General features: G+C 41.7%; 96 protein-coding genes (1 of these 96 running past the window's edge). 51 read left to right on the forward strand and 45 right to left on the reverse strand.

All coding sequences use genetic code 11. The features are described 5' to 3' along the window. Window positions 1-189, forward strand: a 189-nt coding sequence (locus FCV43_RS20480) for a hypothetical protein (protein ID WP_206380325.1), incomplete at its 5' end; no start/stop codon positions are given. A gap of 342 nt (window positions 190-531) precedes the next feature. Then, the gene (locus tag FCV43_RS20375; protein WP_017052764.1) at window positions 532-675 is read left to right on the forward strand and encodes a hypothetical protein; all 144 of its coding nucleotides are present in this window, start codon (window positions 532-534) and stop codon (window positions 673-675) included. Between the two features lie 9 nt (window positions 676-684). Here the strand turns inward: FCV43_RS20375 and FCV43_RS09025 are convergent, their stop codons facing one another. After that, window positions 685-1,599 (reverse strand): DMT family transporter, encoded by a 915-nt coding sequence (locus FCV43_RS09025; RefSeq protein WP_136994946.1) that lies wholly within the window; start codon window positions 1,597-1,599, stop codon window positions 685-687. Window positions 1,600-1,694: 95 nt separating this feature from the next. Here FCV43_RS09025 and FCV43_RS09030 point away from each other — a divergent pair, with 95 nt between their 5' ends. The 3 genes from FCV43_RS09030 to FCV43_RS09040 all read left to right on the forward strand — a co-directional run bounded on the left by FCV43_RS09030 (window position 1,695) and on the right by FCV43_RS09040 (window position 4,533). Further along, window positions 1,695-3,122 carry a PLP-dependent aminotransferase family protein gene (locus FCV43_RS09030; RefSeq protein WP_136994947.1) on the forward strand — a complete coding sequence of 476 codons (1,428 nt, stop codon included), beginning with the start codon at window positions 1,695-1,697 and terminating at the stop codon, window positions 3,120-3,122. Window positions 3,123-3,231: 109 nt separating this feature from the next. Then, entirely contained in the window at window positions 3,232-3,834 is a 603-nt protein-coding gene (trmY, locus tag FCV43_RS09035; RefSeq protein ID WP_017052767.1) for a tRNA (pseudouridine(54)-N(1))-methyltransferase TrmY, read from the forward strand. A gap of 351 nt (window positions 3,835-4,185) precedes the next feature. Next, window positions 4,186-4,533, forward strand: a complete 348-nt coding sequence (locus FCV43_RS09040) for a DUF3316 domain-containing protein (RefSeq protein ID WP_136994948.1) — start codon at window positions 4,186-4,188, stop codon at window positions 4,531-4,533. A 108-nt stretch (window positions 4,534-4,641) separates the two neighbouring features. Here the strand turns inward: FCV43_RS09040 and FCV43_RS09045 are convergent, their stop codons facing one another. Both FCV43_RS09045 and FCV43_RS09050 read right to left on the reverse strand, forming a co-directional pair. Next, window positions 4,642-5,109, reverse strand: a complete 468-nt coding sequence (locus FCV43_RS09045; protein WP_136994949.1) for a YjiG family protein — start codon at window positions 5,107-5,109, stop codon at window positions 4,642-4,644. Further along, complete coding sequence (locus FCV43_RS09050; RefSeq protein WP_017052770.1) at window positions 5,109-5,852, reverse strand: nucleoside recognition domain-containing protein; 744 nt, start codon at window positions 5,850-5,852, stop codon at window positions 5,109-5,111. Before FCV43_RS09050 ends, FCV43_RS09045 begins: the two co-directional genes overlap by 1 nt. A 366-nt stretch (window positions 5,853-6,218) precedes the next feature. On the opposite strand from FCV43_RS09050, the gene FCV43_RS09055 reads away from it, so the two are divergent. After that, complete coding sequence (locus FCV43_RS09055; protein ID WP_136994950.1) at window positions 6,219-6,950, forward strand: sulfite exporter TauE/SafE family protein; 732 nt, start codon at window positions 6,219-6,221, stop codon at window positions 6,948-6,950. A 90-nt stretch (window positions 6,951-7,040) separates the two neighbouring features. Here the strand turns inward: FCV43_RS09055 and ompW are convergent, their stop codons facing one another. Together ompW and FCV43_RS09065 are read right to left on the reverse strand one after the other, a co-directional pair. Continuing rightward, window positions 7,041-7,685: an outer membrane protein OmpW gene (gene ompW / locus FCV43_RS09060; RefSeq protein WP_136994951.1), complete on the reverse strand. Its 645-nt coding sequence runs from the start codon at window positions 7,683-7,685 to the stop codon at window positions 7,041-7,043. Between the two features lie 419 nt (window positions 7,686-8,104). Further along, window positions 8,105-8,584, reverse strand: coding sequence for a DUF1456 family protein (locus FCV43_RS09065; protein ID WP_017052773.1), 480 nt, complete (start codon window positions 8,582-8,584; stop codon window positions 8,105-8,107). A gap of 359 nt (window positions 8,585-8,943) precedes the next feature. On the opposite strand from FCV43_RS09065, the gene nhaD reads away from it, so the two are divergent. Continuing rightward, window positions 8,944-10,359 (forward strand): sodium:proton antiporter NhaD, encoded by a 1,416-nt coding sequence (gene nhaD / locus FCV43_RS09070; RefSeq protein ID WP_429746821.1) that lies wholly within the window; start codon window positions 8,944-8,946, stop codon window positions 10,357-10,359. Between the two features lie 158 nt (window positions 10,360-10,517). On the opposite strand, the gene FCV43_RS09075 is transcribed toward nhaD, so the two are convergent. From FCV43_RS09075 to FCV43_RS09110, 8 genes are all read right to left on the reverse strand, one after another. After that, a complete protein-coding gene (locus FCV43_RS09075) occupies window positions 10,518-10,886 on the reverse strand; it encodes a hypothetical protein (RefSeq protein WP_017052775.1) in 369 nt (122 codons plus the stop codon). An 18-nt stretch (window positions 10,887-10,904) separates the two neighbouring features. After that, window positions 10,905-11,378, reverse strand: coding sequence for a methylated-DNA--[protein]-cysteine S-methyltransferase (locus tag FCV43_RS09080; protein WP_136994952.1), 474 nt, complete (start codon window positions 11,376-11,378; stop codon window positions 10,905-10,907). A 2-nt stretch (window positions 11,379-11,380) separates the two neighbouring features. Beyond that, window positions 11,381-12,745: a DNA-3-methyladenine glycosylase 2 family protein gene (locus FCV43_RS09085; protein WP_017052777.1), complete on the reverse strand. Its 1,365-nt coding sequence runs from the start codon at window positions 12,743-12,745 to the stop codon at window positions 11,381-11,383. A 274-nt stretch (window positions 12,746-13,019) separates the two neighbouring features. Then, window positions 13,020-14,636, reverse strand: coding sequence for a methyl-accepting chemotaxis protein (locus FCV43_RS09090; protein ID WP_017052778.1), 1,617 nt, complete (start codon window positions 14,634-14,636; stop codon window positions 13,020-13,022). A gap of 135 nt (window positions 14,637-14,771) precedes the next feature. Then, window positions 14,772-15,530, reverse strand: coding sequence for an SDR family oxidoreductase (locus tag FCV43_RS09095; protein ID WP_136994953.1), 759 nt, complete (start codon window positions 15,528-15,530; stop codon window positions 14,772-14,774). Window positions 15,531-15,578: 48 nt separating this feature from the next. Continuing rightward, window positions 15,579-16,733, reverse strand: coding sequence for an enoyl-CoA hydratase/isomerase family protein (locus tag FCV43_RS09100; protein ID WP_136994954.1), 1,155 nt, complete (start codon window positions 16,731-16,733; stop codon window positions 15,579-15,581). 14 nt (window positions 16,734-16,747) lie between these two features. Next, window positions 16,748-17,932, reverse strand: coding sequence for an acyl-CoA dehydrogenase family protein (locus FCV43_RS09105; protein WP_136994955.1), 1,185 nt, complete (start codon window positions 17,930-17,932; stop codon window positions 16,748-16,750). 49 nt (window positions 17,933-17,981) lie between these two features. Beyond that, a complete protein-coding gene (locus FCV43_RS09110) occupies window positions 17,982-19,226 on the reverse strand; it encodes a thiolase family protein (protein WP_136994956.1) in 1,245 nt (414 codons plus the stop codon). Between the two features lie 249 nt (window positions 19,227-19,475). On the opposite strand from FCV43_RS09110, the gene FCV43_RS09115 reads away from it, so the two are divergent. From FCV43_RS09115 to FCV43_RS09135, 5 genes are all read left to right on the forward strand, one after another. Continuing rightward, window positions 19,476-19,916, forward strand: coding sequence for a MerR family transcriptional regulator (locus tag FCV43_RS09115; RefSeq protein ID WP_136994957.1), 441 nt, complete (start codon window positions 19,476-19,478; stop codon window positions 19,914-19,916). A gap of 77 nt (window positions 19,917-19,993) precedes the next feature. Beyond that, window positions 19,994-21,163, forward strand: coding sequence for an isovaleryl-CoA dehydrogenase (locus FCV43_RS09120; protein ID WP_136994958.1), 1,170 nt, complete (start codon window positions 19,994-19,996; stop codon window positions 21,161-21,163). A 60-nt stretch (window positions 21,164-21,223) separates the two neighbouring features. After that, window positions 21,224-22,837, forward strand: coding sequence for a carboxyl transferase domain-containing protein (locus tag FCV43_RS09125; protein WP_136994959.1), 1,614 nt, complete (start codon window positions 21,224-21,226; stop codon window positions 22,835-22,837). Between the two features lie 95 nt (window positions 22,838-22,932). Next, the gene (locus FCV43_RS09130; RefSeq protein WP_136994960.1) at window positions 22,933-23,757 is read left to right on the forward strand and encodes an enoyl-CoA hydratase-related protein; all 825 of its coding nucleotides are present in this window, start codon (window positions 22,933-22,935) and stop codon (window positions 23,755-23,757) included. A gap of 9 nt (window positions 23,758-23,766) precedes the next feature. Continuing rightward, window positions 23,767-24,690: a hydroxymethylglutaryl-CoA lyase gene (locus FCV43_RS09135; protein WP_136994961.1), complete on the forward strand. Its 924-nt coding sequence runs from the start codon at window positions 23,767-23,769 to the stop codon at window positions 24,688-24,690. Between the two features lie 18 nt (window positions 24,691-24,708). Here FCV43_RS09135 and FCV43_RS09140 read toward each other — a convergent pair whose 3' ends face one another. Continuing rightward, a complete protein-coding gene (locus FCV43_RS09140; protein ID WP_113798788.1) occupies window positions 24,709-25,578 on the reverse strand; it encodes an AraC family transcriptional regulator in 870 nt (289 codons plus the stop codon). Window positions 25,579-25,703: 125 nt separating this feature from the next. Here FCV43_RS09140 and FCV43_RS09145 point away from each other — a divergent pair, with 125 nt between their 5' ends. Beyond that, on the forward strand, window positions 25,704-26,858 hold the full coding sequence (locus tag FCV43_RS09145) for a PLP-dependent aminotransferase family protein (protein ID WP_136994962.1): 1,155 nt from the start codon (window positions 25,704-25,706) through the stop codon (window positions 26,856-26,858). A gap of 76 nt (window positions 26,859-26,934) precedes the next feature. Here the strand turns inward: FCV43_RS09145 and FCV43_RS09150 are convergent, their stop codons facing one another. The 6 genes from FCV43_RS09150 to FCV43_RS09175 all read right to left on the reverse strand — a co-directional run bounded on the left by FCV43_RS09150 (window position 26,935) and on the right by FCV43_RS09175 (window position 33,943). Further along, window positions 26,935-27,735 (reverse strand): TrmB family transcriptional regulator, encoded by an 801-nt coding sequence (locus tag FCV43_RS09150; protein WP_136994963.1) that lies wholly within the window; start codon window positions 27,733-27,735, stop codon window positions 26,935-26,937. Window positions 27,736-27,855: 120 nt separating this feature from the next. Beyond that, on the reverse strand, window positions 27,856-28,773 hold the full coding sequence (locus tag FCV43_RS09155; RefSeq protein WP_136994964.1) for an ROK family protein: 918 nt from the start codon (window positions 28,771-28,773) through the stop codon (window positions 27,856-27,858). Between the two features lie 3 nt (window positions 28,774-28,776). Further along, window positions 28,777-30,570: a glycoside hydrolase family 13 protein gene (locus tag FCV43_RS09160; RefSeq protein ID WP_136994965.1), complete on the reverse strand. Its 1,794-nt coding sequence runs from the start codon at window positions 30,568-30,570 to the stop codon at window positions 28,777-28,779. A 17-nt stretch (window positions 30,571-30,587) separates the two neighbouring features. Then, window positions 30,588-31,421 (reverse strand): sugar ABC transporter permease, encoded by an 834-nt coding sequence (locus FCV43_RS09165; protein WP_017052432.1) that lies wholly within the window; start codon window positions 31,419-31,421, stop codon window positions 30,588-30,590. A gap of 1 nt (window position 31,422) precedes the next feature. Next, window positions 31,423-32,706, reverse strand: coding sequence for a carbohydrate ABC transporter permease (locus FCV43_RS09170; protein WP_017052433.1), 1,284 nt, complete (start codon window positions 32,704-32,706; stop codon window positions 31,423-31,425). A gap of 10 nt (window positions 32,707-32,716) precedes the next feature. After that, window positions 32,717-33,943, reverse strand: a complete 1,227-nt coding sequence (locus FCV43_RS09175) for a maltose ABC transporter substrate-binding protein (protein WP_017052434.1) — start codon at window positions 33,941-33,943, stop codon at window positions 32,717-32,719. A 407-nt stretch (window positions 33,944-34,350) separates the two neighbouring features. Between FCV43_RS09175 and FCV43_RS09180 the strand changes: the two genes are divergently transcribed. From FCV43_RS09180 to FCV43_RS09205, 6 genes are all read left to right on the forward strand, one after another. Further along, on the forward strand, window positions 34,351-35,373 hold the full coding sequence (locus tag FCV43_RS09180; protein WP_136994966.1) for a porin: 1,023 nt from the start codon (window positions 34,351-34,353) through the stop codon (window positions 35,371-35,373). Window positions 35,374-35,400: 27 nt separating this feature from the next. Beyond that, window positions 35,401-36,408, forward strand: a complete 1,008-nt coding sequence (gene lpxD / locus FCV43_RS09185; RefSeq protein ID WP_136994967.1) for a UDP-3-O-(3-hydroxymyristoyl)glucosamine N-acyltransferase — start codon at window positions 35,401-35,403, stop codon at window positions 36,406-36,408. A gap of 26 nt (window positions 36,409-36,434) precedes the next feature. Further along, a complete protein-coding gene (locus tag FCV43_RS09190; protein WP_136994968.1) occupies window positions 36,435-36,836 on the forward strand; it encodes a hypothetical protein in 402 nt (133 codons plus the stop codon). A gap of 32 nt (window positions 36,837-36,868) precedes the next feature. After that, window positions 36,869-37,360: a glycosidase gene (locus FCV43_RS09195; protein ID WP_136994969.1), complete on the forward strand. Its 492-nt coding sequence runs from the start codon at window positions 36,869-36,871 to the stop codon at window positions 37,358-37,360. Between the two features lie 129 nt (window positions 37,361-37,489). Next, window positions 37,490-38,611, forward strand: a complete 1,122-nt coding sequence (locus FCV43_RS09200; protein ID WP_136994970.1) for an ABC transporter ATP-binding protein — start codon at window positions 37,490-37,492, stop codon at window positions 38,609-38,611. Window positions 38,612-38,739: 128 nt separating this feature from the next. Then, a complete protein-coding gene (locus FCV43_RS09205) occupies window positions 38,740-39,483 on the forward strand; it encodes a phosphatase PAP2 family protein (RefSeq protein WP_240697144.1) in 744 nt (247 codons plus the stop codon). Window positions 39,484-39,556: 73 nt separating this feature from the next. Here the strand turns inward: FCV43_RS09205 and FCV43_RS09210 are convergent, their stop codons facing one another. Beyond that, window positions 39,557-40,081, reverse strand: a complete 525-nt coding sequence (locus tag FCV43_RS09210; RefSeq protein ID WP_136994972.1) for a DUF3087 domain-containing protein — start codon at window positions 40,079-40,081, stop codon at window positions 39,557-39,559. Between the two features lie 450 nt (window positions 40,082-40,531). On the opposite strand from FCV43_RS09210, the gene FCV43_RS09215 reads away from it, so the two are divergent. The 7 genes from FCV43_RS09215 to FCV43_RS09245 all read left to right on the forward strand — a co-directional run bounded on the left by FCV43_RS09215 (window position 40,532) and on the right by FCV43_RS09245 (window position 47,034). Then, window positions 40,532-41,152, forward strand: a complete 621-nt coding sequence (locus FCV43_RS09215) for a hypothetical protein (protein WP_136994973.1) — start codon at window positions 40,532-40,534, stop codon at window positions 41,150-41,152. Between the two features lie 62 nt (window positions 41,153-41,214). After that, window positions 41,215-42,234 (forward strand): penicillin-binding protein activator LpoB, encoded by a 1,020-nt coding sequence (locus tag FCV43_RS09220; RefSeq protein ID WP_136994974.1) that lies wholly within the window; start codon window positions 41,215-41,217, stop codon window positions 42,232-42,234. Between the two features lie 12 nt (window positions 42,235-42,246). Continuing rightward, complete coding sequence (locus FCV43_RS09225; protein WP_136994975.1) at window positions 42,247-43,443, forward strand: flagellar assembly protein T N-terminal domain-containing protein; 1,197 nt, start codon at window positions 42,247-42,249, stop codon at window positions 43,441-43,443. Window positions 43,444-43,513: 70 nt separating this feature from the next. Beyond that, window positions 43,514-44,113 carry an LPP20 family lipoprotein gene (locus FCV43_RS09230; protein ID WP_136994976.1) on the forward strand — a complete coding sequence of 200 codons (600 nt, stop codon included), beginning with the start codon at window positions 43,514-43,516 and terminating at the stop codon, window positions 44,111-44,113. A 12-nt stretch (window positions 44,114-44,125) separates the two neighbouring features. Further along, window positions 44,126-45,277: a transglycosylase SLT domain-containing protein gene (locus FCV43_RS09235; protein ID WP_136994977.1), complete on the forward strand. Its 1,152-nt coding sequence runs from the start codon at window positions 44,126-44,128 to the stop codon at window positions 45,275-45,277. Continuing rightward, on the forward strand, window positions 45,277-46,227 hold the full coding sequence (locus FCV43_RS09240; RefSeq protein WP_136994978.1) for an LPP20 family lipoprotein: 951 nt from the start codon (window positions 45,277-45,279) through the stop codon (window positions 46,225-46,227). Before FCV43_RS09235 ends, FCV43_RS09240 begins: the two co-directional genes overlap by 1 nt. A gap of 39 nt (window positions 46,228-46,266) precedes the next feature. Further along, complete coding sequence (locus tag FCV43_RS09245) at window positions 46,267-47,034, forward strand: ETEC_3214 domain-containing protein (protein WP_136994979.1); 768 nt, start codon at window positions 46,267-46,269, stop codon at window positions 47,032-47,034. 47 nt (window positions 47,035-47,081) lie between these two features. On the opposite strand, the gene FCV43_RS09250 is transcribed toward FCV43_RS09245, so the two are convergent. Continuing rightward, window positions 47,082-47,978: a permease gene (locus FCV43_RS09250; RefSeq protein WP_206380327.1), complete on the reverse strand. Its 897-nt coding sequence runs from the start codon at window positions 47,976-47,978 to the stop codon at window positions 47,082-47,084. A gap of 147 nt (window positions 47,979-48,125) precedes the next feature. Here FCV43_RS09250 and FCV43_RS09255 point away from each other — a divergent pair, with 147 nt between their 5' ends. After that, window positions 48,126-48,419 (forward strand): ArsR/SmtB family transcription factor, encoded by a 294-nt coding sequence (locus FCV43_RS09255; RefSeq protein WP_113798580.1) that lies wholly within the window; start codon window positions 48,126-48,128, stop codon window positions 48,417-48,419. Window positions 48,420-48,445: 26 nt separating this feature from the next. Here the strand turns inward: FCV43_RS09255 and FCV43_RS09260 are convergent, their stop codons facing one another. After that, window positions 48,446-50,296, reverse strand: coding sequence for an SgrR family transcriptional regulator (locus FCV43_RS09260; RefSeq protein ID WP_136994980.1), 1,851 nt, complete (start codon window positions 50,294-50,296; stop codon window positions 48,446-48,448). Window positions 50,297-50,597: 301 nt separating this feature from the next. Here FCV43_RS09260 and FCV43_RS09265 point away from each other — a divergent pair, with 301 nt between their 5' ends. Next, complete coding sequence (locus tag FCV43_RS09265) at window positions 50,598-50,987, forward strand: VOC family protein (RefSeq protein ID WP_136994981.1); 390 nt, start codon at window positions 50,598-50,600, stop codon at window positions 50,985-50,987. A gap of 56 nt (window positions 50,988-51,043) precedes the next feature. On the opposite strand, the gene soxR is transcribed toward FCV43_RS09265, so the two are convergent. After that, entirely contained in the window at window positions 51,044-51,487 is a 444-nt protein-coding gene (soxR, locus tag FCV43_RS09270; protein ID WP_113798586.1) for a redox-sensitive transcriptional activator SoxR, read from the reverse strand. Between the two features lie 83 nt (window positions 51,488-51,570). Between soxR and FCV43_RS09275 the strand changes: the two genes are divergently transcribed. From FCV43_RS09275 to FCV43_RS09285, 3 genes are all read left to right on the forward strand, one after another. Continuing rightward, window positions 51,571-52,770: an MFS transporter gene (locus FCV43_RS09275; RefSeq protein ID WP_136994982.1), complete on the forward strand. Its 1,200-nt coding sequence runs from the start codon at window positions 51,571-51,573 to the stop codon at window positions 52,768-52,770. Window positions 52,771-53,120: 350 nt separating this feature from the next. Then, complete coding sequence (gene rimK, locus FCV43_RS09280) at window positions 53,121-54,026, forward strand: 30S ribosomal protein S6--L-glutamate ligase (RefSeq protein WP_017052403.1); 906 nt, start codon at window positions 53,121-53,123, stop codon at window positions 54,024-54,026. A 47-nt stretch (window positions 54,027-54,073) separates the two neighbouring features. Further along, complete coding sequence (locus tag FCV43_RS09285; protein WP_170961633.1) at window positions 54,074-54,499, forward strand: ATP-dependent zinc protease family protein; 426 nt, start codon at window positions 54,074-54,076, stop codon at window positions 54,497-54,499. Between the two features lie 90 nt (window positions 54,500-54,589). Here the strand turns inward: FCV43_RS09285 and FCV43_RS09290 are convergent, their stop codons facing one another. Beyond that, the gene (locus tag FCV43_RS09290) at window positions 54,590-54,973 is read right to left on the reverse strand and encodes a DUF413 domain-containing protein (protein WP_017052401.1); all 384 of its coding nucleotides are present in this window, start codon (window positions 54,971-54,973) and stop codon (window positions 54,590-54,592) included. Window positions 54,974-55,124: 151 nt separating this feature from the next. On the opposite strand from FCV43_RS09290, the gene FCV43_RS09295 reads away from it, so the two are divergent. Both FCV43_RS09295 and FCV43_RS09300 read left to right on the forward strand, forming a co-directional pair. Further along, window positions 55,125-56,015, forward strand: a complete 891-nt coding sequence (locus FCV43_RS09295; RefSeq protein WP_136994984.1) for a LysR family transcriptional regulator — start codon at window positions 55,125-55,127, stop codon at window positions 56,013-56,015. Between the two features lie 323 nt (window positions 56,016-56,338). Beyond that, complete coding sequence (locus FCV43_RS09300; protein ID WP_136994985.1) at window positions 56,339-57,109, forward strand: ferredoxin--NADP reductase; 771 nt, start codon at window positions 56,339-56,341, stop codon at window positions 57,107-57,109. A gap of 85 nt (window positions 57,110-57,194) precedes the next feature. Here FCV43_RS09300 and lpxL read toward each other — a convergent pair whose 3' ends face one another. The 4 genes from lpxL to FCV43_RS09320 all read right to left on the reverse strand — a co-directional run bounded on the left by lpxL (window position 57,195) and on the right by FCV43_RS09320 (window position 60,442). After that, entirely contained in the window at window positions 57,195-58,130 is a 936-nt protein-coding gene (lpxL, locus tag FCV43_RS09305; protein WP_017052398.1) for an LpxL/LpxP family Kdo(2)-lipid IV(A) lauroyl/palmitoleoyl acyltransferase, read from the reverse strand. 159 nt (window positions 58,131-58,289) lie between these two features. Beyond that, window positions 58,290-58,727 carry a TetR/AcrR family transcriptional regulator gene (locus FCV43_RS09310; protein ID WP_017052397.1) on the reverse strand — a complete coding sequence of 146 codons (438 nt, stop codon included), beginning with the start codon at window positions 58,725-58,727 and terminating at the stop codon, window positions 58,290-58,292. A 369-nt stretch (window positions 58,728-59,096) separates the two neighbouring features. Next, a complete protein-coding gene (locus tag FCV43_RS09315) occupies window positions 59,097-59,480 on the reverse strand; it encodes a hypothetical protein (protein ID WP_136994986.1) in 384 nt (127 codons plus the stop codon). A gap of 656 nt (window positions 59,481-60,136) precedes the next feature. Then, window positions 60,137-60,442 carry a hypothetical protein gene (locus FCV43_RS09320; RefSeq protein WP_113798604.1) on the reverse strand — a complete coding sequence of 102 codons (306 nt, stop codon included), beginning with the start codon at window positions 60,440-60,442 and terminating at the stop codon, window positions 60,137-60,139. 360 nt (window positions 60,443-60,802) lie between these two features. On the opposite strand from FCV43_RS09320, the gene FCV43_RS09325 reads away from it, so the two are divergent. Continuing rightward, window positions 60,803-63,577 carry an amylo-alpha-1,6-glucosidase gene (locus tag FCV43_RS09325; RefSeq protein ID WP_136994987.1) on the forward strand — a complete coding sequence of 925 codons (2,775 nt, stop codon included), beginning with the start codon at window positions 60,803-60,805 and terminating at the stop codon, window positions 63,575-63,577. 375 nt (window positions 63,578-63,952) lie between these two features. Next, a complete protein-coding gene (locus FCV43_RS09330; RefSeq protein WP_136994988.1) occupies window positions 63,953-64,927 on the forward strand; it encodes a DHH family phosphoesterase in 975 nt (324 codons plus the stop codon). A gap of 134 nt (window positions 64,928-65,061) precedes the next feature. On the opposite strand, the gene FCV43_RS09335 is transcribed toward FCV43_RS09330, so the two are convergent. From FCV43_RS09335 to FCV43_RS09345, 3 genes are all read right to left on the reverse strand, one after another. Next, window positions 65,062-65,928, reverse strand: coding sequence for an alpha/beta hydrolase (locus FCV43_RS09335; protein WP_136994989.1), 867 nt, complete (start codon window positions 65,926-65,928; stop codon window positions 65,062-65,064). Between the two features lie 74 nt (window positions 65,929-66,002). Next, window positions 66,003-66,875, reverse strand: coding sequence for a MalM family protein (locus FCV43_RS09340; protein ID WP_240697150.1), 873 nt, complete (start codon window positions 66,873-66,875; stop codon window positions 66,003-66,005). A gap of 107 nt (window positions 66,876-66,982) precedes the next feature. Then, window positions 66,983-68,254 (reverse strand): carbohydrate porin, encoded by a 1,272-nt coding sequence (locus FCV43_RS09345; protein WP_170961634.1) that lies wholly within the window; start codon window positions 68,252-68,254, stop codon window positions 66,983-66,985. Window positions 68,255-68,711: 457 nt separating this feature from the next. On the opposite strand from FCV43_RS09345, the gene glgX reads away from it, so the two are divergent. Beyond that, entirely contained in the window at window positions 68,712-70,673 is a 1,962-nt protein-coding gene (gene glgX, locus FCV43_RS09350; RefSeq protein ID WP_136994992.1) for a glycogen debranching protein GlgX, read from the forward strand. A 281-nt stretch (window positions 70,674-70,954) separates the two neighbouring features. Continuing rightward, entirely contained in the window at window positions 70,955-73,708 is a 2,754-nt protein-coding gene (locus FCV43_RS09355) for an insulinase family protein (RefSeq protein ID WP_170961635.1), read from the forward strand. A gap of 83 nt (window positions 73,709-73,791) precedes the next feature. Here FCV43_RS09355 and FCV43_RS09360 read toward each other — a convergent pair whose 3' ends face one another. Then, the gene (locus FCV43_RS09360) at window positions 73,792-74,175 is read right to left on the reverse strand and encodes a DUF3319 domain-containing protein (protein WP_136994993.1); all 384 of its coding nucleotides are present in this window, start codon (window positions 74,173-74,175) and stop codon (window positions 73,792-73,794) included. A 351-nt stretch (window positions 74,176-74,526) separates the two neighbouring features. On the opposite strand from FCV43_RS09360, the gene FCV43_RS09365 reads away from it, so the two are divergent. Further along, window positions 74,527-76,377, forward strand: a complete 1,851-nt coding sequence (locus FCV43_RS09365) for an ABC transporter ATP-binding protein (protein ID WP_017052387.1) — start codon at window positions 74,527-74,529, stop codon at window positions 76,375-76,377. A gap of 78 nt (window positions 76,378-76,455) precedes the next feature. Here the strand turns inward: FCV43_RS09365 and FCV43_RS09370 are convergent, their stop codons facing one another. Then, complete coding sequence (locus FCV43_RS09370; RefSeq protein WP_136994994.1) at window positions 76,456-79,179, reverse strand: DUF2339 domain-containing protein; 2,724 nt, start codon at window positions 79,177-79,179, stop codon at window positions 76,456-76,458. 364 nt (window positions 79,180-79,543) lie between these two features. Here FCV43_RS09370 and FCV43_RS09375 point away from each other — a divergent pair, with 364 nt between their 5' ends. The 3 genes from FCV43_RS09375 (at window position 79,544) to FCV43_RS09385 (ending at window position 82,613) form a co-directional block, all read left to right on the forward strand. Continuing rightward, window positions 79,544-81,016 (forward strand): C69 family dipeptidase, encoded by a 1,473-nt coding sequence (locus tag FCV43_RS09375; RefSeq protein WP_136994995.1) that lies wholly within the window; start codon window positions 79,544-79,546, stop codon window positions 81,014-81,016. 278 nt (window positions 81,017-81,294) lie between these two features. Further along, window positions 81,295-81,999, forward strand: a complete 705-nt coding sequence (locus FCV43_RS09380) for a hypothetical protein (protein ID WP_017052384.1) — start codon at window positions 81,295-81,297, stop codon at window positions 81,997-81,999. A gap of 404 nt (window positions 82,000-82,403) precedes the next feature. Next, window positions 82,404-82,613 (forward strand): hypothetical protein, encoded by a 210-nt coding sequence (locus FCV43_RS09385; protein ID WP_431188287.1) that lies wholly within the window; start codon window positions 82,404-82,406, stop codon window positions 82,611-82,613. Window positions 82,614-82,638: 25 nt separating this feature from the next. On the opposite strand, the gene FCV43_RS09390 is transcribed toward FCV43_RS09385, so the two are convergent. From FCV43_RS09390 to FCV43_RS09410, 5 genes are all read right to left on the reverse strand, one after another. After that, window positions 82,639-82,893 (reverse strand): hypothetical protein, encoded by a 255-nt coding sequence (locus FCV43_RS09390; RefSeq protein WP_113798629.1) that lies wholly within the window; start codon window positions 82,891-82,893, stop codon window positions 82,639-82,641. Between the two features lie 235 nt (window positions 82,894-83,128). Further along, window positions 83,129-84,619 (reverse strand): sodium/proline symporter PutP, encoded by a 1,491-nt coding sequence (gene putP / locus FCV43_RS09395; RefSeq protein ID WP_029203349.1) that lies wholly within the window; start codon window positions 84,617-84,619, stop codon window positions 83,129-83,131. A gap of 86 nt (window positions 84,620-84,705) precedes the next feature. Continuing rightward, window positions 84,706-85,443: a 1-pyrroline-5-carboxylate dehydrogenase gene (locus FCV43_RS09400; protein WP_136994996.1), complete on the reverse strand. Its 738-nt coding sequence runs from the start codon at window positions 85,441-85,443 to the stop codon at window positions 84,706-84,708. 20 nt (window positions 85,444-85,463) lie between these two features. Next, on the reverse strand, window positions 85,464-88,616 hold the full coding sequence (putA, locus tag FCV43_RS09405; protein WP_136994997.1) for a bifunctional proline dehydrogenase/L-glutamate gamma-semialdehyde dehydrogenase PutA: 3,153 nt from the start codon (window positions 88,614-88,616) through the stop codon (window positions 85,464-85,466). 183 nt (window positions 88,617-88,799) lie between these two features. Continuing rightward, a complete protein-coding gene (locus FCV43_RS09410) occupies window positions 88,800-89,627 on the reverse strand; it encodes a helix-turn-helix domain-containing protein (RefSeq protein WP_040887187.1) in 828 nt (275 codons plus the stop codon). A 421-nt stretch (window positions 89,628-90,048) separates the two neighbouring features. Between FCV43_RS09410 and FCV43_RS09415 the strand changes: the two genes are divergently transcribed. From FCV43_RS09415 to FCV43_RS09425, 3 genes are all read left to right on the forward strand, one after another. Next, entirely contained in the window at window positions 90,049-91,152 is a 1,104-nt protein-coding gene (locus tag FCV43_RS09415) for a PEGA domain-containing protein (protein WP_136994998.1), read from the forward strand. A 195-nt stretch (window positions 91,153-91,347) separates the two neighbouring features. Beyond that, window positions 91,348-93,165: an SUMF1/EgtB/PvdO family nonheme iron enzyme gene (locus tag FCV43_RS09420; RefSeq protein WP_136994999.1), complete on the forward strand. Its 1,818-nt coding sequence runs from the start codon at window positions 91,348-91,350 to the stop codon at window positions 93,163-93,165. 371 nt (window positions 93,166-93,536) lie between these two features. Beyond that, on the forward strand, window positions 93,537-94,274 hold the full coding sequence (locus FCV43_RS09425) for a helix-turn-helix transcriptional regulator (protein WP_136995000.1): 738 nt from the start codon (window positions 93,537-93,539) through the stop codon (window positions 94,272-94,274). Window positions 94,275-94,434: 160 nt separating this feature from the next. Here FCV43_RS09425 and pdxH read toward each other — a convergent pair whose 3' ends face one another. Further along, window positions 94,435-95,070 carry a pyridoxamine 5'-phosphate oxidase gene (gene pdxH, locus FCV43_RS09430; RefSeq protein WP_017053857.1) on the reverse strand — a complete coding sequence of 212 codons (636 nt, stop codon included), beginning with the start codon at window positions 95,068-95,070 and terminating at the stop codon, window positions 94,435-94,437. Window positions 95,071-95,270: 200 nt separating this feature from the next. Between pdxH and FCV43_RS09435 the strand changes: the two genes are divergently transcribed. The 6 genes from FCV43_RS09435 (at window position 95,271) to FCV43_RS09460 (ending at window position 104,739) form a co-directional block, all read left to right on the forward strand. Then, entirely contained in the window at window positions 95,271-97,115 is a 1,845-nt protein-coding gene (locus tag FCV43_RS09435) for a sensor histidine kinase (RefSeq protein WP_240697145.1), read from the forward strand. Beyond that, window positions 97,115-98,365, forward strand: a complete 1,251-nt coding sequence (locus tag FCV43_RS09440; RefSeq protein ID WP_136995002.1) for a sigma-54-dependent transcriptional regulator — start codon at window positions 97,115-97,117, stop codon at window positions 98,363-98,365. The genes FCV43_RS09435 and FCV43_RS09440 overlap by 1 nt, the downstream gene beginning before the upstream one ends. Before the next feature lie 124 nt (window positions 98,366-98,489). Further along, window positions 98,490-99,881 carry an HlyD family type I secretion periplasmic adaptor subunit gene (locus FCV43_RS09445; RefSeq protein ID WP_017053860.1) on the forward strand — a complete coding sequence of 464 codons (1,392 nt, stop codon included), beginning with the start codon at window positions 98,490-98,492 and terminating at the stop codon, window positions 99,879-99,881. Between the two features lie 134 nt (window positions 99,882-100,015). Next, window positions 100,016-100,690: a transglutaminase-like cysteine peptidase gene (locus tag FCV43_RS09450; RefSeq protein ID WP_136995003.1), complete on the forward strand. Its 675-nt coding sequence runs from the start codon at window positions 100,016-100,018 to the stop codon at window positions 100,688-100,690. Between the two features lie 5 nt (window positions 100,691-100,695). Beyond that, on the forward strand, window positions 100,696-102,606 hold the full coding sequence (locus tag FCV43_RS09455) for a bifunctional diguanylate cyclase/phosphodiesterase (RefSeq protein ID WP_136995004.1): 1,911 nt from the start codon (window positions 100,696-100,698) through the stop codon (window positions 102,604-102,606). An 18-nt stretch (window positions 102,607-102,624) separates the two neighbouring features. After that, the gene (locus FCV43_RS09460; protein WP_136995005.1) at window positions 102,625-104,739 is read left to right on the forward strand and encodes a type I secretion system permease/ATPase; all 2,115 of its coding nucleotides are present in this window, start codon (window positions 102,625-102,627) and stop codon (window positions 104,737-104,739) included. Between the two features lie 95 nt (window positions 104,740-104,834). Here the strand turns inward: FCV43_RS09460 and FCV43_RS09465 are convergent, their stop codons facing one another. The 4 genes from FCV43_RS09465 to FCV43_RS09480 form a co-directional block, all read right to left on the reverse strand. Beyond that, window positions 104,835-106,532 (reverse strand): DUF342 domain-containing protein, encoded by a 1,698-nt coding sequence (locus FCV43_RS09465; RefSeq protein ID WP_136995006.1) that lies wholly within the window; start codon window positions 106,530-106,532, stop codon window positions 104,835-104,837. Between the two features lie 499 nt (window positions 106,533-107,031). Further along, complete coding sequence (locus FCV43_RS09470; protein ID WP_136995007.1) at window positions 107,032-109,200, reverse strand: tRNA(Met) cytidine acetyltransferase TmcA; 2,169 nt, start codon at window positions 109,198-109,200, stop codon at window positions 107,032-107,034. 92 nt (window positions 109,201-109,292) lie between these two features. Next, complete coding sequence (locus FCV43_RS09475) at window positions 109,293-110,267, reverse strand: ParB/RepB/Spo0J family partition protein (protein WP_017053866.1); 975 nt, start codon at window positions 110,265-110,267, stop codon at window positions 109,293-109,295. Window positions 110,268-110,274: 7 nt separating this feature from the next. Then, on the reverse strand, window positions 110,275-111,492 hold the full coding sequence (locus FCV43_RS09480) for a ParA family protein (protein ID WP_017053867.1): 1,218 nt from the start codon (window positions 111,490-111,492) through the stop codon (window positions 110,275-110,277). Between the two features lie 1,428 nt (window positions 111,493-112,920). On the opposite strand from FCV43_RS09480, the gene FCV43_RS09485 reads away from it, so the two are divergent. Continuing rightward, entirely contained in the window at window positions 112,921-114,897 is a 1,977-nt protein-coding gene (locus tag FCV43_RS09485; RefSeq protein ID WP_136995008.1) for a replication initiator protein RctB domain-containing protein, read from the forward strand. A 320-nt stretch (window positions 114,898-115,217) separates the two neighbouring features. Here FCV43_RS09485 and FCV43_RS09490 read toward each other — a convergent pair whose 3' ends face one another. Continuing rightward, window positions 115,218-115,343 carry the 3' portion of a transcriptional regulator gene (locus FCV43_RS09490; RefSeq protein WP_136995009.1) on the reverse strand. The gene runs 357 nt beyond the window's last position, so only the last 126 of its 483 coding nucleotides appear in the window; the start codon falls outside the window, past its right edge — the gene reads right to left on this strand; it ends in the stop codon at window positions 115,218-115,220.

Genomic DNA, 115,343 nt, shown 5'->3' on the forward strand with positions numbered 1-115,343 from the left:
AAATTGTTAAAGAGCTTTAGTATCAAAGGTTTGAACCTAATCAACTCCGACTTCAGTGAACGTTTGAACGTTGCTCTGTGTCGGTGGATGCGCAGTATAGAGAATGAAGAGTTTCGTGCAAGCATTTTTTCAAATAAATTGTTCGTTCGACTACATAACAATCAAAAAGCACTAAAAACGACCAATTAAGCCGCTTTTATTACTTTTCCTGGTAAAAATAGAAAGAAGTACTGAAACAATTGCTGCATAAAGAAGGGAGCAGCCACGTGAAAAACAAACTCCCCTTCCATAAAAGCCACATATGAGTGCCAAAATTAATCAAATTAAAGCTTTCATCACTAATTTCAATGTTAATGACTTATTTATAGCACCAACAGAACATCTGTAACCAATTGTAATTAAGAGCTTTCGGTTGTATTTCCAACATGTAACCAATGCTAGTTCTGAGCAACGGCTTTAACTCTCATTATCTTTTCTCTCCACTTACTACACTGGAGTTATATTCAATTAACCCTTAACAAGGAAATTATTATGGAAAAAGCAATCAATGCTCTTGGTATCGCTATCATTGCAAGCAAATACGCGGGCGTCATACTGTTTGCAGGCTTAACCCTTTCTACTGGCGCTCTTGCCGCTGACGCTTTATACCTGACGGGAGCTGAGAATAACGATTAACAGCCTTACCTAACCTTCTTTTACTTGAGAGTTTTGAGCGACACTTATTTTTTTCTCTTTTACTATCGGTTTTCTAACCACTAGATAAACCGCTATAGCAGCAAGTGTGAAACCAAGCGCACCAAGCCAATCAAAGCTCTCGTTAAACACTAGCCATGCCTGAATGGCAGTGACTGGTGGAACAAGATAAAATGTAGAAGCCACTTTCGATGATTCACCACTTTTCACCATAAATAGCAGTAACAATATGGCGAATACAGATAGCACAATTACCAACCACGCCATTACCGCAAAAAATTCCGGCACCCACATCACTTCCATCGTTTCGGTATTCCAAGCAATCGCGCTAAATAAGATGGCGGAAGCGGCATACTGCACCAGCGCTCCTCCAATCATATCAACATTATGACAGAATCTTTTCTGATACAGTGTCCCCAAAGTAATACCGACCAATGCCGTTAAGGTAAAGCAGATAGCGACCAGTTGATGTTCATCATTTTGCCATTCAACATTTCCCATCAGCACCAATGATATGCCCACGAAGCCAACCATAAGCCCGAACCATTGCGAAGCAATCAAACGCTGATTAGAAAACCCGACTAACAGCACTGCGGTTAAAATAGGCTGAATACCAACCAATAATGCACAAAGCCCGGCAGGCATCCCCATCGATATGGCTTGATACGTCCCCCCTAAGTAGCAACCATGGATCAGCAAACCAACAACAGATGCGTGTAATAAATCTTTTCCCATTGGGATTCGGCGACGCATAAATGCAATGAGCACGATAAATACGGCTACGTTTGCCATCATTCTTAGTGAGAGTAGTGTTGCAGGCTCTGCATATTGCAAACCAAACCGAGCGCCAACGAAGCCTGAACTCCATAAAACCACAAAGATAACGGGTATCAATTTCACCCACATAAAAACCTCTAGCAAGTCATCACATTATATTGCTAATGTAGTTAGGTACAGTTGGGATAAAAAGACACAGTTTTGGCTAAATGATTGGGTACAGAATGAAAGAGAACACCAAATACCAAGATGTTGAAGCGCATATTCGTCAATTGATTCATGCGGGTACTTTGGTCGAGCATGACAAATTGCCCTCTATACGCCATTTATCTCAACAGCAGCAGGTAAGCAGGAATACGGTTATTAGGGCTTATCAAGAGTTAGAAGCCGCTGGAATTGTCTATCCAGTTCCTCGTTCTGGCTACTGTATTCAGCAAAAGCCGCTTCCTGAATTCACTTTAGTCAGCGATCCTAACCATGTTGATCTCCTCTCTGTCACTAAGTCGATTTTGGCTCAGCCTCTTATCGAGCATACGATGCCTGCCGGTTCTGCTCATCCCAATATCGATGGTCCTGCAATTCGCAGTTTGTATGCAGAGATAGGACGTCATAGTCGTTATCAAACTCAGATCCCCAGCCACTATCAGTTACCACCGGGGAATAGCACCTTAATTAAGCAACTCATTAAGATCACCCAAGATTGCGGCATCACCGCGCATTCAAATGAAATATCGATCACTCACGGAGCCCAGCAAGCGATCAGTCTCGCATTGCGCGCGCTAACGAAACCGGGTGATATCGTGATTGTGGAATCCCCGTGCTATTTCGGCAATTTGCTACTTATGGAATCTTTAGATCTACAGGTTATCGAGATCCCTAGCAGTATTGATTCTGGTATTGATATTAAGGCATTAAAAGAAGCGATAAGTCTGTGGGATATCGCGGCGATACTCGTCACTCCCAATTTTAATAATCCAACAGGATCTCGTATGCCATTGGCAGCAAGGCAAGCTTTATTGGATGAATCGCAGAATATCCCCATTATCGAAGACGATGTTTTTGGCGCTTTATCCTTTGACGCGCCGCTTCCGAGTTTAAAATCCTTAGATAAAGACAATCGTGTCATCTATTGCAACTCATTATCTAAAACGTTGGATTCACGGTTACGTGTTGGCTGGATCTTGGCGGGGCAGTATCAGCGTAAAATAGAGAAGTATCTTATCAGCGACAATATGGGTAGCTTGAATCTCATGCAATCGGCGCTTGGTGAGTTTCTTACTACAGGAAAATACCGTCAGCATTTAAGCAAGATGAAGAAGCATTACCACAGCAATCAAAAGAGATTTTCGACGCAATTGATCAAAGCCTTAAGCCAGCACGACAACTTACGAGGTCAATTTCAGCTCAGTCGGCCACAAGGCGCGTTCTTATCTTGGTTGATATTGCCACCAGCAGTCGATAGCTACGCGATATATCAAGAGTGCTTAAAAGCAAAAGTGAGTGTATTACCAGGCACAATCTTCGGCACTCACGACCAGTACAAACACTGCATCCGATTCAGCTGTGCCTCATATCAAGATAACGATAAATGGGCAGAAGGTGTTGAACGCTTTGCCAATATTGTTGCCACTCATCTTACAGAGCAGGGATAAACATCAGTTCTATTTGACTTCAACAGCCGATCGCGGTTACATACGCGTCTTGAATCTGTATGGTATTACCATCAGCAATACACCCACTTTATAGCAAGGCGATTTATCCATGCGTGCATTTGTTTTAAGAGCTCGTTCCGCTCCAACAGAGAGCCATCTTCTATTGGAATCTGTCGGTCAAGAAGCCCATACCGAAATTTTGGCTCATACATTGATGAACACCATTTTTGTGGCTCAATCGCATCGCAAAGACGTTATCGTTCACCTTGTATTGGAAAGCACGAAAGACTTCTCTCGCACGATTACCTTCAACTCAAATGACATCACTAATATTGGCGGCTTTCATGAGTCCATACTATTAGCGGCAGTCGCAAGAGCACTCGATGCATCTAAAGGCATGACCAAAGAGCAAGAGCGCCAAGTTGAGCCTGGGGTGACTGTTCGTACGATTAGTTTTGAGAAACTGATTAAAGAGTTAGCAGAAGATTATCAGCTGTATATGCTAGATAAGAAGGGAGACTCTGTACGTGATATTGAGTTGGCTCACAACCCTTGTTTCTTATTAACCGATCATATTCCAATGCCTAAAAAAACCTACAACAGCATGAAACGTTTGGGGACTGAAATGATAAGCCTTGGACCAAATATGTTGTTTGCGTCCCAATGTGTCACGTTAATTCAAAACGAATGGGATATTGCAGGGATCGAGTAAACGGGCACGATTCCGATCAACCGAATACAAGGTGATCAATAATAAGAGCCAAAAGTAGAAGCATCGAATATCAATTATTCCGGTGCTTTTTTGTTATAAAAAAAACCTTCATATCGATACATGGATTTAAATTTCTATAGCCATTCACCAAACAGGCTGCGAAACACACCTCTGATAATGTCAATGAATACTTTACAAAACATGCGGTTAATTTACTCAAATTGACGTTTACTATACTCATATCTCGGTAAGATGATCCTGTCTTCTAGAGGAAGAAACAAAGACCAAAAATCAGTAGTTTTTGCATGTCGATCTCTAGGTAAATATGGATCTATCAATGAGGTAATTAACATGAAAAAATTAATCGTACTAACAGCAGCTCTAACACTAAGCTCAACAGCATTTGCAGCAACGATAACGAACAGTGCGGACTCAAAGATTAAAACTCAAGGATATGAGACACAGCAACAAGCTTTTGATGCTGGATTTAAAGTCATGGATGAAATTAACTCAATGTCTCCGCGTGAGCTCAACAACAAGCTCAATGTGCTAGAAAACCAAATGATCACCAACAGTCTAAAAGTAACAGACGTAGAAGTGACCACCCAAGCATTCGCTAATAATTCACATAAAATCGAATACCGCGCGATTGTCGATGTCAATTATCAATACGAACATCTCGAATATCACCGCGATTAATGATGGCATTATTATTCCGTTCACGAACTGATAATCGTGCCCACACTAAAAAATCCCCAAACGTTCATTTGGGGATTTTTGATTGTAATGATTTAGTGAAAATCAGCTCTACAGAAGTACATTCATCACTAGCATTGCGCCAAAAGCATTCAGTACTGAAATGACAATCATCACTGGAATGTAACGACCTTCCGTGCCGATCGCGCCCATGATTCGTCCCATGTATTGAACTTGAGAGCCCATAAGGTAAATAGCCGGCGCTAAAATAGCGATGTGCGTACCATTCAAGATACCTTGGTCAAATAGAGTAATAACCACACCAACCGCGCCGCCCATCGACATCCAAGCACCAATCAATACCGCCGCAGCTTCACCCGGAAGACCAAAAATCGCCATTATTGGAGAGAACACGGTTCCCATCAAATCGAGCGCACCAGTAATTTGCAGAACTTTGATGAAAACAAATGCCATCAATACGTTAGGAACAGTAGAAGTCGTTGCGATTACCCAACCTTTTTTAGCGCCCTCAACAAATATATCAGTCACCATCGGTTTCTTTGCTTTAATGTCGCTCATTATGCTGTCTCCTCTTTTAGTTCTGCTGACTGGTCATTGTTTTGGTTGTCTTTGTCTTCTTTTCCTTCTGTTAGATTTAAATAAACACGGAACAGGTTGGCACCGACAAATTTGAAAACGAACATAACAATAACAGCAAGGCCAATAGAAGAAGTGACCGCTAACGATCCGTCAGCCATCGTTAGGGTAAAGAGCACGGCACCAGATGAGAAGAAGTTAACAATGGTCGCGCCAGCAGTGAATTGGAACATAGTGAAGATATCAGTTTCACGTTTCGTTAGGTGCCCTTCATCTTTCAGTTGTCGAGTCATTGCGGCCCCTGCATCCGTACTTTGCAAAGAGGCGATCATCGCTAGACCCGAGCTTCCCGGAATGCCCATCAATGGACGAAGAAGTGGTGTCAGAATTTTACGAGCAGCATCAAGTGCGCCGTAATGCTCCAGCACATTGATCATACCAAGAGCAAACATAACGGTCGGGATCAGAGTAAAAGCGAAAATGAAACCATCACGCGCACCATTACCGCCTTTACCACGCAGTGATGTGGTTGCCGCTTCAATGCCATCGGCGGTTTCCGTTACATTGTAAGCAACTTTACCAAAAGCGCCATTAAGAGTGGTGAAATCTAACGCTCCATACCAGTCCGTTGATTTCATTAGGCCGGAGAAAAACACTACGGCAAAGGCGAGAGCAATATAGCTCCCAATCGTGACCTTTCGGTCGGTTTGAGTTTGATTCGTCATCGTAATACCTATGAGTTATATAGAACAGGAACTACGCGCATAGTGCATACAATACGTGCCACACTATATGACCAAAATCAAAGATAGGCTGTGAAAACGTTAAAAATGAAATGTATGATTTCAAAATGTGATAATCAGCATAATTAACCATATCAAGAACAACAACTAATCAACAAAGGATATATAACTACTTAATCTTTCTTCTATGGAATAAATCAAAATGTACAACAGAGATGCCAGAAAAATACTGACCGCATAAACATCATACTTGCGTTTACTTTAACTTCGACTCGCTTCACTATGTTTGCTTCAATCATCTTTAGATCCAACTCCAGTGCTTAGCGAATTAAAAAACATAGGCAATTTATGATATTTGACTGGTTAGATCCCACCGTTTTAACGGCAATTTTCCTCATTTTTTTGGGATCATTCGTACAAACTGCGATTGGTTTTGGGCTAGCGATCGTTGCCGCCCCTCTGCTATTTCAACTATCGCCAGATTATGTTCCTGCGCCAATTTGCTTGGTCGCGCTATTCATTTCTATTTTAAATGCACTCAGACATAGAGCGAATGTCTCGATTGGTGGACTAAAAATGGCCCTTATTGGTCGAGTACCCGGCTCAATTGCAGGTGGAATGTTACTATTAGTGGTATCAACGGATGTGTTGTCTTTATGGCTAGGATTTTTAGTTCTATTTGCGGTAATGGTCAGCATGCTTCCTTTTCGAATTGAACCCACACCGATCAGAATGGGGATTGCAGGTTTTTTCTCTGGATTTTTTGGCACCAGCTCTTCCATCGGTGGACCACCAATGGCGCTTCTTTTACAACACCAAGACGCAAACCAACTCAGAGGGAACCTTTCTGCTTTCTTTGTGTTTAGCTCTCTAATTTCATTAATTGTGCAGATCCCCATTGGTTTCTTTACTCTGCATCACGTGTTTATCACAATTCCTCTCATCCCCGCCTCATGGCTCGGATACAAATTAGCTATAATGACCACACAGAGCCTACCTAAAGAAAAGATTCGGACTGGAGCTTTAATTTTGTGCTTAGTCAGCGGGCTAACCGCAATTTGGCAAGGGTTTTTAGCTTAATCGTAGGGTCTAATTGATCCCGTTTTAAGTCACCAATCGATAGGCAGCCATTGAGGCTGCCTTGATAATACGATACGCAATTGCAGCGGCTTAGAACTTGTAACCACCACCAATCATAAATACCCAAGGGTCTATTTTAACTTTTGTCGTTTGTTTTGCCCCATTAAACTTATAATGTGCATCGGTTTCAATATCTGCATACCAGATTGACGCATTCAAGAACCAATCTTCATTTACCATGTAATCGGCACCCGCATTGACCGCAAGCCCCCAAGAGTCATCTAATGATAGATCACTTAACCCTGCTGATTTAGCTTTACTATTAAACCCTTCACTGAAAAAAGTCGTGTAATTGATACCAGCACCGACATAGGGGCGGAAAGTACTTTCACGGGTTCCAAAATAGTATTGCAGCATAAAAGTAGGCGGGAGGTGATCAACATCCGCAATATCACCCAATCCAGCTAAATCAGTAGAAATGGTATGGCTAAAAGGGGTCGCGGCAAGAACTTCAAAGCTAATATTATCCGTAAACATATAACCAAGAGTTAAGCCTAGCTGCATATTTGAGTCGACTTCAAGCTCTTCATTCGAACCCAGAATACCTGAACTACTATCGTTTGGAACGACTCCAGCAAGCCCTGCACGAACAATAAAATCCCCCTCTTTATGGGCAGCGACATTCGTGGAAGCTAACGCAGCGAGGACGGCAAGACTAAACATTGTTTTTTTCATTATGATTTCCTTTGTAGGGCTAAATAGTTGTTTTTATTAATTTGCGCGCAAAGTAGCATATAAAAACCACATTTTTTTGATGGAAATCAATTTGTAACAAAAACTTAAACATAGATTGCATATATGCAACATTGATCACGAATGTTATGCAAAATACCTACATATATGTAGTGCAAGCTTTACGTGTATCACATCCCATTCTACTGGCTCGATCTCTCAAACATTAGCTCGATCTCTCAAACATTAAAGTGAATTGATGCCCGATAATTCACTGCATTTGTGCGACAAACTCAATGATAAAATTAAATGATGAAGTGGGTTGCTGCGGATAAAGAGAAGAGTTTTGTTCTGGCAACAAAAAAGCGAGCACTTGTTGAATGCTCGCTTTTGCGGTATGTATGCTAATTAAGCCTACAAGATTAATCTACATAGTCTTCAGAATCAGGACGAAGTTGGAATTGCACGCCCATTAAGAAGTTACGTAAAATCTGGTCTTTACATTCACGATAATTTTTATGATTTGGCTTACGGAAGAATGCGCCTAGCTCATGCTTGCTCATGTCGAAATCTACCAGTTCCATTACATTTAGAATGTCTTCTGTTTTCATATTAAGGGCGATACGCAGTTTCATGAAAACCATATTATTGGTTAGACGATTTTCTGGCTCAGGCTGTGCACCTTCTCGCTTACCACGTTTTAAATTAATAAGACCATTCAAGAAGATCGCCAATTCACGATCGCGGCATTTTACGTAATCAGAATCATCTTCTTTTTTTAACCAGTTGCTTACCTGCTCACGTGTTACTTCAAGATCTGCTTGAGCAAAAATCTTAATCATCTGAGCATCTTTAAAATCAAAAGTGTAGCGAATACGGCGTAAAATGTCGTTATTAGTCACGGATAGTCCTAATGTAAAAGGCAGCACCCTCATTATTAATGGCTAGCGAACAATAATACGGCTAACAAAAGGCTGCACTGCAAGTAAGTAGCCGCGCACTCTAACAGATATTGATTCTAAATAGGGTTATATTTGCTCAGTTGAGAATTTTTTATGCTGCTACCTAGATTGGCGTAATGTTATTACTGATACTTTTTTGATTAAACTAACCGCATTAATTGGATTCACTTCACACTTAGGCTCTTGATTTACTACTAATATTTATTTGTTGCCTTTATCCGGAGTCAGTAGACATGCATGTTCAGAAATCACCTTTTAGTCTTCCTTCTATCATTACTATTTTCGCCACAAGTTTACTCATGTTGATGTCTCCGTCGGTGCTTGCTTCCTCTACAAGTTCAGGACTCAATTCTCCTCTTGATTTAACGCAGTCCACAATCGGTTATGCCGCGATTGGGATTTTTGTGGTGGCTTATACCTTAGTCATGCTTGAAGAGGTGCTAAAGCTGAGAAAGTCCAAGCCCGTTCTGCTTGCTGCGGGGTTAATCTGGATCATGATCGGCTATGTCTACCAGCAGCATGGCAATATCGACGTCGCACAACAGGCGATTGAACATAATTTACTGGAATACGCGGAATTACTGCTCTTCTTACTCGTGGCCATGACCTACATTAGTGCGATGGAAGAGCGTCGTCTTTTCGATGCGCTTCAAGCTTGGATGGTTGGCAAAGGGTTTGATTTTAGATCCTTGTTTTGGCTTACCGGCTTTCTCTCATTTTTTATTTCCCCTATTGCCGATAACTTAACCACCGCTCTTTTAATGTGTGCTGTTGTTTTAAAAGTGGCGGGGAGTAACGTACGTTTCGTTAATATCGCCTGTATCAATATTGTGATTGCCGCCAATGCGGGGGGCGCATTCAGTCCTTTTGGTGATATTACCACTCTAATGGTGTGGCAAGCGGGCCATGTGAATTTCGCTCAATTTCTTCCGCTCTTTTTACCTTCAGTGATCAACTATCTTGTACCAGCACTGATCATGTCCTTCTTCATTCCGAGAACGAAGCCAGATACCATCCATCAAGAAGTTGAGCTAAAACGTGGGGCAAGACGAATTGTTGGATTATTCATTCTCACCATTGCTACCGCGGTGGCTTTCCATGCAGTGCTACATTTCCCTCCTGTGATTGGAATGATGATGGGCCTCGCTTATTTACAATTTTTCGGCTACTTCTTAAGACAGACCCTACCCATGTCGTTAGCGAAGAAGAAAGCGATAGCCATCGCCAATAATGATGAAGCGGCTTTAAAAAGAATAGGCTCTGTCGTTCCTTTCGATGTATTTAGGCGTGTTTCACATGCCGAATGGGACACTTTGTTGTTTTTCTACGGCGTGGTGATGTGTGTCGGTGGACTAAGTTTATTGGGGTATTTAGGGTTAGTTTCAGAGGTGATGTACACCCAGTGGGATCCCGTTTGGGCTAATGTAATGGTTGGCATACTGTCTGCCATTGTCGATAACATTCCTGTGATGTTTGCCGTTCTGACTATGGAACCTGTAATGTCGATGGGGAACTGGTTATTAGTCACGCTCACCGCAGGGGTTGGAGGAAGTTTGCTCTCTATCGGTTCTGCGGCTGGAGTGGCTTTAATGGGAGCTGCGCATGGAAAATACACCTTCTTCGGCCACTTAAAGTGGGCTCCAGTGATCATGCTTGGTTACGCGTCCAGTATTGCTGTGCATTTAATGCTGAACAGCCATCTGTTTCACCAATAGATGATACGTAGGGTTCAGTTAAGATAAGAGCCTTTATTAAGGCTCTATCAATGCTATTTGTTCGGTTGTCCCGCGATGACTTAGTATATGTCGGGGCTTATGGCTTATGGCTATCGAGTGATTCAACTAGTGAGAATAGAGAACAGCTAAAATTACGATTAATCAGCCCTTAACCATAAACTGCTCATGTTATACATGGCACAAGAGTTACAAGTCAGCCTTGCACCACTCAAATGAATCGACATCACAAGATCATTCCGCTTCTCTTTCGAGCTGTTTCTCAATTTTATATAGACGCTTTTATCTTCTACCGTGTATGGCTTCTCCATGACCTCTCCAGCCATGGTATATCGCATCACGCCATCTTTAAAATGGATGGTATTTGAGTTCTCTTGGTTGCTATACATTCCTTTAAATGCATAGGTTTGAGCGTTTTCCAATCGCTCAATCTTCTCTTCTGAACACCCTGAAAGCAATAAAGCCGCTAAACTAAGAAGAGATAAGGACAAACTCGGTTTTATATTCATAACACTCCATATCAATCACTATAAAACACCTTCTAATTGTAACAATTTTTCTTTGATTTCGATACCACCCGCGTAGCCCGTTAACTTACCATTTTTACCAATCACTCGATGGCATGGAACAATAATCGAAATTGGATTTTTTCCATTCGCTAACCCTACCGCCCTCATCGCTTTAGGGTTATCAATTTCATTGGCGATATCTTGGTAACTCCATGTTTCTCCATATGGAATTTTCATCAACGCATCCCAAACCCGTTGCTGAAATAAGGTTCCCTTAGCCGCAATTGGCAATTCGAAATGGGTCCTTTCTCCTGAAAAATATTCACCTAATTGCTTCATTGCACTGACCAAAACCGGATGATGATCGTCCTTCAATCCTATGTCATCAGGTTGCGTAGTTTGCGTCTCAAACCAAGCGCCAAGTACCCCATCATCACACGCTTGTATTGTCATTGTGCCCATCGGGCTTTGATAGTGCGTAAATACGTTCATCTCTATAAATTCCAGCAGTGAAAAGTCGCGTAACTACCCCACGGGGCGACGGATTTTTGGTTTAAATTGGTATATTCAATCATGGCTTTTTTAACCACTAAATCTGTATCTAAAAAACAATCTGATTGAGATAGCCCACGCAACAAAGCGTAATTAATCGTCCACGGGCCAATCCCTTTTAATGATAACCACTCAGATGGGTGTTCATCAAAACTCTCGCACATATAGCGTGCGAATCTACTTAAAGTTTCCTTGCGACTATTTGGCATACGCAAAAAACTGACATCGCTCGAAGCCACTTTTTCCGGCGTGGGAAAGTACATGGCAGACTCTGTCTGTTCACCTAAAGTATCCACTAACAAATTCAGTTGCCCAATCGCGGCTTTCACTGATACTTGCTGCCCTAGAATAGCTCTAACGCCGGCCTCCCATGCATTCCATACACCGGGAATTCGCAAGCCATGCTCTTTTATCAAGCCCGGCGCACTCTGCTCTAACTGTTCTTCGATGCTGTGAATATCAATATCCAAATCAAACATTCTGCGCAGTTGGCTCACAAGATTTTGTAACTGAGTCATATCATCTAGCTCAAAGCTAATATCCAAAACGTCGCTTTTTCCTAACGAGGCTTTGAACCAACCTTTTACCCCATTAATGATAAAGTGACGTTGATAGCTATTTTCATCCACTATTTCAATGCTGGATATTGCTCTGAGTCGGTAAAAGTTCAGCATATGCTGCCAGTTAAATGGGGCACGGAAAGCCAAGCTCAATTGGTGAGTTGATTGTTTCATGTTGGTATTTTTTCTCATTTGGCTCGGTGTCAATTTAAGGTATTTTTTGAAGGCATCATTGAAACGGCGAATGCTGTTAAACCCACAGGCAAAACTCACGTCTCCAATGCTCATCGAACTGGTATGAAGCAACTGCTTAGCAAACATAAGTTGATGATACTGAGCATACTGCTTTGGCGACATGCCTAAGTGTTTATCAAACAGTTGCCTCAAATAACGATCTGAGATCCCTAGTCGCTTCGCCAATTCAGCCAAAGATTGTGTTTGTAATTCACCACGCTCAATCATCGTAATTGCACGCTGAAATGTCGTCTCTGTCCCTTTCCACGCCCATGAATGTGGGGCGCTATCAGGTCGGCAACGTAGACATGGTCGATACCCTGACTGCAACGCCTTTATTGCATGGTGATAATATTCAACATTCTCTTCTTTGGGCATCACTGCAGGACAGATTGGGCGACAAAAAATGCCCGTCGTTTTGACAGCAATATAAAACTGTCCATCGAAACGAGGATCTCGCGCTTTTCTCGCTTTTTGACACTCTTCAATACTCAGCCTACTTTCTACTTCCATCTTGCGCTATCCAAGTTCCTTTAGAGACATATTAAGTGTATCGCGAACCATCGCCTTGAATAGCCATTTTCGGAACTAAACCTAAAAATAGTAGAACACTGCTCACTATTCACCTTTCTCTAATCTCTAATAACCAATCACTAATCACTAATCACTAATCACTAATCACTAATCACTATTAGCGTCAGAGACCTCAGAGACAAAAAAAGCCACATAATGATGTGGCTTTGATTAGGCAGATCTTCGCCTTATGTTCAGGCGTTTTAGCGCGACGTTACACTTTGAAATAGCGCAATTGATCTTTTAGTACTTCAGATGCTTCGGCCATCGATTGACTCTCTTGAGCCAGTAATTGAGAAGCTTGTTTGACTTCATTCGCTGATAGATGAATGCTGCTTACATTTTGATTCATCTCTTGAGCAACCAAACCTTGTTGCTCTGATGCCGCTGCAATTTGAGCGACCATATCATTAGAAACCACCAGCTCTTCAACCATTAACGCGAGCTGAGCTTGTGTCTCTTTCGCTTTAGCCACACTCGCTTCCACTTTACTGTGGCTGCTTTGCATAGTATTGGCAGTATTGGTGGTTCTCTCGATTAATGCATCAATGGTTTCTTGCACTTCTGAGGTTGAGTTATGGGTACGACTGGCTAGGTTTCGAACTTCATCGGCAACCACTGCGAAACCTCGACCTTGCTCCCCAGCCCTTGCAGCCTCAATCGCGGCATTTAATGCTAGCAAGTTGGTTTGATCTGAAACGTCAGAAATCACATTTACTACCGAGCTAATTTCATCCACACCACTTTTTAACTGAGTCACAAGATTATCTGCGACCGCGATATTGTCTGACACTTCGGCAATCGTATCCGTCGTCGCACGCATATTGCCGCCACTCACCTCTGCATGAGAGGTCGCAGTCGCCGTTGATAGCGCGGTTGTCTCTGCATTATGAGCAACGTCTGAGATGGTCGTGCTCATCTCTGTCATTGCAGCTGAAAGCTGTTCAAGCTGCGTATACTGAGAATAGACACTGGTTGCGGCTTCTTCACTAGCGGAAGCGATACTTTGCGCCATGCTGGAAGAGAGAACAGCAGATTCATTCGCCGATTGAAGCGTTTGTTGCAGTTTAGCCAGCATGCGATCGATCTCGCCTCCAACCTCTCCAAGCTCATCTTTTCTTTTAAAGTTAAGCCTTACGGTTAAGTCACCATCAGCAATACGGTGGGTTTTACCAATCAGGTTATGCAGTGGGTTAACTATATTTGTCGAGATCACAAACCCCATTGCGAGTAATACTACGGCAAGGATCACCGCAACAATCAACCCTTGTATCGCATTCGCAAAAAAGGTTTCTTGTATATCGGCAACTAAAATCCCAGAGCCAACAATCCAATCCCATTGAGAAAAATAGATCACATAAGAAATTTTATCCTTCAACTCACCGGTTGAACTTCTCCATTGATAGTCTAAAAAGCCATGTTGAGTCGTTTTGGCTATTGTAGCCATCTCTTGCCAATGATACTTCCCAGCACCATCTTTGAACCCCTGAGCATTTTGTCCAATCAACTCTGGTTTAATCGGATGCATTAAGACGTTTAACGCTGGATTGGTAACCCAAAAGTAGTTTGTCTCATCGAAACGAATTTGCTTAATGGCGTCTAGTGCCATCGATTTCGCAACCTCTTCTCCAAGTTCACTGCGCTGCTGGTAAAAATAGTCCACCAACTTCACGACCGTTTCCACTTGAGATGACAATTTACCTTCTCTTTCTAGGTAAGAGGAACTCCGTTGCTCATTTAAGTTATACAAACAGGTCGCAATGATCATCGTCACTGCTGCCATTACTATTGCTAATAGTTTATTTTTCACCGATAAATTACTTAATTTCATACCAAGCCTACCCAACGTCAATTGTTGTTTTATTTTTGTTTTTATATTGTGGCAGAACTTGTAATTTATCGTGATGACTTTGGTCTTATTTTGTGATGAACAATGAATGCTGTTTCACATTTTTTTGACATGTCGCTACATTCGCATTCCTCCATCGATTTCGAGCACTCTTCCGGTAAAGTACTCATTTTCAAATATATATTTGGCCGCATGGGCAATCTCAGCAGAATCACCTATTCGCCCCACGGGTATCATTGCTTTCAAGCGATCTACTGCTTCAGGTTTCAGCTGTCTTGCCATCGCAGTATCCACAACTCCTGGAGCAATAGCGGCAGCGCGAATGCTATAACGAGCAAGCTCTTTCGCCCAACATGTCGCCATACTTGCAACGGCTGCTTTAGATGCAGAATAATTCGATTGACCAATATTCCCTGAACGAGCAACACTCGAAATATTGATAATGACACCCTTACGTTTCGTTTCGATCATTTTGGCGGCGGCCTCTCTCCCACATAAGAATGTCCCGACCAGATTCACGTTAATCACCGCATTAAACTGATCCAAAGACATCTTATGTATCTCGCCCTCTTTCACCTTGACTAACAAGCCATCTCTTAGCACGCCAGCATTATTGATTAAGCCATCAAGTTGCCCGAAGTCCTCGACAATTTGATTGAACACAGCTTCGACTTGAGGCTCACTTGTCACATCAACAGCATAGGTACGAGAAGTGACGCCAAGCGCCAAACACTGCTGTTGTGTCTCTTGTAACGCTTGCTCATTGATATCAAGTAGGGCAAGTTCAGCTCCAGATTGCGCTAAGGTTATCGCCATCGTCTGCCCCAAACCTTGTCCTGCCCCCGTAATCGCAACGACACTCTGTTTCAAGTTCATAGATAAATCTCCTTACCGATACCGCTTTAGTGGTGGTAATAATGGTTGCTACTGCGAGGTAAACTCAATGCCTAATTGTGCGAGTGGATGCTGTTCTTTGCTCCACAACGAAGTGAATAGTGCCTCGATCAGATCAGCATCCACATCACCAACGCTGCTAAATAACCATTGAGGTTCACCACTTTTATCAATTAACCGCGCTCGAACGCCCTCTTGAAATTCTCCCAAAATTCCACAATGAGCCGACAAGCCGAGTTCCAGTCGAAAGCAATCGGCTAAGGATAAATGATGGTGTTGAGTCATTTGTCGAAAACAGATGTGCGCGGTGATAGGGCTGCCTCCTTTCAAGGCGTGTTTGGCAGAATCGAGCCACTTATGTGTCGATTCCGAATCGGGGGAGATCGCTAATATGTTGCGTCGAATCGTCTCTAAATCTGTTGAATCGCAGGCTTGCTGGATCTCAGAAAAATAGTGCATCAATTGATTTTCTGGCTTGTGGTCTATGGCCTGCTTGGCTAGCGAGTTAAGCAACGTCGTGAGGATGGAATGATGATCGTTATGCTCTTGCCAAGAAGTGGCTTGTAACTGTGCAAGCAGGTGATCTTTAGCCTCAGGAAGAAGCAAATGATCCGCAAGATGAATATCGACCGCATCCGTTGCATTGACTAACGCGCCGGTAAGACCTAGAAACAAACCAATACCCGGTTCTAATCGATTTAGAAACCAAGTTCCACCCACATCAGGATACAGACCGATGTTTATTTCTGGCATGGCTAAACGGGATTTAGGCGTCACTACTTTGTGGCTCCCTCCCATAAATAGCCCCATTCCACCACCCATCACTATGCCTTCCCCCCACACGACAATAGGTTTGGGATAGGTATGGATCAGATAATCACACTGATACTCAACCGTAAAATATTGAATACAAAATGCTTGTGCATCTGCTTTAGATTCATCACGCATCACGTTATGCATTTTGCGGACATCCCCTCCAGAACAAAAAGCTTTCTCACCCGCCCCCTGTAATAAAATGCAGACAATTTTGGGATCGTATTTCCACAGATCTAACTGATCTTTTAACTGCATTAACATATCGAAAGTTAATGCATTCAGAGAAGTTTCATTTTCCAGAGTCGCAATCCCAACACTGTGCTTTTCATCGTCACATTGCCATTCAGTAAAGCTGACCTTACCTGTCATATCGCCTCCTTTATTTACAGAATTTCAGCCCCATCAGCTAACAGTCGTCTTGCGATAATTAAACGCATGATTTCGTTCGTACCTTCTAATATCTGATGCACTCGAACATCTCTGAAGTAACGTTCAAGTGGATACTCTTTGATGTAACCATAGCCGCCATACAGTTGTAGCGCTTGATCACACACTCTAAATCCGACGTCGGTGGCAAATCGTTTAGCCATCGCACAGTAAGCCGTTGCTTCAGGATCTTGACGATCCAATTTACTGGCCGCATATCGAACTAACTGCCTTGCAGCCACTAACTCTGTCGCCATATCCGCGAGCTTAAATTGCAGCCCTTGGAATTGATCCAAACTTCTGCCGAACTGCTTACGCTCTTTCATGTACTGAGTCGCTTGATTCAACGCTTGCTGCGCCGTACCTATAGAACAGGTCGCGATGTTAATTCGCCCACCATCGAGACCTTTCATCGCGAATGTAAAACCCAGCCCTTCTTCTCCCAGTAAATGACATGCAGGAATAGACACATTTTCAAAAGTAATCGAGCGTGTTGGTTGGCTATTCCACCCCATTTTTGGTTCTTTTCGCCCGTAACAGATCCCTGTGGCATTCGCCGGAACCACAAAAGCAGAAATACCCTTTGCCCCCTTGCAAGCCTGATTTTCCGTTTTACTGTCATCAGCTTCTGTACGAGCCATCACCACTAAAACGTCAGTTTCACCAGCCCCCGAAATAAAGCTTTTGCCGCCGTTGATGATGTACTGCCCATCCACTTTTTGGGCTCTGGTGACCAATGACGCAGCATCCGATCCTGCATTTGGCTCAGTTAAGCAGTACGATCCTAGCCAATCTCCCGAGATCAGTTGAGGACAGAACTCATCTTTCACGTCTGAAGTTGCGAAGCTCGCGATCATCCATGTCACCATATTGTGAATCGTCATGAACGCGGTGGTTGAGGTGCACCCCATCGCCAACTGCTCAAAAATAATCGACGAATCGAGCCTGCTCAAACCTAGTCCACCACTCTCTTCCGGCGTGTAAAGGCTCAAAAATCCTAGCTCCCCTGCCTTTTTTAAAACATCTTTAGGAAAGTGGTGTTTTTCATCCCATTCAGCCGCCATTGGACTCAATTTATCCATCGCAAATTGATGAGCGGTACCAGAAAACAGTTGTTGATCTTGATTGAGTTCAAAATCCATACATCGCTCCTTCTCGGTTTATTCGCAACCTCGCTTCCTATGTCTCGTCCTAGACTTCAATCCCCACAGCAATCGCTTCTCCACCGCCAATACACAAGGAAGCAATACCCCGCATCACTCTATCGTGAGGTTGATTTGAAACCGAAGATTGAAGCTTTTTTAACTGCCTTAAGCTATGGACTAAAGTCACCAAAATACGAGCCCCACTTGCACCAATAGGGTGTCCAAGCGCACATGCTCCACCTTTGATATTGACCTTGTTGGTATCTAGACCAAAATGTTGAACGGCAATTTGAGTGACTACGGCAAAAGCTTCGTTAATTTCCCATAAATCCACTTCATCCACAGACCAATCTAGCTGAGAGAGCAGTTGCTCCATGGCATACACAGGTGCAAGGGTAAATTCAGAAGGTTTTCGAGCATGAGTAGCATGGCCTTTAATCACCGCCAATGATGTTAACCCTTGCTGCCTTGCCAAATTAGAATCCATAACAATTAACGCTGCGGCTCCATCCGAAATGGCACTGGAATTAGCGGCTGTCACCGAACCAATCGTGGAAAAGGCGGGACGTAAACGGGGGATTTTATCGAGACTAATTTCCGTTGGGTGCTCATCAAAATCGATAATTTTCTGTGACGGTTTTTGTGCTGTGTTGGTAGACGTCTTTGCCGTTGATGTCTCCTTAATTAGTGCGATTTCATCAGCAAATAACTGCTGTTGCTGCGCCTCTAACGCTCGGGTCACCGACATGGTCGCCCACCGATCCATCTGCTCGCGCGTAAAATGCAATTTATCAGCAGTATGCTGTGCATAGACGCCCATCAGCTCTCCGTCGTAGGCATCTTGCAAGCCATCTAAAAATAGATGGTCATCCGTACTTTTGTGCCCTAAACGCATACCACTTCGGGCTTCTTTAAGCAGATAAGGGGCGTTGGTCATGCTTTCCATACCACCAGCAATCGCACATTGAATGGAGCCTGATAAAATCAGATCATAGGCCAGCGCAACCGACTTCATACCAGAGCCACAAACTTTGTTGATGGTGGTACAACCGACAGAATAAGGCAATTGCGCTCCGAGAGCGGCTTGTCGTGCAGGGGCTTGCCCACATCCAGCAGGTAGAACACAGCCCATGAATACTTCATCAATTGAATCAACAGAGATAGGAATCGACTCAAGCGTCGAACGGATGGCAAACGAGCCTAATTTTGGCGCAGAATATGCCTTCAACATACCTTGAAAGCTGCCTTGGGGTGTGCGTTTTGCGGCGACAATCCATATCGACTTTTCCATTTATCTGTCCCCATCGATTGAGTTCTGATCAATGTTTTCTGCATAACGCCTTCAGAGCTAGCCTCAAAAAAAAGCGGTTACTTTTTGCACTGCCCTTGCTTGACGTTTACGTAAGCATAGCACTAACATTTACGTAAACGTCAAGAAACAAAATTTCAACACACTTAGGGGAGCACCCACCTTTTAGGGGGCAATCGAAGGTCAGTTAACGGTTTTTCTCGGCATGACGTAGTTGGAGGCGACCATTAAATGGAAAGTTTCAAAATTAGCGAACTGGCGAATGAGTTTGATATCACGACTCGAAGCATCCGATTTTATGAAGACATGGGCCTAATTCACCCCATTCGCCAAAGTGGTATTCGAATCTACCGGCATCGCGATAGAGTCCGCATGAAGTTGATACTTCGTGGGAAACGTTTGGGATTATCGTTAGCAGAAATCAGAGAACTATTTGAGCTCTACGATACCAATCAGAGTGACACTCAGTTAAACAAAATGTTGCTCCTCATTGACGAGAAACAACAGGCGTTACAACGTCAACTGGACGATATCAATGTCGTGATGCATGAACTCAATACCGCCCGAGCACGCTGTCAACAAGCACTGAATGCCCCAAGCCAACAAGACAATACAGACCATGCAGACCATGCAGACCATGCAGACCATGCAGACCATGATTCAGCAACATAATCACCGTGCTTTCATTGGTCAATAACATTCTGGAGAGGCTCTGAAGTTTGGAGATAATCGAGAGTTTAGGAGATAGTATGAATAGCGACTACCGCTCACTTAACTTTGGCCTTGGCGACACTCTCGATATGCTTCGAGAACAAGTAAATGGTTTCGCGACTCAGCACATCGCGCCGATTGCCGCTGAAATAGATAGAGACAACCAATTTCCAAACCATCTCTGGGCACTGTTTGGTGACATGGGGTTACTTGGTGTGACGATCGGTGAAGAGTATGGCGGGGCAAATATGGGATACCTTGCTCATGTCATCACTATGGAAGAGATCAGCCGAGCCTCCGCTTCTGTTGCACTAAGTTATGGCGCTCACTCCAACCTTTGCGTCAATCAGATCTTTCGCAATGGGACGCAACAGCAACGTGAAAAGTATTTGCCAAAACTGATTGATGGTAGCCACATTGGCGCACTCGCGATGAGTGAAGCAAACGCAGGATCTGACGTCGTTAGCATGCAACTCAAAGCGGAGTTAGTAGGTAATCACTATCTTCTCAATGGTTCTAAAATGTGGATCACCAATGGCCCCGATGCCGATATCATAGTGGTTTATGCCAAAACCGATCCCAATGAAACCTCTCATGGCATCAGTGCATTTGTCATTGAGCGCGACTTTGTCGGGTTCAGCCACGCACAAAAACTCGACAAGCTTGGAATGCGAGGCTCAAACACTTGTGAATTAGTCTTCGAAAACTGCCAAGTCCCAAAAGAGAATATCTTAGGCCAACTCAACCACGGTGTGGAAGTGTTAATGAGTGGCTTAGATTACGAGCGTGTGGTGCTGGCCGCTGGTCCACTGGGAATAATGCAGGCATGCCTTGATTTAGTGATCCCCTATGTCCATGACCGAAAACAGTTCGGACGCTCAATTGGAGAGTTCCAGTTGGTTCAAGCCAAAGTGGCCGATATGTATACCCAAATGAATGCAGCACGCGCTTATATTTATGCGGTCGCTTCTGCGTGTGATCGCGGTGAAACCACACGTAAAGATTCTGCAGGCGTGATTTTATACGCTGCTGAACTTGCCACAAAGCTCGCGCTAGATGCCATTCAACTGCTTGGCGGCAATGGGTATATCAACGAATTTCCTGCAGGGCGGCTACTTCGAGATGCCAAGCTATACGAGATTGGCGCTGGTACATCTGAAATAAGACGCATGTTGATTGGACGCGAACTGTTTGAAGAATCCCGTTGATAAGCTCTCAACAAACCGTCACTTAACTCCAAATAAGTGACTCATTGAAAGGAAAGATCCATGGCCATCATTGAAACTAAAGCCAAACCAAAGGATCCGCTTTTTCTCACTAACAAGCGAGTGATGCTTCGGCTGCTTGATAACCTTAACTCTAACCTTGAAATCATCAAACAAGGTGGAGGTGAGGCGGCGTTAGAGCGTCAGCGTCAAAAAGGAAAACTTCCTGTACGAGAGCGCATTGCCACCTTATTAGACCCCGAGACGCCTTTTCTAGAGATCGGTCAATTTGCGGCATGGCGAGTTTATGAACAGCCGATTCCGTGCGCAGGTCTCGTGGCTGGAATAGGCGAAATTGACGGAATCAAATGCATGGTGATCGCCAATGATCCATCCGTTAAAGGTGGAACCTATTACCCATTAACCGTCAAAAAACACCTTCGAGCTCAAGAGATTGCTCAGCGTTGCCATCTCCCCTGTGTTTATCTCGTGGACTCTGGTGGGGCAAATTTACCGCAACAAGCGGATGTCTTTCCCGATAAAGAGCATTTTGGCCGTATTTTCTTCAATCAAGCACGCATGTCAGCCAAAGGAGTTCCACAAATTGCAGTGGTACTAGGGTTATGTACCGCTGGGGGCGCTTATGTTCCTGCCATGGCTGATGTCTCGATTATTGTCAAAAAACAGGGAACTATTTTCCTAGCTGGCCCACCTCTTGTTCAAGCTGCGACAGGCGAAATAGTGACCGCTGAAGAGCTGGGAGGCGCGGATGTTCACTGCAAAAAATCGGGAGTGGCGGATTATTACGCTCAAGATGAGCAGCACGCACTTAACCTTGCCCGACAAGCAATATCTAGCACCAATCAAGCTTCCAACACTTGGCCAATTACGACCTCCAACCCTATCCAACCTCCTCGTTACGACGCTACGGATCTGTATGGCATCGTCAATGCAGATTTGCGTCACCTATTTGATGTAAGAGAAGTGATCGCTCGTATTGTCGACGATTCTGACTTTGATGAATTTAAAGCGTTATATGGACAAACCTTGGTCTGCGGATTCGCCCATTTACACGGTCACCCTATCGGCATCGTCGCCAATAACGGCATTCTGTTTTCCCAATCTGCTCAAAAAGGGGCGCACTTTATTGAGCTATGTGCCAAACGAAAAATCCCACTGCTGTTTCTGCAAAACATTACTGGTTTTATGGTAGGGAAAAAATACGAAGCCGAGGGGATAGCCAAAGATGGCGCTAAGCTTGTTATGGCCGTAGCGTGCGCTGATGTGCCCAAATTTACCGTTATTATTGGCGGTTCTTATGGCGCAGGAAACTATGGAATGTGTGGCCGAGCCTATGATCCAACCATGATGTGGATGTGGCCTAATGCCCGAATTTCCGTTATGGGAGGCGAACAAGCCGCAGGGGTAATGGCACAAGTACAGCGTGATATTAAGCAACGAACCAATCAAGAATGGTCAGCCGAACAAGAGGAGGAATTCAAACAACCGATCATCGATCAGTATGAGACTCAGGGCCACCCATACTTTGCCAGCGCAAGGTTGTGGGACGATGGCATTATTGACCCGAAAGATACCCGTGACATCGTCGGACAAGCTTTGGCGGCATCACTACGTGCACCGATTGTTGAAAGTCAGTTTGGCATTTTCCGGATGTAGCCCTCCCCATCTGAAAATTGAAAGTAGCCAGATGACATAAGAATAATGGCATAAGAATCACGACAAGAAACATTCAAAGATGAAGAAGAGGTGTTATGGATGACAAGCAACCGCCCCCATTTAGCGATTTACTGTGTGATATTGATGCGCGTGGAGTCGCCACGTTAACGCTAAACCGTGTCGATAAGCACAATGCGTTTGACGATCGGCTGATCGACCATTTACTCGCCAAATTGCATGAGCTTGCCACTCACCCTTCAGTGCGAGTTTTACTGCTTAGAGCCAATGGGAAACATTTCTCTGCGGGTGCGGATCTCAACTGGATGCGATCAATGGCAGAAAAAACCTCAGATGAAAATAAGCAAGATGCCACCCAACTGGCGCATCTTATGGCCACGCTCGACAATTTTCCTCACCCAACGATTGCGGTGATACAAGGTTCTGCCTTTGGTGGGGCGCTTGGCCTGATTTGTTGCTGTGACATTGCCATCGCTCAAGATGATTCTCAATTCTGTCTAAGCGAAGTAAAACTCGGCCTCATTCCAGCAACCATTGCTCCCTATCTCTGCCGTGCAATTGGAACCCGCTTGGCGAGACGTTATATGCTAACCGCGGAAAGCATCAATGCCAAAACAGCACTGCACATTGGATTAGTACATAAACTTGCCTGTAACCGCCGAAATACTGAGCAAAAGATCAAACAATTTACCCAATATTTCTTAGCTAATAGCCCTGCCGCATTGCAGCAAGCTAAAGCACTTTGCCAGCGCTGCGCCACACAGCCTATTGATTCAGATTTGATTGAGCATACCAGTCAGTTAATCGCCGACATTCGTGTTTCAGAACAGGGGCAAGAAGGTTTAAACGCATTTTTCGAAAAACGACCTCCTTCATGGAGTGCTCAACCGAAAAAGTCATAGGAGATAAGCGTGACTCTTCCTACAGCAGTGTTAATCGCAGAAATGGGCCCTCGTGATGGTTTACAAAATGAAGTCTCGGTCAGTACCGAAGCAAAAATCGATCTGATTAACCAACTCTCTCTAACCGGGCTAAGGCACATTGAATCTGGTTCTTTCGTCTCTCCGAAATGGGTGCCTCAAATGGCAGATTCAGCCTTAGTGATGGACAAAATTTCTCGCCAGCCCAATGTTACCTATTCTGCACTCACCCCGAACCTACAAGGTTTTGAGCAAGCGATTCAATCTGGTGCTAACCAAGTCGCCATTTTCACATCAGCATCCGAGCTTTTTTGCCAACACAATATTAACTGCTCTATTTCTGAAAGCATCCAGCGTTTTCTTCCTCTGGTGGATGAAGCTCGAAAACTCAATATTCCTGTAAGAGGCTATTTATCTTGTGTCGCAGATTGCCCATACGATGGAACAACACCTCCACAACAAGTCGCGACTGTCGCCCGAGAACTACTTGAATTAGGCTGTTATGAAATATCTCTTGGTGACACCATAGGAACAGGAACGCCACTGCGTATTGCAACTATGTTAGAAGCCGTACACAAGCAGGTGCCACTCAACCAAATAGCAGTGCACTTTCACGATACTTGGGGGCAAGCTCTCACCAATATATATCAAGCTCTAACCATGGGCGTTTCCGTCATTGATAGCAGTGTCGCGGGTTTAGGGGGCTGCCCATATGCAGCTGGAGCCAGCGGTAATGTCGCGACTGAAGATGTACTTTACCTTTGTGATGGTTTAGGCATCGAAACGGGGGTTAACTCACTCGATGTCGCTAAAGCAGGGTGGATAATCTGCGATCATTTAAATAAGCCACCCGCGTCAAAAGTCTCACAAGCGCTTCGCCATCGTTATGTGAAAGACAAGAAATTTACAATGTAAATATGGATATATTGTCATTTAATAGAAGCTGATAGGTAAGTAGAAATCTAATTCAAATTCTTCATTTTCATTCAAAAAATGGTTTTTATGATAGTGAACAAATGCAGGTGTTGACCTCAATTTAAACCCAGAAGCGGGTAGCCATTGCTCTAAAACAGTACTTATCTGCGGAAGCAATTCACCGTATATACCATGTAATCGGAATACCGCGTGCAATCCTCCCGGGATCACCATTTGATTAACCACTCCTCTGTATTTCAATGGCTTATCAATCGAGATACAAGCGACATAGCGACATTTATCTAAATCGACCCAAGCAGGGTTTGAGTGATGCAGCCCAAATTGCTCCGAAAAGTCACGATTCTCCGAACTCGCCCACGCCTTAAGCACTAACCAAGCATTACGAATCGAGCGGTTGTAACCTTCATGTCTCACATACGCGGCGAGGCGATCCTCTGCTTCTATGATTTTCGGTTGAGGCAACGCTCTATTTGCCACTCGTCGGTAGCCCTCTGCTACTTCAACATCTTTCAAATAGGGTTTATCTGACACTTGTAAATCATGCTTTCGCCACTCGCCTGGTGACATATGAAATGTCGATTTAAATGCTCGACTAAAAGAAGAAAGAGAGTTGAACCCACAATTATTCGCAATATCTAAAACCGTTGATTTAGTGTCGAACATCAACTGATTGGCGGCATATTCCATTCGAGTGCGTCGAATGTATTGATGGATCGACTCTCCCACCACCTGTTTAAAAATACGGTGAAAATGCTGCTCAGAGTACGCCGCCACATCCGCAAGCTCTTTTGCTGCCAGTTCTTGGCTTATATCTTGATGAATATAGAACAGAACATCATTAATTCGGGATGTATGTTGTTGGCTCATGATCTCAAATAGCATAAATGGACATATTTATAAGCATAAACGGACAAACCGAAACTCGCAATGCTCTGTAGTATCAATGAGAGAAGAATAAAACAATAAATAAAAGCAAAAAGACAGGAACGCACATGGAAATCGCACAATCACTGCAACAGATACAGTCATCTTATATTCGAGAAATACTCGCCGCCGCTTCTGACAAAAATGTCATCTCTCTTGCAGGTGGTCTTCCTGATGAGAAAACGTTCCCCATTGACTTAATGCGAGAAACGCTTGAGCAACTGTCCGATATGCCTGAAGTGTTCCAGTATGGATCAACTGCAGGTTATGCCCCCTTATTAGAACACCTGACCGATGTATATCAACTTCCTGACAGCCATATGCCAATGATTTGTACAGGCTCTCAGCAGGGGCTAGATTTGATTGCTCGTGCGTATGTTGATCCCAATGATACCGTGGTAATGGAAGCGCCGAGCTACTTGGGGGCGATGCAAGTTTTTGGGTTAGTTCAAGCCAATATCGTGACCGTATCTCAAACGGAATTTGGGCCGAATATCGAAGAACTTAAGCAGTGCTTTATCCAACAAGCACCTAAGATGTTCTACGCTGTGCCTGATTTTCATAACCCGACAGGCGTTTGTTGGTCACTCGAAGTCCGTAAACAGGTTGCTGAATTATGCATTCAATATAACGTAGCCTTTATTGAAGATGCCCCTTACAGAGAGTTGAGATTTATCAACGATGCTCTGCCTATGGTGTCGGAGTTCTGCCCACAACAATCCATTGTGTTGCGTTCATTTTCTAAGATTGCCTCTCCAGGGCTAAGAATTGGCGCGGTAACGGGCAAAAAACGCTATTTAGAGCCGCTGGTCAAGGTAAAACAGGGGGCCGATTTACACTCTAGTGTTCCGATGCAAGCCCTATTATTAGGACTGCTCAAACATCCTGACTTTGAACAGCATATGGCAAAGATCCAGGCATTGTACAAGCAGCGCTACGAAGTTCTGTTCTCTGAATTACAACAACAGTTACCGACAAGCTGTGTACTGAAACCAGTCGATGGCGGCATGTTCGTGTGGTTATCCCTGCCAGATTGCGACACGTTTGAGTTGGCTAAAACCTTACTTGCCAATGGTGTCGCGGTCGTTCCTAGCCCTGTGTTCTATCCACAACCAGAAAACACACCGGCTGCCGTTAGACTTAATTTTACCAATGCCAACCCGCAAGAGTTAGTGGAAGCGGTCAAACGACTGGCGAAGGTGCTTAGACAAACCATCGTATAAATCTCATTTTTGAATGGCACACAAAAAAAGCTGATATGAAAATATCAGCTTTTTTTATTCTATTTATTTTATGAGATTAAGCGCGAGGCTTGTCTGTATCCGCCAGTGCCATTGAGTTTTGCTGCTCATGAATTGTATTCACACGCACTCGTTTCTCTGGTTCTAGCCCTTCATAAGCCATGAGGTAAATATCACTGTGAATGTGCTCAGCGATCATTTTTACCATCAAACGATTATTGGCGTATAAGCCTAATGTCTCTTCACGATGAGAGAACATTATCGCAAGCTTCATATCCACGACACACATGAAACGATGTGAAGGGTACTCTAATTCATCATTCTGAGAACGAGAATATAGCTCGATTTTTTCATGAGGAGCCTGAATGCGATTGAACGAAAAAACAATAATTCGCACGCCACGCTCAACAGCATCGCACAACTCTTTCTCAAACAATGAGAGATGAAAATCAGTATTCAGATAGATCTCAAGGTGCGCTTGATTGATCATCTCTTTCGCCTTCTGGATTAGATTTTCAAATCCAGACACGTTATAGACAAACTCTTTCTCTTCTTGGAGCATCATTTTCGACAGTTCAGTTTTAAGCACATTGATATTCTCAACGGTCTTCTTTTCGATCTGACTGAAAATCAACTCTGGAGACTTCGCTTCATACTCTTTGGTCTCCCCTTCCGACATAAAAATGTAGCCATTCTTGTACAGATTATCGATTGAAGAGTACACGGATGAACGAGACAAAGAGATCTCTTTTGCAATTTTATAACCACTTGCTCGGCCGTTTTTCAGCAAATTAATATAAACAAGGGCATCTGTTTTGGTAAAACCAAAATCCATTAATTTGGTTACTAGCTCTGACACGGGTTGTCCTCTAAAACTATTCAAAACATCTTCTCTCTAAGACTACCACTCCTAAAACTATGAGCGTAAATGATTAATGTGATTTTTTTAAAATATATTAAGAACCGGTAAGGTGACGTTCTAACTCAATGCTCCAGATCGTATTAGACAAGGCAATAACGTGGCGCCTAGCGCAAAAACAAACTCATCAGACAAAGATGTATTGTCTATATCGTGTTTAATTTCTGGGATGATACTAGGCTCGCAATAACGAGAGAGCGCCACTTTCAGATCTTCCCCTAAAAAGCGATAGCGGCTGGCCGCCCCAAATAACTGCAAAGTTGCAGGCATGAGTGATTGGATAGGTGCAATCAGTGCTCGTGCCAGTTGGTCAACAAAAGCACGATATATACGAGTGGCATGGTGGTCACTTGCTTCAACCAGTTGGTATATTTCTGCAAGCGTACAATCTTTCAACACAACTTGATGATACTGCCTTTCAATACCTTGCACCGTAAGAAACTGATCTAAGCAGGCTTCTTTTCCACAATGACAAACAGGAGATAGCCCATCAATAAGCCAGTGATACTCCGGTAAACGGCTATGCGCCCATTCGAAAAGTCGGTGTTTTCGTGCCACATGTTCATCATCAACCAATACGATACTGCAATGAGCATCAATCACCGTACTGAGCACGCTTTCATTTGACGTTGTCTGCATCATTTGCCGCTTAACTAACAGAGCCGCGTAAGCAGATTGAATCACATTACATTCAATACCTGTCTTCTGATTTACATCATTCGCAATAGTGTCCGATATAAGAACGTTGTCATCTCTCTGGTAGAACTCTTCGGACACACTTAACCCGATGGCGTTAGGTCGCCCATAACCCCACTCAATATTCCTGACTAAGACTTCAACCGCTTGAAGCAACTCAGGTAACGTTTGAGGCGTCTTCTGCGAGGTTCGATATACTTCATCTTGCCAAGACGTTGTGACCACCACAGTACGGATCCATTGATTATCTATGGATATTCCTAACACCAACGAGTTCGACATCCGTTACTTCTGACCCATCTTTACTTCATTGAGAATACGATACCCATAAGCATCTAACTCAATGTTGTCGCCATTAACTTGGACGCTCTTTTGAGCTGCCGAATTATTGAGTACAAACGTCACTTTCCCACGTTGATACGCAATACATTCGTCATCATTTACCGTTAACCACTCAATTTGTGGCTGATTAAACTCAGGATGCGACTGCCTTAGTGCAACCAGTTCTTTGATAAAGTTTTTAAAGTCATGGTCTTGTTCAGATTCATCCCAAATCATGCATTTTCGGTTATCTTCACTTCCCATGCCTCGCCCGCCGTCCATGCCTATTTCGCCACCATAATAGATACAAGGAGCACCCACTTGCGTGAACATAAATAGATACGCGAGTTTCGCTTTGCGTTTGTCATTACCGCATAGAGTTAGAATACGAGTAGTATCGTGGCTATCGAGCAAATTAAACATCGCTTCATTGACGTTATGAGGGTAAGCAAGATAGGAAGTGCTTACCGCGTGCATGAAGCTCTCTTTATCAAATGCTGCCAATGCAAAATAGTCTGTGATTGCTTGAGTTAATGGGTAGTTCATCAGCGAGTCATACTGATCGCCTCGTAGCCACGGCATTCCCTCATGCCAAATCTCACCTAAGATGTAGCAATCTGGCTTAATGCCTTTTACTACGGTGCGGAAATCGCGCCAGAAAGAGTGATCCACTTCGTTGGCCACATCTAAACGCCAGCCATCGATATCAAACTCTTCCACCCAGTAACGCGCAACATCAAGAAGGTATGCTCGGCACTCTTCATTTTCTGTATTGAGTTTTGGCATCTCAAGTACGTTCCCAAAAGTCTCGTAGTTAAAGTTCCAAAAATCCCACTCATCTTTTGGTGTATCGGGATAAACCGGGAACTTATTGATCCAAAACCAATCGGCGTATTTAGAATCTGCACCTTTTTCTACCACATCGAGCCACAACGGTGACTTATCACCAATATGGTTGAATACCGCATCGAGCATGATTTTCATTCCACGCGCATGCGCCTCTTTAACTAACGCTTTAAAGGCTTCATTACCGCCAAAATGCGGGTCAACGTTATAGTAATCGACCGTGTCGTATTTATGGTTAGCGTTGGCTGTAAAGATAGGGCAAAGGTACAAACCATTGATCCCAAGATCTTGTAAGTAGTCTAACTTCTCAATGACTCCCCAAAGATCGCCTCCCATGAAGTTAGTAGACACAGGCCGAGTTCCCCATGGCTGTACTTCTGCTGGTGAAATTTCAGGTCGACCATTAGCAAAGCGTTCAGGAAATATCTGATACCAAATAGTGTCAGGAACCCAACTCGGTGTTTTCAAAACATCACGTGGATTGATATAAGGGAAGCAATAAAAATTACTTAAGTTACTTAACTCGGCTTCGGCTTCATTCGGATCCGACAGATCTGCACAACGTTTTTCACCAAATAGAATTTTTTCTCCGTCTTTGCCATACAGAATAAATCCATAGCGACTACGACGTTTAGGCGGCTTAAATTCGGCGAACCAATGGTCATGGTGTTCCGTCTCTCCTTCATGGATCATAGGAACTTCATTTCCACCTACCCAGCCATGAGCATCACTTCCGCCGAGATTACCACCATCGAGTCCACCTTCAGCCCAGTGATAAGGGTCACCTATCCATAGCGCCACACGTTCAATTTCGCCTTTTGCACTGCGTAATCTTAAGTGAAGCGTTTCATTATCATAGGCGTAACTGTCCGCACTCTTTGCCGAGTGTGTTAGCGAGCTTTTTGTAATCATGTGTGTATTCCTGATTTTTATTCTTTTACTGCACCGCTGACGAGGCCGGTGGTGATGTGTTTCTGCGTTGCAACAAACAGCAACGTAATTGGAACAGCAACTAACAGTGAGCCTGCTGCAAAGAGCGTAAAGTTCTCAGCCGAGTTAGAAGAGATCCAACTGAAGATACCAATAGCGAGAGTCATTTTTTCTTCGCTACGTAATATGAGAGTCGGCAGAATGAAGTCCATCCAAGGACCTGTGAACGACACTAATCCCACAAAAACTAAGATAGGTTTTGCCAAAGGTAATATTATCTCTATGAAGATGGTCATGTGCCCTGCACCATCGATTTTCGCCGCTTCATCCAATGAGGTTGGAATCGCATCGAAGTACCCTTTCACCAGCCACACCATAAATGGCAGTGAGCCCGTGACATAGACAAACAATAAACCTGCGTAGGTATCGATAAGGTTCAATTTCGACAACAAAATATAGATTGCGGTCATTGATAAGAACGCAGGAAACATTTGCAGTACTAAAATGCTCATCATGACGTTGCGTTTACCTTTGAAGCGGTAACGAGAAAATACAAAGGCTGAAATCGTCACTACGACAAGTGAAATCAACATGTTTGCCGTTGCCAGCATAAAGGTATTCAGATACCAATCTAAATATGGGGTATCGGTAAAAAGCGCACGGTAGTGATCAAGCGTGAAACCTATATCCGTAAAACTTGAGCTAAATAAGTTATTACCGGGCTTAAATGACGCTAAAACCGTCCAAATAACAGGGGCAAGCACAAGCAATGCATTTAACGTCAGGAATAGGTAAACAATCGCGGTTCCTAGCTTTCCAATTAACTTTTCCATCTTACATTCCTACATCATCTTTAAACGATTTCATTCGACTAAATTGCCAGATCGCAATACCAGATAAGAACAAGAAAATGACAATCGAGATTACCGAAGCGATTTGATATTGCTGGAAATCCAACGTCAGTTTGTAGATCCAAGTGATAAGAATGTCCGTATGGCCTGCAAAACGGTATTCAGGATTAATCGGTCCACCTTCGGTCAGCAAGAATATCGCGCCAAAGTTATTGAAATTATGTGCAAAGGTCATCACTAGAGATGGGGCAACTTGGTGAAGAACCATAGGTAGCGTAATTTCCCAAAATTGCTGAAGCTTACTCGCACCATCGACTTCGCTTGCTTCATAAAGATCGGCTGGGATATTAGTTAGCGCACCCGCAATCAACAGCATGAAGTAAGGCGCTCCAACCCATACACTGATCGCAATGACTGTGAACTTAGCCATAATGGGATCAGATAAAAAGGCGACCGAATCAAAGCCCCACGTATTTAAAGTCGCGTTAACTGGCCCGATACCATTCAGCAGTAAACGGAACATTAATAGAGTGACAAACGCAGGGATCGCATAAGGAAGAATGAAAATAAATCGCCACGCTTTCTTCGCTTTAATCTTTTTATTCTCTAGCGCAAGGGCAAGAAGAAAACCAAAACCACAGGTACATATCGTGGCACAGAATGCCCAGATCACCGTCCATGACGCCACACCGAAAAAGGTGCTTGACCAAATTTTCAACTCAAATAGAGAGAAGAAATTTTTAAAACCAACCCAATCCACTAAGTTGCGGGGAGGGATATGATTCGGTGCTGAATAGTTAGTAAATGACACCAGTACCGTGATCAGAATTGGCAAAATAATAAAGGTGATACAAGCGATAAAAGCAGGCGATAACATGATAAAAGCAAACTTTTTATCATAAATATCTTTCAACTGCCCCATTACCGACAAACGACATTGCCCACATTGTTGCGCGTCTTTCACGTTTGAAATATACAAACAAGTAATAAGAAAACTAAACAATAGAGCAATAACCCCTTCCACTAACAGGTAGATGGAGTTGTCACCTTGAAATACTTTAAACCCTTTACGAACTTGTGCTACGTCACCAAGAGATATCAATCCTTTCAGAGCAAGAATAAGGTCAGGTAGCATCAGCAATGTCATGACCTGCATTGCTAAAAACACCCCTCCTTTAACCCAGTGCCCTTTCCGTAATTGAGAACTCCCCATGATAAGGATAGAAGCGGGCACCTTTGATGCCGGCTTAGTCTCTGTTAACAACATAAATGACCTTCTATTCCTGCAATTCGATCTGTTCTTTAATGATATTCATTGCTTTATCTAGCACCTGTTTTGGCGTTTTATCGTTCATCCAAAAATCAGTAATTGCACTTGCCATTGGAGACCAAATAAAGCCCATTTCAGGTACAGACGGCATTGCATCTGAATAGAACCCTTGAGTAATAATGGCATACGTAGCTTCATCTGCATCGACAATAATATCTTCCATTACCGACTGGATAGGCGGGATAGATTCCGTCATTTCGTAACGCTTTTTAAGCATTTTTTCAGATGATAGATAATCGGCAAACAACTGAGCCGCTCTTGGGTATTCGGTGTATGAGGAGACAACCGCTAGACGCACTGTCGAGAATGTTCTCGGTTGCAAGCCATTTAACTTCGGCATTGGCACCACCCCAAAATTAACACCGGAGTTTTGGTAACCCTGAATTGCCCAAGGTCCATCAATAATTGCCGCCACTTTACCTTCGCTAAACAGCCCACGTCGAACTTGAGGGTTGCGCATATCAATTGGGTTCGAATTATTTGCCGTTTGAAGTTGCTTCATTGCAGCCAAGCCTTGCTGCGCTTTCTCTGAATTGATGCCGATATCTTTCGCATCCGTACCATTGTTACCGAACTCATAAGCACCATATAGCGTCACGAACATTCGCGTTTCATAATAGTTTTGAATATCCCACAGCAAAGCGTACTTATGTTCTTTCTTGTTGTTGAACTGTTTTGAAAATTCAATCAACTCTTCAAACGATTCAGGAGCCTTTGGAAGCAGATCTTTGTTATAGAACAGTGCGGTTGTCGCAAAACTGACCGGAAAGCCATAATCGACCCCTTCAGCTTTAGAAGCACTGACTGCATTTTGCATAAAAGTAGAATTAATACGCTCAGCCGACACCAAGTTCTCCATTGCGCCACCCGCAACCACCAAGCGCCCTAGAAGGTCATGTTCAATTTCAGCCACATCCGCAACGCGCGCCGAACCTCCATCTTGAATAAGGCGAGAGGCCGAATCAATTGGAGCTAATCCACGGAATGAGAAATCAATATCATAACCAAAGCTCTCATTAAATGACTCCGCTGCAAACTCCATGTATTCAACTGTTGTACGATCCGTCCAAATTAATAGTTCAGCATCGCTTTCTGGCTTAATTTCTTCGGCGGTGACAGATCCTGCGATCAAAGCGGAAGTCATCAAAGCGGTTGTTAGGATATTTTTTTTCATATCTACTCCGTGAAACCTTGTAGTAGTCCATAAGATACGACTAGGTTAGATTTGAACAGAAATAAGTCAACACAAATTGAATAAACAACAAGCATATTTGTGATAACGATCAACTAAAAGCCATGACAATCTGTCTTCCTATATTCAATGAGACAGCAGAGAACATATGGGTTTATCGTGTCCCTGCCACTAAAGCTCTATTGAATATTGGTGAGCAGGCAAGCATTTGTGATGAAGATCAACAATTACCACTACTAAAAGTGACCAATCTCTCATTTGTTATAAATCCAGGGAGAAAAAAGAAATTAAATGCAGAACAATAATTAGGCGTTCAACGTGAACTACTAAATATTCATTGCATTGAACTATTCAATAAAAATATACCGCTGGATTGATAAGGAAATACTGTGAAAAAAACACTACTGTCCGTACTAATCGCGAATACGCTTGTCCTTAGTACCACCGCATTCGCTTCAGATGACCGAGGATTTGCCCCTCAAGACACTTTTTTTGATGACGCTATGCAATTTGGTGGGCACGTTGGATCATCAATTGAGTATGAATACAAAAACACAACTGACTGGGCCAAATGGGGCGGAATCAAATCAACAGAACAAACAAGAACCCACGAAGTGGTAAGTCTGTTCTACCGAAATGCGAAATGGAATTTATCGGCTCTATACGCGTTCAAATTAGAAGACCGTAAGAAAGAGCTCATAAAACAGGACGGAAGTCATTATTCTGAGACTGAAGATGGCTATAAGCATCTCCTATCACTTGATAAAGGCTTCAATATTGGCGGGGGTTGGGCGACAGGTGCCGTCTACGATATTGAGTACACAAGAAGTCAGCTATACAGCACGGCTGGTACATCAGGATTACGAAAAACGAAAACAGAGCATAGCTTTCGACCTTACCTAACTTATTGGAGCAATGAATATAACGCTGGCTTCTACTCCAACCTTGAGTATCTGTATAACGATGAAGATAAAAGTGCGTGGGGAACCGTAAAAGAAGAAGGCTATAGCTTGTTGTTCAAGCCATATAAACGGTTCGATAATTGGGAGCTAGGCGTTGAGTTCTTCTACCAAATCAAAGAGAACGATGCCAATGGCTCTAAAGTCAGTGATTTTACAGAGAAATACTTCGAACCAATCGTTCAATACAGCTTTGATGACGCAGGCACCATGTATGTACGCGCTCGCATCGGTGAAAATGAAACCAATGGTATCAATAGTAATGATGACTATTTCAAAGACATCCGTAAAGCGACCATTGGTTATGAGCAAGCTGTAGGTGACGACTGGTTAGTTAAAGCGGAATATGAGTGGGCGAAAGATACTGAGACATCAAATATGGATCAGTACGCTGGCGATGAAAAAATAGTTGAACAGAACACTCTATTCTTACAAGCTCTATACCGTTTCTAACTATCAGACAATGGCAGACAAAATATTATGATAAACGTTTCAGAGATAGCTCAAATCGTTGGCGGTAACATTGAAGGCGACGAATCGATGGAAATTAATCGCATACGCCCCGTTCACAGTGATGAACAAGGTGGTCTTGCGATTGTTTTCTCGAAAAAAGATCTCAAAGCAATATCTGAAACCTCGGCTGATGTAATTATTGGGCCATCCAGTATTTTGTCTTGCCCTGCTAAAACAAAAATTGTCATCGACTCGGTGGATGCTGAAAAGCTAAACCACTTAATGCGATATTACAAAGCCAGTAAATATAAGCTATTTGATCAAGGTAACACATCTGAAAACCCTGATATTTATATTGGTAAATATTGCCAAATAGGCCAGGGCTGTCACTTCATGCCGGGTGTAAAAATAATGAATGGTGTCACCATTGGTAACAACGTCGCTATTCATGCCAATACCGTCATCAAGGAAGGGACCGTTATAGGAGATAATGTCACCATCGATTCCAATAACTCAATCGGCAATTACAGCTTCGAATATATGACAGGCAAAAAAAGCCGTTACGAACGTGTAGAAAGTGTTGGCAGAGTCATTATTGAAAGTGATGTCGAGATTGGCTGCAATAACACCATCGATAGAGGAACCCTTGGGGATACCATTATCGGACAAGGCACCAAAATTGATAACTTGGTTCAGATCGGCCACGACTGCCACATAGGAAAACACTGCTTACTGGTGTCTCAAACAGGATTTGCTGGGCATACAACTCTAGAAGATAACGTCATCGTTCATGGCCAAGCAGGAACCGCTGGGCATTTAACCATCGGCAAGAATTCTGTGATCAAAGCAAAATCAGGCGTCAGCCACTCGTTCCCAGCAAATAGTGACTTATTTGGTTATCCCGCGAAAGACGCAAGAGCCTATTACAAGAACTTAGCCGCTCTCAATAAATTAACCAAAAGTTCAAAATCGAATCAACAACCAAAAGAGATCGGAAAAGAGAGAAGCTTTTTCGCCAAGATCTTTAATTTTTAGCCATTTTATAAGTAGTGAAGAATCACATGGACGAACCCATCAATATCATTGAAGCTACCATCCGAGCTTGTAATAGCAAGATATATGTAGAACTTGGAAATCAATCTTGGTTGCATATTCCTGAGCATCAACAAGACAAGCTTAAAATGTATATTGATCAACCCGTTGAATTTGGTATTCGCCCCGACTTCATTACGCTTGCAAAACACAACGAGCAACTTAATACCATCCAAGGAAAAATAACAGAGCTTCACTGCAAAGATAATGTTCAGCATATTAGCTTTGAATTAGCCAACAGCCTCATCACTTCGAAAGTTCGAGGACGGATGGTCACCAATAAAAATATTGGTGAATATTTCAGATTCAATTTTGATACTTATTTCAGTCATATTTTCGATCTAGAAACACACTCTAATATCACTATATAAATATTAGTCAAAGAACAATAAGGAAATTAACGATGAAACACAAAATTCTGCTTGCCGCTATCTTGTCTACTGCATTAATGGGTTGTGCGAGTACATCTGACTCACCTAAAGACGTTGCGCCAGAGCAAGCTTTAGCCACAGGTCCTTTTGCCGACTGTAACCTCCCAACAGTAGAAGAGCGCGGGCCAATTCGCCCTTCTCTATTCGTGGTCGGTACTTTCCCTGATGGGCAGTGGATGCATATGGACAATCGCCAAATGCAATATAAAGGCAACGGAATCTATCAAGTCGTCAGCGAAGAAACTGCGGGTAACGTTAGCCTTCAGTTTGCCACCATGAGCTGGAACCCTCAGTTTACGGCTGAAGGAAGAGCAATGACGGCTGGCTACATAAAAGAACTCAAACGCGGTGGCTTTGCTAAAAACACAGTGGTCAATATTCCAGAAGATGGCAAATACCTGTGGAGTATCGAAGTGACCGAAGAGAAAAAACCAGTAAGAGCACTGATCAAAAAATGTAATTAATCTCATCCTGCGCTTCATTGCTTTTTCGAAGCGCAGTTGTTCATCCAAATAATGACTGTCCCACACGAGTCATTATCTGAATGGACAACAATTTAAATCTTCAGTTTTAACCCGTATACGGAGTATCAAATGGCAACAGTTAGCCTGCGTAAAGTAGAAAAAGAGTATGACAATGGTTTTAAAGCCGTACACGGTATCGATCTCGACATACAAGAGGGTGAATTCATGGTTTTTGTTGGGCCATCAGGCTGTGCAAAATCCACCACTTTACGAATGATCGCTGGGTTAGAAAGCATTTCTGGTGGCGAAATCCAAATTGGAGACAAGGTGGTCAACGATCTTCCTCCAAAGGATCGTGGCATTGCCATGGTGTTTCAAAACTACGCGTTGTATCCCCATAAAACCGTTTTTGACAATATGGCTTTTGGGTTAAAAATGCAGAAAAAATCCAAAGAAGAGATCAAGCAACGTGTTGAAGAAGCGGCAGAAAAACTTGAAATAACGGATTTACTCGACCGTAAACCAAAGGAAATGTCTGGCGGACAAAGACAGCGCGTTGCTGTAGGCCGAGCTATCGTTCGCAAACCTGACGTATTTCTATTTGATGAACCGTTATCAAATTTAGATGCCAAACTACGTGTATCCATGCGTGTAAAAATCGCTCAGCTTCATCAATCACTAAAAGAAGAAGGTAACCCTGCCACCATGGTGTATGTCACACACGATCAAACCGAAGCGCTAACGCTGGGCGATCGGATCTGTGTACTGAACCAAGGTAAAATCATGCAAGTTGATACTCCTGCGAACCTATACAACTACCCAGCAAATAAATTTGTGGCGGGCTTTATAGGGTCGCCATCGATGAATTTAGTCAATACTGTACTGAGAAAGGAAGGGGATAATATCTATGTTGAGCTAGTTGATGGCGCTCGAATTATGATCCCGATCGACAAGCAAGAAAAGCTGACCCACTATATTGATAAACCGGTTTGTCTGGGGATTCGACCTGAGCATATTAGCCTAGCGCAAGACGACGAATTCATTAATGTCCATCCTGGAAAGCTCACTGTAGTAGAGAATCTAGGGAATGAGAAATATCTTCACTTCCGCATTGGCGATAATGAAATTGTCGCAAGGGTTAACGATCAACATATCACCACCTCTTATATTGGCAACGAGATAAGATTCAATTTTGATTCCGCCTTCTGCCATGTGTTTGATGCCGAAACAGAGCAAAACCTAACTTTATAGTCAGTGGACGATGAGTCTTGAAAAATTAAGACTCATCTTACCCTTCAACTAAAAACTGACACTGCGTTGATGCTTTTTCCACATTCAGTCACGTATGCTTATGCAAATTTTTTAAACAATGAATTACTGTGACTCATTTCATTCAAACCAAACGCTCCGGCTGTATCGCACTCGCCATATACATGTTACTGGTCATTGCTATGGTATCCAGTATTCCAAGCATCGACCTCGCCTCAACAGTTAGCGATTCCACTGGATCTCAACTTCAGTGGTTGACTGATTCCGCAGGGAGCCACGGTTTCCTATTTTCTACCATCGCACTATGCCTCATACCAATCTATCTAAAACTTCCTAAGTCCACGATGCTTAAGCTTGGTGCACAACTTGGCATTTTGTTGGTGCTGAGTTTTGGGGCAAAAACCTTACTTAAACAGGTCACCGCAGTTCCAAGACCTTATGCCAACTTTCTGCAACATATCGATGCGGTAAAGAGTGCGGAAACGTTTTATCAATTAGACGTTGAGAGTAAAAATGCAGTCATTGAATCGGTCTCAAACTCGGTGAGCCCTTGGAGAACCAGTCATTGGCTCGGGGAAATGGATTACTCATTCCCTTCCGGACACACGATTTTTGTATCGATCTGTATTCTGTTTTTTGGAGGGATTCTTATTCAACATAAGCGTTATATGTTATTTAGCATCATTCTTACTTGGGGGATTGGTGTTGCGTACAGCCGGCTTTGGTTAGGAATGCATAGGCCAATCGATCTCCTTGGTTCTATGCTATGTGCGCTCATTTTATACTGTCTAATTCCGGAGCAGTGGATACAAAACAAGGTCCATCAAGTCCTGAAAGTGACTAAGCAGAAATGACAAATATAAAAGATTAATTAGTCGGATAAATAAAAAAGAGCCAGCACCTCGCTAGCTCTTGTTACCTTCAAATCTAAAACTGTTCTAACAGCTTCAAATCAAAATCTTCCAGTGATATATCAAGATTCCACATCTTTATTTTATCTTGGATTTCATCCAGCTGTTTTTGCACTGTCGACATCGTCAGAGTGTTGTTATCCAACCAAAACACCTGTTTTTGAGTGGTGTAATAGAAGTTAAGAATGATCAAAGCGGTCACGTTCTGTTCTTCCGACGCGAGCTTAATCTTACGCACTTTGCGATAAATTTTGTTGTGTATCTGCTTCAATTGCCAGACATAAAATATTTCGGTCAAAAAAGAGTGTGTTTTGAAGTGGTTCATTATTGAAGCCGAGACCACCGCAGATAAAATCACACCCATTAAATTCAGGTGAAAATTCCCTGTCGACTCCGATGAACTGACTGGTTCTGTTCCAAATAGTTGAATTAAAATCGCGCCAAATACCAAGGCTAAAATCGCAAGACACGCGACAAATGAGATGATGACTATATTAGAACGCTTACGATACGTAACTTTATCGATTTCTATTATTTTCATTATGTTACCGAATCCCCTTTTATGAATAGATGCCTACACAGAAATTATTATTTTACGCAGGTTTCATGGACTGAGGGTAAGAACTTACCATTTGGTTCACTATTTCTCGACCGCATAATAGAAATATTCACGTACAAACATCGTTAAAAATCACCTAAATAGGAAATTGCAATAAGCTTCCCCCCTCTCCGATAAATAGAACGCCGAACCATATAAAAGTATCATTGATCAAAAAATTATAATTACATTAATTATGATTACGGCTCATTCCTCCCATCCGATAATTAAAACGACTAAACTAACCTATCAATATCACACTTTTTGCAATCACCCTTTTGCATTAAAGCTGTTTCATTGCATATAGTCTAACATTTCGCTTAACATCAGTTCTGCACATATAAAACAAGTGTCTATTCAATATAATAATTCAAAGTTAAGTAAGTGGTATTTATGAAAAAAACAATTATAGCTTCACTACTATCAACGTTAATGTTATCTGGCTGTATCAGTACTGGCGGCGAAAGCGCTGATGAACCTCTATCATATGACGTATTAAGAGAAAAAGGCAGCGAACTAGCAATCAGTTCTGACGACAGCCATTACGAGCCATCAACGGTTGTTGAAGTTGAAACCGTTCGTTTAGCCGTTAACACTGCATTTCTAGCGGCTAAGCCAGCATATGAAAGATATACCGAAGAATTAATTGCAACACCCGCTTTAGGTAATTTTTTCGCGGCAACTGAAGCTGCATCAACAGACGAAGAGAAGAAAGCGATTTACGATGCGCTATCGCCAAAAAATAAAGCGACTGTCGATAAATTCTTAGCATCTTCTATGTTTAGCGAAATCATGAGCGGCCTAGGTGATGCAGCTAAACCTGCACTTAAAAGTGTCGCAATGATGACAACGATTAATGCAAGCGATGCATTACAAAACGTAGGTTTCCTTAACCTTATCAATGAAAAAGATAAATTTTCTCATACAACAGATCAGGTTCTTTATTTAAATGACAGCGTAATATCTGCATACAACAATTACAAAGTTGTATCTTCATTTAATACTGCAAAATAAATAAAGAATAAACTAGCCGATATAGATGAAAATCTATATCGGCTTCTTTGGATGAGCCAATAATGAAAAAATCTCTAATCTGCCTCTCTATATTAACATTACTTGTTGGTTGTCAAACAACGGGTGTAGCAATCAACTCTGAAGCTGACAATAGCGCTAACTCATTGATAAAAACCATAAATAAAGACGCATTGTATGAAAGCGAGAATATTGAGTTACCAAGTAATTATGATGTAAAAGCATTCAACAAAATGCGAATAGCAGCCTATGTGGACCAAATTGAGTTTGAAGAAGGCTCTCAAAAAACCACGTTAAAAACAGACATCGTTTCAAAACTGCTAGAAAACGAATTAGCTCGCACAAAACGTTATGAAGTACTTACAAGAAACTGTACATCATGTGATTATGAATTGGCGTATCAAATCGAAAATACTGTTAATGACGGTGCGATTCAAATTGGTGAGCAAAAGAACCCTAATTATATATTTGAAACCTCAATCGCTTTAGGGAGCGTTATAAAGAAAAAATCAGACCATAGCGAAATTATATTCAGAAGCTTAATCACAACAAAGGTCGTCAACCCGACCACTGGCCAAATTGTTCATTCTTTCGAACCTATTCGCCACAATATGCCCGCTAAGAATTTCTGGGCAATTGAAGATGAGTTTATCGGTGGTTTTGATTATCGCGATTCCAATGAGTTGCAAGAAGCCTATAAAGAAGCCGCTCAGAAAGGCATTCAAGTGCTCGTTAACCGCACAATGAATTATTACCCAGTAGGTGGACGAGTAACGAATTTTCGAAATGGCCGTTTTGCTATCAATTCAGGTATTGAACAGGGCTTCGCAATCAAGCAACCAGTTGTACTTTTCTTAAGTGATGATGGACTTGATATTCCTATCGCCTCTGGAGAAGTCACGCCAAAAAGCACGTCAGGATCTGGAATCATGTTTACCTGGAAAGAAGATGACATTGATGCCCAGCAGGTGAAGAAAAAAATACAAGCATTAGGTAAGGAATACCTTAAGCGAACCAAAATCTATGCAGTATCGGTCGGTACGCCTGAGAATTGGGCTTTTTAAAGGATAAATCAAATGCTTAGCAAGAAGTGGTTCACATTTTTTTCGGCTCTGATCATTAGCTACAGTTCTCAACTCTACGCAGACCCAATGGATGACGTATTTGAACTCATCGAATATAAAAGTGGTACTCGTGTAGGGTATGACTCTGCACATGGCTACTACATTGTTTCTTTAGCAAAGTCGACAAACAGAAACCAAGAGAAAGCTCATAAGGCAGCTCTAAAGCTCTCTTTAGCTGATATTAATCATTTACTCAATAAGATCACTATCGCAAGCAAGGAGTCATCGCGGTTTAACGGTTTGTCGCTTTCTAAAACTTCAGGAAACGATAAATTTAACCGAAAAGAGTTTACTCAAGCAGCCGTCTCTACATTGCAGTCTAACCCATCGTCTTACGAAGAGATTAAATCAGGTAAGTATGATGATTCGTATTTTGTGTCATTAATTATTAGTGAGAAAACCGTTGCTGGCACTAATTGGGAAAACCCAAAGGAATTAATGGACGCTTCCGACTTTGATTTTGAAGTCGAAAGTGTTGAATCGAAAGGAACAGCACCATTAATCGACAGTGAAAACTCAGCAAGACAAATAGCACTTTTAGACGCATTCACTAATGCAGTTCAACAAAGCAAAGGGTTTGAATTTGCCAGCCAAAAAGACTCGAATGGTAATGTCGTATCCACCGCAATGACGCCAAAAATCGCTAGTTATATAAGCAGCTATGAGCTCCTTGATGAAGACATAGAGAAAGGTGTTTATTACGTAATCATTGATGCCTACGTTGACAGTGAAAAGGTTGCCAATGATGTCAGCTTTTATTCCGGCTTAATGAAGAACCCTATCTTTAATATTCGTACCAGTGATTCAAATGATTCCTCGTGGATAACCGATCAGCTAGAGACATTAGGTTTTTCATTAAATACTGGTAAGACAGCCCCGACCCATACATTCAATTTGAAGAAAAGACAGAATGAAGTTGAGAATCATAAGGGCAAAATAGGTTACGAAACTGAATTAACACTGCAATTTACTGATCAAAAAACGGGGAATATTTTATTCACCATAAGAAATACACCAAAGAAAACCCGAGTATTCACCGATTCAAAGTCTCGATCTAAGCACCTTTCTCAAGTTCAAGCTCAAAAAGCGCTTGAGGGAAAATTAGCAAAAGAAATAATCCAAGCTTTATCCAAGCAAATTAAAGCTTAAATACATAATTTAACCCATCAAAGTAAAGAATCTCTAAACGTCTTTATGATCATATTTATAGGTAAGAAAAATGAAAAAAGTACTCGCACTATCCGCCTTAACTGTTGCTCTTGTTGGGTGTCAATCAACTCAAACAGCTCAGCAACCAGCACCAGAACCCGTTGCTGATTGTTACTACTATGGCAATCCAGATATTGCAGCTCCAAGCTGGATTTGTTCACCAAACGCTAATCAAGAAGAGTACATCAGAGAAGCGGTTGGTTTCAGTGGTGATACTGCCGGCGGTATTGCTCACCAAAAAAACCTTGCAATATTACAAGCTCAAAAAGAACTTGCTGATCAAGTTAAATTAGAAATTTTGACTCAAGTAAAAAGCAAAGTTGGAACGCTAGGTGTTGGCGGTTCTGCTGGTGCCACATCTGCAACCTCGGCTGAAAAAAATGCCATCTCTAACGTGGTACTTGAAGGCGTAGAAACGATTAAATCTTTTAGAGGTAAAGATGGATATTTTTATGTTCATGTAGGGCTACCTCGCAATGTATTCCAACAAAATGTTGAACGAGTGATTGCAGCCGTTGAAGAGAATTCTCCGGAAACAATTCCAGAATCAGCTCAAAAGAAAAATGCTGATTTAGCAGAACAAATTACTCAAGCACTCGGTGATATTTAAGGAGTAACAACTATGGCTATTCTTGTTCGTTCAGTAATTTGTGCTCTTGGCTTGGCATCAAGCATAGCCATGGTTCATGCTTCAGAGTCATCCTCTGACAGTTTTGGTGCGCTAAAAAACAAATTAAACGCCTCTTTTAATCAAGATAAAACGGTTGTGCTTGATGAATTTGCTGCATCAAAAAAAGCTTATAAACAAAGCTTTGATAAAGCGAAAGAAAAACTAGGTTTAATTTGGGACAAACCAGAGCTGTCCAATAAAACAACATGGGTGCAGTACTCAAAAAATGATGCAGTAAAAAGAACGGTAAATTTTGAATCTGGAGAAGTTGTAGTTGAAGTAATAAGTTCAGATCAGTCGTCTGACGACGTAAAAAAAGTGGTTGACGAACAAATCCAAGAACTAAAAAATGAAACGACGCTACAGGCTTACTCAAAAGACAAAGTTCTTTCTGAAATGAAAGCCAAACCAAGCAAACTTGAATCCAATCAAAAAGTCATCCCTGAAGTCGACAGTGAAAAATTGCAAAAGACAGCCAAAACTTCTGAATATACTCAAAGTAATGGTACAAAAGTTACTCGTATAACCATGTCACTTCCAAGTAACAAAATCGCTCAACGTGCGCTAATTTACCTTGAAGATGTGAATAAAATGGCGGCCAAATGGGATGTACAACCGGAGTTAATTTTAGCGATTATCCATACGGAAAGTCATTTTAATCCGATGGCACAATCTCACATCCCGGCATATGGATTGATGCAAGTCGTTCCAACTTCTGCAGGTAAAGATGTAACTAAACTATTGCTTGGTAAAGAGCGTTTACTCACTGCCGATATTTTGTTTGACCCTAAATATAATATCAACATCGGGACCGCCTATCTTAATGTTCTTTTTACTCGCTATCTAACTGATGTGAAAGACCAAGATATAAAAACATACCTCGCGATCTCTTCATATAATGGTGGCGTGGGAGCTGTAGCAAAACATATCTCAGGAAAGGGCTCTCTTTCAGCTTTAGCAAAAAAAGCCAATACCTTAGACCCAGATACCGTATATAAATCTTTATCGACAACATTCCCGTATAAAGAAACTCGTAACTATCTGAAAAAAGTGAACAACAAAAAAATCTATTACTCTAAATTACTTAAAACGAGCAAGATTTAATGAAAAAATTATTGCTGACTCTAAGTCTAATCCCTCAGATTGCTTTTGCTGTTCCGAGTTGGGTAAATAATCCGCCGACAGAACCTGAAGCAATCACAGGGACAGGTATGGGTGAAAGTATTGAAGCGGCCAAAAAAGATGCCATGCGCCAGATTGCAAGCACCTTATCTTCGACCGTTACGTCAAGTGTGAGCCATTCGATATCCACAAAGAACTCTCAGAGCCAAATATCGAGTAGTTCATATGCGAATTACATCTCAAAATCTATTTTGATTCCTGAGATTAGCTGGATCAAACAAGGCAGTGACAATGACATATTCTATGTGCTAGGTGTCGTCAAGAAGTCCGATATCATCGAGAAGTATGACAATCATCTAACAACTAAGATGAAAAATTATAGAAATTTACTCATAAAAAATGAGCTGGATCTTAACGAGTTTCTAGAAATTTCCCAAGGACAAGAATTTAAAACGACACTTTTACAGGCAGAAACTATCTCTCAATATTCAGATAAACTCAATACGTATTACAATGAGCTACTGACATTGATTGACAAAAAAAATGACTTCAAGAATTCACACTGCTTCAATATAAAAAATAGCCCTAACTCTGGCTATGAAAAGAAAATATTAACCCCTGCGATTGCCGAGGAAATGTCTAAAAGTGGCTTATCTGTTCGGATCGATAGTCAGTGTGAAACGATTTCATTTGAATCATCAACGGTTTCAGGCAAGAAAAATGGCAAACGACAAGCAATCATCACTTTTAATCTTCATATTGGTTCGCCATCACTCGCAAATAGAAAATTTAAGTTAATCGGACAAAGTAATAAAACGAAGAAACAAGCAATGTATAACGCGATTAATAAGTTCAATCTTTATTTCGATAATAAGAATGACTTACTAGACACTTTGATTAGTGAAGATGACCGTGAAGTGCTTATTAAGTAACATATCAACATTGATACGAATAAGGATATTAAAATAATCATGAGTGATGCAGTTGAGAACGAAGAGCAAACAGTTGAAATCAGTGGCTTTGAATTTTCATGGAAAGTGTTTATTCCATGGATCTCTTTAGTAGCTATTGCTCTAGGGCAGATCAATGACACTTGGGATGGTGTACTAAAGATATGGGAGTTTGGCCAATCGACCATGTCAGATGAACCTTCAAGAAATCGACTGAATAAAATATACATTAATGCTGATAGTGGCATCTTAGAAGAAACGCTAGGCTCTCCGGTATATACTAAACAATTACAAAATGGCGATATTGTTACTTACTATAAAGATCGTAACTTTATCCTTTCAGCTATTAGTAAGGATAATATAATTGCCGCATTCCTTGTATTTCCTCAAGAAGGGTTCACGCCAAATACTTCTGAGCACGCAGGTGGGACTAGCTATATTGGTATGCCGTTTGATAAATCAACCGAGTTCGTTGATTCCTATTTAAATGTTGCTCGAATTGGTAGTTATTATATTGAAGAAATATCCGGTGGAAAATTTGATTTGCTCTATTCTTCTGTTGGTGGTGTCAGTGAGTATTTAGGACAATTTTCTCCAAAACAATCTGAAACGTTAACTGAACTAAACAGCCAAATGTTACTTGGTGAAGATTACCAAGAAACACTAAAAACGTTAAGACATCAGTTTACTCCCAACTTTTTTGGATACAGTTCAATTGGTACTGAAGAGTTAGAGCAAGCGATTCTGACTTATTTAGAGTATGAGCTTCTTACAAACAAAATCGGTTAAAAGTGAAGGGGGGAGTATTGAAGAATACTCCCCCTTTATTCTTTCAATTAGAACAAATAGCTATACAAGAATCCTGCACCTATCGCCATACTTAAAATCACCGTTAAGAAAGCTATGATCATCGGGTTTTTAAAGATTGATTTCAGCAAAATCACTTCCGTCAAACTGGCTCCTGCGCTACCAATAATTAATGCCATTACAGCTCCTAATCCCATGCCTTTGGCCGCTAATGCCGCACTCAGTGGAATCACCGCTTCTGCACGGATATACAGAGGAATACCAATCACAGCGGCAACTGGAATTGCAAATGGGTTACCATCGTTAGCGATGCGAGCCACAAACTCCGTAGGCATGAATCCGTAGATCATCGAACCTAACGCAATACCACCAATTAGATAAGGCAAAACCTTTTTAAAATCAGACCATGTCGTATTCCATATTCTTACCCATTTACTTACTGGTGCTTTCTTTCCACCACAGCTTGAGCCACAACCTTTTGATTCCGGCGTAATATAAGCTTCTTCTTTTACGTATTTTTCAAAACCTAATTTTTCTAAACCATAGCCAGCAACAACAGATACACCCATGGCAATAGTGAAATAGAATACCGTCACTTTAATTCCGAAGGTTACGGCAAATAAGCCAATAATGATCGGGTTAAGGAGTGGGCTGGCAAACAAAAAGACCATCATCGTACCAAACCCGGCTTTCGCTCTTAATAATCCTTTAAGGAAAGGAATGGTAGAGCAAGAGCAAAATGGGGTAATCGCACCTAAAAACCCTGCAACAATATAGCCTTTACCTTTTTTACCACTCAAAATACTTTGGATTTTTTCTGGTGGAATGTACTCCTGCAGTACACCAACGATATAACTGATCGCTAAAAACAGTACCGTGAGTTCTACCGCAAGAAACGCAAACATATTAAGCGTTTCCATGAGCATTTCGGTCGTGAAGTAAGTTGAATCAAACATAATTTAAATCTCTACATTTCTGGAATAATCGAAATATAATCCAATAAAGTAGCGTGATCAAGTTATTTCTAGTAATATCGAAATATAAATTCAATACCAACTATAAGAAGCACTCATATGAGCATTGAGATAATCGCTAAAGCATTGAAAGAACTTGGCCACCCAACACGGTTAAGCATCTACAAAAGTATGGTTCGCGCTGGGTATCAAGGAATTGCGGTTGGAAGTTTGCAGGAATCTTTAGATATCCCGGGATCGACTTTGTCTCACCATATCTCAAGCCTAGCTTCTGCCGGATTGATCTCTCAACGACGTGAAGGAAGAACCCTATACTGCGTCGCTGAATTTGAGCAACTACAATCAGTCATTGCCTTCCTACAGGATGAATGTTGCATTGATGAAGAGTGTTAATACTCTTCATCATTAGCACTCGCAAGCTAGTCTACCGACCAAACATCACGGATAGCTGGCCAGCCCCAGTTCGTCAGGGCCACATTCTTCAGTACGCCTTTAAACCTTAAGGTCTGTCGGTGATGGAACATCGGTAATAGGACATACTCAGAAATAATAGAAGTGGAGATTGACTCTAACTGTTCAAGGTACTCTTCTAAAGGTGTATCCGCTCGAAGACGTGAAAGCTCTTCCACCAGCCATTGGCTATGGTGGTGACCAAGACAATGATGCAACACCGCATTACTTAACAGGCCAATATAAGCTGAAGAGTGACGATTATCATCGAGATTAATATTGGTCAAAACCATCTCTTCAACTAACTTTTTATCTATCGCCTTTTGGGAAAGTTCTCGATAGGAGTATATATTGACGACTACGTTAACCCCGATTTTATTTAAGATGGCAACAATGGCATCGGCACTGTATTCAAGAGCCGTATGTTGATAAACCGCTATCGATAATGAATGCGGCAATGCTGTCGGCATCGAATCAGGCCGGCGAATATGGCTCCATTCAGGTAACAGATTTTGTGCGATTTCAGCACCAAATTGATGCGATGCTTGGTTCAATTCTTCCCATAGTTTTTCAGGATGAAGTAACGTGGACAGATATCGTTGCTGCTCTAATGAGAGAGCTCCAGAGGTCGCTTGATTGAATAGCAGATACAAGCAACCATCTTCTACTCGACTCTGCTGGTTATCTGCTTCCCCCTCTTTTTGCTCATTAGACATAGTGGCGATCCCTTGAGCATTATCTAATGTGGGACTCGCCTGTTGTATATCTTCTGTTTGAGAAACGTAATGTTCACAAGAGCCCGATGACTGAGCGACACTTTCACCCAAAGCTTCTGTATTTAGAGCGTTTTTTTCTAAGTTTGAGTCCGTTACGTTTAATCTCGCTAATTTTTCATCCAAATGCCAAATCGTCACCTGATCAGTCAATGCTCGGCAACCGTAAAATCGCTCAAAAGCTTTAAGCGTGATCTTCTCTTCACTATGCTCGACAACCTCAAAAGGACCACTCCCTACCACTTTTTCTATCGACGACTCAAATAACTGGCTTGGTGGCTGAATTGAATATTTCACGTCCGCTAAAAGCCCAGCAAAACCAAAATCAGGTTGAGAGAGCTGAAAAACAACACAATGCGGCTGAGGGGCGGTAATGTCGATAACATGCTGCAATTCTGCTTGATATTCATGCTGTTGTGTCAATCTGGCGAACAAGGTAACAACCGTATTGGCATCAATCGGTTGATCATTATGAAACGTTAAACTTGGTCTTAAATAAAAGGTCCATGTCAGTTGCTTAGGATCATATTCCCAATGATGAGCCAACTCAGGGTTCACCTTTCCAAGAAAGTCGCAACTCACCAACCCGCTATAGAGCTGGCGAAGCAGAAAACGTTCACTATTTCGGTGTAAAAGGTGGGGCACCAACCGTTCAAATTGGCGTTTATATGTCAACTGTATGTGTAAGCGCCCCTCACGGATGGATGCTCCAGAAGTACTATGCAGTAGCTGCCTAAACTTCGATTGGTCATGATCCAGTATCGACAACGCTTTTTCGTATTGCCCAGAATGAATTCGCTCTGTTGCCAATGTGGCTTTCAAACGATCAACGCTTAAATTAAGTAATAGTGTCGATCTTTGGTTTCGTCCCGCTTTCGGTAACCAAGTTAACCATCCACAATCTTGCATTTGACCAAGTAACGTCCGCGCATGTCTTGGGCTGGTAATAAAGCTTTCCGCCACTTCGCTAAGTGGGATCTTAAGCTCCTGCTCTACCCCCAAACCCGCTAAGCGTGAATAGTATCTTAGTAAATTTAAATCAGACATTTCATGAACCCCTAAGGAAAATAACTTCCCTATTTAACTGAGATATAGATAAAACATACCTTACCCAACGGTTTTATAACTTAAACCAGATATAAAACCCAATATAAGGAACAAATAAATTAAACACCATCTCTTTTTTACTTCCTATTTGAACAGCATACTAACACCAACAAATACAGCCTAAGGGCTAGTAATAACAGCGATTTAACTCGATATGCTCCTCACCCCCGAATCATCCTGTTAGATCGCTGTTATTACTGCCCCTTATGGTGATACATAACCCTAAGTACGGAGCAACATTATGAACATTGAACACATAGCGATTTGGACACAAGATCTTGAGCGAATGAGAGATTTCTACCTAACTTACTTCAATGCAAATTCAAATGATAAATACACCAATACGAAAAAGGGCTTCAGTTCGTATTTTATTCATTTCGATAGTGGAGCAAGAATCGAATTAATGAAGATGGATTCCATCCCTACTTTAGAGATAGATGTGTACCAACAATTTATCGGCCTCACCCATATTGCTTTTAGTGTCGGCAGTGAAGCGAAAGTTGATGCTATGACACAAGCGTTTATTGATGATGGATATGAAGTGCTTGATGGGCCACGAAGAACAGGAGACGGTTACTATGAAAGTGTGGTGCTTGACCCAGAAGGCAACCGACTAGAGTTAACCGCTTAGCCTTTTTGTTTGCATCAATGAGGGGGAGGATAATCAATTACCTTCGCCTCAATCCATCATGATTCTATGCTTTGAGGGAGTACCAGTTTGGCCCCCGGTTTTTTAATACCGCGAGAATCTTCAGGGTTATAAAGCGCACACTTTTCTAATGACAAGCAACCACATTGAATGCAACTTCCAAGCTGGGTCTGAAGGTTTTTTAAATGTGCGATCTTCTCTTCCAATGCTTGATGCCACGTTTTAGCAAGTTGCTCCCACTCTTCTCGCTTTGGCGCTTTATGTTTAGGTAGATGCCCTAACGCTTCTGATATTTCTTGAAGCGTCAGCCCCACATTTTGAGCGGCTTTTATTACGGCGATCCTTCTCAATATCTGGCGATCATAACGGCGTTGGTTGGATTGATTCCGAGAACTATAGATTAACCCCTTCTCTTCATAAAAATGCAATGTAGGCACACTGACCCCAGCCCGCTTAGCAACTTCTCCAATTCTCATGTCCATATAAACCTCAAAAAGTCGTTGACCTAAAGTTAACTTGAGGTTTTAGAGTAGCAGCCAATGGACTCAATCACATGGAATATTTGATGGAAAATAAAACAATTACCTATTTATCTGGCCGATTCTTCAATGGTATTAGTTCGGGCTTATTTATGATGGCTCTACCTTGGATCATGCTACAACAGCCAGATATGGGCACGTTTGTCGCGCTAATCGCCCTTTTTTGTACTGGCTTATCCTTTTGCTTAACCCCCCTTTTTTCAGTCCTTATCGACAAACACTCTCGGAAAAGCATTCTAATACTCGTTCAAATCATTCAAGCGCTTACTGCCGCTATCGTTTGTATCATCTATTGGTTAGGTATCGAGTCCAATGGGTTGCTCACCTTATCACAGATAATTTTTTGGCTATCCAGCAACGTCGCTTGGGCATCCAATAATGCATTCACTCAAGAAAACTATACCAAGGATCAATATGCAAAAATCTCGGGGTATCAAGAAATTGTTATGCAAGGGACCACTCTTGGCGCTGGCGCTTTAGGTATTCTTCTTTTAGAGCTATGGGGTATGGTTGAATTTGCTCTATTTGCGGCTGTCGCCTCTTCCCTCGCCGCGTTAAGCTATCTCATCACGCCTTACCACCGCCAAGTTAGCCCTTCCACCAAACGTTCCTTTTTAGGCCAAATCAAAGAGAGCAAAGTCCTTCTTACTGAGCAACCCATATTTTATGGCTTCATTCTCATATCTTGCCTCTCATACCCAGTACTGACTTTTCTCAGCAAGTTAGTTCCCATCTGGTTCGCACGATTGGGGGTCTCAGGAGATTGGTTTGCGATGTACAATGTCGCGTTTGGTTTAGGCTCATTAATGACAGGGCTGGTTATTTCCAAAATTCTCGCCCTATACTCGCAACAATCTATTATGCAGTATTCAGTGTTCGTGCTTTCCCTCACCCTATTAGCGATGAGCTTAGTGACACAGCCCTTATATATAGTGATCTTCACCGCTTTCTTTGGTCTGTTTAATGCGCTGAATCGAATCGCCCGTACCAATTGGATGCACCATGTTGTTCCAATGGCACAAAGAGGCCGCATTGATGGTGGGCTTGCGATGTTTTCCACTCTTGCACAGAGTCTGAGTTACGTCTTGATTGCATTTCTAGCCCATACAGACAACATTGGCTTGGGCTTTACTATTGCGGGTTTCATTATGTTTTTCGCTAGCTTAGGCATGCTCAAGTTAGGAGGCAAACTGGATAAAAATCGAAAACTCGCGCTCTCTCACTAGCCCATCAAATCGAGAAAAGTGTCATCAAACGCAGTAATATATCAGGCCGTTTTCTGTTGCTGCGTTTAAATTTCAACGAAAAAATTTCAACGAATAGCGTTACTAACCTTCGACCAATATGATTGAAGCCAGCTTTTTCAATGCTCTTCACTATCAATAAAATATTCTTGTCGATACCACAAAAACTATTCGTTTCTCTTTCCATTTGATCTGCCCTAAGTTGCGCCTAAATCATCTCCTACGATGATGTTTCACAATATTCAGCCACTGTCATAGTGGCTAATTTTCGCAATAACTCGGTGAGCCTTTCTGGCATTGCCGTTAATTTCGCAACTACCTAGGAAAAACAAATGCGTATTGCAATTCTTTCTCGTAACGAAAATTTATACTCAACTCGCCGTCTTAAAGAAGCGGGTGAGGCTCGTGGTCACCAAGTAGATATCATCGACACACTACATTGCTATATGGATATCACGAGTAGTAACCCGAACATCCGTTACATGGGTGAAGTGTTGCCGAAATACGATGCTGTTATTCCACGTATTGGGTCATCGATTACGTTCTACGGCACGGCGGTTGTGCGTCAGTTTGAAATGATGGGCACATTCTGTGTGAACGAATCGGTTGCGATCAGCCGTTCTCGTGACAAATTACGTTCATTGCAGCTGCTTTCCCGTAAAGGTATTGGTCTGCCACGCACTGGTTTTGCAAGTCGCCCTGACAAGATCCAAGATTTGATCAAAAACGTTGGTGGCGCACCACTGGTGATCAAGCTTCTTGAAGGTACACAAGGGATTGGTGTGGTGTTGGCGGAAACCAACAAAGCAGCAGAAAGCGTCATTGAAGCTTTTATGGGCATGAAGGCGAACATCTTGGTTCAAGAATTTATTGCAGAAGCTGGCGGTGCAGATATTCGCTGCTTTGTGGTTGGCAATAAAGTGATTGCAGCAATGAAGCGCCAAGCGGGCGAAGGCGAGTTCCGTTCTAATTTACATCGTGGTGGTACCGCTCATTTGGTTAAATTGAGCAAAGAAGAGCGTGCAACCGCGATTAATGCAGCAAAAGCGATGGGACTAAACCTATGTGGCGTTGATATTTTACAATCTAAAAATGGGCCTGTGGTTATGGAAGTGAACTCTTCTCCAGGCTTAGAAGGCATTGAAAAATCAACCAACAAAGATGTCGCAAATATGATTTTTGAGTTCATTGAAAAAAACGCGAAACCAAATGCAACTCGTACTCGTGGAAAAGGCTAATGCCAATTTCTAGCAACGATTTTAAAAAGAACAGCAACGGAAAAAAGATGAAAAAACTTATTATTGGCAATGTGGAAGTATGTAGCTTACCGGATTTTGGGGTCAATCACCTTCAAGTGAGAACCGATACAGGCGCAAAAACATCGTCACTGCATGTTGATAATTTGGTGTGCTTCAAAAAAGACGGTCAGAAGTTTGTAGAGTTTGAGTTACACCCAGACATTTACCATTTAGAAGAGATTGTAAAATGCCAAGCGCCACTCAAAGCTTGCCGAAAAATAAAGTCATCAAATGGGGATGTCGAACATCGTTGTGTGATCACGACCAGACTACAGTTAGGCAGTGAAATTTGGCCCATTGAGTTAACGTTGAGTAATAGACAAGAGATGACTTATATGATGTTGCTTGGTAGACAAGGCATGGCAGACAAGATTTTGGTTGATCCAAGCCAAGAGTTTATGCTCGGTAGTTAAGTAACTTCAACAAACGAAATCTTATCTCAAGCTTCGCTTATCTCGACTTTTATAGGCTTAGATTTCTGTCTAAGCCTAATTATCGTAATCTTATGACCCAGACACTAACAACGTATCATCAGGCTCATAATCATCGTCATTGACAGTATCCATGCTAACTGCATTTGCAAATTTCTTTGTACTGTTCAATGTGAAGAATCGTTTACGGCCACGAGCCAATTGAATGTACTTTAACCATACTCTCTCAAGCTTGGTTTTTGCTTTCCCAGGATGAGAGAGTACCTTGATAAAATGTTTTTCTTCAGCATTTTCAGGGGTTATTTCACCAAGTTCTAACCCTAGCATTGTGTCGCCATAAGTAATGAGGATATCTTCTTCAACCAAGGTGAATTCTCCGGACTTTGCAAAGCCACGGGGAAATTTTACATTATCATAAAAACGTTTTTTGCCATTACGAAAAATAATTTCTGACATGTCAGCCTCAAGCACTCTTTAAGTAAGAACATTAGTGGAATAAATCTTGAGTAAAATTACCGCTAAACAATTAAAAATAAAAACAAAACGTTTTAATCGTAACCACAATAATTCCTTGCTACTCTTTAGCAAACGCACATGAGGATTTTCCATGGATGTTAAAGTTTTTAGAACTTTTTTAGAGCTTGCTAAAATTAAACACTTTGGGCGCACAGCCGAAAATTTATACATAACACAAGCTGCTGTTAGTGCTCGAATAAAACAATTGGAAAGCTATTTCGATACTAAACTGTTCACCCGAGATAGGAATAACATCAAACTAACGAGTTCAGGCGAACGTTTGATTGGGTATGCGGAAGTGATGGTGTCAACCTTACAACAAGCTAAATTTGAACTCTCACTTGAAAGCAGCAAGGTTCTACAACTCACACTGGGTGGCACCCCAAATATTTGGGACGCTTACCTGCAGAACTGCCTTAGCATTGTGACCGACTCATTCGAAGGTTACGGATTCATGGCGGAAGTGTTAAGCAGAGAGCAACTAAATCGGAACCTTCTTGAGCGAACTCTGGATATGGCTTTCGGATTTGACCCACTCAAAGCGGATGAATTTCATTGCCATAAAGTCGCGGATTTAGATCTTGTTTTAGTTTCAACCGATCACTCTAGTTTAGAAGAAGTGATGCAAGGTAAGTATGTTTATGTTGACTGGGGATCTCGTTTCTCATCTGAGCACGCTGAGCGCCATCCAACTTTTCCGCCCGCCTACTTAAGAACATCCACCGGACGTATCGCACTAGATTTTATCTTAGAAAAAAGAGGAAGTGCTTACCTGCCAGCCTCTATGGTTGAGCCTTTTATTGAATCTGAGCAGCTATACAGTGTCTCTGGTGTTGAGCAATGGAAGCGACCACTCTATTTAAGCTATCGTAAAAACAGTGGCTCCATAGACGCGATTTGCGAAGTTGAAAAACTCGTCACTCAAATCGACCCATCCAATGCCTATGTTTTACAGCAAGCAGGTGAACTGACCATCAATTAATCTGTCATTGCACCTTTTAAGCCTCTTCACTGTTAAGTGATAAATACCGAGACAGTGAAGAGAGAAAAGACACTCGTCGCATCTACCCTATCAACGTTTCCAGCCTACTCTTTCCTGCCCCTCGTTCTAAATAACTTAAAGCAGTCATAATGACTCAACCAAAGAGTGTCATTATGACAAAGTCCATCCGGTAATCATCAATAAACCTCAATTGATAAGCATTCTCACGTATGGCACGAAAAGTGCTATCTTTATATAGACACTAAAAATATAAACACAAAAAATAGTGGTTGGTATTGGTTAACTTTCATAAGGAACACAATATGACAGACATTCCACACGGTTTAGTATTAGGAAAGGTGATGAATAGAGTTGAGTGGAACAATCAACTGTTTAGTTTACATGTTCAAGCTCCAGTTTCACCCTACCTTGCTGGTCAATTTACTAAACTGGCTGTGTTCAATGGTGACGAATTGATACGTCGCGCTTATTCAATGGTCAATCACCCTGAGCATAAAGCAGGTCATCAAAATTTGGAGTTCCTTATCATAAAAGACGCCGATGGCCAGCTCTCGCCGAAGTTACACAAATTAGGTATTGGTGATGAGGTGTATGTAGGAAAGGATCCCAGCGGCTTTATGACACTAGATGAAATACCAGCGACAGCAAAAGATTTATGGCTTCTTTCAACAGGCACAGCAATTGGTCCTTTCTTAGCTATGTTGGAGACCCAAGGACTAGAAGATCGATTTGACCATTTAATTTTGGTTCATGCCGTTAGAACAGAAAATGACCTAACTTATTCACAGCGCATTTCTCAACTCACCTCTCGACTAAAGGGAAAACTACAATATGTGCCAATTATTTCTAGAGAACATGTCTCCGGAAGTTTACGGGGAAGAATCCCAACGTTGCTACTTAGAGGCGAGCTCGAACGCGCTACGCAACTGCCCATCAGTAAAAGACACAGTTTCTTCTATCTTTGTGGAAATCCAGCAATGGTTCGAGACACAAGCGACGCCCTAAAAGAACTTGGATTAACCAAACATTTACGTAAAAAATCGGGACAATTCAGTAGTGAAAATTATTGGTAGCGACAGTAAGCAGGTAAGCGAGCTTTAGATAAGTTAAATAGTGCCAATAATAAAAAAGGAGTGCACATTGGCACTCCCATTTCATCTAACGGTAGCGTGAACCGTTGTTTTTATTGTCGGGCATGGTCTTATAGCGCCGATGCATCCACATCCACTGATCCACACCTTTCATGATCACTTTTTCTACCGCCTTGTTCATAACAACAGCGGCTCCTGTAGTATCTCGCCTTGGGAATAGCTGACTAATATCTTCATCAATATCTAGGGTATACAACTCATCCGTTCTGAAGCTAGAAGCTGTCACAACAGCGCATTTCGTTGCATCGACTAAAACACCTGTGCCCATAGTCGTACTCGCCTGTTCTACTCCAAAAAACGGAACGAAAACAGAATTTTTAAATCCATAATCATGGTCAGGAAGATACCAAAGTCGCCCACCTTTGCGGAGAATTTTCATCATCCCTTTTACATCTTTACGATCCACCATTTGGTGCCCGAAGCGTGTACGCCCCCAAAACTGAATGAAATCATAAGCTGGGTTATTATGAGGTCGATACACTCCGTAGCCAGGAGCAAACAAGCTGAATGCGCGGGCTGTCATCTCTAAATTCAAGGCATGGACACAAACAACCAAAACACCTCGCTTTTCAGATTCAAGCTGTTTCATCTGCTCTGTGTTCACTAACTTAACGTGATTTCTTACTCGCCAGTCCGGCCAAAACCAAGCCATACCCGTTTCAATGATCGCTAAACCAGAATTGTTAATATTACTTTCTAATATCTTTTTCTGCTGATCTTTTTGCATATCAGGAAAAGCTAAAGAGAGGTTCTTCTCTGCAATCGACACTCTTTTCTGTGCAAATTTTTGAGTCAGTGAGCCAATGTAAAATCCCAACCGTTTTAATAAGCGATAAGGTAAAACGGTAACGGTAAGTGCCAATAAACCAAACCCAAGCCAAACTCCCCAATATTTTGGAGATAACAGTTTGATGGTGAATTTAGGGGCTGAATAAGATTTCATAATAGACAAGTGTTTCCTTATTATTCGTATAACGCACACAATAACAGTAGAGCCATATTACTCCATAACAGAATTGAACCAAACGCCTGATATAAAAAAAGCCACTTCCAACACATAGATATCTATGGTTAAAAATGACTTCAATATCTTCATTATTGACTAATTAGAGGGGTAATTAACTAAAGCATAGCCCAGAGCATAATAAACAGCATCTCTCACTGCGGTACGATCACCCTCAATAATAGTGAGGAGATCAGAAGCGGCTCGTTGCCCACCCATTACACGATCAGAGTTCACTAGCATTTTTCTATATGCCTGATCTTCATCAATAACCTTAATCCAAGAATCTAAAAACATTTCAGGTGATGATATATCTAATGGCTCTAAAATCATCCCCTTTAAAATAGGTCTTAGCTCCTCATAAATGTTTTCTTTACGTTTAAAGTGAGCATTTATTCCTGATCGGCTGATTTTAGCTTTCTTGGCTATGTTAGCAAATGATAACTCTGCAATACCGTCTTCAACGACGATTTTCAAAGAGGCGTTGATGATTCTCTGTCTAGTTAATTTCGCTTCCGCTTGACTGACTCGTGGCATGTTGAACTCCTTAATTAGCTCAATACTACCCGAATTTTATCCCATGATGCAATCATATGAATTAAAAGATATTTACTTCTATTTTGTGATGAATAACCTTATCCGATTCGAAAGTAAACGTACATCTAGCTTACAGAATCAAATAATACCGACTCGAATAGACGCAATAATAGAACGGTCCATTAAGCGACAACTAAACTCATATTGGAAGATATGAGTTATAAAGTATCCAATCGAACAAGCATGAAGCGGCTTCCATTTGCAAGCAGCACACTTTGTCATCAAGCCAATGAAAAAATAGTCTCAATTACGACTCTGCTTTCGTGCTTTCTACTGCAAGTATAGCGTTACGTCAGTTAGTGTTGCTTACTATACAACCATACTCTTTGTGATCCTATCAACGATATTATAGTGACCTTTTTCGGCTAGCTCCCAAGACGCATAATTCTCTTGAGATCGATCGAATCGACCACCATGCACGTTCGTTTCAAATAATGCCGGGGCCGCACCACTATCTGAGCAATCACGCCCAAGAAAAATAGTGCTGACAAGTATTGGTTGAGCTCTAAAGTGGTTAATTTTACGTATCATCTTAGCGCTGCCTTTTTTAAAGGGCTTACGTGCTGGAATTTCTTTAACTTCAACATGCCTAGTGCCTTTGCGAACACTCTCTTCAAACCATATAGCCCAGCGAACATAGTCTTCAGTTAAAACTGGCTGTTTTTCAACCAAAATGTAATTTTTAGTATTCATATTCATCATTGCGCCTTGATTAAAAAGTATCACTACATACTTATGCTTCAGTTAAATGTAAAAACTATCCTGTAACCCTATACATAGGTAAATTAGATCGCATCCTAGCGCCACTTGCTTTTCAACAGTAGCAATATGGTACCAACAAAAACCAAACCATTAAAGTACAACGCCCTTTATCATGACTTTACAGTACATCGTTTAACTTAGATTTATAAATGTTACAACCAAGAGTAAATAGTTAATTTATTTAATTTACACTTGATATTCGCATTTTATAAAGAGGGATTTTTATTCAATAAAACTTACAGCAACCTAGTAAAAGCCCGCTCCTGAGGTAAATTAAATAGAAGCATGCTGAATATAAATTCAAAAACACAAAAATAAACCATTAACATACTGTTAAGAAAAAAGCGTTTGGTGTAAATTTTGGATCTGTTTTTATCGTTTTTTTTATTCCAAATAATTTTTTACAAAAACAAAAAAGTATAAAAATCATCGCTTCCGACAAGAATAACAATAAAGGAAAGCTTCCTTTTCTGGTTGGATTTTACCGTACAGCTTCTATTTTTATCAGATTAACAGTTTGTGATAAACGGGGAGAAAACAGATGATGATATGTAGGACCAAACCATATGCGAGTTACATTACTTGCTCTACACTCGTTGGTTAAGAAAATTACCTTTGAAAGTGTTTTGATTCATTGTTGAAAGCACATCACTGGCCTTTATTCGCTTTAATACAACGCCTGATTCAGTATCTTTAACTGAAATAACTTTACCGCCGTACTGATTTTCTACCTTGGTTTCAATATTTTTTGCGTTAGCACTGATGGCTTGATCAATATAGTTTGCAGCAGAGTTTATTTTGACTTGATTTCCAATAGCATATTGATTTGAGTTATTACTTTTGAATGCTCCCCCAACAGAGGCAGAGTTGTAATAATTTCCACTAACTTGCATAGAGATCTCCTCGGTTGAATCGGACTTTAATTGTATTAAAAACCATGTGAATTTAATGTCGAATTAGAGGGGCTTATCTTCTATAAATATGAGAAATAAGACGGAAAAACTTTCTGATGAACATCACGTATTTACAAATCATCCATCACGCAGAGTGAGCGATCAAAATCTTCCGCAACAAAGACCACTTATCTAAGTTATTGAATAATAATAACTTCACAACTTGAATATACCGATATTTCATAATCGACATCTAACACTAATTTGATATCAATAATTCCAATATCAACAACGGTTTTAGCTATTTCTTATTCCATCAAGGTTTCGATACTCTTCACCAATAACTTGAGGATTATTAATATGATAACAACATTGCCTACCCTGTATATTAAGGGCACTTTTAATGGCTGGGGACTCGATTCACCGCTATCTGAAACCGCTACTGGGCAGTTCAGTACCACAATTTGCCTCTCATCGGATACACACGCATTTAAGATCACAGATCAAGATGGCACAGCATTATGGACTTTTTCCGGCCATCCTATCGATACAACATTACTGGTTGTGAATAAAGAAACACCGCTCGTAAACACTCAAGGAATTGGTAACGACCTTCATTTCAAACCACAACAAACAGGGCGTTTTGATGTCGTTGTCACCTTCACAGGGCAGCACGCTACCGTTGCAGTAAGCGCAAGCAAAGAGAATATTGAACCAACAGCATTGCGTGATCACCTTACTTATCAGGTAGACGCCGTTCACTATTTACCTCGACAACCACCAGCGCCAGTTCACAACTGTTTAGCTAGTGATCAACTTTTTGCTCAAATAGAAATTAGCAAATCGTCACCCTTTCCGTTTGTATTTGGTGACAACCAAGATGGTTATTACGAAGGTAAAACGCATACTTTTGCCAATGCAGGAAAATATCGCCACTCCCAAGGCTGGTATTTAGGCACATTTGCGAGCTTTATTGACGGTAAGATTAACGATAAGACAAAAGCACTTGACGCTAGGTTACAGGCATACGGGCTTGAGCACCGCTACGAGTCCTCGACAGATAGGTTCACGCTTATCTCAGGACAACGTACAGCCTGCCTTTCCGTACAAAGTCATCAACCAAAAGCACTGTCCATCGTTCCAGAACTCAATATTGCATTCAACCAATCCGAGATCTCCACGTTTAAGCATGGCATCGTTTACTCTTTGCCAGCAAGCCTTTGTCCAGACGGCGCTCCTCAACACATTGCAATAACAGCCAATAAACCATGTACATTCAATGAAGTAAGTTTCAGCGATCACCCAGAACTCGACTCGACTCTTCATCTGTCCGGTGACAACGTTAAACTCTTCATCCACAGTTTGAACAACGAAACACAGTTTGACGTATACCTCTGCTTTGCTGAATCAAAATCTGCTGCCATTCATTTAGCAAAACAAGCGATCGATTCAGACTTGGTCAATTTAAACCGATACTCGATTTATCACTTCTTATGTAAAAATTATCTCTGGACCAATGATATTGATTATAACCGTGCAGTAATGTGGGCACGACTAGCCAGTCGTACCTTTGTTAACCATGAATTTGGGGCTGGTATTTGGGCAGGGTTACCTTGGTTTAAAGATTGCTGGGGAAGAGATACTTTCATTGCACTTTCTGGAACAAGCCTAATTAACGGCCAATTCTCTGAAGCGAAGGAGATCATCACCAATTTTGCTTCAATGCAAATGACAGATGAAAATTCGATAAATTATGGCCGAGTCCCCAACCGAGTGACCAGCCTTACCAATATGATTTATAACACCACAGATGGTACTCCGTGGATGATCCGTGAGGTTATGGAATATCTAAACTACAGCGGTGATTTAACCTTTGCTCAAGAGATCTACCCTGTTGTAAAACGTTTTGTTGAAGGCATCGAAAAACGTTACTTAGATGAAAATGGATTAATGACGCATCGAGATCCAGACACATGGATGGATGCAAAAATCGACGGTCAAATTCCTTGGTCGGCGCGTGGAAATCGCGCTAATGATATCCAAGCCTTATGGTATGCGAGTCTACAGTCGGCCATTGTCCTTGCCGAACTCAATCAGGATGTAGCCGCTAAAACGCATTGGGCTTCCCTACTCCAACAAGTTCGAAGCAATTTTGAGTCCCTATTCTGGAATAAAGAAACCCAAATACTGGCGGATCGAATTGAAGCCGACGGCCAAGCTGATTATAGCATTCGCCCAAACCAGCTCATGACGCTAACCGTTCCGCTACAAGAGCCACTACTAAGCCCTGAAATTGGATCGAATGTTGTATCGAATGCAGTTTCTGAACTTCTCTTTCCTTGGGGCATTTGCTCTCTGAGCCAAAGTGATGAGCTGTTTCACCCATATCACGATAAACAGAACCAATACCATAAGGACAGCGCCTACCATAATGGGACAATTTGGGGCTGGAATGCTGGCTTTACTGTATCTAGCCTAGCCATGTTTGGTGGTGAAAATTTAGCATACCAACTGAGTAAAAATCTCGGCCAACAAATAACCGACCAAGGCCATCTTGGCACAATGAGTGAAAACTTAGACGCTTGGCAAAAAGACGACGCAGATCTAGTCGAAAGTGGTACTTTTGCTCAAGCTTGGTCTGTCTCTGAATATGCTCGAAATGCACAGCAAGATTATCTGGGCTTTAAACCGAACCTCTTAAACGACCAACTTGTTTTGCACCCAAAACTGCCTACAACATGGCATGAATTCACTGCCACACTACCATTTGGTTGTGGTGATAACTTAAACCTTAGCTTTAATCGTTGTGGTGATATTCAACATTTCACATTCCAATCAACACAGAAAGAGTCAATGGCTCTGAAGCTGATTTTAGAGTGTCAAACAGGCAGTAGAATAGAGGTGAGTGGTGAATTAGTTGGAACGATCAAGGTTGAGTTTAATGCTCAAACGGGCGAGCTCAAATCGGATATCAATAACCTAGAAACAAAGATAGAGACATCAATTCATTCTGACTCAGTGTCTAAACTTAAGTTCACTCAACCGAATTGGGAAATAGAGCCGACATCAATGTCTAAACCTAACTACCTAAAAGACAAAATTGAGAATCAAGCCCACCAAGTGGCAATCGACTAGAATAGATTCTCGCTGTCATACTGTTCGATATAATACTTCTCAATACACTACTTCTCGATAAAAAACGCAGCGGTAATTCGCTGCGTTAACTAAACCTCATGATTAATATTAACTTAACTATCAGTAAGCTACTCAAATAGTCATAAAGTAAAAATATAATGAGAGTTCTATCAAGCTAATGGACATAACTCTCTTACTGTCACTATAAATAATCAGATATTGATATATATTTTCTAAATCAATTGGATATGTATTAGTACCTAACGCTGCTCCCTAAATGGGCATTATCCAATATAAACTCAACCAGCTCAAAAAAGAGAAATCAGGCTCACAAAGGCTGACCAGAGTTTGGAAACCAACGGATATGAGGCACTAATGGATTTAGTCAATTTCGATAATTTTTTAAAACGTTTACAGGTCGATGAACGAATTATAGTACAAGCACACGATTTTCCTGATCATGATGCAATCTCATCAGCATTTGCTCTTGCTTACCTGTTAAAAAAGCTCGGGTTTTCTCCTTTTATTACCTACCAAGGTTATATAGATCGGATATCGTTACGTAATCTGATTGATTGGCTAAACATCCCAACCGTCAGCCCAAAACAATTATCACTTACACCCAATGATAAAATAATCATTGTTGATGGCTGTATAGGAGAAAAAAACGTAACCGATCTTCCCGGATTAGAAGTAGCCATTATTGATCATCACCAAGTTAAAGCTCCCCACTTTGTTTGGTACTCAGATATACGACCAAACTACGGCTCAACTGCAACAATCCTGGTCGATTACTTTAATTACTACTCACTCGATATACCAAAGAAAATAGCGACGGCTTTACTTGTTGGCCTTACATTCGATACGGCAAATTTTACACGCTCTGTCAGCGATGCAGATATGAAGGCATTAATCCAACTCCAATCTAAATCTGACATGCAGATGGTTAATCGTATCTGTAGAAATCAACTTGAATTCCAAGAATTAGAATTGTTTGACGCTTTACTGTCCTCCATGAAAAGAGAGAAGAATTGTGCTTTCGCTGTATTGCCTGATGGATGCCCTAAAAATATGTTAGGAGTATTAGGTGACTTCTTATTAGGGGTTGATGAAATAGATGTGGTCATTTTGAGTGCACGAAATAGAGGTAAAACTTTTTTGTCGTTACGCTCAGAATGTCCAAACAATAATGTAGAAAAAATAATTCGAAGTGTTCTGAATAATTCAGGTATAGGCTTCGGTGGAGGCCATGCCCATATGGCAGGTGGGATCATCAATGAAATGTACCAACTCTCACAAGAGCTAGATTATGTTTACAATCTTATTCGGCCAAAGCTTATTTTATGCTAATGATTTTTATGCCTCCACATTTACAAATCCATCAAATCGCTATTAAGTAACGACTCGCGCCTGATACCATACTTCTCGATAAAAAACGCAGCGGTAATTCGCTGCGCTTCAATTTATACAAAGACAGAGATCGCTTATCTTGTCCTAGCATCCTCAAAAAAAGCCATCATATCAGGGAAACGTTTTGCCCAAGCTTGCTCATTGTGCACCGCTCCCTCTTCTTCTTGATAACTTAGACTAACGTTTGAATGCTTGGTCTCTAACTCTATTTTCATTTTCCGCGCGCCATCCAAGTAAACCTCAGAGAAGTCCAATCGGCTATCATCACTCGTCTCGTTCGTTCCCATATCCATATAGATACTTAATGGCAGTTTTGACTTTGTCGATTGAGTCTCTTTCTTGCGGATGAATTCAAAAACCTTCGCTTCGTTAAACCAAAAAGCAGGAGAAAACACCCCACAGAACCCGAAACAATCTAAATGATCCATAGCCCCGTATAAGCTGATCAACCCTCCCATTGAGCTTCCCACAAGCGCGGTATGTTGACGCTGAGGTAAACTTCGAAAGTGCGTATCAATATAAGGCTTTAATGTATTCACAATGAACTCACAATAAGCTTTACCCTCACCACCTAACTTGTAAATCGAGGAGTCACGGCTGGGTAAGTCGAACTTTTGGTTCATAACCCATGGTGAATACTCATTAAAGCGTCCCATCCCTTCGCATTCAGCGCCATTATCTATGGCAACAACAATACAACCTGTGATCTCACCATTCTTCTGCATACGGTCAAGGGTTGCTGGGACTTGCCAACTGTCGCCATAAGATGAACGTTGAGGATCGATAACATTCTGACCATCGTGCATGTAAATCACAGGATAACTCAAGCTAGAATCGTCATAACCATTGGGCAGGTAGATATGAATGCCACGATGTCGATTCAGTTGCGGCATAAAAAAATCATCAATACAGTGCAGACGCTTAGGATCAAAATGAGACATGATTTTCCTCATAAATACATTTTCTTTAGATAAAAAAATGCCCCAGTAAAACTGAGGCACATTATTGAGTGAAATTATTTTGAATTGACGGCTTTTACGAACGCTTCTTGCGCACCTTCAATATTCAGCGCTTTCGCTTCATCTAATAAGCTAAGCGCTTTTGGAATATCATTAGACTTCACAGCATTTTGAATGGCAGAAATGTAAAACTTCGTCGATTCAGGTTGAGCGGCAATGGCTGTTTTCGCTTTCACTACGCTAGCAGCGGGTTCTTGTTTAACGACTTTAACAGGTTGTTCAACCGTTTTAGAAATCGCTCTAAATGGGCGCAACTTAAGCGTTTCAACTTCAAGTTCTAACTTACCCCCTAGTTGATGCGTATAAACAGGATCCGTTACCATCGGCATCACTTCGCCAAACTCTTTCGCTCGAACTTTTGCTGGGTGATCAACCTTAACGCTTTCTCCCAGTAAATCTGCTGGCGTGTAAACCACTAGATATGGCGTTTTTGCCGCATCCGCACGAAAACTCGCGATGTAACGAGTACTGGTAAATGCATTTGATGGCAGTGTTTGAAAGTCTTCTAATTTATATTGAGTGACCACTTGAAAATTTTCATCAAGTAATAGAGCGGTCGGAGCAAATACGCTGTCATCAATGAATCGACTTGCTAATTCGATTTTGACTTCTTGTGAGCGATCACTGAAGCGAAATGCGGCAAAGTGGCTGTTACCAGAAACAAATGAACCGACTGGAGATGCTAAATCGATATCAAATTTAATATCTTCATTATCTTGTAGCTGAACAAAAGGGAATTCAGAATAGGTGGTACAACAAACTTCAGAATTCGTTGGGGGAGTCAATTCAAGCTTAACTTGAGCATCTGAAGCACAACCGCTAAGTAAGGCACCTAACACTACGGCTAATATAGAGCTTTTTTTATTAATCATTGTTTTCTCACTATAGGTTGCTTGTGGGTTATAACCATCAACTATAACTTGTAGGGCATAACGTCAAAAAGGCAGCCCAAAGGCTGCCCTTAATACTAAACGATTTAGAACCAGATTTCAGTGTGTACACCGAATACAAATTGGTCATCGCCGTTTTCAATACCAATAATGCCCGCACTTGCTTCATCATCGGCTTTAATGTAGCTGATGTATGGCTTAACTTGTGGGCGACCAAAGTAGTCTGAGTTAGCTGTAAATGCAGTTGCAATTTCAAGGTTAATGATGTTGCTTTCTACAGCATCGCCAGTACGACCCCAGTAACCTTCATCACCTTCTTCATGGCCGTATGAAGCTGTTGCTTCTAAACGAACATTATCATTAAGCTTATAAGAAGGACGAGCAGCTACGATGTAACGAGTCAGACCTTCCGCACCAAACAGTTGGTCAAGAGCCGTAAAGTAGGCTACTTCTGTACCTAGTTGCACTTTATCTGAAATGTTCAGTACACCGTAAGATGTTAGGAATAGTGACTCAGCGTCATCATTGCCGCCAGACCAGTTACCAAAGTTCACACCACGGTTTTGCATTACACCAGAACCGTAAGCAATTGCGTTTTGAGTCCAACCATCAAGGCCATAGTAGCTAGTATTTAATGTTACAGAAGCACCTACGCCGTCATCATTTTCGCCATCTAACACTTGCTTACCAAGTTTTAGGTCAAAATCAAGACTACCAATACCAGCATCTACACCGTAGTAATACATATCGATTGAAGATAATGTAGTACGTGGTTCAGTTTTATGTTTATCACCAAAAGCATCAATCGAATCAGCCATTACATAAGCGATACCAGCAGTGTTGCCACCAAGTTTAGTTTGGATACCCGCACCAATACCTGAAGATTGTTTCCAGAACTCACCAGAAAGAATACCCGCAGCACGGTTTAAGAAGCGTTGACCACCCCAAATAGAAGTGTCTTCACCTAGAATACCACCTAGCTCAACAAATGCTTCTTTAACAGCAAAGCCATCTTCATCACGTACAGCTTCGTCACCATCAGATGAATAAGCGTAAGAGTTACCGTTACCAAATTCGGTACGAACTACATAATCAGCCCAAACACCATTTTCGTATTCACTGTGCTTTTTAATTGTGAATTCGACTTGGTTTGTACTTTTACCGTGAGTACCCGCTGTTTTGTAGTCTGGGCGACCAAATTCAGTATCTGTCGTTGTACCATCAACAACACGAACGTTCGAAGACATGTAACCATGTACTTCCCAACCATCAGTTACAGTATCAGTAGCAGCAGCGAATGCAGAACCCGCAGCTAATGTAGATGCCACTGCAGCAGCAATTAAACTTACTTTATTCATTCTTAACTCCATCAAGGATGATTTATAATTTATGGACGACTTATAATTTTTTGGTTCTTTTTGCGATGCATCCTGTAAAGGCAGTAAACAGGTCGCATCGAAAAAAGAGGTAAGATGGGAACAAGTCCCCGGTTGTTTCAACGAGGTCCATAATAGGCAAGGATGAGAAGGCTGACTTCCTCCACCTTAATTAAATTTAAGGGGGATGATTAGGGATGAGATAAATTACAGAATGACGTTTATTTAGCTTTGATCACACAAACAGGGGGGAGGAGGCGATCGATTTATATCGGATACCCTGACAAAACGATAACTAAGTCATAGTTTTGTTAAACCCATTCATAAAAATGTAATTTAATTACATAAACATTTATCTAAATAAGGTGCTTGACCTTGTTGAGACAAAGCTTTTTACTAATAGTTCTATCCGTGTAGTAAATGAAAAAGAATTCCTAACATGACAAAAACGCTCTCTCGCCCTTATCCACTTGGCGCTACGCTCAACAATAATGGCTGTAATTTTTCCATCTATGCTCCGGAATGCAAATCGATAAAACTTGCTCTATTTGATGAGCAAGATAAGTTTGAAACCTTCCCTTTAGAAGGTGAATATGCAGGGATTCGTTATACCCATATTCCAAACATCAAAGCACAGCAAAAATATGGTTACATTATTGAAACAGAAAAGGGATTACACCTTTTATCTGACCCTTATGCTAAAGCCATTGATAAAGCACTCCACTACGAGACACCTTATAGCTCAGAAAAAAGCTTCTCTATGCCAAAATGTGTTGTCATTGACGATAAGTTTGATTGGCAAGGTATTGAGCAACCAAGAATTCCCAAAGAAGACACCGTTCTTTTTGAAACTCATGTAAAAGGCTTAACTAAGCTGAATCCAAATTTAAATGAAAGCGAAAAAGGCACTTATTTAGGCTTATACAGCCCCGAAATGCTCGCCTTTTACAAACAACAAAATATTAACTCTATCCAACTATTACCCGTTGCGGCATGCATGCATGAGCCCCATCTATTAGAGATGGATAAGGTTAATTATTGGGGATATAACCCATATTTATTCATGGTTCCTGACCCTAGATATGCTAAAAATGATGCGGTAACTGAGCTAAAAACAGCCATTCGGGAACTGCACAAAAATGGCATCGAAGTCATTTTAGATGTGGTGTATAACCATACGGCGGAGAGCGGTGAAGGTGGGCCAGTATTCAACTGGAAAGCTCTAGATTCACGTGTATATATTAAACACGGTTGCCATTATGCCAACTTTACAGGCTGCGGTAATACCGTTGATTTAACATACCAACCAGCACTCAACCTTGTGATGGATACTCTTCGCTATTGGGTCAAAGAGTTCAAAGTTGATGGTTTTCGCTTCGATTTAGCCGCAACTCTAGGTAGACAAGGGGACAATTTTAACCCTGAAGCGGCCTTTTTCAAAGCTGTTGCCCAAGATCCAACCCTACGCGAAACCAAACTTATTGCAGAACCTTGGGATATAGGCCCAAATGGTTATCAAGTAGGCAATTTCCCTCTTGGCTGGAATGAATGTAACGATAAACTGCGTGACATTACCCGTAGCTTCTGGCGTGGTGATCAAGGCTATTTAAAAGAGTTTGCCACTCGAATAATGGGCTCGCGCGATCTCTACAGTGCCGCCAATTGGCCTCATAAACTGACCGTCAATTACATTACCTACCATGACGGCTTCACTATGCAAGATCTTGTTTCCTACAAGCATAAGCATAATGAAGAGAATGGCGAACACAACCGAGATGGTCATGGGGATAACCGCTCAGAAAACTACGGAGTAGAAGGTCCTTCTGAGAACATGCTTATTATCGCCACCCGTGAAAAACAAAAACGTAACTTCATGGCGAGCTTAATTTTTGCGTTTGGTATTCCTCATATATTAACGGCTGATGTGCTATCACATACCCAAAATGGCAACAACAACGCTTATTGCCAAGACAGTGAAACCAGCTGGTTAAATTGGGAGAGCAATGAAAGAAAAGATTATTTCAAAGGCTGGCTATCGGAAATGATCAGGGCACGCCAAGAGTTTATGGTGCCTTTCATTAAAGCGTTTAGTGGAGAAGGTAGAAACAATAACCGCATTTTTTGGCGTCGTATTGATGGAACCTTAATGGAACATGATGATTGGAACCGTTTGAGCTCTGTTGCGCTGCATTTGGGTATTGATAGCGATGGTGCTGAAATGGTTTACTTAATCAACCAAACCAGCGCTCCTGCGAGATTTAAGTTACCAAATGATAAAAATCAAATTTGGGAAACCATATGTGATACCAACTTGAGAAATGTACAGCATGGACACGCAGAAGGAGAAGTTCTGTTGTCGCCAACCTCAATGGCTATATTACACTTTCGACCTAAAAATTAGCAGGGTCAGTACTATCAGTCTGCTCGAATAGTATCAATCTAAACATAAAGGCGAGATGATTTATATCTCGCCTTTTTTACACCTCTAAAAACTGAAGAATGGAAACATTTAACGATAATTAAAAACAAGCAACAACACAATTTACACATTATGGTAATTTATAAATCAAGTAGTTACAAGAAAATTTGCCACCAATCCCACAAATACAACGCCACTAGTATTTTATAAAAAACAGACACACTAACTCTATATATTAAACAAAAACTTTGTTAGAGACTTCCATGAAATTACATATACTGACTTTCATTTTCTGCGCCCTTTTGGTCGGATGCAGCACCTCCTCAACCATGACACCAATAAAGGAAGATCCTTACTGGGTCAGCGATAGCCTGGAGAATGGCTTGCGTTACCATATCTACCCTGACAAAGGGAAACCTGTCTCGGTTCGCTTAATCATACATGCAGGTTCTTTTCAAGAAACACCGCAACAGACAGGATTTGCACACTTTACCGAGCATATGGCTTTTAACGGTAGTGCCCATTTTTCAAAAAACGATGTCATCCATTTATTTGAGCAAGCCGGCGCAAGCTTTGGTCCCGATATCAATGCCTATACAAACTATCAAGACACCGTATACAAATTAGATTTACCCGATAATAGTCGTTTGAATGATGCTTTAGTTTGGTTTCGAGATATAGGCGATGGCATTAATTTCAATTCAGAGGAAATTCAAAAAGAGAAAGGCGTTCTTTTAGGCGAGTTTCGCTATTCTCGATTAGCGGATAAGTCCATTGCAAGTACGTTTTACGACTATCTGATTCTAGGCTCCCGATACCAACAACACGATCCTATTGGAAATCCTGCCTCTATATCAGACACTCAGGTTCAAGACCTACACGCCTTCTACAAGACTTGGTATCAACCTCAAATTGCGGAAGTTATCATTACGGGTGATGTGACACTAGATCAAGCAACAACTCTCGTCAAAAAGCACTTTGCTACGTGGGAAAAAGGCACAACACCTCCACCAGTCAAAGTTAATCAGTTCTCCTATAACGATACAGACTTCATTGATTATGTCGCAAGTACTGAGTCCCCTAGTATTAGCATCGTTATCAATCGTGGTTCGCGAGTGATTCACACCAGAGAAGATCAAATGAAGCAATGGCTTGATGAGATGTCTCAGCAGATCATTCAGCAAAGAATGACCAATGTCTTTATAGATTCCGCCCTTCCAGCACAGTGGTTATTTTCTACCTCTTACTTGCTTGAATACCAAAATTATTCGATTACCAATGTCTCTTTTCCTTCTCAATATCGAGATAAAGTTCAGCCGCTATTCTTTTCCACATTAGCGTCTATACGCGACTATGGGGTCACCGATGCCGAATTAAATACGGCCTTAAAAACGTACCAAGACAAGCTAGAGTACATAAAACCTAATTGGGAAAATATGGATGCTGTCGAGCACGCGAATGGGAAAACAAATGCCATCGTCATTGATCAAGTCGTCCAATCCCAGTTAGACATGAAGTCTACCCTTAAACAGTTTTTATCGAGCGTAGATTTAAAGCTCATCAATCATCATATTGAAGAGTTATTATCTTCCGATTACCAATTGGCAATCGGGCTAGATAAGAGTGAGGACAAACCATCGATTAAAGCGACGTTTCCGGCAATAAAATCGGCTTATCAAAAAACGGGAACGAAACCGTTAGTCAAAAATGTCGATGCCGCTTTTGTCCTCCCAGAAAAAAAGGGGGTGATTATTTCTCAGGAAATAAACCACCACGGTCTCACCCACTTCATTCTCAGTAATGGCGTCAATGTATGGTACCAACGAGACCTAGATGCTGGTGATGATGTCAACCTATCCATTGCTAGCCTAGGCGGGAAATCGTCGTTGAAACCAGAATTATTCGCTGCCACAGAGCTTATGATCCCTGTGGCCTCGCGCAGTGGACTTGGGCAATTTAGTGGCGCTCAATTAAACTCTCATTTAACAGAGAAAAATATAGAGATCGTGCCCTATGTTACTCAAACTCGACAAGGGGTTGATATTACGACGAAAAAAGAGAATTTAGCCGAAAGTCTAGCCGCATTATACAATCTAATATCTGACTTGAAATTGGATCAAAAACAACTGGAAGCAGTCAAGCAAGAGTTCACTCAAAACCGTAATGCTTATTTAAATAGCCCTGCCGGAAAGTTTGCTCAGAGTATTAATGGTAATAGCTACCTCCCAACAAGCAGCCACATAATGCTCACCAGTGAAAGCATCACTGCTGTAAACCAAGAGCAATTACAAGAAGCGCATAAACAGCTATTCAAACAAAATCGGAATTACCAGATGGTCATTACCGCCAGCCTCAGACCATCTGAAATAAAGCCTCTACTTCGTCAGTATGTGGCCTCGATTGATTTAGAGAAAGCATCAAAGGTTGATTTCAACGTGGCTTATCAACCACAATATCAACCTCGAATTGAAATGGATATCAATAATGAAAAAGGCTCTCAGTATCTATTGCGAGTCATTTCGACTGAGCCCGAAGTAAGGTCGACAAAAACTATTTTTATGGACGATATGCTACAGCGTATTATCACAATGCGTCTAACGGCCTACGTTCGCGAAGAGTTGAGCTTAGACTACGCCCCGTTTGTTATGACTTTAATGGAAGATAGTGAGCCAAACAGCGACTGGCTAATAGGAGCACAAGTTGCTCCACATAATGAAGCCATGATAGAAAAGGCCATTGATAAGGTCGTTTCGGACATTCAACTTGGTGTGTCTAATCAAGAAGTGGAGATCGCTGCGAAACAGTTAATGAAGGATATGACTTCAGAATTAAACAACCAGAAACTCTACACTTGGTCGATGACTCGCTATCTGGTTCACAATTATGGTTTTGATGAATTCTTAGATTTGGAAGGAACAGCAAAAGGGATTAGCAAAGAAGATCTATCCAACAGAGCAAAGATGGCCTTTGGTAGCAGCACTTGGCAAAGCAAAAATATTCTGCGACCAAAAAGTTAACTGACTAAGCTCAATTACTCGCAAATATGTATGTGGCATTGAACACCAGAGTCAATGCCACTTATCCAGCAGAAAGAACAAGGTCAATTTGATTTTAAACCAGCTTCAGCCTTCTGTTTAGCAGCTAAATACGCATCAATATGCTTTTGTATCGCCGTTTTTGTTCCTTTAATCAACCGACCGTTGAACATGCAGTACCATGCCTTTTCATCATCACTGTCGTTCTTAATCAAAAAGCCGTTGTAATGTTCATTTCTCGGCTGAGCTTTGGTTTTTTTGTACCGTTCATTTTGGATCGCAAACTCTTGAGGGTCGACAACAGATGCCGTATCGCACCACCAATCAATACTCTTCTTTAATTCAGAAATATTACCAGTCAGTATCTGCCCTTTGATCTTAACCTTCCATACACTTGCTGACTGATTAGCAAGCTTAAAATTAAAGCCCCGATAGTTTGCAATGGCCATGATATATAATCTTTTAATTCTAATAACGGATATTGGTTGGATTATATACCGTACAGCAGAACAGAAAAAGATCTGTACCACGGTTTTTTATCATATTGCATTTGTCATATTGACCTGGTCATTTATTACCCACCCTCACGTCAACACCAGTCGTTCAATACAAAAGCAGAAGTTCGATTACGACGTAAATCAATACCAAGAATAATGCAATCAAATGGTTACATTCCGAACATATTGCATATAGGATAAGCCTATCTAATTTACGAAAATCCGCGCGATTCCTTTGCCTCCTCCATCTTGAAGCCAATTTGAACGTTTTCGTAATAGTAAAAATAACGTTAGGAATTAAATATGTATAAGTTATTTGAAAGCTTTACTCAGGCTTTCCCACAAGATGATCCTAAACAGCCCCCCAATGGGATTCTGGCATTTTGTCTTCATTACACCAAAGGATTCAAAAAACCGTTAGCTATTCTCGCAGTAATGAGTATGAGTATTGCGATAATTGAAGTATCACTTTTTGGCTTTATGGGACAATTAGTTGATTGGTTATCGACGAGTAACCCCGACACCTTTTTAGAGCAAAATAGCTCCACATTGATTGGTCTTGGCATTTTGCTGCTCGTGATCATGCCAATCATGATCACCGCTTACTCATTGCTTATCCATCAGACGTTGCTTGGCAATTACCCAATGTCGATTCGATGGTTGGCTCACCGTTATTTACTAAAACAGAGTCTCTCTTTCTATCAAGACGACTTTGCCGGGCGCGTTGCAACCAAAGTAATGCAGACATCGCTCGCCGTTAGAGAAACGGTAATGAAAGCCGTCGATGTTTTTATCTACGTGACCGTCTATTTCACTGCCATCATTTTTATGCTTGCGCAATCGGACTGGCGACTTATGGCACCAATGCTGATATGGCTAGGGATTTATCTTGGGATTCAATTCTATTTTGTTCCTAAGCTTAAAGCCGTTTCGTCAGAACAAGCGGATGCCCGATCACTAATGACTGGGCGAATTGTCGATAGTTACACCAACATTGCGACCGTGAAATTATTTTCTCACAGTAAACGTGAAACAGAATACGCAGAAGAGGGAATGGAAGGATTCTTAGATACGGTTCATAGACAAATGCGCTTAGTCACAGGTTTTAACGTCTGTGTTGAACTAGCGAACTATCTACTTGTGTTCTCCATCTCCGCGATTTCCATTGCTCTGTGGATGGACAGTGCGATCACTATAGGTGCCATCGCGATCGCGATCAGTTTGGCCTTGCGTATTAACGGTATGTCGAAATGGATCATGTGGGAAGTTGGCGGACTGTTTGAGAATATGGGTACGGTAATTGACGGCATGAAAACGCTATCAAAGCCTATCGATATACAAGACAAGCCCGATGCTCAACCTATCGAAGTACCTCAGGGTGGCATTGTATTCGATAACGTCAGCTTCAATTATGGCGAGAATAAAGGGGTGATCAATAACCTTAACCTCAATATTAAGCCCGGAGAAAAAGTCGGTTTAGTGGGACGTTCAGGCGCAGGTAAATCCACCTTAGTTAACCTGTTACTCCGATTCCATGATGTTGAAGGCGGTCAGATCCGTATTGATGATCAAGTGATCTCCGATGTCACTCAAGATTCACTGCGTAGCAATATCGGAATGGTCACTCAAGATACCTCTTTACTGCACCGTTCGATCCGAGAAAACATTCTATATGGCAAACCCGATGCCGGAGAAGATGCTTTACTTGCTGCGACGAAACAAGCTCACGCTCATGAATTTATTGAAACGCTGACCGACCCATTCGGAAATATTGGCTATGATGCTCAAGTGGGTGAACGAGGTGTTAAACTGTCTGGCGGACAGCGTCAGCGAATTGCGATCTCACGAGTTCTTCTCAAAAATGCACCATTGCTCGTCCTAGATGAAGCAACCTCAGCGTTAGATTCGGAAGTCGAAGCCGCCATTCAAGAGAGCTTAATTGAACTTATGGAAGGCAAAACGGTTATCGCCATTGCTCACCGCCTATCGACAATTGCCGCAATGGATCGCTTAATCGTGCTTGATAAAGGCAATATCGTAGAACAAGGTTCACACCAAGAGTTAATCAACCAAGGTGGCATCTACGCCCAACTTTGGGCTCATCAAACTGGTGGTTTTATTGGCGAGAACTTAGATGTCAGTGGAAGCAACTAGTAATGCAAACCATTAGTTAGTGCTAATTGAAATGGCGACCCGTTTATGGTCGCCATTTTTTTACCTTTTAGTCAGCCACTACTTTTCGAGTTCAGCCTCGCCATGACGCTTTTTAAGTGTTTGGAACAGCCACCCTAGACCAATAAGAGCTAAGCCTAGCCCTAAGAAACTTGCCGCTCGCCAAATACCATCCAAATAACTAACATCAGAAATGAAGACTTTCACCACCGCAAGCCCCACAACAATCAAGCCATAAGTTTGATGAGCAGATTTTTGACGAACCACACCAATGTAGGTCCATAACGCTCCCAAAATGACTAATGCAGCAGAGTAAGTTAACCATTCCGCCATGCTGGTTGTTTCCAATATCGACATGCTTTCTGTTTGCCAAAATTGGCGAATTGATAATGCAAGCCATAACGCGAGCAACCCACCACCTACAACATATAACCAACGAGGTTGTACCGGCTCAGGGCACCAATTTCGGTAAGCTAAAATAATAAGCGCGGCGCCTGGAAGTAACCAACCCAGAGATAAACCATTAAACATTGGTATCGCTGTAGCCGACACGGTATCTGCCGATAACGGCATAAACTGAGTGTTGAGTAAAAACATACATATCAGAGCGACCAATAATAGAGCGTAACGGTAGCATAGATAGAAATAATGCATTGTATGACTAAACTGCTGGCGGTAACTGTAGACACCAACCAATACAAGCGCCTCTATTAACCAGAAACTCACACTCGTTAAATCAAGTTTATCGAATATTACAAAGCTACCAGTCAGCCAGTAATGACTTTGCATCAAGACAAAGATAGCAATGACATGAACGAGTGCGCCTTCAAACCAATCCGCTAATGCAATGCTTTTCTCACGCATCATTTTTAATGCGAAACCTAATATGACAATCGCAGGTAAGCAATTTGCTACCGCGACCCAACCTTGTGGCGAAAGCCCTTGTTGCCACGACTCAATCACAGGTAATAAGCTTAAACGAGTGAGCAATAGTGAGACGGCAATCTTAACGACAACATCACGCAACACAGCGTAAGAAAGAACCATTTGAAGAGTCATTGCCAAAACTTGTAACGCTAATAGAGCAGTGAACACCTCGCCATAGAACCAAATATAATTAAGTACCAACAGTACAGCATGAATTGACGCTGAAAGGTCCGAACGCAATCTTGGTTCCATTTTTGCCAATCCACCGAGTCCTAAGCATCCGCCAAGAGCAAAAAGGCTTGTTAGCCACAATCTGTCTGGATAATTTCCTTCCACATAAACCAATATACCAATTAGCATTAATGCACCGCAAGATACCGCCCACCAATAACTGAATGTGGAACGATAACTGGCTGAAAACTGTCTATAAGAACGCAATACAAGAAGCACAGTCCAGAGAGCTAACACCCCAAGCACTGATAAAAGGGACTCTGGCGTATTCAATAAATGTAGATGCAATACAGCAGTGAGAATGACCGTTGAAACCAATGATAATAATTGGGACTCACGGCTTGAATAGCCTCGACGAACAGCAGGCAATAGCAACATGACAAAGGGAGTGATAGCTAAAGAAAAGAGCGTAAAATTACTCAGTGGAAGATGTGATTCTGCAATAAGTATCAGCGCGCCAATCATCCCCGCAATGATTGCAGGGTGATACCAAGTCCGCGGTACTCTTTGGCGAAACGGTACTTTTAGCGCCCAACCCTGATGAGGCACAAGCACTAATAAATAGGTGGATAAGGGATAAAATAGCGAAACCCAAAGTGTTAAATTATCGGTTTCAATGGCGGAACTCATCAGCCCAAGCCATCCAATATGAGCCAAGCTAATAAACAAAGACAACCAAGGAACATTCATTCGCGGGCGCACATATAATCCAGCAGCCGTTACCATGCTGATATAGCTCATGAACACATAGAAATTAGGCGTCCCTTCACCAACCCAGAAAGGAGCCGTATAACCACCAATTAGCCCTAAGATCGCCATTAAGCTTCCAAACCGATAACTTAAAGTCAAACAGACCAAAGCGGTTAATGCGATAAGACCCAAAGCCCATGACTCTGGAACAAGTTGATACATCACCGTCGCGAACACAATCGTGAGATAAATACCGGTCATCCCTGCGGCTGCAAACGTTGCTGGGATATAATTTTGATTAGGAATATCAACAAGACGCCACCTCTTCGCCTGTATTTGTCGATGTAACCACTCCGCAAAACCAACAATAGCCACTGACAATATCAAGCTTCCGGTAATGCGCCCTTGAGGTGAGATTTCAATTCGACTTCCAACAAACTGCACTAAATACCCGATACCAAATACAAGAGCTAACCCACCGATCCATACTAACCAGTTCCGTTTTAAGTGGGCGACAATCTGTTGTCCAAATCCAACTTCCGTTTGATTGCAATTTTCTAATGGATTGAGAGGACGACGTGAATTGTTAGTGGTGTTTGAAACGATAACTTTCGATTCTAGATTAACTTCAGGAGTGTCATTAACTGCGGATTGCAATGAGTCAACCATTGGCGAGCTTTCATTCGCTCCTAAGCGATCAGCAGTATCTATCGCTGACTCCGCTTCTCGCTGATAAACATCGTCTTCTATAGAGTTTGAAGGTTGCCTCTCTGTATACACACCACGTTTCAGCTCCGTTAGTCGATCCACTTTTTCATTCAATTGAGACAAAGCCGATCTTAAGCGTTTTGTTTCTATCAAAGCTCTTATGGCAACGATAGGGCTCACAAGCAACGCTATCACCACCAATCCGATAATCAGCACAACTTCATCCATGTTAGCTTCCTATGACGTATCACGATTAATCATTTAATCCACGAACTTATTAGGCTGTACATCAAACGACTGATATTAATATTTCATTGTACCAATATAGTTTAACTTTAATATGTCTCGACAAAGAGAATGGAATAAATACCGAACTACAACCGTTATATCTCTTCATATCAACCTCGATATCAATAAATTAATTATTCTAATAAAAAGAATAACGATAGCGTGATCCTCTATACAATATTTATATCAATAGAGATATACACTCCAAACCTAATATTAATCGAAACAATCAACATTAAATGCATATTTATCAACAGTAATGAATTTTTATTCGTTTGGGCTTTTCCACATCTGGAGATTTACAATGAACAAAATATCTTTATCCATTTTATCTGCTGCCATTCTTTCTACATTTACCATTAGCGCTGATGCGTGTACGGGTTTAATTGTCGGAAAAGGCGCATCTATTGATGGCAGCATTATGATCGCACGTAATGAAGACTTCGGAATCAATAACTGGAACAAACACTTAGCATACCGTCCTGCTCAAAAAAATGAGGCAGAGACCTGGAAGTTAGGTAATGGTCTAGAAGTTCCTATGCCAAAAGAGTTCTTCGCATACTCCGCGATTCCAGATTGGGATGCAAATACTGTTGATAGCCAAAATAAATTTTATGAAGAGCGTGGTATTAATGAATATAACGTTGCAATATCTGCAACCACCAGCGCTGAAATAAATGAAAAGGCATTAAAAGTAGATCCACTAATTGATGACGGTGTCATTGAAGCCATAATTCCAACATTAATATTACCTCAAGCTAAAACAGCAAAAGAGGGGGTGACATTATTAGGTGAATATATTGAAAAATACGGCGCAGGCGAAGGTAATAGCTTATATATTGCCGACATCAATGAAGTTTGGTTAGTCGAAATTGGCTCTGGACATCACTGGATCGCGGTTAAAGTTCCAGATGACAGCTATGCGATGATCGCCAATGGCTTACGAATTCACGGAGTTAACCTTAATAGTAAAAGCGTCATGCACTCGAAAGGGCTAGTCGAATTTGTGAACCAGCATAAACTGCTCGATAATCCTGATGCCAAATCATTTAATTTTGCCAAAGCATTCGGAGTCACGGGTGATGTTTATAACATCGATCGCGAGTGGCTAGGTCAGAAGATGCTTACTGAGTCAAAAAACCAACCGACTCGACAAGATCAGTACCCGTTATTCATGAAGCCCGATGAGAAGATTTCCGTTCAAGATGTAGCAGAAGTACTTAGTGCGACATACAAAGGCACATCATTGGAAGAGAAAGGCCAACGACCAATCAGAGTAGAACGCCAACTTGAATCTCATATCATACAGTTACGTCCAGAGATGCCATATGAACTTCAAGGGCTAATTTGGCAGAGCTTTGGTGTGTTACCTGAATCCGTTCTCGTGCCTCTTTATTCGAGCCTTCAAGAGTACCCAACGCCTTACTTGACTGGTGGTGACACTTACACTGACAACTCCGCTTACTGGCAATTTAGAAGCTTAACCGCCCTTGCTTCAGCTAATCAAAGCAAGTATCTGCCAATGCTTAAAGAGATTTGGGATAAAGAAGAGACTAAACTCTACAAACAAGTCAGCCAATTAGACACCACATTGAAATCGCTCTACAAAACAGATAAACAAGCCGCATTGGATATGGCATCTGATTACTCTTTTGGGCAACTACAGCGCACGCTCACAATGGCGACTGACATTCGTTATAAAATGATGACAGATCTAACAAAAAGTACAGAGAAAAAATATTCAGATGAGGAATTCAAAAAGATAATGAATCTATAGATAAAATGTAACAGAGGCGGTCAAATAACGACCAACTTCAAAATGTTGGCCTATTATTTATAGTATCGTACGCTTGTTCGTTTACATGCTCATCTTCAGCGACTAAATTGATAGACGCAAAAGAGACCAAACGCCCTTTGCTTGCGCGTTCTGGATGGTCAGATTCCGAAAGGGATCTGACCTTTTTCATCGATTCTATTCGCAGTTATCCATCTTCTCTTTCCTACGATTCTTTTTTTCCTTAAAATCTCACTTAATAACATCTATCGAGATTTAAAATGAACAAAAGTTTACTGACCAACCTGATCTCCATATCGCTTCTTGCGGCTGGGTACCAACTAAACAACACGACTCTACTTTATGCTGGGTTATTCGCTTTTTCTGGAGCAATAACAAACTGGCTTGCCATTCATATGTTATTTGAGAAAGTACCGGGTCTATACGGGTCAGGGGTCATACCCGCTCGTTTCGAAGAGTTCAAAGCGGCGATCAAACAATTAATGATGGAGCAATTTTTCACAGAGTCGAATATTGATAGATTTTTAAACAAAGAGATGGCGAGCGGTAAAAGTTTAAATTTGCAGCCCGTGATATCAAAAATAGATTTCAACCCAACCTTCGACTCACTTATTGATGTGATCGCGAACTCTTCTTTTGGTGGCATGTTAGCAATGGTTGGTGGTACGGAAGCACTACAGCCACTAAAGCAACCATTTGTAGAAAAGATGCAAGAATCAGTCATTGAAATCAGCCAAAGCGAGTCAGTAAAAGAAGCATTGAAAGAGCAGCTAGAATCTCCAGCCATGATGGACGAGATCAAAATCAATATTGAAAACATCATCGATCAGAGATTAAATGAACTCACACCGAAATTAGTCAAAGAGATGGTCCAAAAAATGATTAAACAGCATTTAGGTTGGTTAGTAGTTTGGGGAGGGGTGTTCGGTGGTCTAATCGGGGTTATTTCTTCACTCGTCGCTTAATCAAAGTACACTCGGTTTTCGGTTTATAATTAGAGGGGCAGCAATGTTGCTCCCTTTAAGATCCATTACCGCTTCTCTTGTTCCTACCCTATCGCAAAAGAGTTTGTATATTAAAAAAACTGCCTATATTAGAAAGGTTAGGTATAACAGCACACCTCTAAAGATTCAGCATACCACTGTGAGCTCATCTGAAAATGAAACTCATACCCACTTTAATACGGTTCAATTCCCTCATGCTCTCTAACAAACCTAGTACGCATTCAAATATTTTACAAAACAACACGTTATGACACGGTCAATTTATCAAATGATAATCAACCTGTTCATTATCTTTATTTACATTGAACCTTTAAAGAACGATTTTGAGCTAAATTGAAAAGAGCAAAATAGGAAAAGCATGAATAATGAAGCAAATAGCAGTTAAGGAAGAATCAATGATTACCTATATAATATCTTACAAACCTTTTGGAATTGGGAATTGGACTAAGGCAACGGTATCAAAGGACATCGCTGAAACTCTTTATAAAGAGTACACCGAATATGGCTGGCCTGTATCAATTGAACAAGTAGAGGTTGCTACCGACTCAAAAGATGAGAGTACAACCACAGCTTAAACTAATTGAGTACGACTTTATCGCTTCATAAGTGGATTTCATGATTAGCAAGTCGTGCATACGTCGAACGATCCGCAGGTGACACTGACTGACAATTGCATGAACGGCAAAACAACTGCTGCTCTAATTTGTAGTAATGCTCACCATTAATAAACTGATTCATTAACTGTTGAAATGACTGTAAGACACCGCCATTAGCACTATCGTGGTCCGTATTGCGTCGCATCAACGCCTTGTGTGCTGTCACTTTTTGGCATGTCGAACAATATGTATCAGGCATTTCCTTCCCCTAAATATGTCAATCAGTTAATGATAATTGACATATTCTGTTCAATTTTGTTCCTAGTTAAAAAGTTAAAATACAAAAAACGTGCGTTATGTTCAAAAAACAACCTTGTTTTTTCAAAGAATGAGACTTACGTGCAAACTACTCCTCCCTTGATCATACTTCTGAAATAAAAAAGCCCTCGCGATCACTCGCAAGGGCTGATATGCAACAACCTCAAATATTAAAATTAATCTAATTCAATAAGGTTTTTCTTAAACTTATTGTGTTGTTCGATGACCGCCTCCTCTGGCTCCGCAGTCATTAAGCTCACAACAACAATCGCTAATGTTGAGAAAATAATACCCGGTACGATTTCGTAAACATCAAACCAACCACCTGAAATCTGCTTCCAAACCACAATAGTAACGCCGCCAATAATTATACCTGCTAGCGCACCGTTTCGGTTCATACGATCCCAGTATAGGCTCAATATAATGGCTGGACCAAATGCCGCACCAAAGCCAGCCCATGCATAAGAAACAAGACCAAGAACCGAGCTATCAGGAGTCATTGCAAGTACCAATGCGACAAGTGAAATACCGATGACAGCGATACGACCAACACGCACAATCTCTTCAGATGATGCATCTTTCTTAAATACCTGTTTATAGAAATCTTCCGCAAGAGCTGAAGAAGAAACAAGCAGTTGAGAATCCGCAGTACTCATGATGGCCGCCAAAATAGCTGCAAGTAAAATACCCGCAATCACAGGGTGGAAGATAGCATTCACCAATAGCATGAAAATTTTCTCGCCATCAGCCAATTCACCCGCGCCTGAATTTGTCACATACACCAATCCAACAAGACCAACGAGCATAGCACCAGCCATAGATAACGCCGTCCAAATCACCGCAATACGACGCGCTGAAGTAAGGTCTTTGTTAGTACGGGTTGCTTTGAAACGCGCTAAGATATGCGGCTGACCAAAATAACCCAAGCCCCAAGCAACAAGCGAAATAATCGCGACAGCCGTTAGAGGCTCACCTTTCGAATCATTCCAGAAAGTCAGTAACTCAGGGTTAATTGCATACAGATCATCACCAAGTTGACCAAGGCCCCCTTGCATCGCAGCAATTGGGACAATCAGCAGAGCAGCAGACATCAGCAAACCTTGCACCAAGTCCGTCCATGATACGGCTAAGAAACCACCGAACAAAGTATAAGAAACCACGCATACTGTGCCAATAATAACGGCTGTCGAATAGTCTAGGCCGAATACTGTTTCAAATAATTTTCCGCCTGCAACCAAGCCTGAGCTTGTATAAAAAAGGAAGAACAAAAGGATGAAGAAAGCAGAAATCACTTGAATCTGTTTTGTACTGTCATTAAAACGGCGAGAAAGGAACTCAGGCAGTGTTAATGAATCCGTTGTAATACTGTAAGTACGAAGGCGTTTTGCACTGATTAGCCAATTTGCCCATGTACCAATTAATAAACCACCCGCAAGCCAAAATGCCTCGATACCTGCTGCATAAGCGTAACCTGGTAAGCCAAGCAATAACCAACCACTCATGTCTGATGCGCCAGCAGAAAGTGCAGCTGGCCACGGCCCTAGTGAACGGCCACCCAAGAAATAATCACTTGAGTTTGACGTACGCTTGTAAGCGATAACGCCTATCGCAAGCATCATAATTAGATACGCGATAAATGTGGTAGTGATAGCAAAGCTATTTTCTATCATTTGATGGTCCTCTTCTTAAAGATCGCTTTCCATGCCCCCTCCTCTTCTTTAGATAGTTTGAAGAGGAGAGGTAATAAAGAAAGTTAGTGAGCGTCACTTCCAAGTTCTAACAAGGTCGCGTTACCGCCCACAGCTGTTATGTTTATAGTTCTCGTACGTTCCGTTATGAAGCGCAGCGATAAGTGTGGATCATGAGCAACAGTCAATGTCGCCAGATCCTTTTCCGACGCTAAGTGATTAGAAACCAATACTTGTGACACTAAGTTCACGATGGCCCCCTCTCTCTTAGCTAATTGAAGATTGATGCTATGTTCAATCTCCGAGTTTCCGACATAACCCACCGATCGCACATCGCATGCGAGCAGTTGATGATAGGCATCGTAAGAGACGACTTGAATCAGGTTATTAGGGAAACGAGACTGCTCTATGGCAGTTTGAATTCCTTGGTTTAGCGCCATATCATCACTGCATAACATCACGCTGTTTCCAGCAATCAGTGCCGCAGTAAATTGAGCAATTATGGCTTGTTGAGCTGTCGTATCCCCATTGAAATCTAGTTCAAAAACAAGAGCCGCGACACCACGCCCAGCGGTGTAAAGTTCGTTTGTTTCACCCGTAGGCCCAATTAATTGGTGACTCTCTGCGAGCAAGGTCGAAGCTTGTTGAATGTGAAATGACATCACTGGCGCTAAGTTAGGTAAAACCTCACTTAATTGAGCCTTCAGTGAAAGTAACTGCTCACACTTATAATCAAAGTTGGTTAAATTCCACTGTTCCCATGCTAAAAAAGCATCTGAAAAACCTGTCACTTGATGAACCATGATATTTCTCCTGTGCTTTCTTAGTGAGACGCTGATTGATCAGCAAATTTAACCTGAGTGAAACGGTACAAATAGTGCGGGCCGCCAGCTTTTGGCCCTGTACCTGATAGTCCTTGGCCTCCAAATGGTTGAACACCAACGACTGCTCCTACTTGATCTCGGTTGATATAACAGTTTCCAACACGCGCATGTTTTTCAATCCAACGGTAAGTCGTTTCATTACGGCTATGGATGCCCATGGTTAGGCCAAAGCCCGTCTGGTTAATTTGTTCGACCACATTCGTTAATTCGCTCGCTTTAAAGCGAACAATATGCAGGATAGGACCAAACTGCTCTTCTTTTAGACACGAAATATCATCAATTTCAAAAGCACTTGGCGGGACAAAGTCTCCATGCTCACAGACGGCTCCCAGTTCTAACTGAGCCACTTTCTTCTGCGTACTATTCATGCTCTCTAAGTGGGCCAGTAACTTAGCTTTAGCGGTTTCATCAATCACAGGACCAACATCCGTTTTGTGTAGATGAGGAATGCCAACACTTAATTCATTCATTGCCCCTTGAATAAGCGCCACAATGCGATCTGCAATATCCTCTTGTACAAACAAAACGCGAAGCGCAGAACAACGTTGGCCAGCAGAAGCAAATGAAGAGCGAATAACATCACGAACGACTTGTTCAGGTAATGCCGTACTGTCGACGATCATCGCATTTTGACCACCAGTCTCGGCAATGAATGGAACTGGCGCAGCATCACGCTCTGCCAATGTCACATTAATTCGTTGCGCCGTCGCCGTAGACCCAGTAAAGGCAACGCCAGCAATTGAAGGGTGAGATGTTAAAGCAGAGCCAATCTCAGCACCGCGTCCAGGAAGTAACTGAATAGTCCCTTCAGGAAATCCTGCTTGCTGCATCAATTCAACCGCGCGAGCAGCAATTAAGCTCGTCTGCTCGGCAGGTTTTGCAACAACCGTATTTCCTGCAACCAAAGCAGCGGTGATCTGGCCTAAGAAAATAGCCAGAGGGAAGTTCCACGGGCTAATGCACACAAACACACCACGACCCTGACGTGAAGCGATGCGTGTTACACCATCAAATCCTTCAATGCTGAATTGCGCGAGATTATCGACTTGCTTCGCGTAGTAACGACAGAAATCCACCGCCTCACGAACTTCATCAATACTGTCATGAATGGTTTTGCCCGCTTCTTGATGACAGATCGCCACCAACTCCGCCAAATTCTCTTCGAGAAGATCGGCTAAACGTTCTAATAGTGCGCTCTTATCTTGAATACTCGCCAACTGCCAAGCCGCGAAAGCCGTTTCCGCACCTTCGATTGCAGCGGAAACATGATCAAGGTTTGCAAAAGCAACCTGCCCAACCGTAATCCGACGATCGTAAGGTGCAGTGATCGTTTCAATATGATCTTCTGCCTTGATCATGCTTTCGAAATGACTTGAACCATTGATCACAGGGCCTGCCGACCACTGTTTATCTAAGAAGCTTGTCACTTGCGCTTCAAACACCGAGGCTTCACTTTCAATATCAACGTTCACCCCATAGGCATTTTTCCGCTCGGGGAAAACATCTGTAGGCAATGGGATTTTTGTATTGTTCAATGTATCGAAACTTAACAGCATATCGACAGGATGCTGAGTCAGCTCACTAATTGGGCAGCGAGCATCAACCAAACGGTGAACAAATGAACTGTTCGCGCCATTTTCTAATAAACGACGAACTAAATAAGGAAGCAAATCTTTATGGCTACCGACTGGTGCATAGATTCGTACTGACTGTTGGTACGCTTCCATCGCATGGTTATAAAGCGAGTCGCCCATGCCATGTAAACGTTGAAATTCAAACTCTTTATGCTGTGCCATCACTGCGATAGCCGTTACCGTGTGTGCATTGTGACTTGCAAACTGAGGGAAAATATTGCCGCGAACACCTTCGCTAAGTAGGAAGCGAGCACAAGCTAAATATGCAACATCCGTTGATTCTTTACGAGTATATACTGGGTAGTTGTCGTAGCCTGCTTGCTGCGACCATTTGATTTCGCTATCCCAATAAGCCCCTTTTACCAGGCGCAATGGGATCTGATCACCCTGCTCTTTTGCTAACGCATTAATCCAAACCAACACCGGAAGGGCACGTTTAGAGTAAGTTTGAATAACCAGACCAAACTTGCCCCATCCTTTGACCAAATCGCTGCGATACACTTTCTCAAACAGTTTCAGCGACAGTTCTAAACGGTCCGCTTCTTCGGCATCAATCGTAATCGCAACATCTAACTCGACGGCGCGGCGTAATAGTTGCTCTAAAGTGTCGGCTAATTCCGTTAGAACTCGGTCTTCGTTCGCCACTTCATAGCGTGGGTGTAAAGCGGATAGCTTAATAGAAACCGACGGGGCAGGACTTTCCATCTTTGCCGATGCCTTTGACTGATAGCCATCGCGGCCCACAGCCTCAATCGCCATCAAATAATCTTTGAAGTACTTATTTGCATCGGCAGTGGTCAATGCCGCTTCACCCAACATGTCATATGAGTAAGTGAAGCCTTTATCGCGCATGGCACGGCCATTTTTTTGCGCTTCAGCAATGCTGCGTCCCAATACAAATTGGTGCCCCATAATTTTCATTGCTTGATGCATGGCATTTCGAATGACAGGCTCTGATAGCTTGTTAACTAAACGGTTCATCGCTTGTGCTGGGCTTGGTGAATCTTGGTCTGATAACCCAACGACTTTGCCTGTTAACATTAAGCCCCAAGTGGATGCATTAACGAAAACAGAATCTGAATTTTTGAGGTGAGATTTCCAATCCGCAACGGTCAATTTATCTCGAATGAGAGCATCAGCGGTTGCCGAATCAGGAATACGCATTAACGCTTCCGCTAGACACATCAATAGAATGCCCTCTTGCGTATCTAAACTGTACTCAAGAAGTAGTGCATCAATCATTTGGATCGACTTTTTATCCGCTCGAATAGATTCAATCAGTTGAGTCGTTTTAAGTGAAATCTCTGATTTTTCTTGTTCTGAAGGGATAGCTAGCGGTAAAAGTTGCTTTAGCCATTGGGACTCATCCACCATATATAATGGCGAGATCAGTGACCACAGCTTATCAAGCGGTTGCTCAATAAACTCTGGTTTTAACACATCAGTAGCAGTAAACATGCGTTTTCCTCAATCTCACATCCGAAAAAGTATCGGAGTTTCTACAATGGCTGGCAGTGTATTTTGAGCAGAAGAGGATTACTTGTCAAAAACTCCGAGTTTTTTGCTAAAAACTCGCTTTTTTAACAAAGTATAAACAATATCACATAATAACTGGCAATATATTAATCCGTAACTAATGACTTATTTAACAGAAGATTGCTTTTTGTATCGAGATGGAGAGATCCCTTGAAGGCGTGTAAAAGTATGAGTGAAAGTGCTTTGTCCAGAGAAGCCTGTCAATTCCGCGATCTGCCCTAAACTTAACGACCCCTGCTCAATCAACGTTCTTGCCATATCAATTCGCTTACCTAAAACATATTGATGAGGGGTAATCCCCATCTGATCTTTGAACAGCATATGAAATTGGCTCTCTCCAAGGAATACGCTACCAGCAAGCTGGGCGACAGAAATTTTGTGGCTGAGATGGAGTTCGATATAGCGATCGATCGCTTCAAGATCAAAACGGGACTCTTTAGCTGAGGTTTCAAACACTGAAATATGCCTTTGTAGCAACGCAACAACCGTATCGTTACAAGCTCGGCTAAGCAAAAGATCATCCGGGCTAGATTGCATTTCAAGCACTAACATTCTGATCAACTTCTGAATTTGGCTATCCAATTGAAAGTAGGTATCAGCTCGAGATAGCTGGTTGATCTTATCAAGCATTAAAGGATCATCACTGGTGGCAACAGGCATGTTTAACACCAAAATATCCGACTGCCCGATCACGCCGCCAAAGGCATGATCAGAACTTGCGGTAACCACACAACCCTGTCCTGGCCCAACTAGGTTACCCCGCCCGCTGACTTCAAACTCCGCTTGCCCTTTCAAGCCGATAACCACTTGACTGTAAGAATGCTCATGACAATCCATGTGTGAAGGTAGCGTAACTATCTCTGCTGGCCTAGGTGCCAAATCTTTGGCGATATCGTCAATTAAAGAAGGTGATTGAGTCGCAGGGGTTTTCATCTGTTTCGATTCCAATGTGGCGTGCTTAATAGATGATATAACAAGAAGCTTTGTAGCACTAAAAAATCGATCCTTTTCCACAAAAATATACATCAACACACTTATAGGCTCACTGATTTCTGATCACCAAAGCTCTCGGAACAATGATCAAGTGCACATTAATTACGGTTAATGTGCAATCAACTAATTATAAATCCATTAATTTAATCGCTGACACTTGCATAATTTTGCGTACAGCTCAAAATAGCACTAGAAAAATTTATGCAGATTCAAGCACCTTACACTTTTTGTGCGTTCTGCTGCATTTTTTAGCGTTCATATTTGCCTAAACTATGGGCTTAAATACATAGTCGTCAAAATAATATCTTTTCGCCGATGTAACTATCTGCGTATTTTTCAATACAACTTACTGCAGGGACCTATGAGCACATTTCGCATTTCTACGCTTTTATTAGCGTTAACTCCTTTCTGGGTATCTACATCGGTATCAGCTGAAGAGCTAATTCAAGTCGATCCTGTTACGGCTATCGATGAAAAGCTAGACATAAAGCAGAACGAACTTAATACCCTTTCATCAGAGTATTCTGCTGAGAATGAGAATCTTAAACAACTTCTCAATCAACAAGCTAAATTAAAACGTGATGGTGAAGATTTTAACGCGAAACGTAATCGTGCTAAATCAGCGTTAGACAAACAGTACAGCCGTTTACTTGAAGATCCAGACACCGATCTTGTCTCTTTTCAGAAGAAATACCAAGAATCTTGGACCAATGTAAAAGAGAACCAAGCTCAGTTACTAGAGAGTAAACAGTCAATCGTTGAAAATGAGATGCGCTTATCTCAACTGAAGCAAAAGCAAGCACGAAGCAACAATGAGCTAGCGAACTTACAAGAGTCGAAAGTAGAAGCTCGTGTTAAGCGTTTAGCAACAGAACTGCGTGAAAGTGCCGTTCTTGAAACAAGCTATACAACAACGTGTTCAACGACCATGACACTAGGTGAATGTGCTAACCAAGGTAAGCACCTAACCAAACAGAAAGCGGTGAAAACGTTCCGTTCAAACATGCTTTCAAAGCTCACCGAATCCAATATAGCGAAACAAAACCTTCAAGGTGTGCAACTTAATATTCATGTTCAAGAGAGCCAAATCATCAAAAGTGGCTTCTCAGGAAACAGCGCTTACTTCACTCAAATGCAAGCACAACTGCAAGCGAAACCTGAAGCAATCGCAGCCTGTAAACTTCTGAATGTCTCTCCGCGTTACTGCTTAAAAGGCGACCAAGCGGCAAAAACTGAAAAAAATGATAAGCAATGGGCCAATGTAAAGGTTCGTTCTGATCAATATAACGATTCAGTAACCATTAATGGCATCGACTACGGCAGTACTCCTGTCGAGATCGTACTACCAAATGGCCGCCATCAGATTACGGTATCAAAACAAGGCTACGAAACATACAATCGGGTGATTACACTTAACGGTAACGACACTGTTTGGGTAAAACTACTCCCTAATAAAGAGAGTTAAACCCAACTAGCCCAATATTTATGTATTACAAGTGAGTGTTTAATTAGCAATTTTTGTTCAATTATTTGCCAAAACTCACAAAGCTGACGTTAAAACGCCATTTTGTCACGAAGATATCTCAGATGACTTCAGACAAAATGGCGTTTTCGTTTAGAATAACCATATATTCAGAAATATGACTTAAGTAGAATGATAATGCGCCAAGGTTTACCTGCTCTCTTATTTGCTCTTGCACCTTGCCTAGTAATGACCTCCACTTATGCTCAAGCACCAACATCGAATGTGCTTAGTATAGAGAGCGAGTTATTTACTAAGCACTCTGAACTTGAAGCAGCTCAAAAGCTCGTTGCTGATAAAAGTAATCAAGTTTCGAATCAGCAAGAACTGGTTAATCGACTTATCGAACAAAACAATCAATACAGTTCAATATTGGCAAAAGCCAAACAAAACCTTGAACGTGATTATGCCAAAATGATTGATGAGCCCGAGCTTGACTTAGAACCAACACAATCGGCTTACCAAGAAGCTTGGTCAAAAGTAAAACGAAACCAAAGCGAACAGTTAACAGCCGCACAAGATAAACAGGCACTTGAACTAGAGCTTGCACAATTAAAGGCCGAGCAAGCCGTGATTGAGCAGTCTATCGCCCAGCTCGATAATGAACAGCTACGATCTCGAGCTGATCGACTTAAAAGCGAGTTGCACCAAAGTGGCAAGCAAAAAGTAAGCTTTACTAACACCTGCCAATCAAATATGACACTGGCTCAGTGTTCAGGGCAAACGACAGATTTAGCCCTGCAAAAAGCAGTGAAACAATTCCAAAACGAGTTAGTTGAAAGCACTTCAGAATCCGCGCTTGTAAAACAAAATATCGCCTCGGCTTCTCTTAGCATTCACGTATTACGCCATAACGTTGTGAATGCTAGCTTCTATGGTGATAACAAACATAAGACAGTTGTCGATGTTGAATTAGAAGCTCGTCCTGCAACCAACGCTCCCTGTAAATTGTTAAACATCGATTCTCAGTACTGTTTTGCGCCAGGAGAAGAATCCGCTAAAGCACCTGAAAAAGAGGTTGCTTGGGTTAGCTTATCGATCCGCTCTAATCAATATAATGATTCCGTGTCGGTGAATGGCGTGAAATATGGCAGCACACCATTGGAAGTGATGCTACCTGTAGGACCACACATGATCACCATAGAGAAAGAGGGCTACCGCTCTTTTAATCAAGAGCTGAGAATTAAATCAGATCATACGCTGCGTGCCGTCTTACGTGAGAAAGAGAATGTGTTAAAAACAGGCCATAAATTCGCAGACGCCATTGGTAGCAACGCCAAAGCGCCTGAAATGGTCGTCATTGAGCCTGGACAATTCCTATTAGGGGAGCATGGAGAGAAGCAATATAACCTTGATCATGCTTTCGCTATTGCCTCTACCCCAATCACAGTGATGCAGTTTGAAACTTTCATAAAACGAACGAATTATCAAACAGATGCAGAGTTGCAGAACATTTGTACTGCTGTAGCCCAATCAGAAGTCACTCCTATTTCTGATAGCTATTGGCGTAACCCTGGCTTTAAGCAATCAGCAAGCTCTCCTGCTGTATGCATCAGCCGCAATGATGCAACAGCATACACTCACTGGCTTTCACAAGAGACGGGCTTTACTTACCGTCTACCAAGCAGTGACGAGTGGGAAGTAGCCGCTCGCGCCGGTTCTAAATCCAATTTCTGGTGGGGAGATAACTTTGATGAAGGCCAAGCCAATACAGGTTGGAGCGGAACACCATGGTCGAATGTAAGCACCTCGCCTGTGAAATCATTCCCAGCCAACCGATATGGCTTATACGATGTCGTGGGCAACGTTTGGGAGTGGACACAAGATAGCAAAGGTGTCGCAAAAGGTGGCGCTTGGAGCTTCTCTCCAAATGAAGCTCAAGCACAAAGCGAACTCTACTTAGCACCTACGATGGCAGCCAATTATGTCGGATTCCGAGTGTTACGCCAACTCTAGGCAACCGTAACGCTCACCCTTCCCAGAAAGATAGCCAAAGGGGGGATTTCCCCCCTTACTTCAATATCAAACTTGTTTTACATTACCCACATGGGCAGGTAATGAATGTTATATCGCTCATGGTGTCTAATAGATACCTCTACATTTTTTGCAATACATGTGCTAGGAATGTGGAACCTCTTCTACACGTCGACAAGATTAATTCTTGTATTTGCCAGCCCCTCTTCAGGCTGGCTTTTTTTTGTCCAAAATGGGCCATAATGTTCAAATAATCACCATCAAGACATTACACTGTAAAAATTGCATTTGACTGCATACAATAACTCACTGATTTTGATACAATAAGTTAAATTTTCCAACGGTATTTTATTGTGTCTACAGATTTCGATTCCACTCTCATCTCTCTTTTTTACCAGCTTCCAGGCTGCTGGGGGTGTAAGGATCTTAATTCTGTTTTTGTTTATGCTAATGAAGCTTATGCAAAGCTTATTGGTGTAGAGGAACCAAACCAATGTATTGGCCGCAGTGATTTTGAAATGCCAAGCCCAACCATAGAGTGTGCAGCAGAGTTCCAACGTCAGGATGCTTTTGTTATCGCGACAAGAAAGACAATAAAGATTTTAGATATTCACCCTTACCCTGATGGCCGCTGGCACGCTCATATTTTTACCAAGAAACCTTGGTACAATGAAAACAATGAGGTGATAGGAACTATTTTCTTTGGCAAGGAGCTAACGGATACTGCCATCTTAGAAGTAGGCCATTGGATTTGTCGTGCCACTGGAATTCAACGCACAAACCGCCAAGCTGTGGGGTTTAATGTCATAGATGAGGGGCAGATAGAGCCTCTAACACAGCGAGAGTCCGAATCTCTATTTCTATTGCTGTATGGCAAAAAGCCTCAATATATCGCTCGTGCGATGGCGATTTCAGTTAAAACGGTTGAAGGCTATATTGCCAAACTTAAAACCAAATTTAATGCCAAAAGCAAAGAGCAACTCATCGATAAAGCCCTCGATGCTGGCTTTGGCTCTGTCATTCCAAAAAGCTTATTAAAAACCCAATTATCTGTCGTTCTAAACAATGAATGCCTCAACGAGCAGTATTAGCCTGACAACCGATCTAAATAGCGCCCAATAAAAAGCCTCACGAGTTCGTTTTTCAACGTTACTTTGAGGCTTAATAATCGACGATTTACAATGTAAAACGATGACACAGCATAACTTCGCAGCTATAGAACTATAGCGCTTAGAACTATGGCGCTTAGAGCTATGGCGCTAAGCGGTCAATATCCCACTGTTGATCATGCTTAGAGAAAAGGAATCGGTCATGCAAGCGATGTTCGCCTCCTTGCCAAAATTCAATGCTTTCAGGCTTAACTCTGAAACCACCCCAAAAGCTTGGTACCGGAATTTCACCTTTGGCAAATTTTTGCTTCAGCTCTAAATACTTCCCTTCTAAAATACCGCGCGCAGAAATACGACTACTTTGCTTGCTTGCGATTGCCGCGAGTTGGCTCTCTTTAGGACGAGAAGAGAAATACTTCATATTCTCTAATGCCGACAACTTTTCAGCCGTGCCAGTAATATGAACTTGTCTTTCTAAAGGGTGCCATGGAAAGTGAAGGCTAATTTTGCAATTATCTTCCAGATGCTGAGCTTTACGGCTACCTAAATTAGTGTAAAAAATGAATCCCTCTTTATCGACATTTTTCAGTAGCACTATTCGCTGAAATGGCTGACCATCCTTATCCACAGTCGCAACCGTCATTGCCGTCGGATCGGTAAGTTTGGCGTTAATCGCCTGTTCTAACCAAAAATTAAATTGCTCAATAGGATCGGCTTTTAGGTCTTTTCGTCTTAAACCGCCTTGTGCGTATTCACGACGAATATCTGTCAGTTCCATTTCTACTCCTTAGAATTTTTTTTAGATTTTGCGCTGTTATATCACGAAACACAAGTAACAATCGAAATTCCCCAAACCAACTCTTAGACAAACAAACACTTACAAACTGGAAGCCCTTGATAACTGGATCGCGTTAATATGTGGCTCAAACTGATAAGCTAAATAAACACCCACATGATCGGCATATCTTCGAGGTTTATTTGTCTAAGTTATCGACGTTTTCATCATCGCTATCGACCAATTCACAATTCATCATCAAATCAGTCATCATTGGTCTCGTCAGTTTAATATTGATCTTTTTCAGCGTAACTCAATACAAGCAAACACAACTACAAAAACAGTTCAACGCAAGCGCTCAGAAAGCCTACCAACAGATAGATTCTGAGCTCGCCAAATTTCAGCAAATACCCAACTTACTGGATCACGACCCACGAATAGCGGCTTACTTTGAGGGGAAATTAAGCTCTGAAACACTCAATGAGTTACTCAAAGAGTGGTCCGTTCAAAGCCTTGCTGACACCATCTACATTAACGACTTGAGCGGTGTCAGTATTGCGGCAAGTAATCATGATCAGCCCAATAGCTTTGTTGGCAATAACTACGCATTTCGTCCCTACTTTCAACAGGCAATAAAGGGGCAGTCATCCCAATACGTTGGCTTAGGGATCAGTTCGAATAAACGTGGCTACTACTTTTCATCCCCACTCTTCTTTAAGCAAACCATTGTTGGCGTTTTGACAGTGAAAGTCAGCTTGGAAAATATAGAGCAGTTGATCCGTACTGATAACATGCAAATAATGGTGATTGATAGCAACAACATCGTTTTTCTAAGCAGTTTCGCTCCGTGGCTATATCAATCAGTATCCCCTTTAAACGCAAAACAACACCAAGTACTGCAGTCAACACGTCAATATGGCGTGCAAGAAATCAGCTTGCTCACAGAGCCAAATATTAGTCCGCTTTTCGCTGCAGATCTGACTCTACCAACCGAGCAACTACTCTCAACCGATGATCACTACCTATACGCTCAACCATCGAACACAAACGGCTATCAAATTGTAGCACTACAACCAAAGAGTCAACTACTGATAGCAACCAGTGAGGTCGCTATTATCTATCTGCTGGTCTATAGCCTGCTCATCGTGGTCACTTGGTACTGGAGACAAACATATCACGCAAAAAACGCACTGCTAAACTTAAACCAAGCACTAGAAAGTAAAGTAGAAAAGCGCACTCAATTTTTACAACACGCCAATGAACAGTTGGAAAATACAATTTTTCAATATCAGCAATCTCAACACGAGCTAAAACAGACTCAGCATGAATTGACTCAAGCGGCAAAATTAGCGCTATTGGGAGAACTATCAGCCAGTATCAACCACGAAATTAATCAACCGCTTACCGCAATGAGGACTTACAGTGAAAACAGCCTGCGTCTATTAGAGATGGGACACCTAGATTTAGTGACGAGTAACCTCAACAAAATGGTAGAACTCAATCAAACCGTCGGGGATATTATTAGCCGCTTAAAAGTGTTTACTCGTAAAAGCACCCAAAGCGATACCTGTTCCGCTTGCGTGCATTTAGCAATAAATAACGCTATCGGTATTCTAAGCACTCAAGCAATACGCCAAGGCGTTACACTGCGTATTCCCGCAATTGCGAATGACCAATATGTGGCAATTCACTCCGTTCAGTTAGAGCAAGTATTAGTCAACCTAATCCACAATGCTTTGCAAGCCTTAACAGAGTCGCACAACCCACAAATCGGCATTGAGTGGGAGGTGAACAACAGAGAAGGCAACCTTCATTTTTGGGATAATGGGCCGGGGATAAATGACACAGAACTTACCACGCTATTTGACCCATTTTTCACAACAAAACCAGAAGGATTAGGGCTCGGGCTTACTATTACGAAGCGAATTATTGAAGCGCATCATGGATATATCACAGCCCATAACCGAGAAGAAGGCGGATTAGCATTTACTATTCGGCTACCACTTGCTCGGTCAAATCACGGATCGGATATAAAGGAGGAAGAATAATGCTAGATCAAACCATCTACTTAATCGATGACGAGCCAGCAATCCGAGATGCGATTTCTCAAGCGTTACTGATTGAACAGATCCATGTTGTGACTTTTCCTAATGCCCTTGAAGCTTTCAGCACGATTGATATGACAACGCCAGCGATTGTAATAACAGATATTCACATGCCAGTGATGACAGGGCTCGATTTCATGACCCAGTTGCTAGGTAACAACCCTCACTTCCAAGTTATTGTGCTCACGGGATATGGCGATGTATCGACGGCTGTAACCGCGATGAAATCAGGAGCATGCGATTTTTTAGAAAAACCTTTTTCAACCGAAAAGCTTCTCGCCTCCATTTATAAAGCACAAGAAAAGCTCACTTTAGTCAGAGAAAACATTTGGTTAAAAAAAGAGTTAGAGATGCAGAGTCAGGTTGGTCCAAAACTCATCGGTCATTCCAAAGCCATTATCGATTTACGGCGCAAGCTGATAGAACTCGAACCCAGACTACCGATCATTTTTGTTGGTAAAGTTGGAACAGGCAAACGTATCGCCGCGCAGTACACCCATGACATTCATTCATCGCCACAAGCTGAGCTTTATCCCCTTTCGGCTTATACGTTATGCGAATTACAAGAGTGCGAGCTGATTGATTCTATTTCTAAGCTTGCGGACCACTACCAGGGAGGAACGATTTACATTCACTCCGCGGAGATCCTAACCCTTGCGCATTGGCAACAACTACTGACAATTAACATGCACAACTGCCGCCTCATTCTTGCAACCAATACACTGCCTCAAGAAATTGAATCATCACAGAATCAACCAACCTCCCTTTTGTATCATTTTTCTTTACCAGAACTGAAAGATAGACGTGAGGATATTGGTCTACTGTTTAAGCACTTTGTCCGTGGGGCGGCAAGCCGATATCAGTTACAGCCTCCCACCATTAAAAACTACGAAATTCAACAACTCGAAAGCTACGAATGGCCAGAAAACATCAAACAGCTACGTCACTATGCTGAGGTGAGAGCACTAAAGCCTGCAGAAGAGTCACCTGAAGTATTGTTGTCTGAGCTAACCACGGAGAGCGATTCATTTTCTAAGAAAACAGAACGTTTTGAACACTCTCTACTAATGGATGCTCTGCAACGACATAACGGCCGTTTGAAAGAAATCCAACAAGAGTTGCAAATCTCACGAAAAACGCTCTATGACAAACTGAAAAAACACCAATTAGATAAATCTCACTTTAAAACTTAGAGGTTTAATAAAATCCCAATGGCTGTTGTATAATAAGGTAATTACCTAAAAACTTTAACATTTTGTTAAAATCAGCCTAAAATATCGTTGAGACTTAAACGATGCATGCTGACAAGGAACGCACATGAGTAATAAAAACTACGACAAGCTCTCAAAGAATGAGCTTGATTACGTAGATGACAAAACCGCGGCATTGCTTCTCAATACTCCGACTAGCGCACGATTGATGCTATGGATCATGGTTCTATTCTTTATTATTGCTGGGCTTTGGGCCTCTTGGGCAGAAATAGATAAAGTCACCGTAGGCCAAGGAAAAGTGGTGCCTTCATCTCAAATCCAAATTATTCAAAACCTTGAAGGTGGTTTAGTTAAAGAGATACTGGTTCATGAAGGGCAACAAGTCCAAAAAGGACAACCTCTATTACTGATCGACGACACTCGTTTTCGGTCGGATTACCGTGAGCGAGAACAGCAAGTATCAAATCTAACGGCGAATGTTTTACAACTTTCAGCTTCAATAAGCAGTGTGGTTATCAATGAAGAAGTTTCTCAAAAGAATTGGGAAGACAGCGTAAAAATTGATTATGGAAAACTCGCTTTCCCTCCTCTATTTAGCGAACTTCAGCCGAAATTAATTAGTCGCCAAAAAGCAGAATATCGACAAGATCTTAATAGTCTACGTAACCAACTGTCAGTTTTTGATCAACAAGTCATTCAGCGACAACAAGATCTGATCGAAATTCAAGCCCGAGCCAGAAACCTCAAGAGAAGCTACCAATTCGCACAGAAAGAACTCGAAATTACGGAACCATTAGCTGAAGAAGGCGTGGTACCGCGTATTGAGTTACTAAAACTTCAACGCCAAGTGAACGATACTAGACGTGAACTGACCTCTAGCGAATTGAAGATCCCACTTCTGCAATCTGCAATCAAAGAGGCGATGCTTAGCCGAATTGATGCTGCACTAAAATTTCGTTCAGAGCAGCAAGAGAAGCTCAATGACGCGCAAGACAGGTTATCTGCCATCACAGAATCAGCAGTGGGCTTGGAAGACAGAGTTAACCGTACCAATGTTATATCACCCGTTACCGGCACCGTAAAAACACTGAACTTCAATACGGTGGGCGGGGTAATTCAGCCTGGGATGGATATCGTCGAAATCGTTCCCACTGAAGATACCTTGCTGGTTGAAGCTAAAATAGCCCCACAAGATATCGCTTTTTTAAGACCTAACTTGGCAGCAATAGTGAAGTTTAGCGCCTATGACTTCACTAAATATGGCGGTTTGGAAGGCGTGTTGGAACATATCAGTGCAGATACAACACAAGACGAAGAAGGGAACAGCTTTTACATTGTGCGAGTTCGTACCGAAAAAACCAACTTTGGTCATGATAAAGAATTACCCATTATTCCCGGAATGACCGCATCCATCGACATTATCACTGGAAAAAGAACCGTGTTGGAGTATCTACTCAAGCCAATCTTAAGCGCTCGGACTAATGCTCTAAAAGAATAATGCTTTAAAAGAGTAATACACTAAATAAAAAATAGATTGGACATCGAGCTCTATCTTTTGATGAATTCGACGGAAGCCTTAAAGGAGAACAATGTGATAACTAACCTTAACTTCGTGGATACAGTGACTTTTAAATGAAACTTAAGCTAGTAGCTCTTTCATTTTCAATACTATTAGCATCTTTTACATCGCTAGCATTAAACACGAAAGAACAACAGTGGATTGACGCTGTCACTATCACTTATGGTGAACGAGCAGGGAAAAGAGTAAACACTTGGCGAAATCAGATTGCGAAGTTTCATCAGTTGCCAGAAAAACAGCAACTCACTTCAGTCAATCGATTCTTTAATCAGCTCTATTTTGTTAATGATATCGATTTATGGGGAAAAAAGGATTATTGGGCAACACCGCTAGAGTTTCTAGGTAGTAATGCTGGAGATTGTGAGGATTTTACTATCGCCAAATACTTTTCATTACTCGAACTTGGTGTATCAGATAAGAAACTTCGTTTGGTGTATGTTAAAGCAATAGAACTGAATCAGTTTCATATGGTATTAGCCTATTATTCAAAACCCAGCGCCGAGCCTCTGATTTTAGACAACATTAATCCTGAAATAAAACGAGCGTCTTCACGCCCAGATTTACTACCGATTTATAGCTTTAACGGTAAAAACTTGTGGCTAATGAAGTCAAAGAACTCAAGCGGAAAATTAGCTGGTAAGTCATCAAGGCTCAGCTTGTGGAACGATTTACGCTCTAGAGAGCGAAACTTAAACTTAAATAAACCAATTATAAATTATGATGAGTAAGCACTATGACTTTATATAGACAACTTGTCGTGGGGATGACAGCGGTATTTTTGATGCTCATAGCGTCAGTGTTCATTATCGAATTCAATACCACTCGCGATAACCTAGAGCAGCAGCAACGCTCTGAAGTAAATAATACAATCAATACCGTTGGCTTGGCACTCGCCCCTTACTTAAAAGACAATGACACTGTCGCCGTTGAATCAGTAATCAATGCCCTGTTTGATGGAAGTTCGTATTCAGTGGTCAGGCTTATTTTTCTAGATTCAGGTGAAGAAATTCTCCGTTCATACCCTGTCGGTTCGAAAGAGGTTCCAACTTGGTTCACTGACCTTCCTCTATTTGAAAAAATACATGATCGCCGAGTCGTCACCAGCGGATGGATGCAACTTGCGGAAGTTGAAATCGTCAGTCATCCCGGCCCTGCCTACTTACAACTGTGGAAAGCATTTATCGATTTGATCACCGTTTTTAGTGGCATCTTTCTCATAGGGTTAATCTCGATATCTTTGATTTTAAGACACGCTTTAATTCCACTAAAACAGATCGTCAACAAAATGGACCAAATTGCCAACAATCAATTTGGTGAACCGTTAGAAAGGCCAAACACCAAAGATCTCATTTCTGTTGTTGACGGTATCAACCACATGTCGACGCAAGTTGAGATTGCTTTTCAAGCTCAAGCCAAAGAAGCTCAAAAATTACGAGACCGAGCTTACATTGATCCTATTTCTCAACTTGGAAACCGTGCATTTTATCTCGCCCAACTTAACCAATGGTTATCTGAATCAGCCGTTGGTGGCCTAGCCGTTTTACATGCTCAATTCATTAAAGATGAATATGATGAAAAAGGATATGAACAAGGCGATCTTCTTATCCATGATCTCTCTGCACAGCTTAAACATACGATTACCTCAACAGGTGCAACCATCGCAAGGATCTCTTCTGATGAATTTGGTTTTATTCTGCCAAATATGGATGAGAGTGAGTTAAAAATTGTTTCTGACAGCATCATCAATTGCGTGCGCAGTATGGACTCCGATCCTACTGGAATGGCAAATCCTAAGATCTCGCTGGGTGTGACATTTAACCGTACCCCGAAAACAACCACAGAAATTTTATCTTTAGTCGATAATGCGTTATCGACAGCAAAAGCAGATCCCTCTCTACCATACGCGTTAATTTGCAGTGATAAAGGACAAAACATCCTCGGTAAGCAACAGTGGAAAACTCTTGTTGAAGAAGCGATTCACAATGGTTGGGTTAATTTCAGATTCCAAGAAGCCAACAATAGCTGGGGAAAAACATTCCATCGTGAAGTCTTTTCATCAATAGAAAAAGATGGTGAGCGATACAGCGCCAATCAGTATTTATTCGCTCTTGAGCAACTTCAAGCCAGTCACATCTTTGATGAATTTGTTATCCAGTCAATTATTGAAAAATTACATAATGGTGAGTTTGACTGTCCTATCGCAATTAACCTTGCCCAAAGCAGTGTCTCTCAGCCAAGCTTCATTCGTTGGGTGAGCAAGATGTTGGTCAAACACGCCTCCATTGCAAACAAGTTACATTTTGAGATCCCTGAAAATTGCTTTGTTAATGCCCCCCACTACACCGCGTTATTGTGTAATGCTATTCGTACTGCTGGCGCTGATTTTGGAGTAGACAACTATGGTCGTAACTTCCAGTCTCTCGATTACATCAATGAATTCAGACCCAATTACGTGAAATTGGATTACTTGTTCACTCACCACTTAAACGATGAAAAACAGAAATTCACACTGACATCCATCTCTCGAACAGCACATAACTTAGGGATAACAACCATAGCATCACGCGTGGAAACTCAAACCCAATTAGATTTCTTGTCAGAAAATTTTGTTGAAGTGTTCCAAGGCTTCATCGTTGATAAATAAGAATTAAGGTTCAATTGAATGCAAGATCCGCTACTCAATTCGCTTATCTATGTTAGCCGTTATTACGGACTAGCGAATTCACCTGAAGCGCTAATCAATGGCCTACCGCTAACAGACGGAAGGTTAACGCCTTTCCTATTTCCGCGTTCAGCAGAACGCGCAGGCCTAGTAGCAAAAGAAAACCGGTCCAAACTATTGGACATTCCTCTTCTCATTCTTCCTGCTGTTCTACTTCTCAAGAACGGTGGAGCGTGTGTGCTCATCAATATAAACAAAGAGACGCAGGAAGCGGAGGTGATCACCCATGAATCTGGCATGATCCCCGTGAACTTGCCTTTGGCTGAACTTGAAGAGCAATACACTGAACGGTACTTTCTAGTAAAAAAACAGTTTCGTTATGATGAACGTTCGCCGGAAGTACTCAAAACTAGAGAAGGTCACTGGTTTTGGAGTACGTTATGGGAATCACGCAACATTTACCGTGATGTATTGATCGCTTCAATCTTAATCAATATGTTTGCGATAGCCGCTCCTATGTTCACACGAATAGTGTATGACAAAGTCGTCCCTAATCTTGCATTTGAAACCTTGTGGGTACTCGCGAGTGGTATTTTTGTCATATTCACTTTTGATTTGTGCTTAAAGTTACTCAGAAGTTACTTCATTGATGTTGCAGGTAAAAAGTCGGACATTCTGATTTCATCCAAACTATTCAGTAAAGTGATGGGGATCCGCATGGAGTCAAAACCTCCATCCGTTGGGGCTTTCGCTCGCCATCTACAAGAATTTGAATCCATTCGTGAATTTTTCACATCAGCGACGATGTCATCGTTGATCGACTTGCCCTTTGCTCTGCTATTTTTAGGCTTAATCTGGCTGATGGCTGGCAATTTAGTATTAGTACCCATCGTTGGTGTGGTCATCTTAATTATCCACTCTTTACTGATCCAAGGCCCGCTGAAGAAAACCATTGAAGAGGGATCCCGACTTGCCTCACAGAAGTACGCCAATTTAATAGAAAGCTTGACAGGGTTAGAAACGGTTAAAATTCTTAGTGCGCAGAGCCAGTTTCAGTACCGCTGGGAAGAAGCCGTCGCTCATATGGCGAACTGGAATATTAAAAGCCGTCGCTTAACCGACAGCATCCAAAATGCCGCTGGGTTTGTTCAACAAAGCACAAATGTGGGAATGATTATCTTAGGTGTCTACCTCATTGCTGAAGGCGAACTGACAATGGGTGGGCTGATTGCAGCAACCATGTTAAGCGGTCGTGCCATTGGCCCACTGGTTCAACTATCCCTACTATCAACGCGATACAACCAAGCTAAATCGTCAATGACCATCATTGAGCAAGTGATGTCTATGCCTGATGAGCAAGAAGAAGGAAAACGCTACATTCATCGCCCAGTTATTCAAGGGAAAATCGAACTCGATAATGTTACTTTCCATTACCCAGACTCGCCAGTCGCATCCATTCGCGGGCTCTCCTTAACCATAACCCCTGGAGAAAAGGTCGCCATCATTGGCAGAATAGGCTCAGGAAAAACAACGCTAGAACGCTTGATTATGGGCCTGTATAAGCCAACAGAGGGTCATGTAAGGATTGATGAGACTGATATTGAGCAACTTCATCACGTAGACGTCAGACGCAATATAGGCTGTGTTCCACAAGACAGTAATCTATTCTTCGGCTCAATTCGAGATAACATTACTTTAGGCCGAACTTTAGTGGACGATCGCGATGTGATGGATGCCGCTAACCGAGCAGGGGTCACGGTGTTTACTCAGCAAGACCCTGCAGGTTTAGAGCGACAAGTGGGTGAAGGTGGTTTGCAATTATCAGGAGGCCAGCGACAAGCCGTTGCCATTGCGAGAGCATTTTTAGGACGACCACCAATTTTGCTACTGGATGAGCCCACAAGTGCCATGGATAACCGCTCTGAAATGCATATCAAGCACCAGTTGAGCCAATTAATGCCAAGTGAGACATTAATCCTAATTACTCATAAAACCTCAATGTTAGATATTGTCGATCGCGTTATTGTTATGGAAAAAGGCAACATCATTGCCGATGGACCAAAAGCGCAAGTTTTAGCTGATTTGAAGAGAGGAAAAGTAAAAGCAGCGAGTTAACTCTGGTCTTACCTGTATTGATTAATATGGGGTCCTAAATAGTTATTGATAATAAAGCCCTTATTACTTGATAAGGGCTTTATTTTTAATATTGATTACATCGAAACATCACCATCAGACTCCGCGTCACTTCCCTCTGTCAGTTTAGATTCGCAAGATATCTCATAATGATTAAATGAAAAAACACTCGGTCCATGCACTCGTTTCGTCGTAATAAACTCATCGCCATAATGAACACTCACACGGGTGTACACTTTATCAATCACATCTACCGTCGCAGTTTCCAGTAAGCCATCAAATTCTAACTCGAGCCCTTCAAGGTGTTTTTTCACTTTTTCCAGAGTCACACTGTTTTGAGCTTTCATCTGTTCAATAATGTGCGCCTCTTCATCACTCCGCTCCGCTTTTGGTTTTTTCTTAAACTCCATCTCTTTACGAATAACATCCATTGTTGCAGCTTGCGCAATTTTATACTGCTCTTTGTACTTAGCTATTTTCTCTTTATACATGTCGTATCGAGCAAACGGGATAACTTTCGTCGCATTGTCCCCTTCAACACCTAAATGCACACATTGAATTTTGCGTCCAACTTTAGCGCAACCACCGTTTAAGGTACCTTGCTTTTGGTTAGCGTCTTCAACAATTAAATCATGACCACAGCGAATTTCATTATTCATACTATGAACACTGAGTCTTATATCTTGTCCCGCTTGCAAATCTGAAAATTGAGCGTAGTTAGCCGTTATTGAACCACTTGATCTCACATGACAGCTTTTTTCTTCACCATCACTAACGGTGTGGCCAATGATCCCTTTTCCTACTTGTATATCGCCTTGAGCACGAACATCCGCCGACTCAATAAAACCACCAATAGTGATCGAACCCGTCGCTTTAACAATCATCCCAGGTTCAACATCTCCAGCAATAACAACGCTACCTTTAAATTTTATATGTCCCGTCGCCACGCTTACATTTTTCACACACATGGCGTTATCAACATCAATGGTTTTAGGCTTGATTAGCGGCATGCCAGCAAAACTTGCAAGTAATAAGTTCGGGTTCTCTGGGGAGATATGAGTGCCCTTGCCGGGTTGGAGTGCAACATCGTTTCCTGGCTGAGGCGGGATAATTTTGCCTTGAACAGTAAACCCAGCCTCACCTTTTGTTGACGGGATTCTTTTCATTACTTGTTCGTTTTCAGCGACCGTAATCGTCTCACCTAGATTACGCATATCCAACTTACCAGTGCTGGTTTTATCGCCCTGAGGCTTAAGTACTTGTTTAGTCACATCATCCACTAAGGGGATAAACTGGCTGTCAGTCCCTTGAATCGGCATTTTCCCTTGAGCCACGGGCTGATTAAAAACCTCGCCTCCAGCTAAACTTGCGCTTACGGCCATGACTTTTTTTAGGGCTAACTTATTTATGCCTTTCGTTACATGAGCAGTTGCGAGCGCATGAACAATTTCGTTACCACGTAAGCCTCGCCCACGATAAGCACCTGTAATCACCATAGTGGCAAGCATGTCGTTGTCAGTGACTTCAACAACCGCTGTCGCATTACGAGACTCAGCAATAGCGAAACCTTCGTAAGCATCACCTTTGCCATCTTTTGCGCAATTAATGAAACGAGTTACCTCTGATTCTAATAAGCATAGGTCTTGGGCATCTAAAGCATCAAGCACTTCATCTAACCCTGTCTGATCGAAATTGCTTTCAACAACAACCGTCGAAGGCAGTTTCGCTATGACCTGCTTATCGTCTTCAGACATAGAGACAACTTTATTCCACATATTTACGCTCTCATACAGACAACTTAGACATTATAGAATCAGTCTATCCAAATTATAAAATAGTTAGAATGCTGTCATAGCAATAATCAGCGTTACATCACTTACTTTCATTGATGAAGAAATGAAATAATTATGCTCTTTGCGTGGCGAGGATTTATGCAGTAAATAATCGTATCAATTGTTACTTCATCTTTCTCAACTTATTGAGTATCTGAGTTTTTTTACAAATTATTGACGTCATAAATATGCCAATAAATTATTGGACGCCATAGGGTGTATTTACTCGCTGTCTGAGAACATTCGATTTTTATTCAACCTTATGAGCGTCATGTCCACATCCAGTGTGCTATTAATCATCAGTAAATATTTGAACTAATAAATACAGAAAAGAGACGAATATGAGCTAAGAATGAGCCTAAACTTTTGACGTGAATTCTTGGAAGCAGGGATGATTTAGAATCGAGGGACGCTTTACAGTGTAAATCGTCCCTTCGACTATTTATTTACAGTGTAAATTGAGTAATAACTGGAGATGATCTCGAACATTACGCTCAGCCTGTTTTCTGCCTGATAGGCCCAACATTTCACAGCATTGACCCCAGCTACGTTTTTGGATCACTTTCAGTATGAGCAAATCGCTTATTTCATCTTTGTGGCTCAGCGACATCTCTATTATTAACTTAGACGCAATAACCGCAATGCTATCAAAACTGCCACCACCTGAAATATAGCAATCAAGAAGGTGAATCTCATCAGATGAAATTGAATCGGTAGAAAGGGATGGTAGAAGAGTGACAACCAAATCCACTTCCATTGAAGATAATGAATCGGAAATAAGATAACTCAAATTCTGAATAAATCGTTGATGTGATTTTTCATACCAAACCTCAGTGGCTGCACCAAAGGGTTTAACCATGAGTAAAGAGTGACAACCACTTGCTTGATCGCGTTGATGACCAATATGTAAAGCTTCGTATCCAACTTGATTCCAAAATGAGACAAGTTGCTGAGTCGCTCCGAAACTCGTCGCAAGGTAATCAAAAACAAGAGTTGAGGCTTCGAGTTTATTAAGCATGAATGAACCCAATCCATGCCCTTGCAACTCAGGATGAACCGCAATACGCATGACACGCAAGCACTTCTGCTTCGCCGCTACAGTGGCTCCAAGATGGTTAGCAAGAGTCGTTGGGACTAAGTGTCCTTTAGGTCGTCGTTTGCCACGTTGAATCTCATCGATTAAATTACTAGAGAGATCCCCCTCTTCAACAACAAGAAGACAACCAATACAATCTGCGCCAGAAAAAAGTCCAAATAGATGAATTGAGTCATCGGCTAGAAGTTGGATCAAATCATTTGGTGTTGTTTGATAATGAGCATTAACCAACAATGCAAAACACGCTCGGAGAGGATTATTGCTTCCCTGACTCGATTCATTCAGTGTATCAACGTCTGCTACAGACTGACTGTTTAGCGCTGCTTCTACTAACATAGCTTCTACTAACTTAGCTTTATCCAAATGTAGCCAACTCATCTTCTCTAAGCTCTGTTCTTCAATACAACATTTAGAGCGCTCAACATCTATCGGCTCAAGCTCGGCATTGAGAAGAAAACTATCGAAAAGCCACTTTTCTAATGGATCACCAACATTCCAACGAATAGGCTGTTCTAAATAAAATGGCTTCCAACCCGGTCTTACCTCATTAAGCCACGCTTGAAACTTTAGTCCAAAGCCTCGGCCACTCCCTTCGTATCCATGTACTGTGGTAGAAAAAACGATTCGGTGATGACGCTGAACATACCTTTTGAGCATTGGTAATGGAATAGCAGCGGCTTCGTCAACAAACAATACATCACACTCGTTAATTCGGTTTAGAAGCTCATCGGGCGCAATAAATTCAAGTGATGACGATGAGGTCTGCAAATGATGCTTTGTGATAAAAGTGGAGCTTGGTAAGCCCTTAAAAGCATGCTCAAAAATAGGAGCAACAGCTTGAGAATTGGGAGCCGTGACCATTATCTTAAGAGGGCGTTCACTCATCAACTGAGATGCAGCGATACCAAGTGCACTACTCTTACCACGACCTCTATCTGCTGTTAATACGAGTGGCCGCTTACGATGTCCGAACACGACATTTTTTATCATGTCGATCGCTTCCGTTTGTTGGCGAAAGGGCCTAGGAATAGAAAGAGGTTGATCATCCAGCCCATCATCAACAATGACTGAAGGAAGAGTTGGCAAGCTCCTCTCTGAATCAATCAAATACAGTTGAGACAAACAGCCTTGCAGCCAATACTGCGCGAGAGACGCATCTTCATTTTCTGCGACTAAGATGATTAATAGCCCTCCCCCGACTAACGAGCCAAGTGCAGAGCTAAAACTGTTCGCGTCAAACCCATCACGAAAGTCACAGATCAACCGCTGACACTCTCTCCCCAAAAAGCGTTTACCTTGTTTAAAACTAACAGATTCGCAATTTGTTCCCTTTGTTCCACCGAGCTGAAAAAATGTAGGTTCGTTTAGCTGAGTAGATTGCAAAGTATCTGCCAAGTGGGATGAAAGAAGCATATCTTGCCATCGGGCGTCGCCACCTAAAACAACACCATAGCGGTGATTGTTTTTCTGAGCGATATCGACAAGATCAATTAAAAAAGATTGTTGTGAATTCATAAGGGTTCTCAAATTAGTCTACGATAATATTATCACAAGACATAAAAAAAGCCGCACTTGGCGGCTTTTGAGAACATAGTAAAATATTGAAACTAGTTTAATTTTGTTTGAACAAAATCTAGAATTTCTTGCATGGTTGCATCGTCAACTTTCTTCAAATTGAGCGCTAAATTAGCACCTTTGCGGCTATAGCTCGCTCTGCCTTTAACAAATTCTACTTTTGCTGCTGTTGCATTTTTCTTAGGTGGTGATAACTGATAGATCCAAGCTTCAATCGTTTCAGTCACATCTTTTGTTAAGCGAGCAACACCCTGGGCTTGGCTACGTTGCCAAACGAAACCCTCTTCAGATAAACACTTATCAAGTAGAGTTGACTGTTCTTGTTCACTTAACTCACCAAATTGCTTGTGTAACTTAACGATAGTCGGACGCCCTAAGTCACCCACATTTGGGTATGCTTGCAACAGTTCGAGTGGCAATGATGCCGCTTTCAGTGCCCCACTCACTAATGCTTCACTGCATTGAAACATTGTGGCTAATGCTTTTTGATCTTCCGCTTCACCACTATCGAGCTTAGCCTGCATCTCTTTACCCTTCTCATACAGAGAAAGTGGCTTATGAGCATTCGCAACATCAGACAAAAACTTAGCGCGTTCAGCATTGATATCATCAGCGACATAGATTAAGAACTCTTTTTCCGCAAGAATACATGACATGCGACGACGGCTACCGTCTAGTACTTCGATTCTTCCATCTTCAGTTCTACGGCCGACAGCAGGATATTGCTGCCCACGTTCACGCAATGTCGTTAAAACATCAGACAAAGCATGTTCATTTAGAAAAGACTGTTCACGGGCATTTTCCGCAAAAACAACCGTCTTTTCTGTGATGCTATTCGCTGGTATTCGGATCAATTCGAATGAAACAAGTTCCTCTCCGGCCACCGCCAACTCTATAATCTGAGTCTTATCTTTTGCTGCAGTTTGTGCTTCTTGAGGAGTGACAACTCGGCGCTTATTTGCTTTACCAAATAATTTAGCATTCAAGTCAGAAGTTTTAATAGCCATATTCTAATTACCCTTGATTCAATGACGACCAGTTACTATGCAATAAGCGTTCAATTTCTAATGCACTCTTTTGGACTGCGTCTTGAGCGGTCGCTAAGGTTTTCTTACCACCTTCAAAATCACTTGTCGTCAAATCAAAAACGGTGCTGTAAGTATCCGCGCAAGTTTCAAATGCTCGACTACGTGGAATCGTAGCCATCGTAACTTGATCACCCAACAAATAGTTCATTTCAGTCAGTACTGACAGTTGCTTTTTGTTGTCATCTTCAAACATCGTTGGCATTAAGCGAACGAATTCTAAACCTTTCCAGTCATCAGGAAACATCTCGTAAACCGTAGGTAGATGCTGGAAAAAGTTCACAGTTGATGCCCAATCCAGTCGTTTTGCCGCACATGGAATAAGCAGAGCATTAGAGGCATACATCGCATTCCAAACTAACGGGTCAACGTGAGGACCAGTATCGATCATGATGACATCAAAATCGTCTGCAATCTTATCGATGAGTTTTTCTTTTAACAGGCGAACAATATCTAGAGACTGATCCTGAGAAAGGTTCTGCCAAGCTTCAGCGTTAAACATCGCATCTTCAGGGAATGCAGAAATCGTCTTCAAGTTCGGATATTGAGTTGGCAACAACACATTTTTGCGTAGGAATTCAGCATCAACATCGACATCTTCGGGAACATTATCCAGCATAATATCGACAGCAGAGTAGATATTCTCATGCTCAGAAGCACTAATTTGTGGATTCAGAAATAGACGTAAAGAGCCTTGTGGATCTAAATCGATAAGACAAATACGGTAACGCTTGTCTAAATTAAGAGACAAACATGCAGCAAGGTGAACAACGGTCATTGACTTGCCTGTTCCACCTTTCTGGTTCTGAACATTAATAACCCACGGCTTGTTATTGCCGTGTTTTTTACGCTGGTGAAATTTATCAACCCCAGCAGCATCCATTATCATGTGTGCTTCTTGAAGTGATATAGAGTAGTGATTGGCATTATTTTTCGTAAATTGATGCCCTTGAGCTTCTAATTTACTGATTGCATCATCCAGTTTTCGACGAGTTAATCCAGAACGAGTCTCCATTAATGCCTTAGACATCGGAGGAAAACGATCATCACTACGCTCTTCTAATACAATTTCAATACGATCAGCTTGAACCTGTTGTGTTTGCTCGGCTAGCCTATAGAGATTTTCTATTGTTTGTTCTCTTTTCATTGCCAAATTCCGTTAAAAATATCTTGAACAAATTGTACAGCAAATTAAAAGCAAAACAACAAAAAGGTGAACATACATTTTTGAGCTTAATCACAATAAATATTAAACATTATCGTTAAATACTGTGAAGTCTCACTATTTATGAACATATTTATCAGGAGAACAAGCGGCAATAAACCGCAGAATAAAAGTGTTACAGCGTCACTCATTTACAGTGTAAAACACACAATCTTCGGAACGATTACTTTTCCTTCACAACTTACGGTTGATGTATTTCTAACTATTTCCACTATAAGCGGGAAAGAAACGCCAACTCACAATATGTCGCGCATTCAGTCATCGAAATAAGAAACCATCTTGGTGAATTTTTTCACAAAAGCACACAAGTAATAAAATAAGTATATCTCCATGCCCCATAAACCGCAGCGTTTCTCATAAAAATAACGTCATTTTCATAATAAACAGGCCCAAAAAGAGAAAGATGTCGACATAAAATCTAGAAAACTAGCAACTTCATTATCAGATTACGATAACTAAGATCAGCTTTAAACCGTGTAAATCCTATCAAAATTTAGGAAGCATGATCATGATAGCTTCCTTGATCATGTTTACGGAGGTTTAACGGCATTACCGAACGATGATCAAGGTGAATTTGAGTTAACATACACAGAACGTAGATCATATAACTTAATGATCTATATTCGGAACAATGATCACCATATAAATACACGGAAGCATGAGTTTTTAACCACAAACTACGGGCAAATGCAGATAGAATAAGGCTTCATGGCAAATTCCTTCGATAATACGTACATGAACATAGGCTTACCTCACCAAAAATCAAAAGAATATAACCTTGATCATGCTTTCTATCTAATAAACAAAAATCGAGTTAACCAAAAATCAGAAATCAAAATTCAAATTTGATGTAAACTTAACCAGTTAGAATGAAAATCTCCTCAAATCGCCTTATCGTGATCATGCTTCCTAGCCATTTGACACGGTTTTAATGAAGATTGTGGCCAATCGCGTGGGATAAATAAAAAATATCAGCAATGGATAAAAAAGATCTGTGGATAACATGTGTAGGGCAGATGATCATAGTTTCGAAATCATCTTGATCATTCTTTGCTTCCTTTAATGATCATGCTTCTAGATCTAGGTGATCATACTTTCTAGGTTTGATTGATCATCGTTTCAATCATTTGATGATCATGCTTCTGATGTGCTTTTTTTTTACATGTTTATTTACAATAACTTACGAACAAATTCACACCCAGATCATTAGATCATATTATCAATATAATCATATTAATCAGAAAGATCAGTTATTTAAAAACAATAAGTTTTTTCTTTATTTATGATCTATTTTTCTTTATTCTTTGGGAACTATAATGACATTACGGCTAGTGTGATACGGATCTAATCATGACCTCTGTGCAAAAAATTCTAATTAAAGCCCCGCGTAGCCATAAAGATGGTCACATGTTTGAAGTTTCTGAAGCTGCTGTTGATTGGATTGAACAATATCAACACTTCAAAGGAGTGACCAAAAGCATCATTGAATTGCTCAATCTGATCTCTTTAAGAAGCTTTACCAGCAAAGATGGTTATGTTTCAACAACAGATATTGTTGAAGCTACCGAAGGTCAGCTAACAAGAGCAGCTCTACAACAAAGATTAAGAGCTGCGGTAAACATCGGTTTATTTTCACAAACACCAGTTCGCTTCGAAGAGGGTCTTGCTGGTAAAACGATGTTACATAAATTTGTAAATCCCAATCAGTTAATTTCTGTTTTGGGTGCGACCAGCTTGATCACTGAATCTGCCAAATTTAACGAAAAACAGAAACGTTCTAAAGCACTAGCCCAAACAAAAGTGAACAAGCGTTTACTCAATGAACATGGGTTGAACACACCACCAAGCATGAAAGATGAAGCCGATCAATTTGTGGTATCTCCAACGAATTGGGCCGGGATCATAGATCAAGCACTTGCACCGCCAAGAACTCGAAAAAGTTACCAGAAATCGATGGTGTCCATCTCTGGCACTAGAGCGGTGATCGAAACAAGATCATCGAAAAACATTATGACCGTTGATGATCTGATGACGCTTTTTGCGTTGTTTACACTCACGGTTCAATATCACGATCACCATCAAGATGACTACCACCTTGATGCGAAACCGACGCCAAATAAAACGCCCCTGTATATTACCGATATTTTATCACTTAGAGGTAAGAAGGACAGTGGCCCTGCGCGCGATTCGATTCGAGACAGTATCGACAGAATTGAATTCACCGATTTTCAGCTGCATGAACTCACTGGCCGATGGTTAAGTGAAAACATGCCTGAAGGCTTTAAGAGCGATCGTTTTAGATTTCTAGCTCGTACTATTACTGCATCAGAAGAAGCCCCTACAGAAGGCTCTGACGGCGAAATACGCATTAAACCGAACCTATATATCTTAGTTTGGGAGCCATCCTTCTACGAAGAGCTAATGACTCGTGATTATTTCTTCCTATTTCCACCAGAAATCTTGAGACAACATACGCTAGTTTTCCAATTGTATTCGTACTTTAGGACTCGTATGGCACGTCGTCATACTGACAGTATGTTGCTCAGCGAACTGAACCAAAAACTGGCTAGAAATATTGAATGGCGTCGTTTTTCAATGGATTTGATCCGTGAATTGAAAAGACTGTCTGAAGGTAAAAAATCAGAGGATCTATTTGTCGTAAATCTATGGGGCTACCACTTAACGATCGGGACGATCGAAGAAAAAGGCAAGCCAACAGATTATCAAGTCGATATCAAATGCGATGTGGAAGAAGTGTTGCGTTATTCACGTGCCCGTACCACGAATGCAGGTAAGCGAAACATGGCGCCAACCCTACCAAATCCGCTGCGAAATGAAATGGTGTCTAAGCAGAAACTCGAAGAGCTTTCAGAGATCATTGATGGTGAGTTCGAACCGATTCAACGTAAATCGCCATCTCCACGTGGCAAACTTGGTCGTCGAGTTAAGCAGAGAAAACACCTGGTTGAAATCAACGCTGACGAAATTACGATCACGCTCTCTAAATACACCTCACCAGAGGCACTAGAACGCAGCATAATGGCTTTAGCTGCTATGACCGGACATTCACCTAATTCAATCAAAGAGGAGTGTTCAGAGCTTATTGATAAGTTAGATTGGCTTCGCGTGGGAGAGCAGGTTATTCCTTACGAGACACTGAGTAAGATGATTGAACTTTATAATACTCAGAGTGAAAACAAACACCTCTCTATTGAGCGCTTAATTTCTGGTTTGGCGGTTCGACGTAAAATTTGCAAGCAAGTCTTTGATGGACATTTAGATGAAGCTGTTTTCCGCGCATTGGATGAAGTGGCGATTGGTATTTGATGATAATCAGACATAACCTTGACGATGAACTGACATAACCAATGTGTTACTTGCTTATTATTTATCCCGAATAGACAACCTTTTGTCCTTTCTGATGAATTAATAGATTGGCTCATATTGTTACATTCATTCTGAATTGATTTTGCGAGTTCCTCGGAGCTCGCTTTTTTTTGCCCTAAATTCCATTCACCATTAAAAATCAAAAGTTTACATTATTAAATGCCGAAGCATGATCAAGTTCAGATCATACTTTCAATGGATCTTGTTGTTTTAAGTGGACTGTTATTTTGATGAGTTGATATTGGATTGATAGGGGATGATCAGTGAATCTGATGTTTCACACTACCTTGATCATCGTTCTGAGACTGGCTTGTCATAAAGCGGACATGCGATTCGATCAATTTTTCGGACTCTTGTAACCAGCGCGCCCCTTGTTGTTGATTCGC

The organism is Vibrio genomosp. F6, from assembly GCF_005146325.1.
Lineage (GTDB): Bacteria > Pseudomonadota > Gammaproteobacteria > Enterobacterales > Vibrionaceae > Vibrio > Vibrio cortegadensis.

Excerpts from the sequence above, each read along its gene's own strand:
- FCV43_RS20375 (WP_017052764.1), top strand. The coding sequence starts at position 532 with ATGGAAAAAGCAATCAATGCTCTTGGTATCGCTATCATTGCAAGCAAA.
- FCV43_RS09025 (WP_136994946.1), bottom strand. The coding sequence starts at position 1,599 with ATGTGGGTGAAATTGATACCCGTTATCTTTGTGGTTTTATGGAGTTCA.
- FCV43_RS09030 (WP_136994947.1), top strand. The coding sequence starts at position 1,695 with ATGAAAGAGAACACCAAATACCAAGATGTTGAAGCGCATATTCGTCAA.
- trmY (WP_017052767.1), top strand. The coding sequence starts at position 3,232 with ATGCGTGCATTTGTTTTAAGAGCTCGTTCCGCTCCAACAGAGAGCCAT.
- FCV43_RS09040 (WP_136994948.1), top strand. The coding sequence starts at position 4,186 with ATGAAAAAATTAATCGTACTAACAGCAGCTCTAACACTAAGCTCAACA.
- FCV43_RS09045 (WP_136994949.1), bottom strand. The coding sequence starts at position 5,109 with ATGAGCGACATTAAAGCAAAGAAACCGATGGTGACTGATATATTTGTT.
- FCV43_RS09050 (WP_017052770.1), bottom strand. The coding sequence starts at position 5,852 with ATGACGAATCAAACTCAAACCGACCGAAAGGTCACGATTGGGAGCTAT.
- FCV43_RS09055 (WP_136994950.1), top strand. The coding sequence starts at position 6,219 with ATGATATTTGACTGGTTAGATCCCACCGTTTTAACGGCAATTTTCCTC.
- ompW (WP_136994951.1), bottom strand. The coding sequence starts at position 7,685 with ATGAAAAAAACAATGTTTAGTCTTGCCGTCCTCGCTGCGTTAGCTTCC.
- nhaD (WP_429746821.1), top strand. The coding sequence starts at position 8,944 with ATGTTGATGTCTCCGTCGGTGCTTGCTTCCTCTACAAGTTCAGGACTC.
- FCV43_RS09075 (WP_017052775.1), bottom strand. The coding sequence starts at position 10,886 with ATGAATATAAAACCGAGTTTGTCCTTATCTCTTCTTAGTTTAGCGGCT.
- FCV43_RS09080 (WP_136994952.1), bottom strand. The coding sequence starts at position 11,378 with ATGAACGTATTTACGCACTATCAAAGCCCGATGGGCACAATGACAATA.
- FCV43_RS09085 (WP_017052777.1), bottom strand. The coding sequence starts at position 12,745 with ATGGAAGTAGAAAGTAGGCTGAGTATTGAAGAGTGTCAAAAAGCGAGA.
- FCV43_RS09090 (WP_017052778.1), bottom strand. The coding sequence starts at position 14,636 with ATGAAATTAAGTAATTTATCGGTGAAAAATAAACTATTAGCAATAGTA.
- FCV43_RS09095 (WP_136994953.1), bottom strand. The coding sequence starts at position 15,530 with ATGAACTTGAAACAGAGTGTCGTTGCGATTACGGGGGCAGGACAAGGT.
- FCV43_RS09100 (WP_136994954.1), bottom strand. The coding sequence starts at position 16,733 with ATGACAGGTAAGGTCAGCTTTACTGAATGGCAATGTGACGATGAAAAG.
- FCV43_RS09105 (WP_136994955.1), bottom strand. The coding sequence starts at position 17,932 with ATGGATTTTGAACTCAATCAAGATCAACAACTGTTTTCTGGTACCGCT.
- FCV43_RS09110 (WP_136994956.1), bottom strand. The coding sequence starts at position 19,226 with ATGGAAAAGTCGATATGGATTGTCGCCGCAAAACGCACACCCCAAGGC.
- FCV43_RS09115 (WP_136994957.1), top strand. The coding sequence starts at position 19,476 with ATGGAAAGTTTCAAAATTAGCGAACTGGCGAATGAGTTTGATATCACG.
- FCV43_RS09120 (WP_136994958.1), top strand. The coding sequence starts at position 19,994 with ATGAATAGCGACTACCGCTCACTTAACTTTGGCCTTGGCGACACTCTC.
- FCV43_RS09125 (WP_136994959.1), top strand. The coding sequence starts at position 21,224 with ATGGCCATCATTGAAACTAAAGCCAAACCAAAGGATCCGCTTTTTCTC.
- FCV43_RS09130 (WP_136994960.1), top strand. The coding sequence starts at position 22,933 with ATGGATGACAAGCAACCGCCCCCATTTAGCGATTTACTGTGTGATATT.
- FCV43_RS09140 (WP_113798788.1), bottom strand. The coding sequence starts at position 25,578 with ATGAGCCAACAACATACATCCCGAATTAATGATGTTCTGTTCTATATT.
- FCV43_RS09145 (WP_136994962.1), top strand. The coding sequence starts at position 25,704 with ATGGAAATCGCACAATCACTGCAACAGATACAGTCATCTTATATTCGA.
- FCV43_RS09155 (WP_136994964.1), bottom strand. The coding sequence starts at position 28,773 with ATGTCGAACTCGTTGGTGTTAGGAATATCCATAGATAATCAATGGATC.
- FCV43_RS09160 (WP_136994965.1), bottom strand. The coding sequence starts at position 30,570 with ATGATTACAAAAAGCTCGCTAACACACTCGGCAAAGAGTGCGGACAGT.
- FCV43_RS09165 (WP_017052432.1), bottom strand. The coding sequence starts at position 31,421 with ATGGAAAAGTTAATTGGAAAGCTAGGAACCGCGATTGTTTACCTATTC.
- FCV43_RS09170 (WP_017052433.1), bottom strand. The coding sequence starts at position 32,706 with ATGTTGTTAACAGAGACTAAGCCGGCATCAAAGGTGCCCGCTTCTATC.
- FCV43_RS09175 (WP_017052434.1), bottom strand. The coding sequence starts at position 33,943 with ATGAAAAAAAATATCCTAACAACCGCTTTGATGACTTCCGCTTTGATC.
- lpxD (WP_136994967.1), top strand. The coding sequence starts at position 35,401 with ATGATAAACGTTTCAGAGATAGCTCAAATCGTTGGCGGTAACATTGAA.
- FCV43_RS09190 (WP_136994968.1), top strand. The coding sequence starts at position 36,435 with ATGGACGAACCCATCAATATCATTGAAGCTACCATCCGAGCTTGTAAT.
- FCV43_RS09195 (WP_136994969.1), top strand. The coding sequence starts at position 36,869 with ATGAAACACAAAATTCTGCTTGCCGCTATCTTGTCTACTGCATTAATG.
- FCV43_RS09200 (WP_136994970.1), top strand. The coding sequence starts at position 37,490 with ATGGCAACAGTTAGCCTGCGTAAAGTAGAAAAAGAGTATGACAATGGT.
- FCV43_RS09210 (WP_136994972.1), bottom strand. The coding sequence starts at position 40,081 with ATGAAAATAATAGAAATCGATAAAGTTACGTATCGTAAGCGTTCTAAT.
- FCV43_RS09215 (WP_136994973.1), top strand. The coding sequence starts at position 40,532 with ATGAAAAAAACAATTATAGCTTCACTACTATCAACGTTAATGTTATCT.
- FCV43_RS09220 (WP_136994974.1), top strand. The coding sequence starts at position 41,215 with ATGAAAAAATCTCTAATCTGCCTCTCTATATTAACATTACTTGTTGGT.
- FCV43_RS09225 (WP_136994975.1), top strand. The coding sequence starts at position 42,247 with ATGCTTAGCAAGAAGTGGTTCACATTTTTTTCGGCTCTGATCATTAGC.
- FCV43_RS09230 (WP_136994976.1), top strand. The coding sequence starts at position 43,514 with ATGAAAAAAGTACTCGCACTATCCGCCTTAACTGTTGCTCTTGTTGGG.
- FCV43_RS09235 (WP_136994977.1), top strand. The coding sequence starts at position 44,126 with ATGGCTATTCTTGTTCGTTCAGTAATTTGTGCTCTTGGCTTGGCATCA.
- FCV43_RS09240 (WP_136994978.1), top strand. The coding sequence starts at position 45,277 with ATGAAAAAATTATTGCTGACTCTAAGTCTAATCCCTCAGATTGCTTTT.
- FCV43_RS09245 (WP_136994979.1), top strand. The coding sequence starts at position 46,267 with ATGAGTGATGCAGTTGAGAACGAAGAGCAAACAGTTGAAATCAGTGGC.
- FCV43_RS09250 (WP_206380327.1), bottom strand. The coding sequence starts at position 47,978 with ATGCTCATGGAAACGCTTAATATGTTTGCGTTTCTTGCGGTAGAACTC.
- FCV43_RS09255 (WP_113798580.1), top strand. The coding sequence starts at position 48,126 with ATGAGCATTGAGATAATCGCTAAAGCATTGAAAGAACTTGGCCACCCA.
- FCV43_RS09260 (WP_136994980.1), bottom strand. The coding sequence starts at position 50,296 with ATGTCTGATTTAAATTTACTAAGATACTATTCACGCTTAGCGGGTTTG.
- FCV43_RS09265 (WP_136994981.1), top strand. The coding sequence starts at position 50,598 with ATGAACATTGAACACATAGCGATTTGGACACAAGATCTTGAGCGAATG.
- soxR (WP_113798586.1), bottom strand. The coding sequence starts at position 51,487 with ATGGACATGAGAATTGGAGAAGTTGCTAAGCGGGCTGGGGTCAGTGTG.
- FCV43_RS09275 (WP_136994982.1), top strand. The coding sequence starts at position 51,571 with ATGGAAAATAAAACAATTACCTATTTATCTGGCCGATTCTTCAATGGT.
- rimK (WP_017052403.1), top strand. The coding sequence starts at position 53,121 with ATGCGTATTGCAATTCTTTCTCGTAACGAAAATTTATACTCAACTCGC.
- FCV43_RS09285 (WP_170961633.1), top strand. The coding sequence starts at position 54,074 with ATGAAAAAACTTATTATTGGCAATGTGGAAGTATGTAGCTTACCGGAT.
- FCV43_RS09290 (WP_017052401.1), bottom strand. The coding sequence starts at position 54,973 with ATGTCAGAAATTATTTTTCGTAATGGCAAAAAACGTTTTTATGATAAT.
- FCV43_RS09295 (WP_136994984.1), top strand. The coding sequence starts at position 55,125 with ATGGATGTTAAAGTTTTTAGAACTTTTTTAGAGCTTGCTAAAATTAAA.
- FCV43_RS09300 (WP_136994985.1), top strand. The coding sequence starts at position 56,339 with ATGACAGACATTCCACACGGTTTAGTATTAGGAAAGGTGATGAATAGA.
- lpxL (WP_017052398.1), bottom strand. The coding sequence starts at position 58,130 with ATGAAATCTTATTCAGCCCCTAAATTCACCATCAAACTGTTATCTCCA.
- FCV43_RS09310 (WP_017052397.1), bottom strand. The coding sequence starts at position 58,727 with ATGCCACGAGTCAGTCAAGCGGAAGCGAAATTAACTAGACAGAGAATC.
- FCV43_RS09315 (WP_136994986.1), bottom strand. The coding sequence starts at position 59,480 with ATGAATACTAAAAATTACATTTTGGTTGAAAAACAGCCAGTTTTAACT.
- FCV43_RS09320 (WP_113798604.1), bottom strand. The coding sequence starts at position 60,442 with ATGCAAGTTAGTGGAAATTATTACAACTCTGCCTCTGTTGGGGGAGCA.
- FCV43_RS09325 (WP_136994987.1), top strand. The coding sequence starts at position 60,803 with ATGATAACAACATTGCCTACCCTGTATATTAAGGGCACTTTTAATGGC.
- FCV43_RS09330 (WP_136994988.1), top strand. The coding sequence starts at position 63,953 with ATGGATTTAGTCAATTTCGATAATTTTTTAAAACGTTTACAGGTCGAT.
- FCV43_RS09335 (WP_136994989.1), bottom strand. The coding sequence starts at position 65,928 with ATGTCTCATTTTGATCCTAAGCGTCTGCACTGTATTGATGATTTTTTT.
- FCV43_RS09345 (WP_170961634.1), bottom strand. The coding sequence starts at position 68,254 with ATGAATAAAGTAAGTTTAATTGCTGCTGCAGTGGCATCTACATTAGCT.
- glgX (WP_136994992.1), top strand. The coding sequence starts at position 68,712 with ATGACAAAAACGCTCTCTCGCCCTTATCCACTTGGCGCTACGCTCAAC.
- FCV43_RS09355 (WP_170961635.1), top strand. The coding sequence starts at position 70,955 with ATGAAATTACATATACTGACTTTCATTTTCTGCGCCCTTTTGGTCGGA.
- FCV43_RS09360 (WP_136994993.1), bottom strand. The coding sequence starts at position 74,175 with ATGGCCATTGCAAACTATCGGGGCTTTAATTTTAAGCTTGCTAATCAG.
- FCV43_RS09365 (WP_017052387.1), top strand. The coding sequence starts at position 74,527 with ATGTATAAGTTATTTGAAAGCTTTACTCAGGCTTTCCCACAAGATGAT.
- FCV43_RS09370 (WP_136994994.1), bottom strand. The coding sequence starts at position 79,179 with ATGGATGAAGTTGTGCTGATTATCGGATTGGTGGTGATAGCGTTGCTT.
- FCV43_RS09375 (WP_136994995.1), top strand. The coding sequence starts at position 79,544 with ATGAACAAAATATCTTTATCCATTTTATCTGCTGCCATTCTTTCTACA.
- FCV43_RS09380 (WP_017052384.1), top strand. The coding sequence starts at position 81,295 with ATGAACAAAAGTTTACTGACCAACCTGATCTCCATATCGCTTCTTGCG.
- FCV43_RS09385 (WP_431188287.1), top strand. The coding sequence starts at position 82,404 with ATGAAGCAAATAGCAGTTAAGGAAGAATCAATGATTACCTATATAATA.
- FCV43_RS09390 (WP_113798629.1), bottom strand. The coding sequence starts at position 82,893 with ATGCCTGATACATATTGTTCGACATGCCAAAAAGTGACAGCACACAAG.
- FCV43_RS09400 (WP_136994996.1), bottom strand. The coding sequence starts at position 85,443 with ATGGTTCATCAAGTGACAGGTTTTTCAGATGCTTTTTTAGCATGGGAA.
- putA (WP_136994997.1), bottom strand. The coding sequence starts at position 88,616 with ATGTTTACTGCTACTGATGTGTTAAAACCAGAGTTTATTGAGCAACCG.
- FCV43_RS09410 (WP_040887187.1), bottom strand. The coding sequence starts at position 89,627 with ATGAAAACCCCTGCGACTCAATCACCTTCTTTAATTGACGATATCGCC.
- FCV43_RS09415 (WP_136994998.1), top strand. The coding sequence starts at position 90,049 with ATGAGCACATTTCGCATTTCTACGCTTTTATTAGCGTTAACTCCTTTC.
- FCV43_RS09420 (WP_136994999.1), top strand. The coding sequence starts at position 91,348 with ATGCGCCAAGGTTTACCTGCTCTCTTATTTGCTCTTGCACCTTGCCTA.
- pdxH (WP_017053857.1), bottom strand. The coding sequence starts at position 95,070 with ATGGAACTGACAGATATTCGTCGTGAATACGCACAAGGCGGTTTAAGA.
- FCV43_RS09440 (WP_136995002.1), top strand. The coding sequence starts at position 97,115 with ATGCTAGATCAAACCATCTACTTAATCGATGACGAGCCAGCAATCCGA.
- FCV43_RS09445 (WP_017053860.1), top strand. The coding sequence starts at position 98,490 with ATGAGTAATAAAAACTACGACAAGCTCTCAAAGAATGAGCTTGATTAC.
- FCV43_RS09450 (WP_136995003.1), top strand. The coding sequence starts at position 100,016 with ATGAAACTTAAGCTAGTAGCTCTTTCATTTTCAATACTATTAGCATCT.
- FCV43_RS09455 (WP_136995004.1), top strand. The coding sequence starts at position 100,696 with ATGACTTTATATAGACAACTTGTCGTGGGGATGACAGCGGTATTTTTG.
- FCV43_RS09460 (WP_136995005.1), top strand. The coding sequence starts at position 102,625 with ATGCAAGATCCGCTACTCAATTCGCTTATCTATGTTAGCCGTTATTAC.
- FCV43_RS09465 (WP_136995006.1), bottom strand. The coding sequence starts at position 106,532 with ATGTGGAATAAAGTTGTCTCTATGTCTGAAGACGATAAGCAGGTCATA.
- FCV43_RS09470 (WP_136995007.1), bottom strand. The coding sequence starts at position 109,200 with ATGAATTCACAACAATCTTTTTTAATTGATCTTGTCGATATCGCTCAG.
- FCV43_RS09475 (WP_017053866.1), bottom strand. The coding sequence starts at position 110,267 with ATGGCTATTAAAACTTCTGACTTGAATGCTAAATTATTTGGTAAAGCA.
- FCV43_RS09480 (WP_017053867.1), bottom strand. The coding sequence starts at position 111,492 with ATGAAAAGAGAACAAACAATAGAAAATCTCTATAGGCTAGCCGAGCAA.
- FCV43_RS09485 (WP_136995008.1), top strand. The coding sequence starts at position 112,921 with ATGACCTCTGTGCAAAAAATTCTAATTAAAGCCCCGCGTAGCCATAAA.